The 111024-nt window shown below is 63.9% G+C and carries 110 protein-coding genes and 5 tRNA genes (2 of these 115 only partly in view); 44 read left to right on the top strand and 71 right to left on the bottom strand.

Features of this window, described 5'->3' with window-relative positions:
* Positions 1-696, bottom strand: partial view of an ATP-binding protein gene (locus ACP2YP_RS19895; RefSeq protein WP_426418069.1) — the 5' portion only. The gene continues 1749 nt to the left of window position 1, outside the view; the window shows 696 of its 2445 coding nt (coding positions 1-696); the start codon lies at positions 694-696; the stop codon falls past the left edge of the window.
* Between the two features lie 186 nt (positions 697-882).
* On the opposite strand from ACP2YP_RS19895, the gene ACP2YP_RS19890 reads away from it, so the two are divergent.
* The gene (locus tag ACP2YP_RS19890; protein WP_426418068.1) at positions 883-1029 is read left to right on the top strand and encodes a hypothetical protein; all 147 of its coding nucleotides are present in this window, start codon (positions 883-885) and stop codon (positions 1027-1029) included.
* 169 nt (positions 1030-1198) lie between these two features.
* Here ACP2YP_RS19890 and ntrC read toward each other — a convergent pair whose 3' ends face one another.
* From ntrC to dusB, 3 genes are read right to left on the bottom strand one after another with little or no spacing between them, the layout of a single operon-like run.
* Positions 1199-2641, bottom strand: coding sequence for a nitrogen regulation protein NR(I) (gene ntrC / locus ACP2YP_RS19885; RefSeq protein ID WP_426418067.1), 1443 nt, complete (start codon positions 2639-2641; stop codon positions 1199-1201).
* A gap of 9 nt (positions 2642-2650) precedes the next feature.
* Entirely contained in the window at positions 2651-3826 is a 1176-nt protein-coding gene (locus ACP2YP_RS19880; protein WP_426418066.1) for a two-component system sensor histidine kinase NtrB, read from the bottom strand.
* Positions 3823-4824 (bottom strand): tRNA dihydrouridine synthase DusB, encoded by a 1002-nt coding sequence (gene dusB, locus ACP2YP_RS19875; RefSeq protein ID WP_426418065.1) that lies wholly within the window; start codon positions 4822-4824, stop codon positions 3823-3825. Before dusB ends, ACP2YP_RS19880 begins: the two co-directional genes overlap by 4 nt.
* 281 nt (positions 4825-5105) lie before the next feature.
* On the opposite strand from dusB, the gene ACP2YP_RS19870 reads away from it, so the two are divergent.
* Entirely contained in the window at positions 5106-6302 is a 1197-nt protein-coding gene (locus ACP2YP_RS19870; protein WP_426418064.1) for a bifunctional 2-C-methyl-D-erythritol 4-phosphate cytidylyltransferase/2-C-methyl-D-erythritol 2,4-cyclodiphosphate synthase, read from the top strand.
* Between the two features lie 3 nt (positions 6303-6305).
* Positions 6306-6917 (top strand): CinA family protein, encoded by a 612-nt coding sequence (locus ACP2YP_RS19865; RefSeq protein WP_426418063.1) that lies wholly within the window; start codon positions 6306-6308, stop codon positions 6915-6917.
* Positions 6918-6939: 22 nt separating this feature from the next.
* On the opposite strand, the gene ACP2YP_RS19860 is transcribed toward ACP2YP_RS19865, so the two are convergent.
* From ACP2YP_RS19860 to lipA, 3 genes are read right to left on the bottom strand one after another with little or no spacing between them, the layout of a single operon-like run.
* The gene (locus ACP2YP_RS19860; RefSeq protein WP_426418062.1) at positions 6940-7119 is read right to left on the bottom strand and encodes a hypothetical protein; all 180 of its coding nucleotides are present in this window, start codon (positions 7117-7119) and stop codon (positions 6940-6942) included.
* A gap of 16 nt (positions 7120-7135) precedes the next feature.
* A complete protein-coding gene (locus tag ACP2YP_RS19855; RefSeq protein WP_426418061.1) occupies positions 7136-7618 on the bottom strand; it encodes a type II toxin-antitoxin system RatA family toxin in 483 nt (160 codons plus the stop codon).
* A 6-nt stretch (positions 7619-7624) separates the two neighbouring features.
* Entirely contained in the window at positions 7625-8581 is a 957-nt protein-coding gene (gene lipA, locus ACP2YP_RS19850) for a lipoyl synthase (RefSeq protein ID WP_426418060.1), read from the bottom strand.
* A 130-nt stretch (positions 8582-8711) separates the two neighbouring features.
* Here lipA and ACP2YP_RS19845 point away from each other — a divergent pair, with 130 nt between their 5' ends.
* The gene (locus ACP2YP_RS19845; RefSeq protein ID WP_426418059.1) at positions 8712-9314 is read left to right on the top strand and encodes a DNA-3-methyladenine glycosylase; all 603 of its coding nucleotides are present in this window, start codon (positions 8712-8714) and stop codon (positions 9312-9314) included.
* Positions 9315-9316: 2 nt separating this feature from the next.
* Here ACP2YP_RS19845 and ACP2YP_RS19840 read toward each other — a convergent pair whose 3' ends face one another.
* The 11 genes from ACP2YP_RS19840 to ACP2YP_RS19790 form a co-directional block, all read right to left on the bottom strand.
* Complete coding sequence (locus ACP2YP_RS19840) at positions 9317-12193, bottom strand: valine--tRNA ligase (protein ID WP_426418058.1); 2877 nt, start codon at positions 12191-12193, stop codon at positions 9317-9319.
* Between the two features lie 128 nt (positions 12194-12321).
* Positions 12322-13095, bottom strand: coding sequence for a PopZ family protein (locus ACP2YP_RS19835; RefSeq protein ID WP_426418057.1), 774 nt, complete (start codon positions 13093-13095; stop codon positions 12322-12324).
* A 300-nt stretch (positions 13096-13395) separates the two neighbouring features.
* Positions 13396-14781 (bottom strand): TolC family outer membrane protein, encoded by a 1386-nt coding sequence (locus ACP2YP_RS19830; RefSeq protein ID WP_426426206.1) that lies wholly within the window; start codon positions 14779-14781, stop codon positions 13396-13398.
* A gap of 204 nt (positions 14782-14985) precedes the next feature.
* The gene (locus ACP2YP_RS19825) at positions 14986-15648 is read right to left on the bottom strand and encodes a protein-L-isoaspartate O-methyltransferase family protein (protein ID WP_426418056.1); all 663 of its coding nucleotides are present in this window, start codon (positions 15646-15648) and stop codon (positions 14986-14988) included.
* 135 nt (positions 15649-15783) lie between these two features.
* Positions 15784-15963: a hypothetical protein gene (locus tag ACP2YP_RS19820; RefSeq protein ID WP_426418055.1), complete on the bottom strand. Its 180-nt coding sequence runs from the start codon at positions 15961-15963 to the stop codon at positions 15784-15786.
* 212 nt (positions 15964-16175) lie between these two features.
* Positions 16176-16250, bottom strand: a tRNA-Asn gene (locus tag ACP2YP_RS19815).
* Between the two features lie 245 nt (positions 16251-16495).
* Positions 16496-18199, bottom strand: a complete 1704-nt coding sequence (locus ACP2YP_RS19810; RefSeq protein ID WP_426418054.1) for a flotillin family protein — start codon at positions 18197-18199, stop codon at positions 16496-16498.
* Between the two features lie 23 nt (positions 18200-18222).
* Positions 18223-18882 (bottom strand): OB-fold-containig protein, encoded by a 660-nt coding sequence (locus ACP2YP_RS19805; RefSeq protein WP_426418053.1) that lies wholly within the window; start codon positions 18880-18882, stop codon positions 18223-18225.
* A 10-nt stretch (positions 18883-18892) separates the two neighbouring features.
* Positions 18893-20056 carry a PspA/IM30 family protein gene (locus ACP2YP_RS19800; protein ID WP_426418052.1) on the bottom strand — a complete coding sequence of 388 codons (1164 nt, stop codon included), beginning with the start codon at positions 20054-20056 and terminating at the stop codon, positions 18893-18895.
* Between the two features lie 1029 nt (positions 20057-21085).
* Positions 21086-21946 (bottom strand): hypothetical protein, encoded by an 861-nt coding sequence (locus ACP2YP_RS19795; protein WP_426418051.1) that lies wholly within the window; start codon positions 21944-21946, stop codon positions 21086-21088.
* A gap of 366 nt (positions 21947-22312) precedes the next feature.
* Positions 22313-22576 carry a hypothetical protein gene (locus tag ACP2YP_RS19790; RefSeq protein WP_426418050.1) on the bottom strand — a complete coding sequence of 88 codons (264 nt, stop codon included), beginning with the start codon at positions 22574-22576 and terminating at the stop codon, positions 22313-22315.
* 255 nt (positions 22577-22831) lie between these two features.
* Here ACP2YP_RS19790 and ACP2YP_RS19785 point away from each other — a divergent pair, with 255 nt between their 5' ends.
* The 3 genes from ACP2YP_RS19785 to ACP2YP_RS19775 all read left to right on the top strand — a co-directional run bounded on the left by ACP2YP_RS19785 (position 22832) and on the right by ACP2YP_RS19775 (position 23525).
* Positions 22832-23026, top strand: coding sequence for a hypothetical protein (locus ACP2YP_RS19785; protein ID WP_426418049.1), 195 nt, complete (start codon positions 22832-22834; stop codon positions 23024-23026).
* Between the two features lie 89 nt (positions 23027-23115).
* Positions 23116-23189 (top strand) — tRNA-Cys (locus tag ACP2YP_RS19780).
* Positions 23190-23378: 189 nt separating this feature from the next.
* On the top strand, positions 23379-23525 hold the full coding sequence (locus ACP2YP_RS19775; RefSeq protein WP_426418048.1) for a hypothetical protein: 147 nt from the start codon (positions 23379-23381) through the stop codon (positions 23523-23525).
* 138 nt (positions 23526-23663) lie between these two features.
* On the opposite strand, the gene ACP2YP_RS19770 is transcribed toward ACP2YP_RS19775, so the two are convergent.
* Genes ACP2YP_RS19770 through ACP2YP_RS19750 form a run of 5 tightly spaced genes read right to left on the bottom strand, consistent with a single transcriptional unit; the run spans position 23664 to position 33627 of the window.
* Entirely contained in the window at positions 23664-24404 is a 741-nt protein-coding gene (locus ACP2YP_RS19770; protein WP_426418047.1) for a tRNA-uridine aminocarboxypropyltransferase, read from the bottom strand.
* 37 nt (positions 24405-24441) lie between these two features.
* Positions 24442-27546 carry an efflux RND transporter permease subunit gene (locus ACP2YP_RS19765; RefSeq protein WP_426418046.1) on the bottom strand — a complete coding sequence of 1035 codons (3105 nt, stop codon included), beginning with the start codon at positions 27544-27546 and terminating at the stop codon, positions 24442-24444.
* Positions 27546-30698: an efflux RND transporter permease subunit gene (locus ACP2YP_RS19760; RefSeq protein ID WP_426418045.1), complete on the bottom strand. Its 3153-nt coding sequence runs from the start codon at positions 30696-30698 to the stop codon at positions 27546-27548. Before ACP2YP_RS19760 ends, ACP2YP_RS19765 begins: the two co-directional genes overlap by 1 nt.
* A gap of 36 nt (positions 30699-30734) precedes the next feature.
* The gene (locus ACP2YP_RS19755) at positions 30735-32159 is read right to left on the bottom strand and encodes an efflux RND transporter periplasmic adaptor subunit (RefSeq protein ID WP_426418044.1); all 1425 of its coding nucleotides are present in this window, start codon (positions 32157-32159) and stop codon (positions 30735-30737) included.
* Entirely contained in the window at positions 32149-33627 is a 1479-nt protein-coding gene (locus ACP2YP_RS19750; protein ID WP_426418043.1) for an efflux transporter outer membrane subunit, read from the bottom strand. The genes ACP2YP_RS19755 and ACP2YP_RS19750 overlap by 11 nt, the downstream gene beginning before the upstream one ends.
* Positions 33628-34277: 650 nt before the next feature.
* Between ACP2YP_RS19750 and ACP2YP_RS19745 the strand changes: the two genes are divergently transcribed.
* Together ACP2YP_RS19745 and ACP2YP_RS19740 are read left to right on the top strand one after the other, a co-directional pair.
* The gene (locus ACP2YP_RS19745; RefSeq protein ID WP_426418042.1) at positions 34278-35507 is read left to right on the top strand and encodes a class I SAM-dependent methyltransferase; all 1230 of its coding nucleotides are present in this window, start codon (positions 34278-34280) and stop codon (positions 35505-35507) included.
* A 98-nt stretch (positions 35508-35605) separates the two neighbouring features.
* Positions 35606-36640, top strand: a complete 1035-nt coding sequence (locus ACP2YP_RS19740; RefSeq protein WP_426418041.1) for a cysteine synthase A — start codon at positions 35606-35608, stop codon at positions 36638-36640.
* Between the two features lie 17 nt (positions 36641-36657).
* Here the strand turns inward: ACP2YP_RS19740 and ACP2YP_RS19735 are convergent, their stop codons facing one another.
* The 5 genes from ACP2YP_RS19735 to ACP2YP_RS19715 form a co-directional block, all read right to left on the bottom strand.
* Positions 36658-37191 carry a DUF805 domain-containing protein gene (locus ACP2YP_RS19735; RefSeq protein WP_426418040.1) on the bottom strand — a complete coding sequence of 178 codons (534 nt, stop codon included), beginning with the start codon at positions 37189-37191 and terminating at the stop codon, positions 36658-36660.
* A 243-nt stretch (positions 37192-37434) separates the two neighbouring features.
* Positions 37435-38175, bottom strand: a complete 741-nt coding sequence (locus tag ACP2YP_RS19730) for an amino acid ABC transporter ATP-binding protein (protein WP_426418039.1) — start codon at positions 38173-38175, stop codon at positions 37435-37437.
* Positions 38176-38186: 11 nt separating this feature from the next.
* The gene (locus ACP2YP_RS19725) at positions 38187-39707 is read right to left on the bottom strand and encodes an amino acid ABC transporter permease (protein WP_426418038.1); all 1521 of its coding nucleotides are present in this window, start codon (positions 39705-39707) and stop codon (positions 38187-38189) included.
* Positions 39704-40909 carry an amino acid ABC transporter permease gene (locus tag ACP2YP_RS19720; protein WP_426418037.1) on the bottom strand — a complete coding sequence of 402 codons (1206 nt, stop codon included), beginning with the start codon at positions 40907-40909 and terminating at the stop codon, positions 39704-39706. Before ACP2YP_RS19720 ends, ACP2YP_RS19725 begins: the two co-directional genes overlap by 4 nt.
* 27 nt (positions 40910-40936) lie before the next feature.
* Positions 40937-41953: an amino acid ABC transporter substrate-binding protein gene (locus tag ACP2YP_RS19715; RefSeq protein ID WP_426418036.1), complete on the bottom strand. Its 1017-nt coding sequence runs from the start codon at positions 41951-41953 to the stop codon at positions 40937-40939.
* 384 nt (positions 41954-42337) lie between these two features.
* Here ACP2YP_RS19715 and metC point away from each other — a divergent pair, with 384 nt between their 5' ends.
* Positions 42338-43522 carry a cystathionine beta-lyase gene (gene metC, locus ACP2YP_RS19710; protein ID WP_426418035.1) on the top strand — a complete coding sequence of 395 codons (1185 nt, stop codon included), beginning with the start codon at positions 42338-42340 and terminating at the stop codon, positions 43520-43522.
* A gap of 69 nt (positions 43523-43591) precedes the next feature.
* Here metC and ACP2YP_RS19705 read toward each other — a convergent pair whose 3' ends face one another.
* From ACP2YP_RS19705 to ACP2YP_RS19680, 6 genes are all read right to left on the bottom strand, one after another.
* On the bottom strand, positions 43592-43930 hold the full coding sequence (locus ACP2YP_RS19705; RefSeq protein WP_426418034.1) for a lipid-A-disaccharide synthase N-terminal domain-containing protein: 339 nt from the start codon (positions 43928-43930) through the stop codon (positions 43592-43594).
* Positions 43927-44661 carry a glycosyltransferase family 2 protein gene (locus tag ACP2YP_RS19700; RefSeq protein WP_426418033.1) on the bottom strand — a complete coding sequence of 245 codons (735 nt, stop codon included), beginning with the start codon at positions 44659-44661 and terminating at the stop codon, positions 43927-43929. Before ACP2YP_RS19700 ends, ACP2YP_RS19705 begins: the two co-directional genes overlap by 4 nt.
* Before the next feature lie 66 nt (positions 44662-44727).
* Positions 44728-45573 (bottom strand): phosphatase PAP2 family protein, encoded by an 846-nt coding sequence (locus tag ACP2YP_RS19695; RefSeq protein ID WP_426418032.1) that lies wholly within the window; start codon positions 45571-45573, stop codon positions 44728-44730.
* 1 nt (position 45574) lies between these two features.
* Entirely contained in the window at positions 45575-47317 is a 1743-nt protein-coding gene (locus ACP2YP_RS19690) for an ArnT family glycosyltransferase (protein WP_426418031.1), read from the bottom strand.
* Between the two features lie 50 nt (positions 47318-47367).
* Positions 47368-49476: a penicillin-binding protein 1C gene (pbpC, locus tag ACP2YP_RS19685; protein WP_426418030.1), complete on the bottom strand. Its 2109-nt coding sequence runs from the start codon at positions 49474-49476 to the stop codon at positions 47368-47370.
* A gap of 90 nt (positions 49477-49566) precedes the next feature.
* The gene (locus ACP2YP_RS19680; protein WP_426418029.1) at positions 49567-54771 is read right to left on the bottom strand and encodes an alpha-2-macroglobulin family protein; all 5205 of its coding nucleotides are present in this window, start codon (positions 54769-54771) and stop codon (positions 49567-49569) included.
* Between the two features lie 401 nt (positions 54772-55172).
* On the opposite strand from ACP2YP_RS19680, the gene ACP2YP_RS19675 reads away from it, so the two are divergent.
* Together ACP2YP_RS19675 and ACP2YP_RS19670 are read left to right on the top strand one after the other, a co-directional pair.
* Positions 55173-55249 (top strand) — tRNA-Arg (locus tag ACP2YP_RS19675).
* A 144-nt stretch (positions 55250-55393) separates the two neighbouring features.
* Positions 55394-55594: a hypothetical protein gene (locus ACP2YP_RS19670; RefSeq protein ID WP_426418028.1), complete on the top strand. Its 201-nt coding sequence runs from the start codon at positions 55394-55396 to the stop codon at positions 55592-55594.
* 95 nt (positions 55595-55689) lie between these two features.
* Here the strand turns inward: ACP2YP_RS19670 and ACP2YP_RS19665 are convergent, their stop codons facing one another.
* Positions 55690-57564, bottom strand: coding sequence for a hypothetical protein (locus tag ACP2YP_RS19665; protein ID WP_426418027.1), 1875 nt, complete (start codon positions 57562-57564; stop codon positions 55690-55692).
* A gap of 7 nt (positions 57565-57571) precedes the next feature.
* Positions 57572-57901: a hypothetical protein gene (locus tag ACP2YP_RS19660; protein WP_426418026.1), complete on the bottom strand. Its 330-nt coding sequence runs from the start codon at positions 57899-57901 to the stop codon at positions 57572-57574.
* A gap of 131 nt (positions 57902-58032) precedes the next feature.
* Between ACP2YP_RS19660 and ACP2YP_RS19655 the strand changes: the two genes are divergently transcribed.
* Both ACP2YP_RS19655 and ACP2YP_RS19650 read left to right on the top strand, forming a co-directional pair.
* Complete coding sequence (locus ACP2YP_RS19655) at positions 58033-59001, top strand: glycosyltransferase family 2 protein (RefSeq protein ID WP_426426204.1); 969 nt, start codon at positions 58033-58035, stop codon at positions 58999-59001.
* A gap of 313 nt (positions 59002-59314) precedes the next feature.
* Positions 59315-59713: a hypothetical protein gene (locus ACP2YP_RS19650; RefSeq protein WP_426418025.1), complete on the top strand. Its 399-nt coding sequence runs from the start codon at positions 59315-59317 to the stop codon at positions 59711-59713.
* A gap of 145 nt (positions 59714-59858) precedes the next feature.
* Here the strand turns inward: ACP2YP_RS19650 and ACP2YP_RS19645 are convergent, their stop codons facing one another.
* Positions 59859-60011: a hypothetical protein gene (locus ACP2YP_RS19645; protein ID WP_426418024.1), complete on the bottom strand. Its 153-nt coding sequence runs from the start codon at positions 60009-60011 to the stop codon at positions 59859-59861.
* A 923-nt stretch (positions 60012-60934) separates the two neighbouring features.
* Between ACP2YP_RS19645 and ACP2YP_RS19640 the strand changes: the two genes are divergently transcribed.
* Positions 60935-61096 (top strand): hypothetical protein, encoded by a 162-nt coding sequence (locus ACP2YP_RS19640; protein WP_426418023.1) that lies wholly within the window; start codon positions 60935-60937, stop codon positions 61094-61096.
* A gap of 100 nt (positions 61097-61196) precedes the next feature.
* Here the strand turns inward: ACP2YP_RS19640 and ACP2YP_RS19635 are convergent, their stop codons facing one another.
* The 3 genes from ACP2YP_RS19635 to ACP2YP_RS19625 form a co-directional block, all read right to left on the bottom strand.
* Positions 61197-62015, bottom strand: a complete 819-nt coding sequence (locus ACP2YP_RS19635; protein WP_426418022.1) for a hypothetical protein — start codon at positions 62013-62015, stop codon at positions 61197-61199.
* 174 nt (positions 62016-62189) lie between these two features.
* Positions 62190-62414 carry a hypothetical protein gene (locus ACP2YP_RS19630; protein WP_426418021.1) on the bottom strand — a complete coding sequence of 75 codons (225 nt, stop codon included), beginning with the start codon at positions 62412-62414 and terminating at the stop codon, positions 62190-62192.
* Positions 62415-62489: 75 nt separating this feature from the next.
* A complete protein-coding gene (locus ACP2YP_RS19625; protein ID WP_426418020.1) occupies positions 62490-62726 on the bottom strand; it encodes a hypothetical protein in 237 nt (78 codons plus the stop codon).
* Between the two features lie 262 nt (positions 62727-62988).
* On the opposite strand from ACP2YP_RS19625, the gene ACP2YP_RS19620 reads away from it, so the two are divergent.
* Positions 62989-63336 carry a DUF6481 family protein gene (locus tag ACP2YP_RS19620; RefSeq protein ID WP_426418019.1) on the top strand — a complete coding sequence of 116 codons (348 nt, stop codon included), beginning with the start codon at positions 62989-62991 and terminating at the stop codon, positions 63334-63336.
* Between the two features lie 157 nt (positions 63337-63493).
* On the opposite strand, the gene ACP2YP_RS19615 is transcribed toward ACP2YP_RS19620, so the two are convergent.
* A complete protein-coding gene (locus ACP2YP_RS19615; protein ID WP_426418018.1) occupies positions 63494-63763 on the bottom strand; it encodes a pentapeptide MXKDX repeat protein in 270 nt (89 codons plus the stop codon).
* 343 nt (positions 63764-64106) lie between these two features.
* Here ACP2YP_RS19615 and dctP point away from each other — a divergent pair, with 343 nt between their 5' ends.
* From dctP to ACP2YP_RS19600, 3 genes are read left to right on the top strand one after another with little or no spacing between them, the layout of a single operon-like run.
* Entirely contained in the window at positions 64107-65129 is a 1023-nt protein-coding gene (gene dctP / locus ACP2YP_RS19610; protein ID WP_426418017.1) for a TRAP transporter substrate-binding protein DctP, read from the top strand.
* Positions 65126-65680 (top strand): TRAP transporter small permease, encoded by a 555-nt coding sequence (locus tag ACP2YP_RS19605; protein ID WP_426418016.1) that lies wholly within the window; start codon positions 65126-65128, stop codon positions 65678-65680. The genes dctP and ACP2YP_RS19605 overlap by 4 nt, the downstream gene beginning before the upstream one ends.
* Positions 65677-67035, top strand: a complete 1359-nt coding sequence (locus tag ACP2YP_RS19600; RefSeq protein ID WP_426418015.1) for a TRAP transporter large permease — start codon at positions 65677-65679, stop codon at positions 67033-67035. The genes ACP2YP_RS19605 and ACP2YP_RS19600 overlap by 4 nt, the downstream gene beginning before the upstream one ends.
* Before the next feature lie 104 nt (positions 67036-67139).
* On the opposite strand, the gene ACP2YP_RS19595 is transcribed toward ACP2YP_RS19600, so the two are convergent.
* The 4 genes from ACP2YP_RS19595 to ACP2YP_RS19580 are packed head-to-tail and all read right to left on the bottom strand — an operon-like array spanning position 67140 to position 72829.
* Positions 67140-68048: a hydroxymethylglutaryl-CoA lyase gene (locus ACP2YP_RS19595; protein ID WP_426418014.1), complete on the bottom strand. Its 909-nt coding sequence runs from the start codon at positions 68046-68048 to the stop codon at positions 67140-67142.
* Between the two features lies 1 nt (position 68049).
* A complete protein-coding gene (locus ACP2YP_RS19590) occupies positions 68050-70053 on the bottom strand; it encodes an acetyl/propionyl/methylcrotonyl-CoA carboxylase subunit alpha (RefSeq protein ID WP_426418013.1) in 2004 nt (667 codons plus the stop codon).
* Positions 70054-70057: 4 nt separating this feature from the next.
* Complete coding sequence (locus ACP2YP_RS19585) at positions 70058-71662, bottom strand: carboxyl transferase domain-containing protein (RefSeq protein WP_426418012.1); 1605 nt, start codon at positions 71660-71662, stop codon at positions 70058-70060.
* A gap of 39 nt (positions 71663-71701) precedes the next feature.
* Entirely contained in the window at positions 71702-72829 is a 1128-nt protein-coding gene (locus ACP2YP_RS19580; protein WP_426426202.1) for an isovaleryl-CoA dehydrogenase, read from the bottom strand.
* A gap of 170 nt (positions 72830-72999) precedes the next feature.
* Here ACP2YP_RS19580 and ACP2YP_RS19575 point away from each other — a divergent pair, with 170 nt between their 5' ends.
* Both ACP2YP_RS19575 and ACP2YP_RS19570 read left to right on the top strand, forming a co-directional pair.
* A complete protein-coding gene (locus tag ACP2YP_RS19575; protein ID WP_426418011.1) occupies positions 73000-74037 on the top strand; it encodes an AraC family transcriptional regulator in 1038 nt (345 codons plus the stop codon).
* 180 nt (positions 74038-74217) lie between these two features.
* Positions 74218-77607, top strand: a complete 3390-nt coding sequence (locus ACP2YP_RS19570) for an autotransporter domain-containing protein (protein WP_426418010.1) — start codon at positions 74218-74220, stop codon at positions 77605-77607.
* Positions 77608-77648: 41 nt separating this feature from the next.
* Here ACP2YP_RS19570 and ACP2YP_RS19565 read toward each other — a convergent pair whose 3' ends face one another.
* Together ACP2YP_RS19565 and ACP2YP_RS19560 are read right to left on the bottom strand one after the other, a co-directional pair.
* Positions 77649-78140, bottom strand: coding sequence for an Lrp/AsnC family transcriptional regulator (locus ACP2YP_RS19565; RefSeq protein WP_426418009.1), 492 nt, complete (start codon positions 78138-78140; stop codon positions 77649-77651).
* A 93-nt stretch (positions 78141-78233) separates the two neighbouring features.
* Complete coding sequence (locus ACP2YP_RS19560) at positions 78234-78539, bottom strand: ETC complex I subunit (protein WP_045007229.1); 306 nt, start codon at positions 78537-78539, stop codon at positions 78234-78236.
* Positions 78540-78791: 252 nt separating this feature from the next.
* Here ACP2YP_RS19560 and ACP2YP_RS19555 point away from each other — a divergent pair, with 252 nt between their 5' ends.
* Positions 78792-79970, top strand: coding sequence for an OpgC domain-containing protein (locus ACP2YP_RS19555; protein WP_426418008.1), 1179 nt, complete (start codon positions 78792-78794; stop codon positions 79968-79970).
* A gap of 19 nt (positions 79971-79989) precedes the next feature.
* Here ACP2YP_RS19555 and ACP2YP_RS19550 read toward each other — a convergent pair whose 3' ends face one another.
* Positions 79990-80184 carry a hypothetical protein gene (locus ACP2YP_RS19550; protein ID WP_426418007.1) on the bottom strand — a complete coding sequence of 65 codons (195 nt, stop codon included), beginning with the start codon at positions 80182-80184 and terminating at the stop codon, positions 79990-79992.
* A 302-nt stretch (positions 80185-80486) separates the two neighbouring features.
* On the opposite strand from ACP2YP_RS19550, the gene ACP2YP_RS19545 reads away from it, so the two are divergent.
* The 3 genes from ACP2YP_RS19545 (at position 80487) to ACP2YP_RS19535 (ending at position 81868) form a co-directional block, all read left to right on the top strand.
* A complete protein-coding gene (locus ACP2YP_RS19545) occupies positions 80487-80681 on the top strand; it encodes a hypothetical protein (RefSeq protein WP_426418006.1) in 195 nt (64 codons plus the stop codon).
* A gap of 432 nt (positions 80682-81113) precedes the next feature.
* Positions 81114-81632: a hypothetical protein gene (locus ACP2YP_RS19540; protein WP_426418005.1), complete on the top strand. Its 519-nt coding sequence runs from the start codon at positions 81114-81116 to the stop codon at positions 81630-81632.
* A gap of 14 nt (positions 81633-81646) precedes the next feature.
* Positions 81647-81868 (top strand): RNA-binding protein, encoded by a 222-nt coding sequence (locus tag ACP2YP_RS19535; RefSeq protein WP_426418004.1) that lies wholly within the window; start codon positions 81647-81649, stop codon positions 81866-81868.
* A 101-nt stretch (positions 81869-81969) separates the two neighbouring features.
* Here ACP2YP_RS19535 and ACP2YP_RS19530 read toward each other — a convergent pair.
* From ACP2YP_RS19530 to ACP2YP_RS19515, 4 genes are all read right to left on the bottom strand, one after another.
* A tRNA-Pro gene (locus tag ACP2YP_RS19530) sits at positions 81970-82046 on the bottom strand.
* Positions 82047-82156: 110 nt separating this feature from the next.
* Positions 82157-82642: a DUF192 domain-containing protein gene (locus ACP2YP_RS19525; protein WP_426418003.1), complete on the bottom strand. Its 486-nt coding sequence runs from the start codon at positions 82640-82642 to the stop codon at positions 82157-82159.
* Between the two features lie 146 nt (positions 82643-82788).
* Complete coding sequence (locus tag ACP2YP_RS19520) at positions 82789-83421, bottom strand: cold-shock protein (protein WP_426418002.1); 633 nt, start codon at positions 83419-83421, stop codon at positions 82789-82791.
* 208 nt (positions 83422-83629) lie between these two features.
* A complete protein-coding gene (locus ACP2YP_RS19515) occupies positions 83630-84391 on the bottom strand; it encodes an SIR2 family NAD-dependent protein deacylase (protein ID WP_426418001.1) in 762 nt (253 codons plus the stop codon).
* A gap of 269 nt (positions 84392-84660) precedes the next feature.
* On the opposite strand from ACP2YP_RS19515, the gene ACP2YP_RS19510 reads away from it, so the two are divergent.
* A complete protein-coding gene (locus tag ACP2YP_RS19510; RefSeq protein ID WP_200467923.1) occupies positions 84661-84825 on the top strand; it encodes a hypothetical protein in 165 nt (54 codons plus the stop codon).
* 71 nt (positions 84826-84896) lie between these two features.
* On the opposite strand, the gene ACP2YP_RS19505 is transcribed toward ACP2YP_RS19510, so the two are convergent.
* Positions 84897-85181: a hypothetical protein gene (locus ACP2YP_RS19505; protein WP_426418000.1), complete on the bottom strand. Its 285-nt coding sequence runs from the start codon at positions 85179-85181 to the stop codon at positions 84897-84899.
* Positions 85182-85460: 279 nt separating this feature from the next.
* Here ACP2YP_RS19505 and ACP2YP_RS19500 point away from each other — a divergent pair, with 279 nt between their 5' ends.
* Both ACP2YP_RS19500 and ACP2YP_RS19495 read left to right on the top strand, forming a co-directional pair.
* Positions 85461-85691: a hypothetical protein gene (locus ACP2YP_RS19500; protein WP_426417999.1), complete on the top strand. Its 231-nt coding sequence runs from the start codon at positions 85461-85463 to the stop codon at positions 85689-85691.
* Between the two features lie 193 nt (positions 85692-85884).
* Positions 85885-86010 (top strand): hypothetical protein, encoded by a 126-nt coding sequence (locus tag ACP2YP_RS19495; RefSeq protein WP_426417998.1) that lies wholly within the window; start codon positions 85885-85887, stop codon positions 86008-86010.
* A 14-nt stretch (positions 86011-86024) separates the two neighbouring features.
* Here the strand turns inward: ACP2YP_RS19495 and ACP2YP_RS19490 are convergent, their stop codons facing one another.
* The 3 genes from ACP2YP_RS19490 to ACP2YP_RS19480 form a co-directional block, all read right to left on the bottom strand.
* Positions 86025-86222: a hypothetical protein gene (locus tag ACP2YP_RS19490; RefSeq protein WP_426417997.1), complete on the bottom strand. Its 198-nt coding sequence runs from the start codon at positions 86220-86222 to the stop codon at positions 86025-86027.
* Positions 86223-86760: 538 nt separating this feature from the next.
* Positions 86761-86895: a hypothetical protein gene (locus ACP2YP_RS19485; protein WP_426417996.1), complete on the bottom strand. Its 135-nt coding sequence runs from the start codon at positions 86893-86895 to the stop codon at positions 86761-86763.
* 330 nt (positions 86896-87225) lie between these two features.
* Positions 87226-87522, bottom strand: coding sequence for an HU family DNA-binding protein (locus tag ACP2YP_RS19480; RefSeq protein WP_426417995.1), 297 nt, complete (start codon positions 87520-87522; stop codon positions 87226-87228).
* A 499-nt stretch (positions 87523-88021) separates the two neighbouring features.
* Between ACP2YP_RS19480 and ACP2YP_RS19475 the strand changes: the two genes are divergently transcribed.
* The 3 genes from ACP2YP_RS19475 to ACP2YP_RS19465 all read left to right on the top strand — a co-directional run bounded on the left by ACP2YP_RS19475 (position 88022) and on the right by ACP2YP_RS19465 (position 90174).
* On the top strand, positions 88022-88207 hold the full coding sequence (locus tag ACP2YP_RS19475) for a hypothetical protein (RefSeq protein ID WP_200291380.1): 186 nt from the start codon (positions 88022-88024) through the stop codon (positions 88205-88207).
* A gap of 267 nt (positions 88208-88474) precedes the next feature.
* Positions 88475-88783, top strand: a complete 309-nt coding sequence (locus ACP2YP_RS19470) for a hypothetical protein (RefSeq protein ID WP_426417994.1) — start codon at positions 88475-88477, stop codon at positions 88781-88783.
* Positions 88784-89184: 401 nt separating this feature from the next.
* Positions 89185-90174: an MBL fold metallo-hydrolase gene (locus ACP2YP_RS19465; RefSeq protein WP_426417993.1), complete on the top strand. Its 990-nt coding sequence runs from the start codon at positions 89185-89187 to the stop codon at positions 90172-90174.
* Between the two features lie 223 nt (positions 90175-90397).
* Here ACP2YP_RS19465 and ACP2YP_RS19460 read toward each other — a convergent pair whose 3' ends face one another.
* Positions 90398-91003 carry a hypothetical protein gene (locus tag ACP2YP_RS19460; protein WP_426417992.1) on the bottom strand — a complete coding sequence of 202 codons (606 nt, stop codon included), beginning with the start codon at positions 91001-91003 and terminating at the stop codon, positions 90398-90400.
* Positions 91004-91316: 313 nt separating this feature from the next.
* Here ACP2YP_RS19460 and ACP2YP_RS19455 point away from each other — a divergent pair, with 313 nt between their 5' ends.
* Positions 91317-91769 (top strand): VOC family protein, encoded by a 453-nt coding sequence (locus ACP2YP_RS19455; protein WP_426417991.1) that lies wholly within the window; start codon positions 91317-91319, stop codon positions 91767-91769.
* Here the strand turns inward: ACP2YP_RS19455 and ACP2YP_RS19450 are convergent.
* The gene (locus ACP2YP_RS19450; protein ID WP_426417990.1) at positions 91760-92005 is read right to left on the bottom strand and encodes a hypothetical protein; all 246 of its coding nucleotides are present in this window, start codon (positions 92003-92005) and stop codon (positions 91760-91762) included. The genes ACP2YP_RS19455 and ACP2YP_RS19450 overlap by 10 nt on opposite strands.
* Before the next feature lie 158 nt (positions 92006-92163).
* On the opposite strand from ACP2YP_RS19450, the gene ACP2YP_RS19445 reads away from it, so the two are divergent.
* Complete coding sequence (locus tag ACP2YP_RS19445) at positions 92164-92802, top strand: glutathione S-transferase family protein (protein ID WP_426417989.1); 639 nt, start codon at positions 92164-92166, stop codon at positions 92800-92802.
* Between the two features lie 117 nt (positions 92803-92919).
* On the opposite strand, the gene ACP2YP_RS19440 is transcribed toward ACP2YP_RS19445, so the two are convergent.
* Genes ACP2YP_RS19440 through ACP2YP_RS19430 form a run of 3 tightly spaced genes read right to left on the bottom strand, consistent with a single transcriptional unit; the run spans position 92920 to position 93635 of the window.
* The gene (locus ACP2YP_RS19440) at positions 92920-93087 is read right to left on the bottom strand and encodes a hypothetical protein (RefSeq protein WP_426417988.1); all 168 of its coding nucleotides are present in this window, start codon (positions 93085-93087) and stop codon (positions 92920-92922) included.
* Positions 93088-93094: 7 nt separating this feature from the next.
* The gene (locus ACP2YP_RS19435) at positions 93095-93334 is read right to left on the bottom strand and encodes a hypothetical protein (protein WP_426417987.1); all 240 of its coding nucleotides are present in this window, start codon (positions 93332-93334) and stop codon (positions 93095-93097) included.
* Between the two features lie 46 nt (positions 93335-93380).
* On the bottom strand, positions 93381-93635 hold the full coding sequence (locus ACP2YP_RS19430; RefSeq protein ID WP_426417986.1) for a PilZ domain-containing protein: 255 nt from the start codon (positions 93633-93635) through the stop codon (positions 93381-93383).
* 228 nt (positions 93636-93863) lie between these two features.
* On the opposite strand from ACP2YP_RS19430, the gene ACP2YP_RS19425 reads away from it, so the two are divergent.
* The 6 genes from ACP2YP_RS19425 to ACP2YP_RS19400 all read left to right on the top strand — a co-directional run bounded on the left by ACP2YP_RS19425 (position 93864) and on the right by ACP2YP_RS19400 (position 98098).
* Positions 93864-93938: transfer RNA gene (locus ACP2YP_RS19425), tRNA-Glu, on the top strand.
* Between the two features lie 274 nt (positions 93939-94212).
* On the top strand, positions 94213-94398 hold the full coding sequence (locus ACP2YP_RS19420; protein ID WP_426417985.1) for a hypothetical protein: 186 nt from the start codon (positions 94213-94215) through the stop codon (positions 94396-94398).
* Between the two features lie 130 nt (positions 94399-94528).
* The gene (locus tag ACP2YP_RS19415) at positions 94529-94786 is read left to right on the top strand and encodes a hypothetical protein (protein WP_426426201.1); all 258 of its coding nucleotides are present in this window, start codon (positions 94529-94531) and stop codon (positions 94784-94786) included.
* A 305-nt stretch (positions 94787-95091) separates the two neighbouring features.
* On the top strand, positions 95092-96132 hold the full coding sequence (locus tag ACP2YP_RS19410) for a PrsW family glutamic-type intramembrane protease (RefSeq protein WP_426426046.1): 1041 nt from the start codon (positions 95092-95094) through the stop codon (positions 96130-96132).
* Between the two features lie 69 nt (positions 96133-96201).
* Positions 96202-96780: an HdeD family acid-resistance protein gene (locus tag ACP2YP_RS19405; protein WP_426426044.1), complete on the top strand. Its 579-nt coding sequence runs from the start codon at positions 96202-96204 to the stop codon at positions 96778-96780.
* Between the two features lie 232 nt (positions 96781-97012).
* Complete coding sequence (locus tag ACP2YP_RS19400) at positions 97013-98098, top strand: 3-deoxy-7-phosphoheptulonate synthase (RefSeq protein WP_426426042.1); 1086 nt, start codon at positions 97013-97015, stop codon at positions 98096-98098.
* A 59-nt stretch (positions 98099-98157) separates the two neighbouring features.
* Here ACP2YP_RS19400 and ACP2YP_RS19395 read toward each other — a convergent pair whose 3' ends face one another.
* Genes ACP2YP_RS19395 through epmA form a run of 3 tightly spaced genes read right to left on the bottom strand, consistent with a single transcriptional unit; the run spans position 98158 to position 100608 of the window.
* A complete protein-coding gene (locus ACP2YP_RS19395) occupies positions 98158-98412 on the bottom strand; it encodes a hypothetical protein (RefSeq protein WP_426426041.1) in 255 nt (84 codons plus the stop codon).
* A gap of 40 nt (positions 98413-98452) precedes the next feature.
* Positions 98453-99547 carry a lysine-2,3-aminomutase-like protein gene (locus ACP2YP_RS19390; RefSeq protein WP_426426039.1) on the bottom strand — a complete coding sequence of 365 codons (1095 nt, stop codon included), beginning with the start codon at positions 99545-99547 and terminating at the stop codon, positions 98453-98455.
* Positions 99544-100608: an EF-P lysine aminoacylase EpmA gene (epmA, locus tag ACP2YP_RS19385; protein WP_426426038.1), complete on the bottom strand. Its 1065-nt coding sequence runs from the start codon at positions 100606-100608 to the stop codon at positions 99544-99546. Before epmA ends, ACP2YP_RS19390 begins: the two co-directional genes overlap by 4 nt.
* 162 nt (positions 100609-100770) lie before the next feature.
* Between epmA and efp the strand changes: the two genes are divergently transcribed.
* From efp to ACP2YP_RS19370, 3 genes are all read left to right on the top strand, one after another.
* Complete coding sequence (efp, locus tag ACP2YP_RS19380) at positions 100771-101337, top strand: elongation factor P (RefSeq protein ID WP_426426037.1); 567 nt, start codon at positions 100771-100773, stop codon at positions 101335-101337.
* A 17-nt stretch (positions 101338-101354) separates the two neighbouring features.
* Positions 101355-102977, top strand: a complete 1623-nt coding sequence (locus ACP2YP_RS19375; protein WP_426426036.1) for a M23 family peptidase — start codon at positions 101355-101357, stop codon at positions 102975-102977.
* A 162-nt stretch (positions 102978-103139) separates the two neighbouring features.
* Entirely contained in the window at positions 103140-104048 is a 909-nt protein-coding gene (locus ACP2YP_RS19370) for an amino acid ABC transporter substrate-binding protein (protein WP_426426034.1), read from the top strand.
* 49 nt (positions 104049-104097) lie between these two features.
* Here the strand turns inward: ACP2YP_RS19370 and ACP2YP_RS19365 are convergent, their stop codons facing one another.
* Positions 104098-104601 (bottom strand): cupin domain-containing protein, encoded by a 504-nt coding sequence (locus tag ACP2YP_RS19365; RefSeq protein WP_426426033.1) that lies wholly within the window; start codon positions 104599-104601, stop codon positions 104098-104100.
* 21 nt (positions 104602-104622) lie between these two features.
* Positions 104623-105102 carry a carboxymuconolactone decarboxylase family protein gene (locus ACP2YP_RS19360; RefSeq protein ID WP_426426032.1) on the bottom strand — a complete coding sequence of 160 codons (480 nt, stop codon included), beginning with the start codon at positions 105100-105102 and terminating at the stop codon, positions 104623-104625.
* Between the two features lie 57 nt (positions 105103-105159).
* Between ACP2YP_RS19360 and ACP2YP_RS19355 the strand changes: the two genes are divergently transcribed.
* Positions 105160-105684, top strand: coding sequence for a MarR family winged helix-turn-helix transcriptional regulator (locus ACP2YP_RS19355; RefSeq protein ID WP_426426031.1), 525 nt, complete (start codon positions 105160-105162; stop codon positions 105682-105684).
* A 93-nt stretch (positions 105685-105777) separates the two neighbouring features.
* Here the strand turns inward: ACP2YP_RS19355 and ACP2YP_RS19350 are convergent, their stop codons facing one another.
* Together ACP2YP_RS19350 and ACP2YP_RS19345 are read right to left on the bottom strand one after the other, a co-directional pair.
* Positions 105778-106029, bottom strand: a complete 252-nt coding sequence (locus ACP2YP_RS19350; RefSeq protein WP_426426030.1) for a hypothetical protein — start codon at positions 106027-106029, stop codon at positions 105778-105780.
* Between the two features lie 60 nt (positions 106030-106089).
* Positions 106090-106344, bottom strand: a complete 255-nt coding sequence (locus tag ACP2YP_RS19345) for a hypothetical protein (RefSeq protein WP_426426029.1) — start codon at positions 106342-106344, stop codon at positions 106090-106092.
* A 133-nt stretch (positions 106345-106477) separates the two neighbouring features.
* Here ACP2YP_RS19345 and ACP2YP_RS19340 point away from each other — a divergent pair, with 133 nt between their 5' ends.
* Positions 106478-107707, top strand: coding sequence for a lytic murein transglycosylase (locus tag ACP2YP_RS19340; protein ID WP_426426028.1), 1230 nt, complete (start codon positions 106478-106480; stop codon positions 107705-107707).
* A 6-nt stretch (positions 107708-107713) separates the two neighbouring features.
* Here ACP2YP_RS19340 and ACP2YP_RS19335 read toward each other — a convergent pair whose 3' ends face one another.
* The 3 genes from ACP2YP_RS19335 to recJ all read right to left on the bottom strand — a co-directional run.
* Positions 107714-108505 carry an aldolase gene (locus tag ACP2YP_RS19335; protein WP_426426027.1) on the bottom strand — a complete coding sequence of 264 codons (792 nt, stop codon included), beginning with the start codon at positions 108503-108505 and terminating at the stop codon, positions 107714-107716.
* 97 nt (positions 108506-108602) lie between these two features.
* Positions 108603-109412: an SDR family NAD(P)-dependent oxidoreductase gene (locus ACP2YP_RS19330; protein ID WP_426426026.1), complete on the bottom strand. Its 810-nt coding sequence runs from the start codon at positions 109410-109412 to the stop codon at positions 108603-108605.
* Between the two features lie 44 nt (positions 109413-109456).
* A protein-coding gene (gene recJ / locus ACP2YP_RS19325) for a single-stranded-DNA-specific exonuclease RecJ (protein ID WP_426426025.1) crosses the window boundary here: on the bottom strand, positions 109457-111024 show its 3' portion. Its footprint extends 274 nt past the window's final position; 1568 of the gene's 1842 nt are visible here — the last part of the coding sequence; its start codon lies beyond the right edge, outside the window; its stop codon occupies positions 109457-109459.

The raw sequence follows: 111024 nt of genomic DNA, 5'->3' as shown, positions 1-111024 counted from the left end.
GACATTGCTGAGGAAGTCCGGCGCCGGCGGCGAATAGGCCAGTCGCATACCGGTGTCGGCGGACTCGAGAATGTTGGTGTTCTTGTCAATGATCATCGCCCCCGGCAGATTGCGGGAGCCGGCGCTGGCGGTCAGCAGCTCGCGGAACGACCGGCGATCCTGGTCGTAGAGTGGCCGGGCATGGGCGATGTCATTGGCCATGCCGATGATGTCGCCGCGGATCAATTGCGCATGGTCCTGCATATAGGCACGCGCGATATCCAGCGAGTTCTGAATGACTTCCCTGGTCGGCCCCGAGAACAGCCGGTCGAGACCGCGTTCGAGGGTGACGTTGGCGACGACGGAAACAAGCACCGCCGGCAGGACCGCGACGATCGAGAACAGGCTGACGATCTGGACATGCAGGCGCGCCGCCGCCCTGCCCCGTCGCCGCGCCAGGATCAGCTGCCAGAGCTCGCGCACGATGATTCCGACCAGCAGCAGGATCGTGCCCGCATTGATCAGGTAGAACGAGCGGACCACCTCCGGCGTCGGATCGATCCTGGTGAGGCCGGTCAGGACCAGGAAGGTCAACAGGCCCGACAAAAGCGCCAGCGCCACGGCAAAAGGCACCAACCAGCGCCGCGCCGACCAACGCCGGGGCTCTTCCGCTGGGGCCGTGTCAAAGGATGCGGCCGTGGTGTCTGCGCTGGTCATTCCGGCAATGGGGTGCTGAAAACGGGTCCGCGATCCGCGGGTACTGATGTATTCGTACCACATTGTTGCCGAATTGCGACAATTCCGCGGCGTCTCGACCGCGGCGGAGCGGCGCATCCACAGAGGACGCTGGGTCAATTGCCGGTTCTCGGGAACGGAATCCTGCCATGCCGGCTTGACTTGGCAATGGATAAGATTTTTCTCGCGATCATCGTGTCGGCCATGCTGCTGCTGATCGTGGCCTCTGATCTCTTGGTCAATGGCCCGAGCAGGCAGGAGCAGAGGGCGGAGATGGCCAATATTCAGCCGGTCGCGACCCGGCTGATCAGATAGGTGCGACGCCGCGCTCTGCGGCCGAATGACGAATTCGAACGTTCCAGCGGAACATTTCAACCCGATCCGGACTTCTGCTCACCGCGTCAGCCACACAGGCCAGCGCGATCCGGACAGGCTCAGCTCACCTTTGGTAGGGGGAGCTGAGCCACTCGTCCGTTTTGAGGGGCTAGCCCCCGCTGCGATACACTTGGATATCGAGATCCCGGATCTTCTTCCGCAGCGTGTTGCGGTTGAGGCCGAGCAGATCGGCGGCGCGGATCTGGTTGCCGCGCGTGGCCGCGAGCGCGGCCGTCAGCAGCGGCACCTCGATCTCCTTGAGGATGCGGTGATACAGGCCCGGCGGCGGCACGCCGTTCGGAAACCCCTGGAAGTGCGATGAGAGATAGGCCTCTACCGCGCCGCCGAGATTGTCGACGCCCTGCTGGACCGCCGCGCCCGGGCTGACCGAGGGCGGCGCGAGCTCGCCGTCGATGACGGAGGCCGTGATCACGTCCTGCGGATATAGCGCGGCGAGGCGCCGGGCGAGGTTTTCCAGCTCGCGCACGTTGCCGGGCCAGCGGTGCTGCTTCAGCCGCTCCAGCGCGAGCGCATCGAGCTTCTTCGGCGGCAATCCGTCCTTCTCGGCCAGCGCGAAGAAGTGACGCACGAGATCCGGCAGGTCCTCGATGCGCTCGCGCAGCGGCGGCAGGCGCAGCGGCACGACGTTGAGGCGGAAGAACAGATCCTCGCGGAACAGGCCCTGCTGGATCAGGACGCGCAGATCCTTGTTGGACGCCGCGACGATGCGCACGTCGGTCTTGATCGGGGTGCGGCCGCCGACGGTGGTGTATTCGCCCTGCTGCAGCACGCGCAGCAGGCGGGTCTGCGCCTCCATCGGCATGTCGCCGATTTCGTCGAGGAACAGCGTACCGCCCTCGGCCTGCTCGAAGCGGCCGGACGCTCGCGTATTGGCACCGGTGAAGGCGCCGCGCTCATGGCCGAACAGTTCGGATTCAATGAGATCGCGCGGGATCGCCGCCATGTTGACGGCGACGAACGGGCCGTTGCGGCGCTTGCCGTAATCGTGCAGCGCGCGCGCCACCAGCTCCTTGCCGGTGCCGGACTCGCCCGTGATCATCACCGTGAGGTCGGTCTGCATCAGGCGTGCGAGCACGCGGTAGATTTCCTGCATCGCCGGCGACCGGCCGACCAGCGGGATCGCCTCCATCTCGCCGTCGTCGTCCGGCGTCGCGACCCGCTCCTTCGGCTCGGCCAGCGCGCGGCCGACGATGGCGATCAGCTCCTTCAGGTCGAAGGGCTTTGGCAGGTATTCATAGGCGCCGCGCTCGGAGGCGCGGATTGCCGTCATGAAAGTGTTTTGTGCGCTCATGACGATGACCGGCAAATTCGGCCGCATCTTCTTGATCCGCGGCAGCAGGTCGAAGGCGTTTTCGTCCGGCATCACCACGTCGGTGATGACGAGATCGCCCTCGCCCTGGCTGACCCAGCGCCATAGCGTCGCGGCATTGCCGGTTAGCCTGACTTCATACCCGGCCCGGGAAAGTGCCTGGTTGAGAACCGTGCGGATGGCGGTGTCGTCATCAGCTACGAGAATGCTACCTGCGGGCATTGTTAATCCTCATTTTGCCCCCTGTGATGCAGACGACGACTTCCCGGCAGAGCCGTCGCGACTGCTGTGATCAGCGTGTTTGACCGATGTGGAATACATCGGCATCAGCACGCGGAAGGTGGTCTTTCGCGGCTGAGACTCGCATTCGATGATGCCCCCGTGATCGCCGATGATCTTGGCGACCAGCGCGAGACCGAGGCCAGAGCCGGTCTGCTTGGTGGTCACGAAGGGATCAAACAGATTGGGCAGAAGATCGTCCGGCACGCCTGGTCCATTGTCCCTCACGCAGAATTCAAGCGGTAGGGATACCCGGGATTTTTGACCGGGGACTGACAGGCGCACGCCGGGGCGAAACGCGGTGGTGAGCTGGATCTCGGCGTCGGCGACGTCGATCAGGGCTTCGGCGGCATTTTTCACCAGATTGAGGAATACCTGGATCAGCTGGTCCTGGTTGGCGAGCACCGGCGGCAGCGACGGATCGTAATCCTCGATGAAGCGGATGTTGCGGGCAAAGCCGGACTGCGCCAGCCGCTTCACGTGGTCGAGCACCGAATGGATGTTGACGGGCCCGCGCACCACGGGCCGTTCGTCGCCGAACACCTCCATGCGGTCGACCAGCGTCACGATGCGGTCGGCTTCGTCGCAGATCAGGCGGGTCAGCATGCGGTCTTCGGAGGAGGCCTGCTGTTCCAACAACTGCGCCGCACCGCGGATGCCGGAGAGCGGGTTCTTGATCTCGTGCGCCAGCATGGCGGCGAGCGCAATCACCGAGCGGGCGGCGCTGCGATGTGTGAGCTGCCGGTCCATCTTGTCGGCGATGGAGCGCTCCTGGAGCATCACCACGATGTGGCCGGGCCGTTCGGTGAGCGGCGCGACATGCAGATCGACCTGGCGGTCGCCGCCCATGCGCGGCGTGCCCAGATCGACCTTGTATTCGTTGACCGGCGAGTTCGACGAGCGCACCTGGTCGATCAGCGCCAGCAAGGGACTGCCGAACGGCACCAGCTCTTTCAGCGATTGCCGCTTCAGGAACTGCGTCGAGATATCGAAGAACGCCTCGGTCGCGATATTGGCGGCGACGATCTTGCCGTCCGGCCCGATCATCAGCACGGGATTGGGCAAGGCATCCAGGATCGCGTCGCTGTCGGACGGAAGCGGCTTGCGATGGTCAGCGGCTGAGGTCATGCAGCAGCGCTCCATGCGAAATCGTCAAAGGCATCCTGAAGAGACTGGTGGACGAGGCCCGGATCCTCAGACGTGAGGATCTTTTGGCGCCAGGCCTTCAGCGTCTCGACTGGCGCGCCGCTCGCGTCGGCCGCGACGTCGAGCGCCCAGCCGAGATGTTTTCGCGCATGCCTGAGCCCGACGCGCAGGCCATAGAGTGCGCAGACGCCTTCATAGAGCGTGCGGACATAATGCAGCTGCGTTGCAAGCGGCGGCGTGGTTTCCTCCGCCCCGCCGTTCAGGCGCCGGCCGATCTCGCCGGGCAGCCAGGGCTGGCCCTGCGCGCCGCGGCCGATCATCACGGCATCGGCGCCGGAGGCGTCGAGCGCCGCGAGCGCCTTCTCGTAAGTGGTGATGTCACCGTTGACGACGAGCGGAATGGAGATGGCCTCGCGGACCGCGCGGATCGCGTCCCAATCGGCCTCGCCCTTGTAGAACTGGCAGCGGGTGCGGCCATGAACGGTGACGAGCTTGATCCCGGCGGCCTCGGCGCGACGCGCCAGTTCGGGCGCGTTGCGGGTGCGGTCATCCCAGCCGAGCCGCATCTTCAGCGTCACCGGAATCTTCACGGCCGCAATCGTCGCCTCGATCAGGCTGACGGCGTGATCGAGATCGCGCATCAGGGCCGAGCCCGACTGGCCTCCGGTGACGTGGCGGGCTGGACAGCCCATGTTGATGTCGATGATGTCGGCGCCCTCGGCCTCGGCGATGCGGGCGCCTTCGGCCATCCAATACGCCTCGCAGCCGGCGAGCTGGACCACATGCGGCCCGACCCCGGTCGCTTCGCAGCGCAACCGCGACATGCGGTGGCCGTTGGCGAGCTCATCGCTGGCCGTCATTTCGGAGACGACCAGACCTGCCCCCAGCTCGGCGGCCAGCCGACGGACGGGTGAGTCCGTCACTCCCGACATCGGTGCCAGGAAGACCGGGGTAGCGATTTCAATATCGCCTATTTTCAACGGCTTAGAGCCTGATCTTGCCGAGCCGGTCACAGTGGTCTCGTTGAGTGGACAGGGCCTCATCGCGCCTGCCATGGCCTATCTTGCGCACAATTCTTGTGCAGTCAAGCGCCATGCCTACAGTTTAGACAGTTCTGCAAAGCTTTCAAGTGCAGTGCAGCAAAATGCTGAATCCCACAAACCGGGGAAACCCCCTTTTTTTGCGGGCCTGCCGTGCTAGAGGCATGCCGGCAATCACCCCACGTCCGACGCATCCCTTAACAGTTCAATATTTGAGTCCTATGGCGAAATCACAGCGCACCGCAGTCGTTCTTGTCGCGGCCGGACGCGGCCTGCGCGCGGGCGCCGGTGGTCCCAAGCAATATCGTGAGATCGGCGGCGTGCCCGTGATCTACCGCGCCATGGAAGCCTTCAGCACCCATCCCGACGTGTTCGCCGTGCAGCCGGTGGTGAACCCCGACGACGGCGCCATGTTCACGGCAGCGGTCGCAGGCCTGAAGCACGAGGCGCCGACCCATGGCGGCGCGACGCGTCAGGCCTCGGTGCTCGCCGGTCTCGAAGCGCTCGCCAGGCACGAGCCCGACATCGTCCTGATCCACGATGCCGCGCGTCCCTTCGTCTCGGCCGGCGTGATCTCGCGTGCGATCGAGGCGGCAAGCCGCACGGGCGCGGCGATCCCCGCGGTCCCCGTCACCGACACCATCAAGGTCACGAGCGCGAACGGCAATGTCGAGGACACGCCGGACCGGGCCCGTTTGCGAATCGCGCAGACGCCGCAGTCCTTTCGTTTCGACGTCATCCTCGAAGCGCATCGTCGCGCGGCAAAGAACGGACGAAGCGATTTCACCGATGATGCCGCGATCGCCGAATGGGCGGGATTGACGGTTGCGACCTTTGAAGGCGATGTTGCCAATATGAAGCTCACCACTCCCGAAGATTTCGTGCGCGAGGAAGCGCGCCTGGCCAGCCTGCTCGGCGACATCAGGACCGGTACGGGCTATGACGTGCACGCTTTCGGCGAAGGCCACCATCTCATGCTTTGCGGCGTGCGCGTGCCGCACACCAAAGGCTTCCTGGCCCATTCCGACGGTGATGTCGGCCTGCATGCGCTGGTCGATGCCATCCTCGGCGCGCTCGCCGACGGCGACATCGGCTCGCACTTCCCGCCGAGCGATGCGAAGTGGAAGGGCGCCTCCTCCGACCAGTTTTTGAAATACGCCATCGAGCGCGTGACGGCGCGCGGCGGCCGCATCGCCAATCTCGAGGTCACGATGATCTGCGAGCGACCGAAGATCGGCCCGCTGCGCGACGCCATGCGCGCGCGCATCGCCGAGATCTCCGGCGTCGACATCTCCCGCGTCGCCGTGAAGGCGACCACTAGCGAGCGGCTCGGCTTCACCGGCCGCGAGGAAGGCATCGCGGCCACCGCGAGCGCCACCATTCGTCTTCCATTTAACGAAAAGACCTGGAGCGTCTAGGCCATGGGCGGCAGCGACGCACGCGCCCTCTCCCGCTCGCTGCTCGATCTGTGCCGGATGCGTAAGCTGACGATCGCGACCGCCGAGTCCTGCACCGGCGGTCTCGTTGCCGGCGCGCTGACCGATATTCCCGGCTCGTCTGACGTCATCGATCGCGGCTTTGTCACCTATTCCAACGACGCCAAGCGCGCGATGCTGGGGGTCGAGGCCAGCACGCTCACCAATTTCGGCGCGGTCAGCAAGGAGACCGCGACCGCGATGGCGATCGGTGCGCTGGAGCGGGCCGGCGTCGATCTCGCGGTCGCCATCACCGGCATTGCCGGCCCCGGCGGCGCCACCCCGGGCAAGCCGGTCGGCCTCGTCCATTTTGCCGCCGCCGCGCGTGACGGCCGCATCATCCATCGCGAGCAGCGTTTTGGCGCGATCGGCCGCACCGCCGTACGTCAGCGCTCGGTCATCGAGGCCCTGCGCATGCTGATGGATCTCGCCCGTGGCCCGCAAGTGTCGGCCAAGCCGCGCCAAGCCGCCGCAGCGACCCGCCTGCGCCCACGCGTGACCCGCTCGCCGCGCCGGCACGCGGTGAAGCGCAGGACGCCGCGCCCACCGCGGGGGTGAAGCTTCTTACGCCGCCGCCGGATCATTGCGCCGTTAGCTCGATCCGATGAACAACGGGAAGTTTTTGTTCGATCGCCTTCGCAAGCACCGTGCCCGTGGTCCGTCCGAGTTCTTTCGCGATCACTGTGATTGGCTTGGTGCCTGCGAGCTTCCTGAGCCGGTTGAGGTCATCCTCACTCCACGATTGCTTCCAGCGCGCCATGTTCCACTCCACAAGACTACGACGACGCCAGCTTCGGCCGGCCGTAGATTGCGTCTGCCCGTTTCTCGAACGCAATAGAGAATCGCGCAAACGCGGCGTCGAACATCGAGCCCATCAGCATCGCCAGCATGCGGCTCTTGAACTCATAGGCGAGGAAGAAACCGACGTCGCAGACGTCATTGCCCTCTTGCTGGCCCTTGGGCTCGAACGTCCAGCGGTTTTCGAGATTACTGAACGGACCTTGCAGATATTCGACCAGAATCTTCAGATTGGTGCGATCCAGCGTCACGCGACTGGTGAAGGATTCCTTGACCAGCTTGAACGACACCGTCATGTCGGCGACCAGCACCTCGGTGCCGTCGGGCTTCGCCATGCGCTGGCGGATCTTCAGCGCGCTGCACAGCGGCACGAATTCCGGGTACCGCTCGACATCGGCGACCAGATCAAACATCTCGGATGCGCTGTGAATGACACGGCGCTTGCTCGAAAATCGGGGCATATCAGTTCAACGGGCCGTCGCGGCCCGCGCAGCCTTCAGTCTCGCAAAATCCTCGCCGGCATGATGCGACGAACGGGTGAGCGGGCTCGCCGACACCATCAGGAAGCCTTTGGTGTACGCGACCTTTTCGTAAGAACTGAACTCGTCCGGCGGCACGTAGCGCATCACGGCGTGGTGCTTGCGGGTCGGCTGGAGATATTGCCCGATGGTCAAGAAGTCGACGTCGGCCGAGCGCAGATCGTCCATCACCTGCTGCACCTCGTGGCGCTCCTCACCGAGGCCGACCATGATGCCAGACTTGGTGAAGATGGCGGGATCGAGCTCCTTGACCCGCTGCAGCAGCCGGATCGAGTGGAAGTAGCGTGCGCCGGGCCGCACCGTCAGATAACGCGATGGCACGGTCTCGAGATTGTGGTTGAAGACGTCGGGCCGCGCCGCGACGACAACTTCGAGTGCCCCTTCCTTGCGCAGGAAGTCGGGCGTCAGAATCTCGATTGTGGTCGACGGGCACGCAGCGCGGATCGCGCGGATGGTCTGGGCGAAGTGCTCGGCGCCGCCGTCGGCAAGATCGTCGCGGTCGACCGAGGTAATGACCACGTGCGCAAGGCCGAGCTTGGCGACGGCCTCGGCGACGTTCTGCGGCTCGGCCGCGTCAAGGGCGTTCGGCATGCCGGTTTTGACATTGCAGAAGGCGCAGGCCCGGGTGCAGGTGTCCCCCATGATCATGAAGGTCGCGTGCTTTTTGTCCCAGCACTCGCCGATGTTCGGGCAACCCGCCTCCTCGCACACCGTGTGCAGGCCGTTGGCGCGCACGATGTTGCGGGTGTCGGCATAGCCGCGGGTATTGGGCGCGCGCACGCGGATCCAGTCCGGCTTCGGTGGCGAAGCGGAATCAGGACGATTCACCTTTTCGGGGTGACGCGGGCGCAACGGGTTCGAGATGGTATCGACAATAACGACCATGATCTGTCCGGTCTGTTCAGGTCCTACCTAGTCGGTCTGGGTGCCAGCCGCAACCCAGCTCGCCCTGCTTCAGGGAACATGGCAGATATGGGCAATATCCTGCTCTGTTCTCAGGCGATTCTCACCTCGAATGGCTCCAACCTCGAAGACTTCCACTCCGCGACTCGGCAAATCGCTGAAGCGGGCCTTTTTCGACCGCGACGTCCGCGAGGTCGCGCGCGACCTGATCGGTGCGACCATGCTGGTCGACGGCGTCGGCGGGATCATCGTCGAGGTCGAGGCCTATCATCATACCGAGCCGGCGGCGCACTCCTACAACGGCCCGACGCCGCGGAACCAGATCATGTTCGGCCCGCCCGGCTTTGCCTATGTCTACCGCTCCTACGGCATCCACTGGTGCGTCAACTTCGTCTCCGAGGAGCAAGGCTCCGCCGCCGCCGTGCTGATCCGCGCGCTGAAGCCGACGCATGGCCTGGCCGCGATGCGCCGCCGCCGTCACGCGGTCGATGTGCACGCGCTGTGTTCAGGTCCGGGCAAGCTGACGGAGGCGCTGGGCATCACCATTGCGCACAACAGGCTGCCCCTCGATCGGGCTCCGATCGCGCTGCATGCGCGGACCGAGGATGTCGAGGTGGCAACCGGCATCCGGATCGGCATTACCAAGGCGGTCGAGCTGCCCTGGCGCTATGGCGTCAGGGGCTCGAAATTCCTCAGCAAGCCGTTTCCGAAATAGGCCTAGGAGGCCTGTTTCAGTCGCTCCAGAGCTTCGAGCAGCTTGGCCTTGCGGGCCAGTGCCGCCTGGCGCTTTTCGCGCTCCTCCTCGACGACCTCTTCGGCCGCGTTGGCGACGAATTTCTCGTTCGCGAGCTTGGACTCGGCACGCTTGATGTCGGCGTCGGCCTTCGCGATTTCCTTGTCGAGGCGCGTGCGCTCGGCGGCAACGTCGATCACGCCCTTCAGCGGCAGCGCGGCCACCTCGCCGCGGACGAGCAACTGAACCGCGCCATCAGGCGCGCGGTCCGCGAAGGAGATGTCGGAGAGACGCGCCATGCGCTTGATGACGTCGGTCCAGCGCGGCGCGCGTTCCTTCGTCTCCGTCGAGGCGCCCGCGAGCACCAGCGCCGTCAGCGCTGCCGGCGGAATGTTCATCTCGGCACGCACCGAACGGATCTGCGTGACCAGGTCGATCACCCAGCCGATCTCGGCTTCCGCCTTGGGATCGGTGAAGTCGGCATGGTCGAAGATCGGCATGAGGAACGCAGGCGAGATCAGCGGATCAGTCGGTCCGGCCGCAGCCGCAAGCATCGCAAGCTGCTCCGGTGTCGGACCGGACGGCTTCAGCGGCCATGCCGCCAGCGCGAGCAGGCCGTCGCGCTTGGCCGTCACCTCCCACAGCTCTTCAGTGATGAAGGGCATGAAGGGGTGCAGCAGCTTCAAGATCTCGTCGCGCGCCCAAGCAACCATGGCGCGGGTCTCGTCCTTGGCGGGGCTGTCGGGACCGAGCAAAACGGGCTTGGCGAGTTCGACATACCAGTCGCAATAGACGTTCCAGACGAAACGGTAGATTGCGCCGGCGGCATCGTTGAAGCGATAGGCTTCGATCGCCTCAGTCACCTCGCGCGTGGTGTGCGCGTTCTCATGCGCGATCCAGCGGTTCAGCGTTTCCTTGGCCTTTGCCGGCTCAAAACCCTCGGGCACGGCGCAGTGGTTCATCTCGGCAAAGCGGGACGCGTTCCAGAGCTTGGTTGCGAAATTGCGATAGCCCTCGACGCGGCTGGTGGCGAGCTTGATGTCGCGCCCCTGCGCCGCCATCGCGGCCAGCGTGAAGCGCAGCGCGTCCGCACCGTATTCGTCGATCAGGTGGAGCGGATCGATCACGTTGCCCTTCGACTTCGACATCTTGGCGCCCTTCTCGTCGCGGACGAGGGCGTGGATGTAGATGGTCGAGAAGGGCACTTCCTTCATGAAATGCAGGCCCATCATCATCATCCGGGCGACCCAGAAGAAGATGATGTCGAAGCCGGTCACCAGCGCATTGGTCGGATAATAGCGCTTCACCTCGGGAGCGTCTTCCGGCCAGCCGAGCGTCGAGAACGGCCACAGCGCCGAGGAGAACCAGGTGTCGAGCACGTCCTCATCGCGGGTGATGAAGCCTTCGCGCTTGTTGCGGTCGAGCGCCATCTCGCGGCCCTGCTCGGCCGTGATCACTTCCTGCTCGACGTAATAGCCGAGCGCGTGGCTGACGGCCTCTTCCTCGGTCTCCGCGACGAAGACCTTGCCGTCGGGGCCGTACCAGGCCGGGATCTGATGGCCCCACCAGAGCTGGCGCGAGATGCACCAGGGCTGGATGTTCTCCATCCACTCGAAATAGGTCTTTTCCCAATTCTTCGGGACGAAAGAGGTCTCGCCCGAGCGCACCGCCGCGATCGCGGGCTTTGCGAGGGTCTTGGCGTCGACGTACCACTGGTCGGTCAGGTACGGCTCGATCACGCTGTTGGAGCGGTCGCCGTGCGGCACCATGTGGGTGTGCGGCTCGATCCGCGCGACGAAGCCGAACGATTCCAGCCGCTCGACAATGCGCTTGCGCGCAGCGAAGCGGTCGACCTTGTTGAACTCCTCGGCGAATTGCGAGGCGCCTTCCGGCAGGCCGCGCAGATAATCCTCGTTGTCGAGGAGATCGAGGCAGCCTTCCTTGTCGAGCACGCTGATGCGGCGCAGGCCGTGGCGGTTTCCGACCTCGAAATCGTTGAAATCATGCGCCGGCGTCACCTTGACTGCGCCCGAGCCCTTTTCTGGATCGGAATAGTCGTCGGCGACGATTTTGATCTTGCGGCCGACCAGCGGCAGGATGACGTTCTTGCCGACCAGCTTCTGATAGCGCACATCCTCCGGATGCACGGCCACGCCGGTATCGCCGAGCATGGTCTCTGGGCGCGTCGTAGCGACCACGATAAAGGTCGCGGGATCCTCGGGATTGAACGTTTTGCCTTCGATCGGATAGCGCAAATACCAGAGGTGACCTTTCACCTCGGTCTGCTGCACTTCGAGATCGGAAATCGCGGTCAGGAGCTTGGTGTCCCAGTTCACCAGCCGCTTGTCCTTGTAGATCAGGCCGTCACGGTGCAATTCGACGAACACCTTGACCACGGCCTTGGACAGGCCCTCGTCCATGGTGAAGCGCTCGCGCGACCAGTCGCAGGAGGCGCCGAGGCGCTTGAGCTGGTTGATGATGGTGTCGCCGCTCTCGGCCTTCCACTGCCAGACCCGCTCCAGAAACCTCTCGCGGCCCATCTCGCGACGGCCGGGCTGCTGGCGCTCCATCAATTGCCGCTCGACCACCATCTGGGTGGCGATACCGGCATGGTCGGTGCCTGGCTGCCACAGCACGTCGCGGCCCCGCATGCGCTCGAAGCGGCACAGGATGTCCTGGAGCGTGTTGTTGAGGGCGTGGCCCATGTGCAGCGAGCCCGTCACGTTCGGCGGCGGAATCACGATGGTAAAGGGCACGGTGTCGCGGCGGTCGGGACGGCCGGCCTTAAAGGCGAGGCTATCCTCCCACACGACGGACATGCGGGCTTCGATATCGGCGGGCTGGTAGTTTTTCTCGATCATGGGGCGCTAGAAAGCCGCGCACGCGGTTCAAGTCAACGGAAAGCTCAGCGGCACAAGGGCTTTCCGGCCCGACCTGCAGGTCAAGCATGACACTGGAGCGGGGCTTTGTCGGGGCCGAACGGCCGGGTTCAGCGGCCGCCGCGCGAGACCCGTTCGATTTCGGCCTTCACGATGCGTTCGACGAGGCCGGGCAGATTGTCGTCGAGCCAGGATTTCAGCATCGGACGCAGCATCTCCTTGACCAGATCCTCCAGCGTCCGCGCATTGCTGCTGAGCACCGTGTGGGCCAGCGAGTTAAAGGCGGATTCGACCGCCGAGACGGTCGACTGGGCCAGGATCGGCTGCTGCGGCGGCAGCGGTGGGACGTCAAAGTCCACCGGCGCATAGGACGGCGCGGGTGTCGGACGAGGCGGCGGCGCTTCGGCGAATTCGAGATCGTCGCGCGGCTCGACCCTGCGGAAGCTCGGCGGCGGTGGTGCGGGCGTCGGCTCCGGGTCCATCGCCATCTCGTCGGTCAATTCGAGCACGTCGGGTTCGGGCTCAGGCTCGGGTTCCGGAGCACGGACCTCGGGCGCAGGCGTGGCCGCATCGAGCCCGGCCAGCAGCGCGTCGATATCGTCCTGGTTGTTGGATGCATCCGCCGCGGGCGCGGGAGGCGGCGGCGCCGGAGCTGGCTTTGCAGCCGGCGGCGGGGCGGGCCTCTCGGCAGCAGGCTTTGCAGGCGCGACCTTGGATGGCGGAATGTCGTTCATGGCCCGCGGCTTTGGCGGCGCGGCGGGCGCAGGCGCGGGCTTCGCGGCCTCTGCCGGCGGCGGCTTGGCCTCGTCGTCGGCAATGATGCGCCGGATCGAGGCCAGAATCTCCTCCATGGAGGGTTCTGTGACCTTTGCAGGCTGCGTCATCTCCGACTCCACATCATCAACGCCCTCGCATGCGTTGTTTTACACCAAGCACGACAGGATTGGCCGGTTCCGGATGTGTGCCTCGACATTTTCGTCGCGACAGCCAGACTTGTCCCCAGATCACGGCTCAACTTGAGGCGGCGCCCCTGCCCGTCACTCAAGCATTACGCATGCAACATTGGATGCGGGGCGAATCGACCCGCAGCTTCTTGGCAAGGCTATGTCAGGGATTTTGATGATTGCAAGCAATGCACCGGTCGGCCGCAGCTGTTTGCGAGGCCGACCGGAGGACTACGGGACTTAGCGTCCGTCAGGCGTGCGCACGCCGGCCCAGCTATCGCGGATCTGCTGGTAATGCACGCTCGGATCGTAGACCGTGGTGTTCAGGCCGAGCACCTGCGGCGCAAGGCGGCCAACCGCGCTGAGCACGGAGTAGGATGCGACCACGCGATCGTGCTGCGCGGTGACGAGTGCAACACGCGCGTTGACCAGCGCCTGCTGCGCGTTCAGCACGTCGAGCGTCGTGCGCTGACCGGCCTTGGCCTCTTCGCGCACGCCGTTCAGCGCGATCTCTGACGCCGTGACCTGCGCTTGCGCCGACTGCACCTGCGCCTTGCCGGCTTCCAACTGCCCCCAAGCCTGCACCACGTTGGCACGGGTCTGGTCGCGGGTGGTTTCGAGATTCAGGCGCTGCTGCGCCAGATTCTCTTTCGATTGACGGATGAGCGAATATTCTCCGCCGCCCTGATAGATCGGCACGGAAGCTGTCGCGATGGCGGAGGCGGTATTCGTTCGGAAAATGCTCAGGGTCTGCTGGTACGCCGTGCTGACAGCAGCCTGCAGGGTGACCGTAGGCAGCAGCGCGCCTTCGTTGATCTTGACCTGGAGAAAGTTGACGTCGATGCCGTACATCGAAGCCGTAACGTTGGGGTTCTCCACCAGGCTGAGATTGACCGCGGAGGCGATCGTCCGAGGCAGGAAACGATCGACCGGCGAGCCCGGAGCAAGATTGGTCGGCTCATTCCCGATGATTCGGCGGAAGTTCGAGCGCGTCGTCGTGAGATTCGATTCGGCGGTCAGCGCTTGGGTCCTGCCGGCCGCCAGTTGGGCTTCGGACTGCGCGACGTCGGTGCGCGTGACCTCGCCGACATTAAAGCGATCTCTGGTTTGCTTGAGCGTTTGTTCGAGCACGCGCACGTTGCTGCGTTGAACTTCGAGAGTTGCCGCATCACGCAGGTAGTCCATGTAGCTCGTGGCCGCCTGCAACAGGACCGTCTGCTCGAGCACACGTAACGCCTCGCGGGCCCCCGAGACCTGGCTCTCCGCCGCGCGCGTCCTGTTCGCGGTCTGATTGCCGTTATAGAGCGTCTGGGTGACGGTCAGGCTGGCGCTGTTGGATTGGGGGACGCCATAGAATGGCGTTCCCTTTTGGGCTGCCTGGGAATCCTGATATTGATACCCGGTGCTGAGGCTGACGCCGACCTTGGGACGATAGCCCGACAGCGCCTGCGGTACGTTCTCATCGGTCGAGCGCACCTGGGCGCGCTGTGCGTTGAGCTGCGGATTGTTCTGATAGGCGCGCACCAGCGCAGCCTCGATCGTATCCGCCAATGCAGGCGTCGGCCCGGCAAGCGCCGTCAGGAGAACCGAAACCGCTGCTCCGGTGAAGAACTTCACCCCATGCATCCCTGAAAATCCGTTCATTCTCACGCCAGGCTCGTGCCCGCGAGCCTGGTTACCGTATCCGAGTGGAGTCGTGGCCCCGCAGCAACATAGGACGCGGTCAAGCGGGACGGAACACCCTCTGGGTAGTTCTCAGTGGAAACTCTTTACGTGCAGCATCCCGGCCACACTTCTGATTCAGAACGGGATTTTAAGGGGTTTCGGCCGTCAGAACACGAAGGCGGCGGTCCGTTCCAGCCCGGGAAGCACCGGGGCGGCGGCGTCGAACAGCGGCCGATGGCCGAATTCGCCGTGGGTACGGGTCACGATCATGGCCCGCGACGGCCGGGATTCGGCCGAGACCCCCGCTAGGCGTCCCCCTTCCCTGAGCTGGCCGAACAGCCCGTCCGGCGTCACTTCGGTGGCGCCGTTGAGGATGATCACGTCATAGGGCGCGGCAGCCGGATCGCCCTCGGAACAGGCGGCGGCCTTGCAGGTCACGTTGGTGAGCCCGATTGCGGCGAAGGCGTCCTTGGCCTTCGCAGCCAGAGCCGAATCGCTCTCCGTCGCCGTGACCTGGCGGGCAAGCTTCGCGGTCAGCGCGGCGAGATAGCCGGTGGCGCAGCCGACGACCAGCACGTTGTCGCCTTCGCCGATCTCGGCGGCCTGGAGCAGCTTGCCGGTCAGCTGCGGCTTGATCAGGAAGCGCTTGGCGCCGCCCTCGCTCACATCGAGATCGAGGTCGAGATAGGCCAGCGCCTGCCGGCCCGCCGGCACGAAGGCCTCGCGGGGAACCGTGAGCATGGCATCGAGAATACGGCGATCGGTGACGTCATTGGTGCGCACCTGGCCATCGACCATTTTTTGGCGCGCGGTCGAGAAACCGGACATTTGCGGACCCTGCAAGGCGGACAATGCCGCGGACGAAACTTGGCGCATATTTGGAGCAGGCTCCGCGAAAACGCAACACGTCCGTTGGCCGGTGAACCAACGGCGATGCAACGCAGGTATCGGAGGCGAGATCGCCTATTCGATCGCGACGGCAAGCCGGCCAATCAGGGCCGCCACTTGGTCCAGCCGTGCCGAATCGGGGGTCTCGACAGCGCGCGCGAGACAGGCCAAGCATTCATCGTCGCTCAGCTCGGGGATATCGGCCGGCAGAATCGAGGGGGCCAGATGGGCGCGGTCGATCTGGATGTCGGGCATAGGAATCAGCTCCGTAAGAGTCCGGCCCCATCAAGCTCAATTTGAATTAAGTCGATTTGGTGCCGTCTGCGTGGCGGCGGTGCCGCAGCCACACACATCCGCTTGAACGCGATTCTGCTGGATCCAAGCGTAACGACGCTGGGAAACTGATCGAGTAACATCGCCCGCCGCATCAGCGGACGCCAACAAATAGTTGAAAATGAAGCGGAATTTGGCTCCCCGGGCTGGATTCGAACCAGCGACCATCCGATTAACAGTCGGATGCTCTACCGCTGAGCTACCGAGGAAAAGGCGAACCAGTCGTTCGCGCGCGGCTGCGTATAACAAAGCCGGTTGCGCTTGCAAAGGACGAATTCGCCATCCTTCGCAAAGCATCGAGGAAAGGCGGCCCTCCCTCGCGAAGGGTTCGTCCGGAGCGTGGACCGAGAGGTTCGACATGCCCTCGATCCGCGCTCCAGCTCGTTACGCGACGCAAGACGCGCAACGAGCCGGTTCATATCGTTTCGAATTCTCCGCAGCAATGAACCGGCATTCACAGATCGGCGGTGTTTGTATTCTCCGGCGCAGGCACAGCCGCAGGCGCGACCGCGGCACCATTGGCCTTGCCGGTGACGGCGCCGACCAGCGTCTTCACCGGATCGTCGCCCGGCGCAAAGCCGCTCTGGCGGAGGATCTCGTCGATCATCGGACGCAGCGCGTGCACCTTGAGCAGCTCGCCGGCCAGCCCTTCGCCGAAGCCGACATTGCCGCCACCGGCGCCATTGCCGCCAAATGCGCCACCAGTGTGGAGGATGCGGACGTCCTTGAGGTTGGCGATCGGCCTGACCATCTCGGCGAGCGCCGACGGCATCGTCTCGATCCGCTTCTTGGCGATCTCGAAATCGATGACGTTGCTGCCGAGCTTGTTCTGCGCCTCGTTCTTCAAGGTGATCACCGCAGCCTCGGCCTCACCGATGTTGCGGACACCGACCGCCTTGATCTTGTTGGACTCGGCTTCGGCCGTGGCCAGCGTCTTGACGGCCTCGGCGCGGTCGAGCGACGCCTTCTTCTCGGCTTCGGCGGCGACGATCAGCTCGGTCGATTTGCGCTCGGCTTCCGTGCGCGCGGCGAGCACCTGGGTGAGACGGGCACGGTCGGCGACCTCGACGGCGCGAGCGGTGACCACCTTTTCCTCGGCGGAGACGGCCAGGGCTTCTGCCGTCTTGGCTTCGGCCACCGCTTCCGAGGTCTGCTTGCTCTTGGACGCGATCTGGATTTCGTTCTCCTGGGTCGCGATCTGGATCTCGCGCTGGGCGTCAGTTTTACGCTTGTTGATCGCCAGATCCGACTCGATCACCGCGGTTTCCTTGACCTGCTTGGCGCCGGCCTCCTTCTCCGCGACTGCCCGGTCGGTGTCGATGCGGGCGTTCTCCTCGGTCAGGCGCGCGGTCTGCGTGGCGGTCGCGACTTCCGCCCGGGTGCTCGCAGTCTTGTTGGCGATGTCGCGCTCCTGCGACAGCTCCGCCTCTTTCTTGGTCCGCTCGATGGTCAGGGTCTGCTGCCGCGCCTCGAGGTCCTTCTGGGCAATCGCCACCTCGTTGTCGCGGACGATCGAGTTACGATCGCGCCGGCGCGTCTCGGTGACCGTCTTGAGCTGGGTCAGACCTTCGGCGTCGAAAAAATTCTCGGGATTGAAGAATTTGACGTCGGTCTGGTCGAGTTTTGTCAACGACACCGATTCAAGCTCGAGGCCGTTCGATTTGACGTCAGACTCGACCGTCGCCTGCACGTGCTTGACGAAATCGCTGCGCTTTTCCTGCAGCTCCAGGATGGACATGGTGGCTGCCACCGAACGCAGGCCATCGACGAATTTTGCCTCGACCTGGTTACGCAAGGCTTCAGCGTCATTGGTCAGCGCGCCCAGTGTCTGGCTCGCAAGCGCAATGCTCTCGTCGTCGGGGCGGACCCGCACATAAAATTCGGCGACGATGTCGACGCGCAGGCGGTCCTTGGTGATCAGGGATTCCCGCTCCTTGCGCTCGACGGTGAGCCGCAGCGTCTTCAAATTGACACTGGCATAGGAGTGGAAGATCGGCAGGATCATGGCGCCGCCGTCGAGCACGACCTTCTTGCCGCCGAGGCCGGTGCGCACGAAGGCCTCGTCGCGGGTGGCGCGTTTGTAGAGAATGGTGAAGACGATCCCGAGGACGACGATCAGCGCGACGCCGATCATGGCCGGGACTGCGATATCGAACATGACTTTCTCCGATAAATGACTTGCTAGGTGCTTAGAGTGGGTTTGGTCGGTCTGAGTTCATCGTCGGCCTTGACCGCAACGAAACGCGTGTCGACCCGATCGACCAGCAGGACCATGGTTCCCTGCGGCAGAGGGGATGATGACGGCGCCGCAACCGCCCAGACGAAGTGCCTGTTACCGTGGACGTCGGCGACGCTGACGCGGCCGGGTGGCCCCTGATCGAGCGGGCCGACGACGACCTCACCCACGCGGCCGACGAGGTCGCCGAGACCGACGGCGTAGCTCTCATCCTTGGGAATGATTCGTGCGATGGCGCCGCTCGCGGCGCGGACCAGCGGGACCGACACGGCGACGGCCCCGATCGAGGCGACCGTCGCCGGCAAGGGACCGGCCACCATCCGCGCGACGTCCTGGATCAGGAAGCCGGTGATGGAAAAGGCGCCGAGCGCCAGCAGCAGGAAGATCAGCAGCGGCACGCCGCCGACATTGATCCAGGAGATGGCGTTGATCACGCCATTGTCGCTGGGGTGGCCGAAATCGATGCTGGTGCCGAGCATCTCGCTGAGCGAGGCTCCGATCAGCATCGTGACCACTTCGAGCGTGCCGACGATGAGGATCATGGCCGCCGCGATCGCGAACGGCCTGACCTCGGGCGACATGACGTGTTCGAGCAATGCGCTCATGACACGAACCTCAGGAGCGCGACTTCAACCGCGCCAGCCTCGCTGCAATCTCCTTGTCGCGATGCAACGTGCTGAGCTCGTCGATGTCGCTTGAATAGGGTATGCCCGGCGGCACGCCGGTGACCCGTGCCACTGCCCTGCCCGCACGCAGTGCCTTCCCCGCCGCGGACGTGCCGCCACGCTTGCGGGGCGAGGTCGAGGCCTGGTGGCTGGCAGCCGCCTCGCTCTTTTCGAGATCGGCGCGGCGCTGCTCGGCATCCTGGAGCGCCGAGAGCACTGCGCGCAGCGACGTCACGCATTGCTCGATCTTCTCGTTGTTCTCGTCGATGGCGTGGGAGAGCACCTCGAACTGCGCCTCCAGATCCATCTGCCGCGCGATGCCGGCACGGGCGAGATCGTCGCGGCTATCCGCGATCGCGCCCTCGATCTTGGCGGCGAGATCGGTCATCTCGCGTTCGATCTCGGTGCGCCGCGCGTTGAGGCGGTATTCCTCGGCGCGCGCAGCGGCGAGCGCGTCGCGCGCCTCGCTCTCCGCGCGCTCGATCTCGCGGATGGCCTGGCCAACCACCCCGAGCTTGTTGTTGCCTTCCGCCTGCTCGATCGCGTCATAGGCGATGCCGGCGATCAGACGTCCGACCCGGGACAGGAAATTTTCGGGAGCGGCAGCGATGGTATCCATAGCGTTCTCCTCCTCTGGCAGACTGTTCGGCGTGACGCCGTAGTGAACCTCGAAACCGTCGTCGGTGCGGATCAGGTGCGCGGGCACGCTCTGGCCCCAGCCCTCCGCGTAGCCGGCGTAGTCGAAGGGCACGCTGAAGCGCCCCTGCACGGTCGAAATCGAAATGGTGGCCGGGCCCTTGATTTTGGCGAGCTTGTCGTCGAGCGGCAGACGACGGCCTTGCGCCGCGCGATAGTCGGCGCGGTCGCGCAGACCCAGCGTCACCAGCCGCGACGGCAGCGCGGTCTGTTTCCGGATCGGCTCATAGGCATGGGCATGCAGCAGCACGACGTTGGAGCCCACATTATGGGTCCGCGCGACTTCGTCGAGGATCTCCATCATGCGGTCATAGGCCTGGAAGGTCGCCTCCATCGCAGCCTTGGCGGCCGGGTCAGGGGCTAGCCTGTAACGCAGCGCCGATGGCGCATGTCGGGGCGACGGGCTCATGGAAAGCACTAAAGCACCATTTTGGTGCTTTACAAGGGGGAAGCTCGATCACGTTCCACTGATCCTGATGCACTCTGAAGGTTAGTCGCTGTCGTCCGGGGCTGCGTTCAAGGCCGGCAATCACATCTAGATCACTGCGGATCAAGACTTCTTGCACGCGCGGGTTGCAATTTTACGGAAAGTCCACGCCGACCGGGAACACGAAATCGAGGTTTTACGCGCCGTTCTCTCGGCGTCGTCATTGCGAGGAGCTCTTGCGACGAAGCAATCCAGAGTCGTTCCGCGGAAGGATTCTGGATTGCTTCGCTGCGCTCGCAATAACGGAGTGCGAGGCGTTCGCCGCTCTCCGGTAGCAGACATAGCCTCGCATCCTCGCGGCATGTTTCGCCCGAGCTTTGCATCCTCACGCCACCCTCTGATGTCAGAGGGCGCAGGGAAGACCGGGTGCCGGCTGGCACCCGCGGTCCACTGTGCGATGGTTGCGCTACAAGAGGCTGCACAGCGGCATACAGGTGAAGCCAAACATCCGGCCTTCCCTGCGCAGTGGGTTGACGGCTTATGCCGAGCTCTCCCCGGGGAGCGATGCACTATTGCCCCCGTCGCCTTGCAGATGGCTGATGCGCGGGGCCCGGTCGGGCCACACGCATCACCGCAAGACTTGACGCACAGACCCCGGGCGTCAGGACGACACGGTTTTGCCGTACGCTGACCGCACCGGTCGTGCGCGCGATGGTCGTCGCTCACGGTTGCCCGCCCTGCGAAACCAATCGCGCCGATGCAGTCGGCGTCCACCACGGCTCATCCCACGTTCGTGACGATCGCGATACGCCCCTCTGACCGGGATGAGGTGGCGAACATCTACTGCAAATCAGAATTTCGGCAAAGGAGAATATTTTTGCGAAGGCCGATTGACCCGCCGATTGGATGTTTTGCCCGACGGGCAACGCAAGGGATTGTGCGTCCATAGAGCCGGGGTAGAAGCGGATATCAGCCAGCCGACATTCTCCGGTGATACCGTCGAAAATGGACCCGAAGCGGTCATTTTCGACCGGGGCTTGACGTCATGAACTTCCGCCATAGCGACCGCGCGTCATCGTGGTAACCGACGGTCATCGCTTTGTCGAAGGCGTTGCCGTCCAAAATGGCGTTCATCATGCGGTCAAAGGCCGGCCCATCCGACTCTCGAAGGCACGTCACAAACATTCCGGCTTCCCGGTAGGCCAGCACGATCGGATACCAAGCGGGCTTGTTGGCAGGTGCTCGTTCGAGTCGAACATCGCCCAGGCTTTCCAGGCTTCCAGCGTCGTCGATGACGATTTGCTCTCCGCGCTGAATTGCGGCTCGCGCTTCGTCTTCGCTGACCAATTCAGCGCCCCCGCCCTCGGAGATCATAACTGCCAAGCCTTCCTTGAACCAATTTGGCAGGTAGACGTATTTGTATTCACCGATCCATCCCTGAATGTGAGCATGCGAGAGCTCGTGCGTCAGGATCGCGCGAAGGCGCTGGTGTTGCGGCCAGAATAGCTTAGGCGACAGGTTCACTCGACCGAATATCGTCACACCCACGGGAACAGTAGAACCCAGGCCGTTTGCAGCCGCATATGCTTCCATTGTCGCATATACGCCCACGGTTACAGGACGCGCGAAGTGTCGACCATGCGCGGCTTCGATCCGCGCGATCGCGTCCGGGAGCAGCGCCGCCACATCACGAGCATAATCCTCGGCGCCCGGCTGATAGCCTACTTGGCTATTGCCAGCGAGGGCTGGCAATCGATCGGGCAAATTCCACAAGCCCGAGATGAGATGGCGTACCACCGGCATCGAGAGAGCCGCGCCTCCACCGATGACGATCAACGTCAGCGGTACTCCGACGACCACCCAGAGGATACGGCGGCGCATGTCTCGAGATCCCAGTCGTTTTTCGAGCTCCGCATGACTAGCAGCTCTCCTCCGCGGGAGTCACTTCTGTTCCTGGCCCATCGCGCATACTGCTCGGAAGCACGAACTTGGTCGCTACAGGAGCAAAGCGGACGTAGTTGCCAGCCGCATGACGCCGCCGGGTTTGTAGGTACACGGCCTAACAGATCAATCAGGTGATTTCGCTGCGACGCGCAATTGCGTCATGAATCTGTCAGATATGATTCGTTGGCATGCTTATCCGTGCCGCCACTCAACAGCTTGTCCGCAACATATCCACAGCCGCCACCAGGCGGATTTGCGCTGGAGTCGCAAAGTACTTGCTGCGCACAAATCCACAGGGGCGGCTCAGCCGCCGGCCTGATCGAACACGGAGCGGCAAGCCTCGCTCAGGCTTGAGCGGTTGCGCCGCAGGCACGCCGTGATGGCGCGGACGTTGGGGATTTCGCCGGCGCAGAGCCGGTAGACGTCGGGCGTGCAGGCCCGACGCTGCTCCGGCGTGCCCTGCTGCGCCTGGGCGTTGCTGGCAAACAGCGTCAGGAACAGCCCCACCGTCGAGGCGCGACGCGCCCGGCTTCTCACACCCGCAAACCGCAAGAACCTCGCCTTCATGACCAGTCTCCTGTCTGCCCTGCTCGCCCGGCCCGCGTTGGCCGGCGTGTGCAAAGAGGTAGGAGCAATAAACCGCGGGGGATGTGATCTCTTTCACACTGGCGCCCCCGCATAGGAACCTAGAGTTCCCGCGGGAATTTCAGGAATCGCTAACCAATCGGGCCTCGATCGGCCGATCGTTAAAATGCGAACGATCGGGTCAATCGGATAACAAACGGGCTTTGCGACAGTGCCATCCGTGTTCCGGAGGGTGTGATGAGCGAAGCCGAATTCAACTTGCTGCTGGATACCGTCCGGGACGCCATGATCAACGATGATTTCGCGCCCGCGCCGGAGGAGGAATTCGTGCCCCGCTCGTGGAGCTTTCACGCGACGCCAAAGGCCGCGAATGACAATGAGGGTGCCTGGCCCCTCCTGCCCTTTCCGGACGGCTGGTACGCCGCCTGCTGAGACCTCCTCCTGTCGCTAACGCTGATGTAAGCGGCGGCTCGCGGGGTTGCCTAAACCGCTGATCCCCTATATTGCTCCGCCCTCGTTGAGGCCACGTGGCGGAGTGGTTACGCAACGGTCTGCAAAACCGTGTACTCCGGTTCAATTCCGGACGTGGCCTCCATCGCATCTCCCTGATACTCCGACATAAATCAGTTCGAGCGTTACTTCCGCCGCGCTTGCGGACATCGCCGCGCGCTGCTCCGTCACCGGGTTTGCCCGGGGTGGTTGGAAACCCCCGATTCAGGTCGCCTGGCATAGAGTTCGCATCAACTGGGTGATGCAGTCCCAACAAACGAGCGCTGGAGAGCACGTGGGCGAGATCGTCGGATTTATCCCGAAGTCCGAGCTAGAACGGGCTCGCCTCATTCGTGAGGCGCGCGCGATCTATGACAGCATCTTCCCGCCGTCCGCTTCCGACCAGGTGCCGCAGGACGACGAGGAGAGCGTCAAGAACTGATCGCCGGAATTCGGCTGCCCGTTCTGTTTCCGGCTTACCGAACGCTGCGATGGTATCGCGGAGGACCTGCTGTTCCCTGGGTCTTTATCTTCACACGCCCGGCGGGGCAATCAACCGTACGGACGAGATCGGCTCGAGTCAGGACCGTTTGCCGCGGCGGAAATCGCGTCGCCGACCCTTCGGCGCCGGCTTTGGCGCCAGTTCCGGCATCTCGGCCTGAACCTCGCGGTAGCGCGTCAACAGCCGTTCAAAGCTCGCGTTGAGCGTCTCTGCGATGTCGGGGCGCCGCTCGAGACCGGCCAGCAGCGTTGCAGCCGCCTCGATGGTCGACAGTCCGTCCTTGCGCGGCTCGCGGCGCAGGCGCCCGTAGCGCGACGGGTGCGCCGGGTTGAGGATCACGCGCTGGCATTTCAGCATCCAGGGATTGCGCCACCACAGCGCCTTGGCCTGGCTCCAGGTGCCATCGAGCAACACCACGCCTTCGAGCTTGCCGAGGATGGCGCGCTGGTTCTCCGCGACCTCGCCCTTGCGGTTGAGCGCGACGATCTCAGCCTCCACGTCGAGGTCGGCGGCGCGGGCCGAGCCGAGATAGAGCACGGCCCAGTGCGAGGCGTTTTCAACGGGGTGACCGAGCGCCTTGGACAGGCTCGGCCAGGACAGGCCGACCCGCACGGTCGCATCGGCAAAATGCCTGGCCAGCAGCCGCGCCGTGCCGAGCGCCCTGTCCTGCTCTTGCGGATGCTGGAGGATCAGGAGCTCGAGACTATTTTCGATCGGCGTGACACTGTCGCAGATGCAGAGCGGCATCGGCTTCTGGCAGTGCGGACATTCGGGAATAGGCTCCGGCGCTGCGGCCGTGGTCTCAGCTGGGTTCGACATGATCGCCGCTATACGCTTCGTAACGCGCGACAACAACCTATTCCGCCGGCGCCGCCAGCGCGCGCGGCTCGGACCGCCGGCGCAGGCGGTCGATCAAAAGGTAGATCACGGGCGTGGTGTAGAGCGTCAGGATCTGCGAGACGAACAGGCCGCCGATGATGGTGATGCCGAGCGGGCGGCGCAGCTCGGTGCCCGGCCCGGTCGCGACCACCAGCGGAATGCCGGCGAACAGCGCCGCCATGGTCGTCATCAGGATCGGGCGGAAGCGCGCCTGGCAGGCCTCGAAGATGGCTTCGGCCGACGACAGGCCGCGCTGGCGCTCGGCATCGAGCGCGAAGTCGACCATCATGATGCCGTTCTTCTTGACGATGCCGATCAGGAGAATGATGCCGACAAAGGCGATCACCGTCAGCGGCGTGTTGGTGATCTGGAGCGCGAGCAGCGCACCGAGGCCGGCCGAAGGCAGCGTCGAGATGATCGTGAGCGGATGGGCGAGGCTCTCGTAGAGCACGCCGAGCACGATATACATCGCCACCAGCGCGCCGAGGATCAAGAGTGGTTGACGCCCGCTGGTCTTGGCGAAATCGCCGGCATTGCCGTCGAAGCTGCCGCGAATGCCCTCGGGCATGTGCAACTCCTCGACCGCGCGCTGGATGTTCTGGGTGGCCGCCTGCAGCTCCACGTCCGGCAAGGTGTTGAACGACACCGTGGTCGAGGGCACCGACTGCGAATGATAGACCGCGAGCGCAGCGAGCCCGCGGGTCGCATGCACCACGGCGGACAGCGGCACCTGCATGTGGTTGGCGCCGGCGACATAGATGCGTTCGAGGTTGGACGGATCGACCTGGAATTTCGGATCAATCTCCAGCACGGTCATGTACTGGTTGCGCTGGGTGTAGATGATCGAGATCTGGCGCTGGGAGAAGGCGTTGTTCAAGGCGTTGTCGATGTCCTGAACCTTGACGCCGAGCGCCGCGGCCTTCTGGCGATCGATGTTCAATGTCAGCTGAAGTCCGCCGGGATCGCGGTCGCTGGAAACGTCGGTGATGCCGTCGACCGTCTCCATCCGCTTGGCCACGATCGGCGCCCACTTCTGGAGCAGGTCGAGGTCGGTGCTTGAGAGCGTATATTGATAATTGGAATCGCTCTGCCGGCCGCCGGCACGGACATCCTGGGCAGCAAACATGAAGAGACGGATGCCGGGCACGGGGAACAGTGCCTTCCGCAACCGGTCGATCACGACTTGCGTCGAGATGTGATCTCGCTCCTCGGGCGGCTTCAGGCTGATGTACATGACGCCGCGGTTCGAGGTCGCGCCTCCCGGCCCGCCTCCGCCGCCGACCGTCGAGCCGATGCCGGCCACGGCCGGATCCTGCATCACGATGTCGGCGAGACGCTGCTGCAGCGTCAGCATCGACTGGAACGAGATGTCGGCCGAGGCGCGCGTCGCGCCGATGACGAAGCCGGAATCGTCGGTCGGGAAATAGCCCTTGGGCACCTTGATGTAGAGCATCACCGTGAGCCCGATGGTGGCGAAGAACACCAGCAGCGTCAGCAGCGGGAACTCGAGCACCGCGCGCAGTGTGCGGGTGTAGAACGCAACGATGCGCGACAGCGAGCCTTCGATCAGGCGGTCGAACAGCGTGGCGGAGCCCGACGTGGTCTGCCGGATGTAATGGGCGCAGATCATCGGCGTGACCGTCAGCGACACCAGGGTCGAGACCACGATCGCAAAGGTCAGGGTCAGCGAGAATTCACGCAAGAGACGGCCGACGATGCCGTCCATGAAGATCAGCGGCGTGAACGCGGCGATCAGCGACAGGCTGATCGAGACCACCGTGAAGCCGATCTGCTTGGCGCCCTCCAGCGCCGCCTGCATCGGCCGCATGCCGTGCTCGAGATTGCGGAACATGTTCTCGATCATGACGATGGCATCGTCGACCACGAAGCCGACCGAGATCGCGAGTGCCATCAGCGAGAGATTGTCGATCGAGAAGCCCGCGACCCACATCCCGGCGCAGGTGCCGGCGAGCGCCAGCGGCACCGAGATTCCGGCCGCGATCGTCGGCGTCATCCGGCGCAGGAATACGAACACCACGACCATCACCAGCATGGCGGTTGCCAGCAGCGTCCACTGCATGTCCATCACGCTGGCCCGGATCGTGCTGGTGCGGTCGACCAGGGTCAAGACGTCGACGCCGGCCGGGATCCACTGCTTCAGGTTGGGGATCAGCGCCTTCACCCGGTCGACGGTGTCGATGACGTTGGCGTCGCCCTGCTTGGTGATCTGGATCAGCACCGCCGGCTGCTTGTTGAACCAGGCGATCGAGCGCGCGTTGCGGACGCCGTCCTCGATCTCGGCAACGTCGGACAGCCGCACGAAGTTGCCGTTGGAGCTCTTGACGACGATGTCGCGGAATTCCTTGGCCGTGCGCATCTGCCGGTTCAGCGACAGGGTTTCACTCTGGCGCTCGCCGTTGAAGATGCCGACCGGACCGAGCGGGTTGGCGTTGATGATGGCGGTGCGGACGTCGTCGGTCGCGATCCCCGCATTCGACAGCGCGACCGGGTTGAGCTGGATCCGCACCGCCGGCTGGTCGGCGCCCGACACCGTGACGTCGCCCACGCCCGGCACCTGCGAGATGCGCTGCGCCAGCACGGTATCGGCGACGTCGTAGATGGCGCTGGCTGACAGCGTCTTGGAAGTCAGCGCCAGCACGAAGACAGGTGCGCCGGCCGTGTTGGCCTTGCGGAAGCGCGGCAGCGCCGGCAAATCGCTGGGCAAATCGACCAGCGCAGCGTTGATGGCGGCCTGCACATCGCGCGCCGCCTTGTCGATGTTGCGGCCGATGTCGAACTGAAGCTGGATGTTCGCCGTTCCGAGCGAGCTCGTCGAGGTGATCTGGTTGATGCCGGCAATTTCGCCGAGCCGCCGCTCCAGCGGCGCGGCTACAGTTGCGGCCATCACCGAGGGATCGGCGCCTGGACGGCTCGCCGAAACGAAGATGGCGGGAAAGTCGACATTCGGCACGGAAGCGACCGGCAGGAACTCGTAGGCGACGCCCCCCAGCAGGAACAGCCCGATCGACAGCAACGTGGTCGCAACCGGGCGGCGGATGAAGGGCTCCGAGATCGATGCCATCACTGCATCCCCTCGGTCGCGCCGGCCGTCGGCGGCCCCTCGGGCGCCGGCGGCGGCAGCGCCTGCTCGAGGCGGCGGTTGATGCGGTCGAGCGCGAGGTAGATCACAGGCGTCGTGTAGAGCGTGAGCAGCTGGCTCAGCAGCAGGCCGCCGATGATGGAGATGCCGAGCGGGAAGCGCAGCTCGGCGCCGGTGCCGCTCTCGATCGCCAGCGGCAGCGCGCCGAACAGCGCGGCCAGCGTCGTCATCATGATCGGGCGGAAGCGCAACAGGCAGGCCTGCACGATCGCCTCATGCGCCGGCATGCCCTGCCCGCGCTCGGCCTCCAGCGCGAAGTCGATCATCATGATCGCGTTCTTCTTGACGATGCCCATCAACAGGATGATGCCGATCAGGCCGATGACCGAGAGATCCTGCCCGCACAGGATCAGCGCCAGGATGGCGCCGACGCCGGCCGAGGGCAGCGTCGAGAGGATCGTGATCGGGTGGATGTAGCTCTCATAGAGCACGCCCAGCACGATGTAGATCGTGATCACGGCGGCGAGCAGCAGCCAGGGCTGGCCGGCCAGCGCCTTGGCGAACTCGGCGGCGTCGCCGGCATAGACGCCGACGATGCTGTTGGGCATTTCGATGCGGGTCTCGATCGCCTTCACCGCCTCGACGGCATCGCCGAGCGCTGCGCCCGGCGCGAGGTTGAAGCTCAGCGAGATCGCCGGGAATTGCGCCTGGTGCGAGATCGCGAGCGGCGCCGTGGTGCGCTTCAGCGTCGCCACTGCGTCCAGCGGCACCTGGGCGTTGGGCGCGCCGACGACCGAGCTGCTCGCCCCGCCCGGCAAGTACAGCTTTGACAGGATCGAGGGGTCGCGCTGGTACATCGGCAGCGCCTCCAGCACCACGCGGTACTGGTTGGCCTGGCCGTAGATGGTCGAGATCTGCCGCTGCGCGAACGCATCGTTGAGCGTGTCGGTGATGGCTTGCAGGCTGACGCCGAGCTGGCCGGCGCGAGTGCGGTCGACGTCAAGCTGCGCGCGCAGGCCGCCTTCCTGCGCCTCCGACGAAACGTCGCGGAACAAGGGATCGCGCCGCATCTCGTCGACGAGTTTTCGCGCCCATTCCGAGACCAGCGTCGCATCGGTGCCGGTCAGCGTGTACTGGTATTGCGAGCGGCTCGACTGCGTCGAGATCTGCACGTCCTGCACCGGCTGGAAGTAGACGGTCATGCCGGGGATGCCGGAGACCTTGTCCTTCAGCCGGGTGATGACCGCGCTGACATCGTCGCGCCGCTCGCCGCGCGGCTTTAGGGTCATGACGAGACGGCCGACATTGGTGGTCGGGTTGACCGAGCCGGCGCCGATCACCGAGACCACGCCTGTTACGTCAGGATCGGCCTTGATGGCGTCGGCGGCTTCGGCCTGCCGCTTTTGCATTTCTCCGAAGGAGACGTCCGGCCCGGCTTCCGTTACCGCCGTGATCGAAGCGGTGTCCTGCAGCGGCAAGAAACCCTTCGGCGCGACGACATAGAGCACCAGGGTCGCCGCCAGCGTCGCAAAGGTCACGACCAGCGTGGCGCGCTGGTGCTCCAGCACCCAGAGCAGCGTGCGGTGGTAGAACTCAACGGTGCGGTCGATGAAGCGGCTGACGGCGGCGAGCCCCGGCACCGCCAGCTCCTCATGGGCGTGCTTGAGCAGGCGCGAGCACATCATCGGCGTCAGCGTCAGCGACACCACCGCCGAGGTCACGACCGCGATCGTCAAGGTCAGTGCGAATTCGCGGAACATGCGGCCGACCAGGCCCGACATGAACAGCAGCGGGATGAACACCGCAATCAGCGATACCGTCAGCGAGATCACGGTGAAGCCGATTTCGCTGGCGCCTTTCAGCGAAGCCTGCATCGCGCTGTCGCCGTTCTCCATATGGCGAACGATGTTCTCGATCATGACGATGGCGTCATCGACGACGAAGCCGGTGCCGATCGTGAGCGCCATCAGCGACAAATTGTCGAGGCTGAAGCCGGCAAAATACATGATGCCGAAGCTCGTGATCAGCGACAGTGGCAGTGCGACGCCGGCGATCAGCGTGGCGCGCAGCGAGCGCAGGAACAAGAGCACCACCAGCGTCACCAGCACCACACTCAAGATCAGCGTGAACTGCACGTCGTGGACGGAGGCGCGAATGGTGACGGTGCGGTCGGAGACGATGGTCAGGTGCACGCCGGCCGGAATGGCGCGCTGGACTTTTGGGATCTCGGCCCGGATCTGGCTGACGACGTCGATGACATTGGCGCCGGGCTGGCGCTGGATGTCGATGATGACGGCCGGCGTGCCCTGATACCAGCCGCCGGTGCGGTCGTTCTCCAGCCCGTCGACGATCTGGGCAACGTCGCCGATCGTGACCGGCGAGCCGTTGCGATAGGCGATGATGATCGGGCGGTAGGCTTCGGCGGCGGCGATCTGGTCGTTGGCCGCGATGATGTAGGATTGCTGGGCGCCGTCGAGCGAACCCTTTGGCCCCGAGACGTTGGCATTGGCGATGGCGGCGCGCAAATCCTCCATCGCGATGCCGTAGGCAGCTAACCGCGCCAGATCGGCCTGGATGCGCACGGCCGGCTTGAGCCCGCCGAGCACGGACACACGGCCGACGCCGGAAATCTGGCTGAGCCGCTGCGCCAGCAGCGTGTCGGCGATGTCGCTCATCGCCCGCAGCGAGATCGTGTCCGAGCGCAGCGCCAGCGTCATGACAGGCGCATCCGCCGGGTTCACCTTGGCGTAGGTTGGCGGATAAGGCAGCGTCTTGGGTAGCACGCCTGCGGCCGCATTGATCGCGGCCTGCACGTCCTGCGTCGCGCCGTCGATGTCGCGGTTGAGGTCGAACTGGAGCGAGATCTGGCTGACGCCGAACGAGCTCGTCGAGTTCATCGCCGTCAGCGACGGGATCTGGCCGAGCTGCCGCTCCAGCGGCGCGGTGATCAGCGAGGCGATCACGTCGGGGCTCGCGCCCGGCAATTGCGTCGAGACCTGCACGGTCGGAAAATCGACCTGCGGCAGCGCGGAGACCGGCAACGCAAAATAGCCGAGCGCGCCGCCGATCAGCAGCGCAATGCCGAGCAGCGAGGTCGCGATCGGCCGGCGGATGAAGGGTTCTGAAACACCCATGAGATGCGCCTGCCGCTCAGGCGGCTGTTGCCGGGATCATGGCTGCTTGGCTCCTGGTCCCGATGGTTGAGCCCCAGCCCCCTGTGTCGGCCCCGGCGCCGGACCGGTCTGGCCCTTCTGGTCGCCTTCACTGCTGCTCCGCTTGGCGCGGAGCTCGCCGTCCTTGCCCTGTCCGTCCTTCTGGCCATCCTTGGCCTGACCGTCCTTCTTCTGGCCATCCGGCGCGCGCGTGCGCTTGCGCGGGGCGAGGTCGGCTGACGGCGTCTGCTCGTCGCGGCCGACGATCACCTTGGAGCCGTCGGACAGATTGGCGAAGCCTGTTGTCACGACCCGGTCGTTCGGCGACAGGCCGCTCGCAATGACCGCGTCATGCTCATTCTGCTGCGTCACCGTCACCGGCTTGGCCGAGACGATGTCGCCCTCGCCGATGACGTAGCTGAACGTGCCGATCGGTCCACGCTGCACCGCCGAGGTCGGCACCACCAGCGCCTGCGTCAAGGTCTCGACCTTGAGGCGGACATTGACGAACTGGCCCGGCCAGAGCTGGTAATGGGCATTAGGAAACTCCGCCTTGAGCCTGAGCGTGCCGGTGGTCTGGTCGACCTGGTTGTCGATGCCGGTGAGCTTGCCGGTGTCGATCACGGTGACACCGTCATTGCCGAACACGTCGACCGCGAGCGCGCCCTTTGCAGCCGCCGCATTGACACGCATGATCTGCTGCTGCGGCAGGCTGAACCACACCGCAATCGGCTGCAACTGCGTTATGACGACGAGGCCGGTCGTGTCGGAGGCGTGGATGATGTTGCCCTGATCGACTTGACGCAGGCCGGCGCGGCCCGAGAGCGGCGCCACGATCTTGGTGTAGCTCAGCGTCGCCGCCGCATTGTCGATCGAGGCCTGGTCGGCCTTGACCAGCGCCTCGGTCTGCGCGACCGCGGCGCGCTGGGTGTCGGCCTGCTGCTTGGAGCCGGCGTTGGTGGCCGCGAGCTGCTCGTAGCGCGTCAAATCGATGCGCTGGTTGGCGAGCTGGGCTTCGTCCTGGGCCTTCTTGGCGACGGCCTGGTCATAGGTCGCCTGGTACAGCGCCGGGTCGATCTCCCCGAGCACATCGCCCTTCTTGACCTCCTGGCCTTCGGTGAATTTCACTGCGATCAGCTTGCCGTCGACCTGCGAGCGCACCGTGACCGTATTGAGCGCACGGATCGCGCCGACGCCGTCGAGATAGACCGGCACGTCCTGAACCTTGGGCGTCGCCGCCAGCACCGGCACCGGCAGATCGGGCCGCTGCTGGCCACGGCCGCCGCCCGCCTGCTGCGGCTGCTGATGCATCACGGTCCAGCCGAGATAGCCGAGGCCGCCGAGGATCGCGAGCGTGATCAGGGTCATGACGAAGCCGCGGCCGCGCGACTTTTTCGCCGTCCCCGCTTTCGCGTTGTCCTTCGTATCCGGCTTAAAGAGCATTGACCGGTTTCTCCATTCGCGGCTCCCAGCCGCCGCCGAGCGCCTGATACAGGCTGACAATGGCAAGAAGGCGTGCGAGCTGTGCCTGCGCCAGCGTGTCTTCGGCCTGAAACAGCGTCAGCTGGGTGTTGAGCACGGTCACGATATCGGCCGTGCCGGCGCGCAGCTGCTGCTCGGCGAGGTCGAAGGCGCGCCGCGAAGCATTGACGACATCGCGCTGCAATTGCAGCTTGATCGTGGTCTGCTTGATCGAGAACAGCGCATTGTCGACGTCGGTGAAGGCCTGGACGATGGTCTTGCGGTAGGTCTGGAGCAACTCCTCCTGACGCGCCTTGGCGTATTCGAAATTGCCGAGGATCTTGCCGCCGTCGAAAATCGGCTGGGTCGCGCTGCCGACCAGCTGGAAGAAAGCCGCGTGAGGCTGGAACAGCGAGACCAGCGCCGAGCTCTGATAGCCGCCATTGCCGGTGAGCTGGATGGTCGGGAAGAATTGCGCGCGGGCATTGCCGATGTTCGCAGTGGCCGAGGCGAGCTGGGCCTCCTGCCGGCGAATGTCGGGCCGCTGCGTCAGGAGCTCTGACGGCAGGCCGGGCGTGACGCGCGGGATCGCGATCCGGTCCAGCGAGCCGCCCGCAACGCGAACGCTCTCCGGCGGGCGCGACACCAGCACCGCGAGCGCATTGGCGTTCTGGTCGAGCGTCTGGCGCAGCGGCGGCACCAGCGCCTTCTGGTTGGCCAGCACGCTCTCCTGCTGGGCGACGTCGAGATCGGTACCCGTCCCGGCCTTGCGGCGCTCGCGGATGGCATCGAGGATGCGCTGGGCGCTCGCGATATTGCGCTGGGCGGTGCGCAGGCGATCCTGCGAGGACTGCACCTGGAAATAGGCATTGGCGACGGCTGCGAGCGTCGTCAGCGCGACGGTGTCGCGGTCGAAGCGGTTGGCTTTCGCAGTCTCCTCCGCCGTTTGCAGCGCGTCGCGGTTCTGGCCCCAGAAATCGAGCTGGTAGCTGGCGCTCAGCGACGAGGAATAGTTGACGACTTCGCGACCGCCATTGGTCAGGCCCGACGCACTCGAGCCTGATGTGCGTGAATACGTCTCCGATCCGCCTCCCGACAGGCTCGGCAGCAGCGCCGCGCCTGCCTGGCGCGCCTGGGCGTCGGCCTCGACGATGCGCGAGACCGCGGCAGCGATGTCGAGGTTGACGGTCTGCGCCTCTTCCATCAGCTGCGTCAGCTCCGCCGAGCGGAAACCCCGCCACCAATCCAGCGTCGGCGGCGCGTCCGCCTTCCCGGCGTATTTGTAATGCGCGGGGACATCGAGCGCGGGATCGGGAAGATCCTGGGTCAGCACACAGGCGCCCGAGGTCGAGGCAAAGCACAGCACCGCAAACCAGCGCGCCGGTGTGCGGAAAGCTGATCCAAAGGATCGCCGCTCGGCGACCGCCGGAACGCGCTGTGTCACATCCACCCCCTGCCGGGCAGATCCAACCGCCGCCGCGCGGCCGGATTAGCCGATTCGCGGCTTAACAGCTGGATGGGTCTGTGTAACTCGGTCACAACGGTGATGCTTTCTGCGGAACCTGAGAGCCATCCTAGCCGGGCGCGGAACTGCGGGACAGTCCCGCACTTGCGAAATGCGTCCCCGAAAGCGCCCGCATCCTCAGCCCGAAAATGTAAGATATGCCTGTCTTACAAGGCTTTCTCTCATTTCCGAAACATCCGGAAACGCGGTCAAGCTTACTAAGATTTCATGTGATATTGCCGCCACACTGACGCCAGAGCCAGCGAAGGCCGCCCGCGCTCCACTGAAACCGCGCCGCAACGCACAGTACCTTGTCCAGCACAAGGCGGGGACTGCCGAGGCGCTCGCGGCGAATGCGCCCAGGCGCGCGGCACCGATTGAGTTCACGGAGGCCGCGGAGTAGCGCGATGGTGACGATAGCCCTTCCCGCGACCGATGCCGCGCCCGACTGCGAAACCACCTTGGCGGCCGGCAAAACACCCGCATATATTATTCGTAGTTGACCGTTTGCGGGGCGCGCGCGGTTCTGGCGAAAGACGGGATGGGTGCGTCTTGCGGATTGTCACCCTTGACCAGTTGAGGTGATGAGTCCGGCGATGTTGAATATCGTCTCGGTGACGCCCGATAATGTGGAGACAGCGCTCGCTGACCTGCCGCGGATTGTCCGCCTTGCACTCACTTTCGGCTCTAGGCTCAGGCGCGGCACACTCGATGTGACCCTGCCCGATGGCCGCGTGATTCGGCTTGGCGGTCATGAGCCGGGTCCGAATGCCACCATGCGCCTGCACAATTACGGCTTCGCCTCGCGCCTGATCAATGGCGGCGACATCGGCATCGCAGAAGCCTATCTCGCCGGCGATTGGGATACACCGGACCTGACGCAGTTTCTCTACCTGTTCTGCGTCAACCACGATCTGATCCAGGCCATGCTGCTTGACAAGCCGCTGATGCGGTTTGTGCAGACGGTGCAGCATTGGTTCAATCGCAACACGCGCCGCCAGGCGCGGCGCAACATCCACGCCCATTACGACATCGGCAATGCGTTCTACGCGGCGTGGCTCGACCCGAGCATGACCTATTCGTCGGCGCTGTTCGAGGAATCGACCACAGACCTCACAGCCGCGCAGACTAACAAGTATCGCCGCCTCGCCGAGGCGCTCGACCTGAAGCCGGGCCAGAAGCTGCTCGAGATCGGCTGCGGCTGGGGCGGTTTCGCCGAATTCGCCGCCAGGACGTTTGGCGCACGCGTCGTTGGCCTCACGATCTCGACCGAGCAGCGCGACTTCGCGCGCAGGCGCATCCACGAGGCGGGCCTCGCCGAGAAGGTCGAGATCCGGCTGCAGGATTATCGCGACGAGCGGGATCGCTACGACCGGATCGCTTCGATCGAGATGATCGAGGCTGTCGGCGAGCGGTTCTGGCCGCGCTATTTCGCCCAGCTGCGTGACCGGCTGCTGCCGGGCGGCCTTGCCGGCATCCAGGCCATCACAATCCAGGACAAGCTCTTCCAGGGCTACCGGCGCGAGGTCGACTTCATCCAGCGCTACGTCTTTCCCGGCGGCATGCTGCCCTCGCCGGCGGTGCTGAAGTCGCTTGGCGACCGATTTGGCGTTCCCGTCATCCGCGAGCGCATCTTCGGGCAAGATTATGCCAAGACGCTTGCCACCTGGCGAAATAACTTTCGCGCGGCGTGGCCGGGCTTGGTGCCGCTCGGCTTTGACGACCGGTTCCGGCGGCTGTGGGAGTACTATCTCGCCTATTGCGAGGCCGGATTCCTCTCCGGCAACATCGACGTCCGGCAGGTCATCTTCGCAAAGCAGCAATAAGAGTTTACGCCCTCGCCTTGCAAGGGGTCGCTTGTAAGCCCGGCGACCCTACTTTAGGGTCTCGATGACTTCACGCATCCAGCCGGTAATTGCCTGACATGACCATCAACAACGACGTTGTCGAAGCCATCGGCAACACCCCGCTCATCAAGCTCAAGCGCGCCTCCGAGCTGACCGGCTGCACCATTCTCGGCAAGGCCGAGTTCATGAATCCGGGCCAGTCGGTCAAGGATCGCGCCGGCAAATGGATGATTTTGGAAGCCGAGAAGCGCGGCGAGCTGAAGCCGGGCGGTCTCGTGGTGGAAGCGACCGCTGGCAACACCGGCATTGGGCTAGCGGTGGTGGCGAGCGCGCGCGGCTATCGCACGCTGATCGTGATCCCGGAGACGCAGAGCCAGGAGAAGAAGGATTTTCTCAAGCTGTGCGGCGCGGAGCTGCTGGAATCGCCGGCACTGCCCTATTCCAATCCGAACAACTACCAGCACGTCGGCCGCCGCCTCGCCGACGAGCTGCGCAAGACCGAGCCGAACGGCGTACTGTTCGCCGACCAGTGGAACAACCTCGACAATGCCAAGGCGCATTACGACTCGACCGGCCCCGAGATCTGGGAGCAGACCGGCGGCAAGGTCGACGGCTTCGTCTCCTCGGTCGGCAGCGGCGGCACGCTCGCCGGCGCCAGCCGTTATCTGAAAGAGAAGAACAAGAACATCCGGATTGCCTGCGCCGATCCGCACGGCGCCGGCATGTTTGAGTACTTCAGGACCGGCGAAGCCAAGGCGACGCCCGGCGACTCCATCACGGAAGGCATCGGGCTCGGCCGCAAAACCGCGATCGTCGAGAGCGCGAAGGTCGATGACGCCTATCTCATTCCCGATGCGGAAGCCGTCACGGTGATCTACGAGCTGCTGCAGCACGAAGGCCTTTGCCTCGGCGGGTCCACCGGCATCAACATCGTCGGCGCGATGCGGCTCGCCAAGCAGCTCGGACCCGGCAAGACCATCGTCACGATTCTCTGCGATTCCGGCAGCCGCTATCAGTCAAAGCTGTTCAACGCCGACTTCATGCGCGCCAAGAACCTGCCGGTGCCGGAATGGCTGGAGAAGCGCAGCAACATCAAGCTGCCGTTCGTCTAGCTCCAGGCTCTCAGCTCTCAACTCCAGGTCGGACGCGCCGCGCCTTGCGACACGCGCGCAAGGCGCTGGTCCGATGTCGACGGCTTGCTGACTGCGCGCGCGGGCGGCTCGAACGGATTTGTGTAAGCCTCGCTCTCGGCGCTCGGCCAGAAGGTGAGCGCCAGCAGCAGAGCGAGATTGACCAGCCCGCCGACCATCGTGCCCTGATGCTCCTGGCCGATTGCCCAGGCCGGAAACCGGCCCGCCACCACGTGGTCGACGATCATGAGCGCGATCCAGGCCGGGATCACGCAAACCGGATCCCAGCCGATGTCGCGGATGCGCATCGATTGCAGCGTGAAGGTCGCAACGCCGAAGAACACCATCGCAGCAATGATGCCCCAGTTTCGGGTGATATCCTCCGGACGGATCATGCTCGGCGATGTCGTGCGCAGCACGGCCATCGCGATCGCAAAGCAGATCGCGGTCATCACGATCGCCAGCGCGATCGAGGCCAGGAAGAAATGCAGGCGCCCGAGACGGGCATTGAGGCCGAACACGAAACCGAGCATTTGACGCACCCCTTTTGGCGCCTTATGCGCAGAAAGAGCTTTCAGACGCGTGAAGCGGCGGGGCGTCGCAAGCCGCATGGTTTTCGGCCAGCGATGGAATTGCGTAAAATTTTAAGCGTGGGCGCTTGCCGCGGTGCCGTACGGTGGGCAAAGCGCAGCGTGCCCACCAGTTCGCCCGCAAATCGCCGAAGATGGTGGGCACGGCGCAAGGGCGCCTTTGCCCACCCTACGAAATCTACAAAATCAACGCAGGATCTGGCTCAGGAACAGTTTTGTGCGGGCGTGCTGGGGCGTGGCGAAGAACTCGTTCGGGGTGTTGGCCTCGATGATCTGGCCGGCGTCCATGAACACCACGCGGTTGGCGACCTCACGGGCAAAGCCCATTTCGTGGGTCACGACCAGCATGGTCATGCCTTCCTTGGCGAGGTCGACCATGGTGTCGAGGACCTCCTTGACCATTTCGGGGTCGAGCGCCGAGGTCGGCTCGTCGAACAGCATCACCTTGGGATTCATGGTCAACGCGCGCGCGATCGCGACGCGCTGCTGCTGGCCGCCGGACATTTGCCCGGGAAACTTGTTGGCCTGGTGCGGGATCTTGACCCGCTCCAGAAATTTCATCGCGGTCTCCTCGGCATCCTTCTTGGGCATGTTGCGGACCCAGATCGGCGCCAGCGTGCAATTGTCCAGCACCGTCAGATGCGGGAACAGATTGAAGCTCTGGAACACCATGCCGACTTCGCGGCGCACCGCGTCGACATGCTTGAGGTTCGGGCCGAGCTCGATGCCGTCGACGACGATCTCACCTTCCTGGAATTCCTCGAGCGCATTGATGCAGCGGATCAGCGTCGACTTGCCCGAGCCCGAGGGCCCGCAGATCACGATCCGCTCGCCCTTGTTGACCTCGAGGTCGATGTCGCGCAGCACGTGAAACTCGCCGTACCATTTGTTGAGGCCGGAAATGCTGACGATGGGATCTGCGGACATGGTGGCCTCGATCAATTGCGGCGGTGGACGTTGAGGCGTCGCTCGACGAACAGCGAGTAGCGCGACATTCCAAAGCAGAAGATGAAGTAGATGATGCCGGCGAAGGCGAAACCCGTGAACGCGGTCGACGGTGTCGACCATTTCGGATCCGAGAACGACGCCCGCAGCGAGCCCAGCAAGTCGAATAGCGCCACGATCGAGACCAGCGAGGTGTCCTTGAACAGCGAGATGAAGCTGTTGACGAGGTTCGGAATGACGTGGCGCAGCGCCTGCGGCAGCACGATCAGCGACGTCGTTTTCCACCACGACAGCCCCAGCGCCGCCGCCGCCTCGTTTTGCCCACGCGGGATCGCAGCAAGGCCGCCGCGGACGTTCTCGGCCTGGTAGGCGCCCGTGAACAGCGCAATGCCAATCAGTGCGCGCACGAGGCCGTCGACTGTGAAATTGCCCGGCAGGAATAGCGGCAGCATGTAGGTGGCGAAGAACAGCACGGTGATCAGCGGCACGCCGCGCCAGAACTCGATGAAGGCGATCGAGAAGACCCGGATCAGGGGGATCGAGGCGCGCCGGCCGAGTGCCAGCGCAATGCCGATCGGCAGCGAGGTGACGATGCCTGTTACGGAGACCACCAGTGTCACCAGCAGCCCGCCCCAGAGATTGGTCGCGACGATCGGCAAGCCGCCATGGTCGAGCCCCATCAGCTTGATGACGATCGCGATGGCGACGAAGGTGGCGATGCTCGACGCGAGCGCGCGCCACCCCGTGCGCATGCCGCCGCCGAGGACGAAGGCGATCAGCGAGACGAACGCCGTCGTGATGGCAAAATCGACCCAGACCGACTGGCCGCTGCCCTGCAATTGGTCGCGCAGCCAGGTCAGCGGGAAGATCAGCCAGTGGATCGCGGTGCCGGCCAGCATGATGAGGCTGCCGACGACCCACAGCAGCGGCGCGATCACCGATGTCTTGCTCAGGTTGAGCAGGACCTGCCCGGCGCTGACGATGCTGTCGTCGAACAATTCCAGCAGGCCGGCAGTCCAGCTCAGACCGAAGCCGCTGATGCCGCCGCCATGCAGCAGGAAGAACGCCACGACCGGAAAGGCGAAGAAGAACAGGCTGGCGTTGAGGCCCTTGGCCGGCAGGCGTGGAATCAGCAGCGGCAGCAGCAGCGCTGCCGCCAGGATCAGCGCGAGGTTGACCCGCCAGCGCTCGGCTTCGGGATAGAAGCCGTAGATCAGCTGCGGCAGCTTGGCCTGGATATAGGGCCAGCAGGCGCCGACGGCGAATCCGGCGTTCTCGGCCAGGCAGGCGCCGCGGTCCTTGCCGTTCCAGACCGCATCGACGATCAGGAATCTGACGGACGGAATGATCGTGAACCAGAGCAGCAAGGCGCCGACGATCGTGAGCAGGATATTGGTCGGCGAATTGAACAGCCGGGTGCGCAGCAGGCCGACAAAGCCGGTGGTGTTGACCGGCGCGGGACGCTCGGCGACCAGATCCTGACGGACGAAGGACGACGCAGTGATGTCGCTCATGCGCCGAGACTCCGATTCAGGCGCCAACCGTAGATGCTCATCACGCCGCTGGTGATCAGCGAGATCAGGAGGTAGACGCCCATCGTCATCGTGATGATCTCGATCGCCTGCCCGGTCTGGCTCAGCGACGTGCCGGCCCAAACCGACACCAGGTCAGGATAGCCGATCGCGACCGCGAGCGAGGAATTCTTGGTGAGGTTGAGGTACTGGTTGGTCAGCGGCGGCACGATCACCCGCATCGCCTGCGGCACCACGATCAGCCGCAGCGTGGAGCCGCGGCTCAGGCCCAGCGAGGCTCCCGCCTCCATCTGCCCCTTGTGGACCGACAGGATGCCGGCGCGCACGATCTCGGCGATGAAGGCTGCCGTATAGGTCGACAGTGCCAGCGTCAGTGCCACGAACTCCGGGATGACGCGCGCGCCGCCGGCGAAGTTGAACCCCTTGAGCTGCGGCAGCTCGACCGTGAACGGCAGACCAAACACCAGCATCGTGACGAGCGGCAGACCGAACAGGAAGCTGAGCACGTAAGGCCAGATGCGGATTACCCGGCCAGCCTGGAACAGGGCGCGTCGCGCGTAGGAGCGCAGCCCCAGCGAGGCGATGATGCCGAGAGCAAGCATGGCCATGAACGGCAACAATCCGGGCTGGCCGATGGGGCTCGGAATGACGAGACCACGATTGCTGATGAAGGCGATGCCGAGAAACGAGATGCTCTGCCGCGGATTGGGCAGCGCCGCCAGCACCGCCAGGTACCAGAACAGGATCTGGAACAGCAGCGGCAGGTTGCGGATGATCTCGACATAGATTTCGCCGACGCGCGACACCAGCCAGTTCGGCGATAGCCGGCACAGCGCGACGATGAAGCCGATCACTGTGGCGAACACGATGCCCACCACTGAGACGACGAGCGTGTTCAAGAGCCCGACCACGAACACCCGCAGGAACGTGTCGGAGCCGGTATAGGAGATCAGGGTCTGGTTGACGTCGAAGCCGGCATTGTTGCTGAGGAAGCCGAAGCCGGCGGCAATGTGCTGGTTTTCCAGATTGGCGCGGGCATTCGAGATGATCTCGTAGGCGATCCAGGCGAGCACCGCTGCGAAGGCAAACTGGACGGCGACGCCGTTCCAGCCTGCCTTGCCACCCAGAAGGCGCCTGATCTTCAGCGCGATCTGGAGTGGCGGTTTACGAGCTTCGGTGCTCATTGCCGTATGCCGGCTGATCGGGTGGGATCAGCGGATCGGCGGCGCGTACTGGAGACCACCCTTATTCCAGAGATTGTTGAGACCACGGTTGATGGCGAGCGGCGAGCCGGCGCCGACATTGCGATCGAACACCTCGCCGTAATTGCCGACGGCCTTCACGATCCGGATCACCCAATCCTTGGTCACGCCGAGCTGTTCGCCGAAATTGCCGTCGGTGCCGAGCACGCGCTTCAGCTCCGGATTCTCCATCTTGGCCTTCTCGTCGACATTCTTCGAGGTCACGCCGAGCTCTTCGGCGGTAATCATGGCGAACAGCGTCCATTTCACGAGGTCGAACCACTGGTCGTCGCCGTGGCGCACCATCGGTCCGAGCGGCTCCTTCGAGATGATCTCCGGCAGAACCATGTGGTCGTTGGGATTGGCGAGCTTCAGGCGGTTGGCGTAGAGGCCCGACTGGTCGGTGGTGAAGACGTCGCAGCGCCCGGCTTCATAGGCCTTGACGGTCTCGTCGTTGGTGCCGAACGCGATCACCTCGTACTTCATGTTGTTGGCCTTGAAGTAGTCGGCGAGGTTCTGCTCGGTGGTGGTGCCCGTCTGCACGCAGACCGAGGCGCTGTTCAGTTCCAGCGCGGAATTCACCTTGAGCGACTTCTTCACCATGAAGCCCTGCCCGTCATAATAGGTCACGCCGGTAAAGTTGGCGCCGAGCGAGGTGTCGCGCGAGAGGGTCCAGGTGGTGTTGCGCGAGAGCAGGTCGATCTCGCCGGATTGGAGTGCGGTAAAGCGGTCCTTGGCCGAGGTCGGTACGAATTTGACTTTGGTCGGATCGTTGAAGATCGCAGCCGCAAGCGCACGGCAGACGTCGACGTCGAGGCCGGTCCAGTTGCCCTTGTCGTCGGGCGAGGAGAAGCCGGGCAGGCCCTGGCTGACGCCGCAGGACAGCATGCCCCGGTCCTTGACGGTCTTGAGCGTTTGCGCATCGGCGGCCTGGGCAGAGAGGCCGGCGGCGAGAGCAAGAGAGAGAGCCAGGGTTACGCGTTTCATGGGCTTCAAGCCTTTCAAAGTCATCTCAAGGTCAGGGACGGTGTCTCTGCCAGGGCAAATCCTACAAAAACTTGCCTTGCAAGAGTCATGCTGGAAAACCTTGCCGGACACTCGCCCATCCTGGGAGGCCATACCTTAATCCTCGCCGCAGGCGCCCGCACTTATGGCTGTGGCGCAAGGTCCGGTCAGACGATGGATCGAAGGTCGCGGCAGGCCCCTCAACATGCGGCGACTGAATAGCACCTGCGCATCACAGAACGACTGGCGAGCCGGGTCAAGGGGTTGACGGGACTCTTCTGTGTTCTGTTATTAACGTCAGCGGCCATCAGGCCGCCCCGACCGCGCGATCCGCGCCCGGCGGAAACGCTTTTTGAAAGCAGACGCATGGATTCCTCGCACCCCGCACAGCAACACGCCGACACCCGGCTGGTCACCTCCGGCCGCGACACCAAGGCGCAGAAGGGGTTCGTCAATCCGCCCGTGTTCCACGGCTCGACCGTGCTCTATCCGACCGCCGAGGACCTGCACGCCCATCGCGGCGAGTTCACCTATGGCCGCCACGGCACCCCGACGACCCGGGCGTTCCAGGAAACGCTGATGGCACTGGAGGGGCCGCAATGCGCCGGCGTCGGCATCGTGCCATCGGGCCTGTCGGCGATCTCGACCACCCTGCTCTCGGTCTTGAAGACCGGCGACCACATCCTGGTCTGCGACAACGTCTACCGGCCCACGCGCAATTTCTGCAACGGCATGCTCGCCCGCCTTGGCATCGAGACCACCTATTTCGATCCGCTGATCGGCGCCGCCATCGAGATGCTGTTCAAGCCGAACACCCGCGCGGTGCTGGTGGAGGCGCCCGGTTCGCAATCGTTCGAGATGCCGGATATCCGCGCCATCGCCGAGGTCGCACATGCGCGCGACGCGCTCGTCATCGACGACAACACCTGGGCGACGCCGCTCTATCACCGCTCGCTCGAGCAGGGCGTCGACATCAGCATGCAGGCCGCCACCAAATACATCGGCGGCCATTCCGACATCATGTTCGGCACCATCTCGGCCAATGCCAAGACCTGGCCGCAGATTACCGAAGGCATTCGCCTGCTCGGCGTCTGCGCCGGCCCTGATGACGTCTTCCTCGCGCTGCGCGGCCTGCGCACGCTGTCGGTGCGCCTTGCGCAGCATCACCGCTCCGGCCTCGACATGGCACGCTGGCTCGCTGGCCGCCCCGAAGTCGCCCGCGTCCTCCATCCGGGACTCGAGACCGACCCGGGCCACGCCATCTGGAAGCGCGACTTCACTGGCGCCTCGGGCCTGTTCAGCATCGTGCTGAAGCCGGCCCCGCAGACGGCCGTCGACACCATGCTCAACGCACTCAAGCTGTTCGGCATGGGCTTCTCCTGGGGCGGCTTCGAGAGCCTGGCAATTCCCTTCGATTGCAACGACTATCGAACGGCCACCAAGTGGGCGCCGGGCGGCCCGACGCTGCGACTCCATATCGGGCTCGAGAGCACCGACGATCTCAAGGCCGATCTCGATCGCGGCTTCGCCGCCCTCAAAGCGGCAATGTGAGCCTGCGCACGACGCTTGATGATCAGATCTGCGTGAAAATACGATAGCGCCGTCTCAGCGGCTGTGGGATCAGCGGTCCAGCGTCTTCGACGTCCGGCCGCGGTTCTTGATGATCAGCATGATGTTGCGGACATAGATGATCGTCGCCAGTGCCTGGCCGAGGATGATCACGGGTTCTCGCTTCACGACGCCGTAGACCAGCGTCATCAGCCCGCCGCCCATCGAGCAGAACCAGAACGCCATCGGCACCACGCTGTTGCCGGCGCGCTCGCTCGCGATCCACTGCACCAGGAAGCGCGCGGTGAAGAACAGCTGCGCGACGAGGCCGAAGGCGAGCCAGAAATCGAACTTGGCGACGAAGACGTCGTAGAAATAATTGTGCAACGCCTGACCAAATTGAATGATCATGCCTTTACCTCGGTCACGTCTGGAGTGGGCTTCTTGCGGCGGATCAGCCACCACACGCCGGCGAGATCCATGATCCCGATCCACAGCCGGTCGAAGAAGCCGTAATTGGACACGCCGGAATGGCGCGGCCGGTCGATCACGTCGACATAGGCGATGTCAAAACCTTCGCGGCGAACCAGCGCCGGCAGGAAACGATGCAGCCCGTCGAAATAGGGCATGGTCAGGAAGACCTCGCGCCGGAATGCCTTCAGTCCGCAACCGGTGTCGCGGGTTCCGTCCTGCAGGATCGCGTTGCGGACCTTGTTGGCCACCCGCGACTGGAATTTCTTGAAGCCGGTGTCCTTGCGCCCGACGCGCTGTCCCGCGGCCAACCCGATGTTCGCGCCCTTCTGCACCGCTGCGATCAGGTCAGGCAGGAAGGCGGGATTGTTCTGGCCATCGCCATCGAGCGTCGCCACGATCGCGCCGCGGGCCGCGCGCACGCCGCTGCGCACCGCCGCCGACTGACCACCCGATCTGGCGTGACGCAACTGCCGCAGATTGTCCCGCTGCGCCATGATCGCGGCAAGCCGCTCGCCGGTCGCATCGGTCGAGCCGTCGTTGACATAGATGATCTCATAGGCCCAGCGGCCATCGAGCGCGGCCGTGATCTCCTCGATCAAAGGCGCAATGTTGTCGGCTTCGTTGCGCACGGGGACGACGATGGAAACCGAAGGCTGGGACGACGACAAATCGAAGCTCGTGGTTGGAATTGGCCTGTGCCCTGGGGAACCGGCAGCCCCGGGAAGCAGCCGCTTTTATGGGGCGGATGGGCCGTGGGCAACCCTTTTGAGGCGCCCGGGAAGCGGTCCCCGAAGCGGCACGATGGTGCCGTCGGCCCGGATGGCAAAAGCGAGCCGGCGCGCCGCAAACCAGTAGCGGACCGCCATGGCGCCGACCATGCCGACCAGCGCACCGGCCGTGACGTCACTCGGGTGGTGCGCCAACAGCACCAGGCGCGTCAGCACGATCACGATTGCGTAGGTGAACATGAACACGCGCAGGCGCGGCCAGAGCGCCGAGACCGCAAATGCCAATGCAAACGCCGTCACCGCATGCGCCGACGGCAGGCTGGTATAAGCCCCCGTGCCCTCGAACGGGATGAAGTTGAACGGATCGGCCTTGCCGCCGACGAACGGACGCCCGCGGCCGATGAGATATTTCAGGATCTCGGCGACGAACACCGACAGGGCAACAGAGAGAAACAGATATTGCAGCCGGGTGCCAAAACCGAGCAGCAGCGCACGGCGTGTGCCGTGCATCGCGGCCGCAACAAGCGCCACGACAATCAAAGCTACGCCCAGCACCGAGAGCACATTCTCGTCCTTGCCGAAATCGGTGAGGATGCGGATCGGCCAAAGCGCCGGCGTGCCGCGCGCCGGCATCAGCTGGATCTCGGTCCGATCGAACGCGACCATCAGCACGATGACCAGAGCTGCGCCGGCCGCGCTCAGCCACAGCGAATGCCGCGCCAGTTTTCGCGCAGCGGCTGCGCGGCGCGAATGAGAGGGTGCGCGCACGAGCTGCGCCAGCGCATGCCCCGCGACCGCGAACAGCTGTATGGGATAGCTCGCGCGCGGCGCGATATCCGTGGCCACGGCCATCCTATTCGGTGCCTTCGGAGCGGAAGATCGAGATCGAGATCGCGCGTCCTTGCGAGAAATTATAGCCGTCGATGCGCGCGCCGACCTTGTAGCGCAGCCCGATCGCCTCGGCCCGCTGCACGAAGCTGCGCTCCGAGCGCTGCTCGATCAGCGCAAACCGGCAGCTTCCCTGCCTGAGGAAATCGGCGGCACCCGATCCGTCGGTCAGCAGCGTCTGGGTGCCCGTCAGGAACACGAGGCTCGGCTCGTGATAGCCGGCCGAAGCCGCTCTAGGCCCGACGCAGGTCACGTTGCGCAATGCGCGCGCGACCTCGATGCTCGGAAACAGCGGCGTCAGCGACGGCAGCACGATGCCGTAGACCACGACGGCGAGCATCAGCGCCGCGACCAGCGCGTTGAGCAGCGAGCGCTCGGCGCGGTTGTTGTCGTAGAGCCACCAGGCGAACAGGCCGAGGATCAATGAGGCCGCGATGAACGGCCACGCCACGAAGGCCGGCTGCCGCGTCAGCATGACCGCGCCGACCACCGCGATGATCGAGCCGCCCACGGGGATCGCGAACCACCAGGCCGAGCCACGCGCCAGCCAGGAGCGCGAAAGCACGTTCCGCTCCAGCGCGCCGGCGGTGAGGATCGCAATCGCGGGATAGAGCGGCAGCACGTAATGCGGCAGCTTGGTCAGCACCGCCTCGAACACGATCCAGGACGGGACCAGCCAGGCCAGCAGGAATTGCGCACCGGGCTCGCGCCGCGCCCGCCACACCGCAGGTGCCGCCATCGCCGCAAGCGGCGCGCCCGGCCAGAAGGTGATCCAGAACAGCGCGAGGTACAGTCCGGGCGGCGCGCCATGGGACTCCTGCGCGCCGATCTTGCTCAGCATGTCGCCGCCGACGGAGTCGGCGAAGAAGGCATCGCCCGCGCGCCAGAAGATCGCGACGAACCAGGGCAGTACCAGCACCAGCATCCACATCAGGCCCCAGACCGGGCGCAGCTTCCACAGCCAGGAGGAATCGCGATCCTGGATCGCGAGCGCGACGATCGTCAGGCCTGCGAACATCAGGATCAGCGGACCCTTGATCAGGATACCGACGGCGAGCGCGGTCCAGAAGATCGCGGGCCAGCTCCAGGGCGGATGGGTTTCGTCCTCGGCGCGCTGCCAGGACAGATAGGCCCGTGCCATCGCCCCCATCGCGGCGACCACGCAGAACAGCAGCATCGCGTCGGTCTTGGCGAGCCGCGCCTCGACGCCGAGCAGCACGGAGGAGCACATCAGAAGGCCGGCGAGGACCGCGGCGCGCCGCGTGACGAAGCCGAGCGCCGTCCAATAGGTCATGAGCACCGCGCCGATCGCACCGATCAGCGACGGCAACCGGTAGACCCAGATCCTGAGTTCGGCCTTCGGTAGCTTCAGCGCGGTCGCAACTTCGACCGCGGCAGATTGCAACCAGTAGATGCCGACCGGTTTTTTGTAACGCACGTCCTCCTGGAAGCGGATGTCGACATAGTCGCCGCTCTCGACCATCTGCTTGGTGGCCTGCGCAAAGCGCGCCTCGTCGCGGTCGACCGGTGGAATCGTAAAGAAGCCAGGTAGAAAGAGCAGCAGCGCGCACAGCAGGAGAAAGGCCACAGCGCGGGCGTGGCTCGCGGTGACAAAGTCGAGCATCAGCACGAGCCGGCTGCCCGGATTCACGGGCGTTTTCGGCTCTCGGGGCGCTCCAAAACGAGGAGTTGGGTAGGTCTCGGCCATTGGTTCCGCTTACGCTGAAACCGCCATCGCCACAACCGCTTAAGGCAAGGTCATTGAATTCGAATGACGACTGTGTCTGCGGCGCCAGTGGCGTCGATCACGGTCAGCCGCGCAAAGCCCGGGCCGGGCGGATCGATCAGGCGCTGGCGCCGTCCGTCGATCTCACCGAGCGCGGTGCCGTTGACCATGACAGTCATCGGCAACACACCGCCGACAACCTTCACGGGCATGGCGGCCGCCTCGGCTCCGCCTGAGCGATCGACGTCGATCCGGGACCCGTTCAGCGGGAACTGAATGTGGAGCGCCTGCTCGCCGCCGGTCCGGACGAGCTCCCCTACGGGACGGAACCGCTTCAGCGGCAACGGCAACTTCGCGTTGCTGGCGACCAGGGTTCCCTTGGGCGGCTTCGGCAGCGGGGCCAATGTCTTGCCGGTCCGCGCGAAGGCATCGAACAGGATGGGCGCCGCGGCGATGCGGCCGATCAGGCCGGGAACCGGCGCGCCATCGGGCCGGCCGACCCAGACGCCGATGGTCATGCGGCCGTCGAACCCGACCGACCAGGCGTCGCGATAGCCGTAGGAGGTGCCGGTCTTGAAGGCGATACGGTTATGGGCGGCATTCTCCGGCGGCGGAGTTCCCAGGAGCACGTTGCCGACCTGCCAGGCCGCGACCTGATCCAGCAGCCGCAATGGCTCGCGATCGTCCTTATCAGCCATGATCTCGCGCAGCGGCTTGGTGGTGCCGAGCCGGGCGAAGCCTGCATAGAGTTGCGCGAGGTCCTGCAGCGTCACGCCGACGCCGCCGAGGCCCATCGCAAGCCCGGGTGCCTCGTCCTTGGGCAGAATGAGATTGCCGCCGGCCTGCCGCAGCCGCGAGGCCAGCCGGCTCGAGCCGACGCGGTCGAGCAGCACGATCGCAGGTACGTTCAACGACAGCTGCAGCGCCTTCTTCACCGGCACCGTGCCCTGGAACGTCATGTCGAAATTTTCCGGTGCGTAGGAGCCGAAGCGGACCGGACGATCGTCGATCAGACTGTCGGGATGCACAAAACCGTCCTCGAAGGCGAGGCCATAGATGAACGGTTTGAGCGTCGAGCCCGGCGAGCGGATGGCGCGGGTCATGTCGACCTGCCCTGCCCGGCTCTCGTCGAAATAATCGGCCGAACCGATGCGCGCGAGCACGTCGCCGCTCTCATTGTCGACCACGATGATGCCGACCGAGATGTTCGGACCCAACGCAATCGCGCGGTCGCGCGCCAGCGGCTCCAGCACCCTCTGGAGATTGGAATCCAGCGTCAGCTTGATGATCGGCGCGTCCTTGACCGTTGCCAGCGCGTTGTCGGAGGCGTGCGGCGCCAGGATCGGCATTGGCTTGCGCAGCTTTGGCACGGGAACGGTTTTGGCCTGCTTGGCGTCGTCGACACCGACCACATGCTCCTCGACCATGCGGTCGAGCACGCGATCGCGGGCGATACGCGCGGCCTCGGGATAGCGGTCGAGCCGGCGCGTCTCCGGCGATTGCGGCAGCGCGACCAGCAGCGCGGCTTCGGCCAGCGACAGCCGCTTCGGCTCCTTGCCGAGATAGGCGATGGAGGCGGCGCGGATGCCTTCGAGATTGCCGCCATAGGGTGCGAGCGCAAGATAGAGGTTGAGGATCTCGTCCTTGCTCAGCGTCCGCTCCAGCTCGATCGCGCGCACGATCTGGTGCAGTTTTGCATAGAGCGAGCGCTGCCGCCGCGGCTCCATCAACCGGGCAAGTTGCATCGAGATGGTCGAGCCGCCGGACACGATGTGCCCACGCGTCGAGAGCTGCACCGCGGCACGGCCCAGCGCCAGCGGATCGATGCCGTCATGGGCATAGAAGCGCTGGTCCTCATAGGCGAACAGTAGCTTGAGATAGGTCGGATCGACATTGGCTTTTGTCTCGACCGGCAGCCGCCAGCGCCCGTCGGCCATGGCATAGGCGCGCAGCAGTTTTCCGTTGCGGTCGACAATGGTGGTCGAGACGCGCCGCGCTTCGTTGAGCGGCAACGGACCGAGCGAATAGACCCAGCCGACAAAGCCGATGATGGCGAGGATGAAAGTGAGTGCGGCGGCCGAGACGGTGCGATGGCCCCTGCCCCTCGTTCCGTCATGGCCGGGCTTGCCCCGGCCATCCACGTTCTTGCTCGCAGCGTCAAAGTCCGTGGATGCCCGGGACAAGCCCGGGCATGACGACGGAAATTGTTGAGCGTTAGTCATTCCCACTGCTCACTTCGCCGCCCGGACCTCGACACTTCCCGTGCCGGTGCGGCCGTAGCGCGAGGGATTGTACATGTCCTCGACATAGGCCTGCGGCAGGACGTATTTGCCGGGCGAGACCACGCGCACAACATAGGCGACGGTGAAGACCGCCTTGGAGTTCGAGGCGCGATCGACAGCAGCAGTGAAGCGATCGTCACGGAACTCGGTATCCTCCGGCTCCTGGCCGTCCTCGATCCAGTCCAGCGTGCCGCTGTCGCCCGACGACACCAGCTTCGGGTTGTCGATCTCCAGGCCCGCCGGCAGATAGTCGGACACCATGATGTGGCCGTACTCAGGCTTCGCCTCCGTAATCTTCAACACCACGGCGAAGCGATCGTTCTGCTTGACCGTGCTGATGTCGGCCGGCTTGCCGTCGAGCGTGAAGTAGTTTCGCTCGATCTTGAAGCCGTTGGACGCGGCCGGCTCCGGCGTGACCGGCGAGCCGGACACCGAGACCACCGCCTGCACCGGCGCATCCCCGGTATTGGTGATCTTCAGCGGCTTGCCGCTCAACGTGTCCGCCTTGTAGCTGCGGTAGAGCGCGGTCTTGACCGGCTGGCCGTCGACCTCGATCGAGAGGTTTTCCTTGGCCAGCGCGCGTGCCGCCAGCACCAGCCACGCATTCTCCTGCGTGGAGGTGTAGGGCGTCAGCCCGCGCGCGGTCTCGACCCGCAATACGGCTTGCGTCAGCGTCGCCTTGGGCGCGTTGCCTTCGCTCGCGAGCGAGACGAGCGCCGCGGCATCGCGCAGCTGCGAGCCGTAGTCGGTGCGGCCGAATTCCAGCACCGGTTTTGGCGCGAGGCTGTCGAGGGCGGCGCCATAGACCCGCTCGGCGCGGTTGCGGTCGCCGACCAGCGCCAGCGCCGCCGCGAGCTGAGATTTGGCAATTGGCGTCGCCAGATTGTTCAGCTTGGTGTCGGCGAGATAGCGGAGGTCGCCGATTGGCGCCGCGCCGTTGCGGGCGAGCACGTAGAGGCCATAGGCGAGATCGCGGCCGCCGTCCTTCTCCGGCTCATTGCCGTTGACGACGGAGTTGCGGATTCGGTCGAGCGCGTTCTTGAACAGCACGTCCGGCACCACAAAGCCCTTTTCACGGGCGCGGGTGAGGAAGTCCGTCACATAGGCATCGAGCCAGGCATCGTCGCCGCCGGCCGACCATAGGCCGAACGAGCCGTTGGATCCCTGACGGGCCAAGAGCCGCTCGATGGCGTCGCGGATGCGGCTATCGACCTCGGTGTCCATGGCCAGATGCGCGCCGGCCGCGAGGTCGTTGACGTAGAGCAGCGGCATCGCGCGGCTCGTGATCTGCTCCGAGCAGCCATAGGGGTAGCGGTCGAGCGCTTTGAGGATGGTCGCCGCATCGAGCGCGGTCGACAGGCTCGCCGAGACCGAGACGCTGCCGGTGCCCGGCACGAGATCGGAGAACATGTCCGAGGTCAGCGTCAGGCTCTCGCCCTTCGCCAGCGTCCGGATCGAACGCCGCGCCAAGACCTGCGTCGCGGCCTTGACGTCGAGCGCGTAGTGGCGCGCCAGCGTCAGACCGTTCGGCCCCTTGATGTCGACGTCGAGCGTCGCCTGCCCCGCCGCGGTCGCATCGATGGCGAGCGAGAACGCGTTACGCTGTTTGGCGGCGAGCTTCACCGTGGTGGCGGGGTTGCCGGTCATCTTCACCGGGCCGCCCGTCTTCACGTCGATGACGTAGTCACCGTCCTGGCCCTCGACATTGTCGATCTCGAGATTGACCGTGCCGTGGTCGCCGTTGAGCAGAAAGCGCGGCAGGGTCGTGGTCAGGACCACGGGATCGCGGATGACGACGTCGGTGCTGGCGCGACCAAGCTTGGTCGCGGTCCAGGCTACCGCCATCACGCGCGCCGTGCCGGCGAACTCGGGAATGTCGAAGGTTACCTCCGCGGTGCCGTCGGCGGCAACGGTGACGATGCCCGAGTAAAGCGCGAGCGGCTTCTGCGCAGGCGGCGAGCCCTGCAGCTCGGCAGCGCCTGCGTCGCCGCCTGATTTGATCTGGCCGCGCGTGCCCGACATGCCGTCGATCAACTGCCCATAGAGATCGCGGATCTCCGCGCTCAGGCGGCGCTGGCCGAGATAATAATCATCCGGCGCCGGCGCCTTGTAATTGGTGAGGTTGAGAATGCCGACATCGACCGCGGCGATCACGATCTTCGCGTCCTCGCCCGGATTGAGTCCGTCGAGCTTGACCGGAATCTTCAGCGTCGCGTTCGGCCGGATCAACGCCGGCGGCGTCAGCTTCACCTGGAGCGTACGCGTCTGCTTGTCGATGCCGAACCATTTCAGGCCGATCGCGCGGCCCGGCATGCGCTGGGCGGCCGCATCGAGCGGACGGCGCAGCGTCGCCACCACATAGGCGCCGGTGCCCCAGTCCTTGCCGACCGCGAGCTTCACTTGCGCGGTGCCTTCCTTGACGTCGATGGTCTGCGTCGTCAGCAGCCGGTCACCGAGCACGTTGACGGTGAGCTTGCCGGCGGAGCGGACATTGACCGACACGGTCATGATCTCGCCGGAGGTGTATTGCGGCTTGTCGATCGAGGTCTCCAGCAGGTCCGGCGTATCGGCGCTGCCGTCGGAATACCAGCCGACGTCGAACCGCACCGAAGTCACGGGGCCGTCCGCGTTGCTCGACTTCACGTCGAGCCGGTAACGGCCGGGTCGGGGCGCGAGCGCAATCCGCGACGGCTTGTCGGCGGCAATGGTGACGTCACCGTCGGCGACGCGCGAGGTCGACTTGACCGGCTCGTACTCCCAGTAATTGTTCTGCCGGTACCACTGATAGCGCGACTCCATCTTCAGCAGCTCGTAGCGCAGGCCGTCGCGGGCAAGCGTCTTGCCCTCGGGCGAGACCAACACGACATCGAACTCGGCCTTGTCGCCCTCGGCGACATTCTTGTCGCCGAATAGCGGCTTGATGCCGATCAGGGCGGTCGCGGGCGCGACCGGGAGCACGAGCTTGCGCTCGACGGCGCGGCCGCCGGTCTCGACCATGCGAACGAAGATCTGCGCCTCCTGCGGACGCGTCGAGGCCGGCTGCTTCTCCAGCGTCACCGGGAAGGTCGCAACGCCGTTGGCGTCGGCCTCCGGCAGATTCTCCAGCGGCGTGCGCTCGTTCGAGGTGGTCTGTTCGTCATCGACGCCGAACTGGTAGCCGGCAAAGCCCGGCCGCTCGGTGGCCGGAGCGATCAGCATGTCGCCTTCGAGCTGGAGACCAGATGCGGGCGCGCCATAGAGGAAATGACCATCCGCCTTAAGCTCCACAGGAGCGTTAGCTTTGATCAGCTTGTCCTTGGCGGACAAGTCGAATTCGATCCGGTCGGGGACATAGTCCTCGACCATGAAAGTGGTCTCGCCGACCGAAGATCCCTTCGGATCGGTGAAGGCACGCACCCGCCAGGTCCCGGTCGGAACGGCCGAGTTCAGCGGCACGGCCAGCGTGCGGCCGCCGGCGCCCTGGTCGGCGAGCTGAGCGCGGCGGAATTCGACGCCATCAGGGCGCTCGATCACCAGGGTCAGCGGCCCGCCGGTCACGGCATTGCCCTGCCCGTCGCGCAAGAGCGCGGTGAGATAGACTGTCTCGCTGGAGCGGTAGACGCCACGCTCGGCATAGACGAAGGCATCGGCGCCCGCTGGCACCGCGCGGCCCGCGACGCCGCGGTCGCTAAGGTCGAAGGCCGAGGTCTTCAGGCTGAGGAAGGCATAGTCGGCCTTCTCGCCGGTGACCGTCAGCATCGCCGGCGACAGGCCGCCCTCGCCGCGCGCGAGCCCCGCCTCGAACAGCACGTGGCCCGAATCGTCGGTCTTGCGCGTCGCCAAAATCTCGTTGTTGCGCGCGACCAGCCGCACCTCGGCTTTGCCGACCGGATCGGTCGAGGCCAGCGAATTGACGAAGACATGGATGCCGTCATTGCCGGAATAGGCGGAGACGCCGAGATCGGAGATGATGAACCATTGGGTGGCGAGCTGGTAATCGTCGTCGCTGCCCGGGCCCTTGGCCGCTGCCGTCATCACATAGACGCCGGGCTGGAGCTCACCCAGCGCCTGGTCGACCGGAAACGCGGTGATGACGTCCTGGTTCAGTGTCATCGCGGTCGCGAGCTCGCCGGACCAGACTTTCAAACCGCGCTCGCCGCCGAGATCGCTGAGCTGATATTTCGACAGTGTCTTCTGGAAATCGCTGTCGACCACCGTGTTGATCAAATTGCGATCGCCGATACGGAAGACGTTGATGTTCACCGCGGGCGTGTTGACGCTGACCACGGGAATGCCGCGCTGGCCGGTCTTGGGGAGCACATAGGCGCGGCTGGTGAAGCGCACGAACGGCTTGCGGTCGCGCACATAGATGTTGAACTCGGCCGATTTCGGCAAGCCTTCCTTCACGGTCGACGGCAGGCCGGCGCGCAGATTGATATTGTAGCGCTCGCCGTGCTTCAGCCCGTCGACGCAGAGCTGCTTGCCCTCGGCCGACAGTGCCGGCTTGTCCTGGCCGGCAAGCGCGAGAAATGGCGCGAAATCGGTGCGCTTGGCGAGCTCTTCCGAGAACTGGAAGCAGGCGCGCGGGCTCGCCGAATCCGAGTCCACGGTATAATCGAGCAGCCGGAAACCGTGCTCGTCGCGCAGCTTCTCGTAACTTCCGCGGATATCGGCGACCTCGCGCATGTCGAGCGACAGCCGCAGCGCATCCAGCGCCGGCCGCCACAGCTTGCGTTCGGCCAGCGACTTGCCGAGCACAGCGAGCGCATCCGCCTCCTCGCCCGGATTACCGGCGCGTATGTAAGCGATGTACGCAGCGGTCGAGGCGCGCTCCAGCAGGAAGGTCTGCTCGCTCGAGCTCTTCGGCGTGATCTGGAAAATGACTTTTGCGAGCCGTAGCCAGTTGCCGGCGTCATCAGGCGTGACGGCGGCGATCTGGCCGAGAACCGAGAGCCCGGTGCGGACATCGTTGCGCTTGAAGGCGGCATCCGCGTCGGTGCGCAAGGTTACCCCGGTCTTGGCGACCGGCCCGGCCTCACTCTTGATCTGCGCCTCCAGCTTGATGGCGGAATCAGCGAGATCGTCGCGCTTGAACGCTTTGTCAGTGGCGAGCGCTGCGCTTAGGCCAAACGCCAGCGTGGCGCAGATGGTGACGGCGCGAACCAGACCGATCATGTAGGGACTCCCGGAAATCGCGGACGAACGCCGCGGCGGCGATAAAGTGCGCGGAAAGGTGACGGACTCATGGCGATGGAACCAAAGTGCAAAACGTCGCATTCGCCATGGCAAGCCACGCCCGGAGGAGACTGATCGAGATATCGCCGCACACGCCGTCCTGAGGCGCGGCAATACCGGACCAGTCGGCCGGCGGCCGTGTCCCGGAAGCTAGCCAGCACCCCCGGCGATGTGATCCATCGTCCGGTACGCTGCCGCTCAACCCGGCACCCTGACACTCCGCCGTTCCGCTTTGTCGCTGCGTCGAGGAAAAGGGTTCGGTTCAGGCTTGGCGAAACACCAGATTTTTCATATTGGCATGCTATATGACAGCCAGCCACCGAACCGGGGTGGCCCAGGACGGTCCCATAGCTCAACTGGATAGAGTAGCGGATTTCTACTCCGCGGGTTGCAGGTTCGAGTCCTGCTGGGATCGCCAGCGAAAATCGTTAGATTTCAAAGGCATTTACCCGGTCTTCACTCCGAAAACTTCGCGGTTCGGCTAGAACAAGTGGGGATCAAAGGCCCCCGGTGGGGCGATGTGAGGCAAAAAATCCCGGAGCCTTTCCGCACAGCGAAACGCGTGACTCGGCGGAAGTCGACGTCTTATTTGGCCGCCATGCCCGACGACCTCGCCTTGCGCAAAGCCGTCATCGGCGGCGAGACCAAGCCTGACGACTTCATCGTGATATGGGACGAGGTGCCGATCAGCCGGCTGTTCCGGACCATCGGGGTCGGCGGCGGCTGGCGATCGGACGCGAGAATCTGCGGCCGCTGCCGCTGACGCTGCGCAAGACCAATCTGGCGAGGCTGCTGCGCGGTCGGCCGGACGGCATGTTGTCGCGCCGTTCGAACCCGGCGCGATGCTGGATCAAACGATCAAGGGCCCAATCGACTTAGATGAAGCACAGGCTGATCCCCCTGCGTCCAGTCGATCTTATAAACACCTTCAGACCTCCCTCGCTCTTCCGCGTCGAAGGCGCTGCCAAAGCGCCGCCAGAACGCCTCATCGGCGGCGGCGATGACCAACATCGTATAGCCCTTCAACTTCTCTTCGAGAGACGCATCGCATGTCCAAACATCCGCAGCCGAATAGGGCTTTCCAAGCGACCAGCACACTGCCTGGGTCGGATTCTCGTACATCTCAAACTGAAAAGCATAGATCCCGAATCCCGTATCGGCCTGTTTGATGAAGTAGACAGTTTCGGCGGGTCTAAGAAATTGCTTGGCTTGGTCGGCAAGACGCCGCACCTGACGCCTGGGGAGCTCGACGTGGATCTTGCGATATTGCGCGTCAGTACCGAGTTCGAACTCGAGACGGAATAGTAAGGGATAACATGCAAGGAGAGCGATCAAGAGCAGCGGCGAGCCCCAAGGCTTTCGTATCCCGTGACTGACCGCGGTCACGATCAAGGTTCCGCAGAGGACTGACCAAGACAGCAAATACGTGCCAAGGTACCTTTCAAACGAGGCCAATTGGAGCGCTTCATAGTCCGAGAAGCGTTCCAGATATAGAATGAGGAGCAGCAGGATATACGCTGCGGCACCTAATGCGATCATCGCAAAGGTCAAGGCGTATGATGCGAGAGACTTCCTGAACAGAAAACATATGATCAGGCTCAACACCATCAGCGTTGAAAGCACGTAAATGGGCCGGATCGCGGTCGTCGGACGGATGCCGAATAACGGCACTCCGCTGTAGGCGGGGAGACCAATTGTCAGTCGTGTATACATCTCCCGCAGGATATGTGAATTGCGCGTTGTGAGCGCATCGTCGCTCAGTGCACCTGCTAAGGTCTTCAAGCCATTAATGACATAACCAGAACCGGATTCGCCGCCTATCGAGATAGAGAATTTTGTCCAAAGGCTGTTCACCACAAGGACGGCGGCCGGCACAATCAGGAGTTCGACTAGCGTCCGCCCCGTCAGCATCCGATCCCGACGTCGCAGCAGAATTGAAATCGAGGTGACCGCGCAGGCGACCAACGCGAATGGAAGGCCGGTTGCTTTCAAGAGCACCAGAAGCCCGCAGAACAGTGAATTGCAGACGATGATCGCGGCGACGGACTCTTCCGTCAGCGCCACGACAAAGGCGGCCCCCAACACCATCGCAAGAAGGACATCGACTAGCGTATCGTCGAACGAAAACTGAAACAGGAAAATGAGCAAAATAACGAGGGCGACGCTCGTGGCGCCTGCGGTTAAACTCTTCCGGGCCGCAGGCGCTACGACAGCCGCAATTGCGCTGATCGACAACATGAAATGGAACAGCAGCGCATTCGGTTCGCTGTACCCGGAAAATTTAGTGAAGAAATAGTTCGCCAGAGCTGCGCCCGGCGGATAGCTCTTGCTGCCGATCCAAAAGCTGCTGCCCTGAAACATACGATCATACACAGCGAGAAATTTTGTCATTCGGGTCCATAGACCCAGGTCGTCCCAAACGTAAAAACTATAATCACTCTTGGCGACATAGAAGACAACGATGAGGAGAGTCGGCGTGATCAGCTGCGCAAGGGGCGTAATTAATCGCGCATCGCGCCTGAATGATACCAAGACGTAGGGCAGTATCGCCCAACCTGCGAACGCCAAGGCATACGTCGCTGCAGCAAGCAGATCAAAAAGCGACGCGACAAATAGAACGATGACGATGGCCGAAAGTGTCGCTAGAACGCAATTCTCGATGTGTGCGCCCAGCCTCGCTGAAAGGAAAAGTGCAAGCGACAGGACAGCGATAATCGGCACGAAGAACAACATGATGATCTCAGTCAATCTTTGCGATGGTTACGACGTACTTTACCCGCCAGACGACCACGTCGGCGGCCTGCATCTCGACGATAATTTCATCCTTTGATCGAAACCAACTTGAGTCACGATACTCCAGCCGCGCGCCCTCGACCGACTGTCCGTTACACCTCTCGTGGATGGAATTGGCGATGACTCCAGAAACGCTGTCGATCTTCGCCGTGCCGTACCTGGCCGTCGCGACCATTTTCCAGCCATTCGTCGGCTTACAATCGGACCCATGAGATGCTAGCCAGACATCGATTGGCGTCGTCTTCCCGCGGGGGACTGTGATGGTCACATCGGGCATGGTAGGACGCCGTGGATCGCTTGGGTTCAGTAGCCTTTGAAAGCCGAACAAAACGATCACTACCGTAATGACATAGTAAGGAAATTCCCCACGTATCAAAGGAGGCCTCTTTGGCTGGTGCGTGCTTGGCCGTGGTTATTCCATGTTTTCGTGTCAAAAATCAAATACTTGCTGTAATCGACGCGATACAGGACGACGTTGAATTCATCTTCGTGATTGACGACAAATGTCCCGACGGGACGGGAGACTACGTTGAGACCTGTTGCAATGACAAACGAGTAGTCGTTCTCAGGCATCCAGCGAACCAGGGTGTCGGCGGCGCGGTGATGACCGGCTACAAGGCCGCCATGAAGGCCGGCGCGGACATCATCGTGAAGATCGACGGTGATGGTCAGATGGACGCGCGGCTCATCCCCTTTTTTATCGAACCAATCATCAAAGGCGAAGCTGACTACACGAAGGGAAATCGCTTTTTCTTCATCGATGAATTGCGGTCGATGCCGATGCTACGCTTTTTCGGCAATTCCGTCCTGTCGTTTTGCAGCAAAGCGTCGAGCGGCTATTGGACGATTTTTGACCCGACGAACGGGTTTACCGCCATTCATGCGAACGTTGTCCAGCTCCTTCCCTTTGCTTCGATCAGCAAGCGATATTTTTTCGAGACGGACATGCTGTTTCGTCTCAACATCATTCGCGCGGTCGTCGTCGACATTCCGATGGATGCGAAATACGGCGACGAGCAAAGCAACCTCAAAATCTCCAAGATCGTCGCGGAGTTCGCCTTCAAGCATTTGCGGAATTTCGCCAAGAGAATTATTTATAATTACTACCTTCGAGATCTATCGCTTGCATCGTTCGAGCTTCCCCTTGGTCTCACCTTGATGCTCGGCGGCGCAATATTCGGACTGAGCAGATGGGTCGCCGGGGCACACATCGGCGCAACCGCTACCGCCGGAACCGTCATGCTCGCCGCCCTGCCTTTTCTGGCGGGCCTTCAACTGATTCTGGCTTTCTTGGGATACGACATTTCGTCCGCTCCAAGACGGCCAATTTACAAGAGTCTGCGCAGGGCAAAATTGCTCGACGCTGAAACGCGTTGAACTGGCCGTCCGGATCTTCTCCGCCATCGTGGCATAGTTGCTCTTGCCTGTCGCTTGGCGACCGCGTTCGACCAGCTCCGCACGATTGCCGACACCAGGTCGGCACGCGCGCCGGCGCCGGCGATCGCTTTCAGCTCGGTAGCCGTGATCGCTTGCGGCATCTGTCACACTCCAACTTCGGATCGAGTTGCTCGATCAGGGGGTGTGCTGGTAGTGTCAGAAACAAAAAATTTGAAGGAAGGCGAATGCTTCGCTGCGATTTAAGGGCACTCACCGTTCGGGAGTGCTTTGGTCTGCCAGACAAGGGCGGCGAATGGCCATTTCATCTTTGACACTTTCACAAGCGACCAAGGTGGTCTTGGTCGTGCTCGCCGTCTATTTCCCTATCGCACTTTACCTGCACTACAGCTACGTTCCGCAACCGGACCCGCCGAAGTTCGCGAATTTGGCCGGCCCCTTCCGCAGGCTTGATCTGACCGCCTACCAAGCTTTTGTGCCAAAACTCGATGGGCTCGGAGATTTTGAAAGCCTCCCGACCCGGTCGACCGTTTCGCTGTTTGAAGATGGACGGCCGCTCGGCCCTGCGCACAGTCCCGAAAAGATTGCCAACGGCAGTTATTCGCATCGGCGCGGCACCGGCATCGTCTTCTCGGCGAGCGACAACAGCGACCCCAATACCAACGGGCGGACCTATTCGGTGACGTGGCATTGAGCCGATGCTGAGTCTTCACGCAACCGGGAGGAGGCTTCATGGATTGGCTGATCTGGTCGGCGGCGTCGCTGGTGCTTCTCGCCGCCTTCCGCGCGGCTTGGCTGGTGGTATCTCAACCGCGGACTTTGGAATCGCTGACCAGCTGTCAGGCGAGACCGATACTCTCATAGCTCCAGGAAATGCCGGTCCCCGCGGCGTCCCCCGTACTGCGAAACGACATCGCGCCGCTGCCGCTGTTGATGGCAAAATTGCCGGCGCCGCCATGAGCCAGCAACTTGGGCCCTGAACGGTCAAGCATTCCGTTTGTTCACGGTCCGACTCCGCTCCGTTCCCAAAGCACGAATCGCGACCGCAGAACGCAGCGCCGCGCATGTCTTAACGGCGGGTTTCGCAAATCAAGGCCGACACGCGTTCGACAAAATACCACGGCCGTACGGAACAAGATTGCGATCGGCACGGTGAATGCAGCGAAAACGAAACAGTGGTGCCGACCTGCCAGCCCCAGTCGGCTTTGAAGGGCCCCCGTGCTTGTCCCCCCGAGCACAGGGCTTTCTCATGACTGGTGCCAAGACACTGATGGCAAGACACTGGTGCCAAGACCCGAACTGGGCATTGTTTGTTAGGCGAAAATCAGTCCCTTCGCTCGTCGTCGCGCCGATCGCGAGCGAGCTGATGCCAGGCCAGGGCCAGTTCGATGAGTCGTTGCCGGTCGGGGCCTTCGGACGCCGCGGCGCGCTTCATCGCCGCCTCGGCTTCATGCTGTGGGTCGTACTTCGTACACATGAGGCCAACTTTAGCCGGCCGATCTGGACAAGTGCGTGGCAATTTCGTCCGTATGATTGCGGTGGACGAAAGTCGCACCGGCGCGCGCGCTTCCGCACGATGTTACCGCGACGAATTTTGCGCACGGCCGGGAGCAGTGTGAGCTCGCCTTCCAGCGACGACGTCACGTCCGAAACGCAACAAGTGACAAATCCGACAGCGCCGGTCTTCGTATTTTCCTCAAACTGCGCAGCTGCCGTCAGCGGGACGTCGACGAGGGCACGCCGGCGCCGGATGCACCGGCTTTTGTCGACTCGGCAACTCTGAGCGCTGCGCGCACAAACCCGTGGGGCCGGCTTTCATTCTGATCTGTGAATTGCCTCACAGCCGAGTTCCGGCGCGTTCGCTAAACACCGCCTCACGCGCCGCAAGAACGCGATACAGGAAGGCTGTTCCCTCATGACACAAAAGGCCGGAGCCGCAGCACAGGCTGACGCATCATCGCGCAAGACCGACCTGTTCGGTCTCTCTCTTCTCGCCGCCATCGTCCTGGTGATGACAGCCTGGATTGGCGGCCTGGTCTGGGCCGCAATGGCGTTCCTGACCTGGTTCGTCTCCTAAACTAACGTTGTCAGACCTCGTCGCCACACACAGGCGCAAATGCAAATGAGGCGGGCACCAGGCCCGTCTCATTCATGTTGGACTGAGCTTTGTGAGAAGTTCAGTAGCAGGCGCGCGGGTCGGCCTGCACATACTGGCCGCTCGGATAGCGGTAATAGCAATTGCCCTGAGCGAAATAGTAGCCGGGGCGCGAAGCGGCGGTGGCGCCGGCGATTGCACCGGTCGCGCCGCCGATCACTGCGCCCGCGGCCGCACCCGAGGCGTTGCCGGAAATCAGGCCGCCAAGCACCCCGCCGACGATGGCCCCGCCGAGCGCGCTCGCACCGGGATCCGCGGGCGGCGGTGGAGGCGGCGGCGGTTCATAGGCGACCGGCGGACCCGGCGGCGCGTAGGCCACCGGCACATCGTCGATATAGTCTTCAGAAATGTAGGCGGGCGCGCCGTCCATTCGCTGGGGATAATAGTACCAGACGCCGCCGACGTCCCACCACCAGCCGGAGCGGCCGTTGTGGACCTCGTGGCGCCACCGTCCGCCGTCCCAGGCAAGATTGCCGCGATAGGCCTGTCCGTCCCAGTCGCGCGCCGGTGCGGGACTGCGTGCTATGTAGCGACCGGATCCCGGCGGCGGGCCTCCGGCATTGCGCGGTCCGGGACCATGCGGGCCAGGAGCTGCTCCTGGACCTTGGCCCGGAGCCACGTGGGCCTGGCCGCCGGGCTGAGGCCCGGGGCGCACGGCCTGTTGCGGCTGAGGACCCTTGCGCATGTTCTGATTGGCCGGAGGCGGCTTAGCGGCGCCCTGCCCCGGCGGCTGGCCGACGCTCTTCGGCGGACCCGCGTCCTGCGCTTGCGCGGACACTGCCAGCAACGACATGGCCGAAACCATGGGAATAATGATCTTCATGCGGCTGGACGCACTCATGCGTGCTTACCCCCCTCAACTTTCGCAATTGCCGTAGTCCAAGCGCGATAGACGATTCGGGTCGCGCCGGAGTGATGCCGACGGACATAACTGACCCGACCAGCCGGCTATGTCCCGTTATAAATGATTAAGATCACGTCAATTTTTCGTCCGGACGCGTCCGCCGGGACCGGCCTAGCGGGCCGGCTCGATCACATTGCAATTGCTCCGCCCCGACATCAGGCAGTCCTGCATCTTGCTGGCGGCCGTGAGGTCACGGGCGAGCCACAGCCCGACACCGAGGATGACAGCGGCAATGATCAGCCCCGCGATCGCACCGCGGCGGCTGTCGCCGGATTGGGGTTTTGGCGGCGCGCTGGGCTTGTCGGCAGGATCAGGCTTGGACTCAGGCTTGGACATGGAGACCTTGTCGCTCGGTGAGGCCCTTTATCACCTCTGCGACGTCGCGTCACATCCCGCTCAGTCCGTCGCCGCTCAGCCCCTGGTCGGCTTCAGCGCCTCCTTGCGCGAGGTCTCGACCGCCGGGATCGCCTGCTGCGCACGCGGCGCGCAGCTCGTCAGGATAAACGCCGTCTGGGTACACTCCCAAGCGGCTCCCAAAACGGCGCTTTCGAAGGGTTGCGGGCGGGCAGCCAACAGCACCGCACCTGCTACCGCTGCTGCGGCAAATGTGATTGCAAGGGCCTTCAGGCTCAGCCGGAAAAAGATCATGCCCGTGCTCCGTATCGGGGCGGACGCTAGGCGCCGCCGCTGGGTGCCCTTATGAGGGACATCACAATTCGGCAGTTTTTCCGGGCTACGAAGGATCTGCTGGTCCAGCGATTTTCGTTGACCTGATCGGCTGCGATTATGGGTGGCTTCGCGACGCGGGGCGATGTACACGCTTCTGCGTCGCGTGGCGCCTGCTTGTGCCCAGCCGACGTACCAACAGACGCTGATGTAGGACCGAAAGCGAGGAAGACAAGGCTCGTCGATGAGTGGATTCAGGGAACCCGGCTTTACAGACCGGCAAAAGGCAGCGCAGGAAGCCCGCAAAAACCTTTTGAACAAATTCAAGTCGCAGCCGGGACCTGACGATCCTGCTGTGCTGGCGAAGCGTGCCGAGCGTGAAGCGCTCGCGGCCAAGCGCGCCGAGGCAAAGGCTTCGCGCGAGGCTGAAAAGGCCGAGCTGAAGCGCCGCGAGGAAGAAGCCGCAGCGCTCGAGGCCGCGCGGATTGCGCATGAGGCTGAGGAAGCAGCCGAAAAGGCGGCGGCGCTCGAGGCTGAGCAGAAGGCCAAGCGCGACGCCCGTTACGCCGCTCGCAAGGCCAAGCGGAAGTAGCATTCAACTAAATTTGACCTGAAGCACATGTGCTTCAGGTCAAATCATCACGGCACCGACCGGGTCAGCGCGAAAGCTCGCCCGGACAACCGGCGTATGGCCGAAATCTCGAATGCCGGGCGCGCCTCGTTGCAGCACCCGGCATCATGGCATGAGATCAGTTCTTCTTCATCCCGTCGTCTTTCTTCATCCCGTCCTTCGACATCGTGTCTTTCTTCATGCCGTCGTCCTTGGACATGGCGTCCTTGGACATGGCGTCCTTGGACATGGCGTCCTTCTTCATGCCGTCCTTGGACATCGTGTCCTTCTTCATCATGCCGTCGTCCTTGCCCATCTTGTCCTGAGCAAAAGCGGCCGGCGACAGCGCCAGGCCAAGCGAGAGAGCGGCGGCCGAGACGCCGAGCACGATGCGGGTGCGAATGGTCATGAGAAATATTCCCTTCGAGATGGTGTTTGTCAGCGACGGGTGCCGCTACTCAATCTCGACGGATCGACGCGCACGCTTGTTACGCGACGTTGCGAACTTTTTTCGGAAGTGACCGGGCGCCCTGCGCGATCGTCCTGACGAACAGCGTTAACGACCGGAACAGTCGAAGCTTACGTGTGCAGCGCAGCAAGGCCGACACTTGCCGCGGCATTCCGTCTCAAACTATCAGATGAGAGAAGTTGGGGTCGAAGACCGGCTAGGATGGGCCTCGGCGCCGGTCTCATGACCCACAGCGATCACGTCAAACAAGAACCGTTCAAAGAACCGTCCAAGGGGATACTCCATGTTCACGCGCCGCCATCTGCTCGCGACTGCCGTCGCTGCACCCGCCATTCTCCGCTTCGGCATCGGCACCGCGCACGCCGCGACAACGCTGAAGATCTCGCACCAATTCCCCGGCGGCACCATCGACAAGGGCGATTTCCGCGACCGGCTCTGCCGCATGTTCGCCGCCGAAGTCAGTAAGCGCAGCAACGGCGACATCGCCGCCGAGATCTACCCGAACTCCTCGCTGATCAAGACCAACGCGCAGTTCTCCGCGATGCGCAAGGGCGCGCTCGACATCTCGCTGTATCCGATGCCCTATGCCGGCGGCGAATTGCCCGAGACCAATATCGGCCTGATGCCCGGTCTCGTCACCACCTACGACCAGGGCATGCGCTGGAAGAAGGAGCCGGTCGGCAAGGCGCTGACCGACTTCCTCGCCGACAAGGGCATCATTCTCTTGAGCTGGGTATGGCAGGCCGGCGGCGTCGCCAGCCGCTCCAAGCCGATCGTGTCGCCGGAAGATGCCAAGGGCATGAAAGTGCGCGGCGGCTCGCGCGAGATGGACATGGTGCTGCAGACCGCCGGCGCCTCGGTGCTGTCGGTGCCTTCGAACGAGATCTACGCGGCGATGCAGACCGGCGCCTGCGACGCCGGCATCACCTCCTCCACCAGCCTGATCTCGTTCCGCCTCGAAGAGGTCGCGAAGTCGCTGACGTCGGGCGCCGGCACGTCCTACTGGTTCATGCTCGAGCCGCTGATGATGTCGAAGGCGATCTTCGACAAGCTGCCGAAGAACCAGCAGGACATTCTGGTCGCCGTCGGCGAGGAGCTCGAAGCCCTCGGCCGCAAGGGTGCGCAAGATGACGACGTCGAGGTCGCCAAGGTCTACGAAAAGGCCGGCGCAAAAGTCTCGGCGCTCGATGCCGCGACGGTCGGCAAATGGCGCGACATCGCCCGCGACACCGCGTGGAAGGATTACGGCGCCAAGACCGCGACCGCTGCGAACCTGCTCAAGCTCGCCTCCGACGTCGCTGCATGAGCCACGGTCCGCTTCTGGATCGTGACGACACGGCGAATGCCGCCGCAAGGACCGGCCTTGCGGCAGCACTCGATCGCGGCCTCGCCATCCTCAACCGCATCATCGTCGTGTTTGCCGCGCTGGCGCTGGTCGCCGCTTGCGCCATCCTGAGCCACAGCGTGCTGAGCCGCGCGCTGTTCAAGGCCGCCAATTACTGGCAGGACGAGGCCGCCGTGTTCCTGCTGGTCGGCGCCACCTTCATGACGGCGGCCTATGTGCAGCAGAACCGCGGCCATATCGGCATCGAGGCCTTCGTTGGCCTGCTGTCGCCGCTGGCGAACAGGATCCGGCTCTGGATCGTCGACGCCGTGACGTTCCTGTTCTGCGTCTTCTTCGCCTGGAAGTCGTGGACGCTGGCCCATGAGGCCTATGTCGACGGTCAGGTCTCGAACTCGATGTGGTCGCCGCCGCTCGCGATTCCGTATTCACTGATGGCGCTTGGCATGAGCCTGCTCTGCGTCCAGATCCTCGTCCAGCTGGCGCTGCCGTTCGCGGGAGCCAGGCGACCATGAGCGTTTTCGGTATCGGTATCGCTTACGGGGTCGCGACGCTGCTCGTGATGTTTTCGGGCATGCCGATTGCATTCGCGCTCGGCGCGGTCGCGGTCGTGTTCATGGGCATCTACATGCCCGCGGCATCGCTGGATACGGTGACGCAGAATGTCTACGAGGAGATGGCCTCGATCACGCTGCTGTCGATCCCGCTCTTCATTCTGAAGGGTGCCGCGATCGGCAAGTCACGCGCCGGCCAGGATCTCTATTCGGCGCTGCACGCCTGGCTGCATCGCGTGCCCGGCGGCCTCGGTGTTGCCAACGTCTTCGCCTGCGCGCTGTTCGCGGCAATGGCGGGCTCCTCGCCCGCGACCTGCTCGGCGATCGGCTCGGCCGGCATCCCCGAGATGCGCAAGCGCGGCTATTCCGGCGGCTTCGCGGCCGGCATCATCGCCGCAGGCGGCACACTCGGCATCCTGCTGCCGCCCTCGATCACCATGATCCTGTTCGCGGTCGCGGCGGAAAAGTCGCTGGGACGGTTGTTCCTCGCCGGCATCGGCCCCGGCCTGCTGCTGGTCTCGCTGTTCGGCAGCTATGCCGTGATCCGCTTCCGCCGGGAATATGCGGCAGCCGAGGCCGTCTACAAGAACGGCGGTCCCGAAGCGGCCATCCTCGCCCGCGACGAGTATACGCTCGCCGAGCGCTTCAGCGTGCTGCCGCGCGTGATTCCCTTCGTGCTGCTGCTTACCGGCGTCATGGCGGCGCTCTATGGCGGCTATGCCACGCCGTCGGAAACGGCCGGCCTCGGCGGCCTGCTGGCACTGGGGCTGATCGCGGCGATCTACGGCGTATGGCGGCCGAGCGACCTTGCGCCCATCATGAAATCGACGATCCGGGAATCGACCATGCTGATGATGATCATCGGCATGTCGCTGCTCTATTCCTACGTGATGAGCTATCTGCACATCTCGCAATCCGCCGCCGAATCCGTCGTTGCGATGCATCTGCCGCGCTGGGGGCTGCTGTTCGCGATCCTCGTCATGGTGGTCGTGCTCGGCTTCTTCCTGCCGCCGGTCTCCATTATTCTGATGACCGCACCGATCATCCTGCCGCCGCTGCGCGCCGCGAATTTCGACATCATCTGGTTCGGCGTGGTCATGACCATCGTGATGGAGATGGGGCTGATCCATCCCCCCGTCGGCCTCAACATCTTCGTCATCCGCAACGTCGCGCCGGACATTTCGCTGAGCGAGGTGATCTGGGGCACGCTGCCCTTCGTGCTGCTGATGATGGGCGCCGTGCTGCTGCTGTGCCTCGTGCCGGAGATCTCGACCTGGCTGCCGGACCTTGTGATGGGACTGGACGGGAGCAGGTAGCGGCGTAACAGGTGCCGTAGGGTGGGCAAAGCGAAGCGTGCCCACCAACTGCGAATGAGATTGCGGAGAGATGGTGGGCACGGCGCTATGCGCCTTTGCCCACCCTACGAAGTGCGCCTCATCTTCGCATTCAGCGCGGACGCCACGCGGCTCACCGGCGGCTTGCCCAGTACACCGCTCATCGCGTTCGTCGCCGCCAGCAGCTTCTCCATGTCGATCCCGGTCCTGACGCCCATGCCTTCGAGCATGTAGACGACATCCTCCGTCGCGACATTGCCGGTGGCGCCCGGCGCGTAGGGGCATCCGCCCAATCCGCCGGCGGCAGCGTCGATGACGCGGACGCCCTCCTCCAGGCCGGCATAGAGATTGGCCAGCGCCTGGCCATAGGTGTCGTGGAAATGCATCGCGAGCTTTGCGGCGGGAATGTTGGCGGCCACTGCGCGCAGCATCTCCTTGGCCTTGGCTGGCGTGCCGACGCCGATGGTGTCGCCGAGCGAGATCTCGTAGCAGCCGAGCTCCCACAGCGTGGTCGCGAGATCGGCAACCGCCTTCGGCTTGATCTCGCCATCAAAGGGACAGCCGAGCACGCAGGAGATATAGCCGCGCACCTTGACGCCGTCGGATTTGGCGCGCGCCAGCACCGGCTTGAACCGCTCGATGGACTCCGCGACCGTGCAATTGATGTTGGCGCGGGAAAAGCCCTCGGAGGCCGCGGCAAACACGGAGACCACCTTTGCGCCGGCGGCGCGCGCCGCGTCATAGCCCTTTTCGTTCGGCACCAGCACGTGCAATTCGGCGCCCTGAACGCGGCTCACGCCGCGCAGCACCGCATCCGAGCTCGCCATCTGCGGGATCGCCTTGGGCGAGACGAAGGCGCCGACCTCGACCGTGTCGAGGCCGGCTCCGACCAGCGCCTCGATGAAGGCGATGCGCGCCTCGACGCTGACCGGCGTCTTCTCGTTCTGGAGGCCGTCGCGCGGCCCCATCTCGACGATGCGGACGGGATCGCTCATGTCACTCCCCCGACGGTTCGACCACGGCAAGCTCGACGCCCTCCTGGACGATATCGCCGACCCTGCATTTGATGGATTTGAGCACGCCGGCATAGGGCGCGCGCAGCGTCTGCTCCATCTTCATCACTTCCAGCGTGAGGATCGGTGCGCCCTTTTCGAGCTTGGCGCCCTCCTCGGCGAGGACGGCGACGACCGTGCCCGGCAAGGGTGCTGCGATCTTGTCCGCGCCGGTCTGCTCCTCAGTCTCGCCGCCGAACGGATCGACCCAGTGCAGGTCGAACCGGCCGTTGCGCGTGCGCAGGTACAGCTCATGGCCGTCGATCACGGCCGCGACGGAGGATTTCACGCCGTCGAGCGTCAGGTCGAAGCCGCCAGCCTTCGGCGCAACCGTGAACGCCAGCTCGCGCTCGCCGATCACCAGCGTCGATGGCCCGCTGCCATAGTTGAGTGTGATCTTCTGCTCGGGTCCATGCCCGACGCGGAACGCAAAGCTGCGCTGACGACGGCCGACCGGCATCCAGCCAAGGGTCTGCCACGGCGAATTCGCGCCCGCTTGCGATGCCTGCCGCTCGTCATTGACGATCGCGGCGACCGCGGCGCACAGCTCGAGCTCACCGGGCGCCGGCATCGCCGATGTCAGGATCGCCAACTCACGCTCGATAAAACCGGTGTCGATCGCATTCGCCCGCACCTTCGGATGCGTGATCAGGGCCGACAGGAACGGGATATTGGTGACGATGCCGCGGACGTCGGAGTCTTCCAGCCCTCGGTTGAGCCGGTCGATCGCGACGTCGCGCGTCGGCGCCCACGCGATCATCTTTGCGAGCATGGCGTCGTAGTACGGCGAGACCGTATCGCCCTCGCGATAGCCGGCGTCGATACGCAGGCCACCCGTCTCCGCGGGCAGCCGCCAGGTCGAGATATTGCCGACTGACGGCATGAAGTTCTTGGTCGGGTTTTCGGCATAGACGCGCGCTTCAACAGCGTGGCCGTTGAGTTCGATCTCGTCCTGCTTCAACGGCAGCGCCTCGCCGAACGCGACGCGGAGCTGCCATTCGACGAGGTCGATGCCGGTGATCAGCTCGGTCACGGGATGCTCGACCTGGAGACGGGTGTTCATCTCGATGAAGAACACGTCCTTGCCGTCGGAGACGAACTCGATCGTGCCAGCGCCGACATAGTTCACTGCGCCCGCCGCCTTGCGTGCCGCGGCACAGACGGTCTCGCGCTGGGCGGCATTGAGCGTCGGCGACGGCGCCTCCTCGATCACCTTCTGGTGCCGGCGCTGCAAGGTGCATTCGCGCTCGAACAACGAGATCAGATTGCCGTGGCTGTCGCCGATGATCTGCACTTCGATGTGGCGGGGATTGTCGACATATTTCTCGATCAGCATGCGGTCGTCGCCGAATGCCGCCTTGGCCTCGCGCTTGGCGCTGACGATCGCAGGCGCAAGCTCGGCCGCCGAGCGGACGATGCGCATGCCGCGGCCGCCGCCGCCGGCTGAGGCCTTCACCAGGATCGGAAAGCCGATCTTGTCAGCCGCCTTCGACAGCGTGGCGTCATCCTGGGCCTCGCCGTGATAGCCGGGCACCAGCGGCACGCCCGCCTTCTCCATCAGCGCTTTCGAGCCGGACTTCGAGCCCATCGCGGTCATCATCCCGGCGGTCGGGCCGACGAAGACGAGGCCGGCATCGAAGCAGGCCTGCGCGAATTCGGCATTCTCGGACAGGAAACCGTAACCGGGGTGCACAGCCTCGGCGCCGGTCTTGCGTGCCGCTTCGATCAACCGCTCGACGTTGAGATAGCTGTCGCGGGCGCGCGCCGGCCCGAGCAGCACGGCCTCGTCCGCGAGCGCGACATGCATCGCATCGCGGTCTGCCTCGGAATAGACCGCGACCGTGCGCAGGCCCATGGCGCGGGCGGTGCGGATGACGCGGGCTGCGATCTCGCCGCGGTTGGCGATCAGGAGCGTGCGAAAACGGCGGTAGAGCTTTGAGCGGTCCATCGCATCACATCCTGAACAGGCCGAATTTCGTCGGCTCGATCGGCGCATTCGACGCCGCCGAGAGGCCGAGGCCGAGCACGAGGCGGGTGTCGACGGGATCGATCACGCCGTCGTCCCACAGACGCGCGGTCGCGTAGTACGGATGCCCCTGGCTCTCATATTGCGCGCGGATAGGCTCGCGGAATTTATCTTCCTCTTCCTTCGACCAGCTATCGCCCTTGGCCTCGATGTTGTCGCGGCGGACCTGGCTCAGCACCATCGAGGCCTGCTCGCCACCCATCACCGAGATGCGCGCGTTCGGCCACATCCAGAGGAAGCGCGGCGCGTAGGCGCGGCCGCACATGCCGTAATTGCCGGCGCCGTAGGAGCCGCCGATCACCACCGTGAATTTCGGTACCGAGGCGGTCGCAACCGCGGTCACCAGCTTGGCACCATCGCGCGCGATGCCGCCCGCCTCGTATTTCTTGCCGACCATGAAGCCGGTGATGTTCTGCAGGAACACCAAGGGAATGCCGCGCTGGCAGCACAGCTCGATGAAATGCGCGCCCTTCAGCGAGCTCTCGCTGAACAGGATGCCGTTGTTGGCGATGATGCCGACCGGATAGCCCCAGATATGCGCGAAGCCGCACACCAGCGTCGTACCATAAAGTTTTTTGAACTCGTCGAACTCGGAGCCATCCACCACGCGCGCAATGATGTCGCGTACATCGAACGGCTTGCGGCCGTCGACCGGCACCACGCCGTAAATCTCCTCGGCCGCGAACAACGGATTGCGCGGCGGATGCATGTTGAGGTTCGGCCGCACCGATGGTTTCAGCGTGCCGACGATGCGCCGGGCAATGCCGATCGCGTGCGCATCGTTCTGGGCGTAGTGATCGGTCACGCCCGACTGCCGCGAATGCACGTCGGCGCCGCCGAGCTCTTCCGCGCTCACGACCTCGCCGGTCGCGGCCTTCACCAACGGCGGCCCACCGAGGAAGATGGTGCCTTGATTGCGCACGATGATGCTCTCGTCCGACATCGCCGGCACATAGGCGCCACCCGCGGTGCAGGAGCCCATCACGATTGCGATCTGCGGGATGCCTTGCGAGGACATCTGCGCCTGGTTGTAGAAGATGCGGCCGAAATGGCGCTCGTCGGGAAAGATCTCGTCCTGGAGCGGCAGGAAGGCGCCGCCGGAATCGACCATGTAGACGCAGGGAAGATTATTCTGCCGCGCGATGTCCTGCGCGCGCAGATGCTTCTTCACGGTCATCGGGTAGTAGGTGCCGCCCTTGATGGTGGCATCGTTGGCGACGATCACGCATTCGCGGTCCGCGATGCGCCCGACGCCGGTGACGATGCTCGCCGAATGCACGTCGCCGCCATAGAGGCCATGGGCCGCCAGCGGCGACAGCTCCAGGAACGACGTCCCGGGATCGACCAGCAGGTCGACGCGTTCGCGCGCCAGCATCTTGCCGCGTGCGGTGTGGCGGTTGCGTGAGACTTCGCCACCGCCGCCGGCGACCTCGCTGAGTTTTTCGCGCAAATCGGCGACGAGCACGCGCATGGCGTCCGCATTGCGCGCAAAATCGGATGACGACGGATCGATGCTGGAATGGAGCGGCATATGGTCCCGCGTTTCCTATGACCTGGTTGCGTGGAGGGTTTAAGCCGTTTCCGCCATCAGCTCACGTCCGATCAGCATGCGGCGCACCTCGGAGGTGCCCGCGCCGATCTCGTAGAGCTTGGCGTCGCGCCAGAGCCGGCCGACCGGAAACTCGGATGTATAGCCGACGCCGCCCAGCGCCTGGATCGCCTCGCCCGCCATCCACGTTGCCTTCTCCGCGGAATAGAGGATCGCAGCCGCGGCGTCCTTGCGTAAGCTGCGCGCATGGTTGGCGCGGTCGCAGGCTTTTCCCACGGCGTAGACATAGGCGCGGGTGGCCTGCCAGGTCGAATACATGTCGGCGAGCTTGCCCTGCATCAGCTGGAAGTCGCCGATCGGCTGGCCGAACTGCTTGCGCTCGTGCATGTAGGGCACCACCGCGTCCATGCAGGCCGCCATGATGCCGAGCGGGCCGCCGGAGAGCACCGCGCGCTCATAGTCGAGGCCTGACATCAGCACCTTGACGCCCTCGCCCACATTGCCGAGCACATTCTCCTCCGGTACCTCGCATTCGTCGAAGAACAGCGGATAGGTGTTGGAGCCGCGCATGCCGAGCTTGTCCAGATGCTGGCCGTGGGTGAAGCCCTTAAAACCCTTGTCGATCAGAAAGGCGGTCATGCCACGCGGGCCGGCCTCGGGATCGGTCTTGGCGTAGACGACCAGCACGTCGGCATCGCCGCCATTGGTGATCCACATCTTTGAGCCGTTGAGCACGTAGCGATCGCTGCGCTTGTCGGCGCGCAGCTTCATCGAGACCACGTCGGAGCCGGCGCCGGGCTCGGACATCGCGAGCGCGCCGACATACTCGCCGGAAATCAGCTTCGGCAGATAGCGCTGGCGCTGCGCGTCGGTGCCGTTGCGGCGGATCTGGTTGACGCAGAGGTTGGAGTGGGCGCCGTAGGAGAGCCCGATCGCGGCCGAGCCGCGCGAAATCTCCTCCATGGCGACGACATGGGCGAGATAGCCCATGTTGGAGCCGCCATATTGCTCCGGCGCGGTCATGCCGAGCAGGCCGAGGTCACCAAAGCGCTTCCAGAGGTCGGCGGGGAACAGGTTGGCCTTCTCGACCTCGGCAGCGCGCGGGGCGACCTCCGCCTCGACAAAGGCGCGCACGGTGTCGCGCAGCATGCTGATGTCTTCGCCCAGATCGAAGTCGATGCTCGGGATGTTCAAGGCGATTCCTCCGTAGTCTTGCCGATGTCTTGTCCGTCCCGAACCTACCCCCGCCCGGGCGCCGTGGCGGTCGAAAAGGTTGCATTTTCCGCCAAGTTTGGCGAGGATTTTCCAAAGGACTTTCGATGCCTTTTCAGGCCGCAACCGCCACGCCCCGCCGTGCCATGACCCCCGCCGCCTTTGTCCGCGGCGTGGTCGCGGCCTATGCCCGCTATGGGCGGGATCCGGCCGAGGCGCTGAGCAAGGGGCAGATCGTCACGGACGTCGTCGGATCGAGCGACGGGCGTGTGACGGCGGCGCAGTTCGAGGCGCTGGCGGGCCACGCCATGCGCGAGCTCGACGACGAGGCGCTCGGCTGGTTCTCGCGGAAGCTGCCTTGGGGCACCTATGGCATGCTGTGTCGCGCTTCGATCACCGCCCCGACACTCGAAGTCGCGCTAAAACGCTGGTGCCGGCATCATCGCCTGCTGACTGAGGACGTGCTGTTCGAGCTCTCGGTCGCCGAGGAGAGCGCGACCATCTCCATCCGCGAGCAGCGCGAGCTCGGCGTATTGCGCGAGTTCTGCCTCGTCACCCTGCTCCGTTATGTGCTCAGCTTCTCCTGCTGGGCGGTCGATTCCGCGATCGCGCTGCGCGCGGCGGAATTCCCCTATGCCGAGCCCGGCCACGTCTCCGTCTATCCGACGATCTTCTGCAAGACCGTCCGCTTCGGCGCGGACCGCGCCAGCATCGTCTTTGACGGGCATTATCTCTCGCTGCCGCTCACCCGCAGCGCGGCCGATCTCGACAGCATGCTCAAGGGCGCGTTGCGACTGACTGTGCTGCCCTATCGGCCCTATCGCCGCGACCGGCTCCTGGTCGAGCGTGTCAGGCGCGTGCTCCGCGAGGCGCGCGGACGCATTCTCGGCGCGGAGGATGTCGCCAGCGAGCTTGCGCTCTCCACCCGCACCATGCACCGGCGGCTCCGCGAGGAAGCCACCTCGCTGCGCGACCTCAAGGAGGAAGCAAAGCTCGAGCTTGCCAAGCAGGAGCTGATGCGCGGCCGCACGTCGATCAAGCGGATCGCGGAGATCGCCGGCTTCCGCAACGAAAAGAGTTTTTCGAGGGCTTTCCGCAGCTGGACCGGCGCCAGCCCGCGCGAGTTTCGCGGCAGGTATCGCTGAAGCTTTCTGTCGAACGGTTGAATTGTGTCTGGCGAGACACAGGTTGTACCAAACTGCGTCATACCGCCACAGGACGCGTTGCCAGTTCCTACCAGCGGAACTAGCGTCGGGCCAGGCAGCATGTCCAAAGATTTTCAAAATGGCGTGCTGCAGCGACCGCGTTTTGGGTCGGGGCGTGTCATGAAGTTGGTGGCGTACCGCCTCGGCGAGGCGGCAGCCGGTTTGACCGGTCGCGGTTCGCGTCACATTTGGTCTGTTATTGCCGACCGGCGGGGTGCTAAATCAGGCATCCGCCCTATCGCACAGGTCATTATTCTTCTTACGATCTTTTTCCTGCCGACATCTGACGGTGCGATCGCCCAATCGCTCGATATTCCGTTGAACCTCGTCCAGTACGGCGCCGGTTTGGGTCCCAATCTGATCGTCAACATTGGCATCAACGGTCAGGCGCCTCGGCCCTATCTCTTCGACACCGGCTCTCCGGATTTTGTCGCGCTGTACGATCCGACGGCGTTCGGCAGCGTCCCCTCGAGCCAGAATGGCAGGCCGCAGAACCAGACCATCAGCTACAACGATGGCACGGTCTATACGTACAACGTGGTCGCGTCCCCATCGTTCACCTTCTATGCATCGCCCACGTCGACGACGGGCGGTGTGACGCTCAACGCGATCTCGCCGTCAGGCGCTTCGTCGAACTTCCTGATGGGGGCGATCACGAGCTATCAAAACGTCACCTTTCCGGAGGGACGGCTGACAGGTGTCTTCGGCGGCGATTACGGGATTTTCGGCGCTGGCAATTTCATCGGCGTCGGACCGGGCAGCGTCCTGGGCCAGTCCGTCCTGCCGTCAACGACCGCGGGCTATGTGGTTGCAGCCAACGGTCAGCCTCTGAGTGCTCTGAACTCCGGACCTGGACTTCGACAGTACGATACCTCTCCCAACGGACCAAAGGACTACCAGGGACAAGGCGTCACCTCTTGCAGTCCTTGCGTGATGCTTGGTCTCACGCCTGCCCTGATCGCGCAATTCATGCCCGTCAACGAGATCCAGACTCCTGCCGTGGGGAGATTCCCGAACTCTCGAACAGTAGGGACGTATCAATATCCGTTCACGTTGCCGATCTCGGCAACCGGACCGGGAGGGACGACGACGAGCGTGGTGTCGTCTACTCTGCTCGATACGGGAACGACGCTCGACATCCTGTCCAACCAGATTCCCACGGCGCGATACCGGAATGGCGGCACGTTGACGGTTTCGGGATCGGCAAGCGGCGCCACACCGAGCACCGTCGCTCTGCTCTCAAACACGGCCGCCGCGAATTGCTGCAATCCGTATTACGCCGTTCAGTCGAGTGACAACAGCACCATCCTCGGCCTTGGCTTTTTCCTGACGAATTCTGTGCTGTACAATCTGGCGGGTCAGCTCGTCGGCTACACGCCCAACTTCGTGACCGATGCCAACATATCGACCACGCCCGCGTCAACCCTGATCATTGACGATCATTCGGTGCCGCTCGGACTTGCAGGCATCATTTCCGGCGACGGCCCCTTTCAGATCCTGAGCAACGGCTCGGCCACGCTCAGCGGCACCAACACTTACACCGGCGCGACCGTAGTCAATAACGGCTTCCTGGCGCTGGTCGGTCCGGGCAGCATCTCATTGTCGAGCGGCGTCAGCGTCTCGAATGGCGGAGTCTTCGATATCTCCGGCGTCGGCAATAGTGCTCCAACCGCCGCTTACATCACCTCGCTTCTCAGCATGGACAGGACTGGATTTGTCCTGCTCGGCGCCAACCAGTTGGTCCTCACCAACGCCAACGGCACGTTTGGCGGAATGATCGCAGATGGCGGCTCGTATGGCGGCATCGGCGGCCAACTTGTCCTCGCAGGCGGCCGTGAGACGCTGAGCGGCGTAAACACCTATACCGGCCCGACCTATGTCGACGCTGGCACGCTGACCATCACCGGATCAATCGTTTCGGCGGTGTTCGTCAATTCCGGCGGCGTTTTGTCGGGCAGAGGCGTGGTGGGTGCGACCACGATCAATGCCGGCGGCTTGCTTGCTCCGGCCAATCCCGGCAGCGCGCTGACGGTGCAGGGAAGTCTCGCATTCGCAACCGCAGGCGCCTATCTCGTCGAGATCAATGCGGGCGTCGCAGATCGCGTCAACGTCAATGGGCCGGCTACGCTCGGCGGCAACCTTATCGTGGCGTTGGTCGGCGCGACGATCGTCAAGCAGCCCTATCTGATCCTCAACGCCACCGGCGGCATCGCCGGCACCTTCGCCGGCATCAACAATCTTCCCGCAGGCCTGCAGGGGTCGGCGGCCTACGACGCCAACAACCTCGTGCTGTCCCTGTCGCTGAACTACAACGCGCTCGGCAATCTCAACGCCAATCAGAAGAATGTCGGCAATGCGCTCAGCCAATTCTTCAACGCCAGCGGCAGCATTCCCGTGAGCTATGTCGGGCTGTCGCCGGCAGCGCTGTCGCAGATCGCGGGCGAGGCCGCGACCGGATCACAGCAGATGACGTTCCAGGCGATGAGCCAGTTCATCAATACGCTGCTCGATCCGTTCATGGGCGGTCGCGAGACGACGCCAGCCGCGAGCCCGACGACAGGGTATGCGGAGGGCGGCAGCGCCAGCGCCTATGCCTCGTCCAACGCGACACGATCCGAGCGCGAGCGCGCCGCCTACGCAGCCGTCTTCACCAAGGCATCGCTGCGTCAGGCCTATGATCCGCACTGGAGCGTCTGGGCGTCCGGCTTCGGCGGCTCGCAGACCACGGACGGCAACGCTGCTGCGGGATCGAATGCCGCCACCAGCCGCATCTTCGGCATGGCCGCGGGCGCCGACTATCTGCTGTCGCCGCGCACCATTACCGGCTTCGCGCTGTCAGGCGGCGGCACCAATTTCTCGGTGGCCAATTCCGGGACCGGCCGCTCCGATCTGTTCCAGGCCGGCGCCTATGTCAGGCACACATCTGGCGCTGCCTATGTCGCCGGCGCGCTCGCCTATGGCTGGCAGGAAGTCACCACCGACCGGATGGCAATGGCCGAAAGACTGCATGCCGAGTTCAACGCCAATGCATTGTCCGGGCGGATCGAGGGCGGCTATCGCGTCGCAATCAGATGGGCGGGTGTTACGCCCTACGCGGCCGGACAGTTCACGACCTTTTGGCTACCCGCCTACGCGGAAACACCGGTGTTCGGTAATGGCGCGTTCGCGCTGGCCTATGGCGCTCAGACCGCAACCGATGTGCGCACGGAATTCGGCGTGCGCGCGGATCGCTCCTTTGCGCTCATGACTGGCCTACTGACGCTGCGCGGACGGCTGGCCTGGGCGCATGATTTCAACCCCGACCGCAACATCGCCGCGACCTTCCAGGCGCTGCCGGGCGCCTCCTTCATCGTCAACGGCGCCGCGCAGGCGAGCGAGTCCGCACTGACGACCGCGTCTGCCGAAATGACATGGCGCAACGGCTGGTCGGCCCTCGTCACCTTCGAAGGCGAATTCTCGCACGTCACCGCAAGCTACGCCGGCAAGGGCGCGGTGCGCTACGCCTGGTAGATCTGTCGGCTCTCCAGGTTTTCTGTGAGCCCCGCGCGGCCCTATCCTGCCGGCGCGACGGCGATCTCCTGCAACGGCAGCGGCACGTCCTTCGCGACACCCAGCACTGGAAAGCTGCGCACGTTCTTCACATCAGGCATGGCAGCAAAATGCAGCAGCTGCTGGCGCATGCTCTCCACGCTCGGCGCGACGCATTTCAGGAGATAGTCGGTGTCGCCCGAAATGCGCCAGCACTGCTGGATGCGCGGGATCGCGGCGATCGATGCCTCGAAGGCCTCCAGCACCGGCTGGGCCTGGCTGCCGAGCTGGATCGAGACGAACGAAACCACCTCATAGCCGAGCAATCGCTCGTCGATAACGGCGCGCACCGCGCGGATCACGCCACGGCTGAACAGCGATTTGAGCCGCCGCAGGCAGTTCGGCGCGGACACGCCGACGCGCAGCGCCAGCTCGTTGTTGCGAACCCGCCCGTCCTGCTGCAGCTCGGATAAGATCTTCAGATCGACGCCGTCGAGCTGGTCACGCCCGGCCATCCCCCACCTCGTCATGGTCCCGTCATGCGGACCAGCGAAGCACGCGGCGGAATGGGTGCCAAGGGCTCCAGGGACGGCCGAGGCGAAGCCCCTTCAGTGCGTCCAGGGCTCGCCGCGGCGGAAGGAGAAATTGTCGGCATAGGCGACCTGCCGGTGCAGCGATTCCTTCGGCTCGATCACCTGGTAGGCGATGCCCTTGCGCTCGCAATAGGCGACTGCCTCGTCCTTGGTGTGGAAGTGTAGCGTGATCTGCTGCTTCATGTCGCCGGACGAGGTCCAGCCCATCAGCGGCTCGACCGCGCGCGGCTGCTCCGGCTCGTAATCGAGCTGCCATTCCTTGGTCTTGGACCGGCCAGATTGCATCGCGTTCTTGGCGGGCTTGAAAATGCGTGCGGTCATTGGCGGTCCGGCCTCTTCGTCTTTCGTTCGATTTTAACGCGTCACGGTAGCGATTGGTGGAAACCGCGGGCATAGTATAGAGACACCTTTCGGGAACTGATCGGTGATTCCGGGCCCCGGGTCGTCACCGACGGGTATAGTCATTATGCTGCACTGTGACAATTGCGTACCCGCCGTCCGCCCGGGAATCCCGCCCGGCGGCCCTGCATCGCCGACATCCGCCTATCTGTCCCCTTCGAAAGCTCCCGTCGCATGGCCTTCCTGAACATCAACGCCACGCTCCCCGAGAAGGGCCGTGACCTCAGGCTCGACCTGTTTCGCGGCGTCGCCAACTGGGCGATCTTCCTCGACCACATCCCCGACAACATCGTGAACTGGATCACGACGCGCAACTACGGCTTTTCCGACGCCGCCGACCTGTTCGTCTTCATCTCCGGCTATACGGCGACGTTCGTCTATGCCCGCATGATGCTGGAGCGCGGCTTCATCGTCGGCGCCACCCGCCTGACCAAGCGGGTCTGGCAGCTCTACGTCGCCCACATCATCCTGTTCGTGATCTACATCGCCTCGATCAGCTATCTGGCGCTGCGCTTCGGCGATTCCGAGATGATCAACGAGTTCAACGTCGCAGGCCTGGTCGACAATGCCACCGAGACGCTGCGCCAGGGCCTGTTCCTGCGCTTCAAGCCGCTCAATCTCGACGTGCTGCCGCTCTACATCGTGCTGATGGGCCTGTTTCCGCCGGTGCTGTGGTTCATGCTGCGCAAGCCCGATCTGACGATGGTGCTCTCCATCATCCTGTGGCTGACCGCGCGTCATTTCGGCTTGAACCTGAACGCCTATCCGGCCGGCCAGTGGTACTTCAACCCCTATTGCTGGCAGGTGCTGTTCGTGTTCGGCGCCTGGTGCGCGATGGGCGGCGCACGTCGCTCGGGCGGGCTGATCAACTCACCGATCACGATATGGCTTTGCTTCGCCTATCTGGCGTTCGCACTGATCATGACCATGGCCGGACGCTTCCCGACCCTCGGCGGCATGTTCCCGGAATGGCTGTTCTCGACGTTCAATCCGAACGACAAGACCAACCTCGCGCCCTACCGCTTCATCCACTTCGTCGTGATCGTGATCCTGGTGATCCGCTTCGTGCCGAAGGAATGGCCGGGCCTGGAGTGGAAGATCTTCGATCCGGTGATCGTCTGCGGCCAGCAATCACTCGCGGTGTTCTGCGTCGGCGTATTCCTGTCCTTCGTCGGCCATTTCGAGCTGTCGATGAGCTCGGGCTCGGTCTTCGCGCAGCTGTTCGTCTCCATCGCGGGCATCGCGATCATGACGACGGTTGCCTACTACATCTCCTGGTCGAAGCGGCAGGACAAGCCGCTGAAGCCACCGCCGGCAAAGCCCACGGCGACCCCGGCGGCAAAGGCCGCCTGAGACTCGTGGCAGCGGCGGTTCAGGCCGCCGCCTCGTCGTCGTATTGGGTGAACTTCTTGTAGATCCAGTCGCGGCCGTCGTGACGACGCCAGACCTTGCCGTAGACGAGCTGCCCGTTGATCGAGCGGCGCGGCACGATCACGGTCCACAGGTGCCAGATCTCGGCCCAGTTCGACCGTTGGCGGGATGTTTTGGAGGTGAGATCGAAAGTCATGGCGGACAACTCGCGCAAAACGAAACGCCGCGACGAATGTGATCTCGTGTGAGCCGCTGAGGGGCCTCGTCGCGTGCCGGGACCAGTTTGATATCAGTCGCCAAAACGGCGGCAACGACGGCCCGTGCTTAACCTAACCGATCAACCTTACTTGCCGGCAGGCCGCCGCCTTGCCGGTTGAAACGCCTGCCTATCTTTCCTACGATGCATGCGCAATTTGAGAATGAGTGCGCCGTTCCGAACAGCGCGCTGGGTTGATTTCAAGCTCGGACTGAATTTTTCAAACGATGGACTGCAGGTCGATGATTGTGAATTTGCAATTTGCACATTTGTATCTGGCGATGGTTTCGTCGCCGCCGACACTGGTTGCCAGGACACCTCACCACAAGGCGCTCCATGACAAGCCGCCCCACGACAGGTCGACGAGGGCTGCCAACGACAATTATCCGGTCTGGCCGCTGATCCCGTTTCCGGCGGGCTGGTACGCCTCGGGCTGACCTCTAAAAAGCGCAACGCCGCGCAAGCGGAATATCATCGCTTGGCGGCGTCCGTTTAGGCATTGGGCGCTGAAATCCCCCAACACTGTTATGTCTACGGCGACGGCCAAAGGTTCGATGAAAGCTTTGGCCGTTAATCCACTTAATTTCTTATAGAAATCGCGCAGAAATCGTGCGGCGGAAAGAACAAGTGCTGAGGGTTCGCCGTCGCGTCCGGCCCTCCCTTCGGGCCTGCCTGGACTTGACCTTGGACCGTGCCTTTGTACCCGGTACCCGCGGCGCAGGACCGTTCAGATGCCGCTGGCGGCAGCAGACGCACCGTTGGAGCTCAGCGCGCCCTGAGAATTATAGGTTTGTCCCGGCTGGCTGCCGCCCTGGCTCGCCTGGGAGCTGGCTGAAGAGGTCTGCACCTCGGTGGTCCCGTCGGAATAGGTGATCGTCGTCGTCGTGATCCCGTTTTGGGTGGTCGAGACCTCGCTGACGACCGTCTTGGACGAGCTGCTGCCGCCGCCCGATCCCGAGCTGCTGCCCGCCGATTGCGAGGACGAGGTCGACGATGTCGCTGACGTCGACGAGGTCGCGGACGCGGACGATGTCGACGACGTTGACGACGTGGATGATGACGAACTCGCGGCGCTCGACGGGGTCGCCGTTACCGCGGCAGTGGAAGATGCAATCGCGCTGATCGACATGAAAACCTCACCTGAAGGGACCGCGGGCACAGCACCGAATGCGCGCCCTGCTCTCCCCTTCAACGCGACGGACGCGCGAAGCAGGCGCACCGCCAGCAAAAATCATCATCGCGGCGCGTATTTCTCCAGCAAACATCAGAAACCATTCGCCCCGCCACGGGTTGCAGCTTCTTCCCGCTTGTCCGGGGACGCCGCGAACGGGTCTGATCAGCTCCCGCTTGCCGTTAACGGACAGTCATCCCGTCTCACGTCCATGTGAGTTGGAGCGGGCCGGTGAATTTTCGCGAGCGAACGAAGACCAATGAACAGCAGGCCGTTGGCCAAGGGGACGCAGTGAGCCAAGTTGATACGACCGAGAAACTGTCCGAGGCAGAAGAGCCCAGGACGTCGCTGTTTGCAGCGTGCGGGCTCGGGATCGCTGCGATCGCGATGGTGGGCTGGACCTGCACGCTGGGCTGGCTGGCCTGGCGCCTGGCCGACTGGCTGCTGTCCTGACGGACTGAAACGCCGCGGCCTGGACGCAAATTCACAGTCGTACGGATTAAAGTAGCGCGTCGGAATCACAGGGAAATGTTTCGGAGATTCAACCCCGGGACTGGTCGGGGCAGCTGGATTCGAACCAACGACCTGCAGTACCCAAAACTGCCGCGCTACCAGGCTGCGCTATACCCCGAATGTCCAGCGAGCCACGTCGATACACGCTTCCCCAGGCGCCAGCAAGTCTACTGAGCGCTGGCAAGCGTCCAGGCCGCCGGCCAGGCAAGCCGGGGCCGCGCCTGGGACCTATTTGCTGCCGAACAGGGGGTGGCCAACGCGGTCGCCGGGGCGGATGCCGTATTTCTGCGCTGTTCCCGCCACCACCTCGAGGACGGCGCGGGCGGGACCTCCCGACGAAATGATCCTGGTCGAGAGCGGCTCGGTATTCTCGGCGATGCGCAGGATGCGGCCGTCGGCACGAATGAAGATCATGTCGAGCGGGACATAGGTGTTCTTCATCCACATCGAGACTTCCTGCTCGGGATTGAAGTCGAACAACATGCCTTTGCCGTCCGCCAATTCCTTGCGGTACATCAGCCCGGTCTGCTTCTCCTCGTCCGTGGTCGCCATCTCCACCGAGAAGACCTGCACGCCGCTCTTGGTGACGATCTCGAGCGGCTGGAAGCTGGCCGCGCGAACGGACCCGCTTGCGACGGCAAAGCCGACAGCGACGAGGATGGCGGCAAGCCAGCCCCGGGCGACGGACCGGGCGGCCTTTCGATCAAAGCTCATGGAAATGGACTCATTGGCCTGACGGCTGGGACTGGGCCTGATGGCGTGGGACTGCGACATCCTTACGCGGCGATCATGACAAAAGCCAGAAGCGCGCGACCCCGCGGCCGCGCGCTTCTGCTCACGAATACGAAAATGGCAAGCCGCTAATGCGACTGGAGACCCGGCGAGCCGGTCTCGGGATGGATCTCGGCGGCCATCATGCCCTTGGAGCCCGGCCCGAAGCGGACCAGCACATACTGGCCCGGCCGCAGCTCGGTCATGCCGAAGCGGCGCAGCGTCTCCATGTGCACGAAGATGTCGGGGGTGCCCTCGCCGCAGGTCAGGAAGCCGAAGCCACGCAGCCGATTGAACCATTTGACCTGGGCCCGCTCGAGCCCGCTGGTCGCGGTCACCGTGACATGGGTGCGCGGCGGCAGCATCTGCGCGGGATGGATCGCGGTCGACTCGTCCATCGAGACGACGCGGAAGGCCTGATAGCCCTTGGCGCGCTGGATGCACTCGACGACAATCCGGGCGCCCTCGTACGCAGTCTGGAAGCCGTCGCGCCTAAGCACGGTAACGTGCAGGAGCACGTCGGGCCATCCATTGTCGGGAACGATGAAGCCGTAGCCCTTTGAGGCGTCGAACCATTTGATGACGCCATGGACCTCGACGAGGTTGGCGCTCCCCTCACCTAGTCCGCTGAAGGGACTGAGCGCGCTATCGCGACCGGCGCCGTGCTCGCCCGGCGCGGGAACTCCCAGCTTCTTGGACTCAAATCCGTCCGACGACCCCATAACCCCGGACCCCACACATGCCATGCAACCCGCCTCAATGGCGGTGTCGAATCACGCGTCTTTAGAGAACCTTCAGAGAATCTTCTCGATCGACGCGACGCGAATCTTTCGAATCAAAAGATAACACTCCCGGTTGCGAGGCATAGACAAAAAAGAGATTCGCCGGAACCTATGAACAGCTTGCACAGGCGCGAATCAAATTGATGCCTCAATTCCCGACAAAGGGCCCGAGTGCTTCGCCGATGTCGTGATGGATGACGAGGTCGGCGATGTCGTCCTGCTCGGTCGACTCACGATTGATGATCACCAAACGTGCACCGGCGTTCTTCGCCATCATCGGAAAGCCCGCCGCCGGCCATACCACGAGCGAGGAACCGATCGCGATGAAGAGATCGCAGGCCTGCGACAGCTCGGTCGCGCGTTGCATTTCATCCTCGGGCATCGCCTGACCGAATGAGATCGTTGCGGTTTTGACAGGCTCGTCGCATGCGGTGCAGTTGGGCGCAGCGCCGTCCTGGTCGAAGGTGCGCTTCACCCAGTCGAGCTGATAAGCCTGCCCACATCCGATGCAGCGCGCGTAAGTGGTATTTCCGTGAAGTTCAATCACGCGGTCGGCGGCGAAGCCCGAGGCCTGGTGCAGATTGTCGATGTTCTGGGTGATCACCGCGGGAATCTTGCCGGCGCGATGCAGCGACGCGAGCGCGCGATGGCCGCGGCCGGGTTTCGCTGCGGCGAACACCTCCTCCATCGCAAAACGTCGGCGCCAGGATTCGTCGCGCGCCTGTTGGCTCGCGACGAACTCGTCGAAGGGGATCGGACGGTTGCGCGTCCAAATTCCACCCGGCGAGCGGAAGTCGGGGATGCCGCATTCGGTCGAGATGCCGGCGCCGGTGAACGGCACGATGATTTTGGCGTTCGCGATCATGTCGCCGAGCCGTTCGACACCGCTCTGAAGGTCCGATGCAATCACTCGCCGCCTCCCGATTTGCTGTCGCGCTAGCTGCATCATCTGCAAGCGACAAGATTGTTGACGCTGTTATCCACTGCCGCGCAAGTCGTGAGTGGCGATGGGGCGGCAATTTCTTCCGACCTTCGCTTATCACAATCCTGCAATGCCTCCTCCCCATTGACGCCCCAATCAGAAGCGCCAATGCATGTGTTGACGCGACTCAACGTGATTGCGGCGGCAGTGCTTGAGTTCAGCAGTGCACACATACTCAGCTATCGTGGGGATTTGACATGACCGAAGATGAACAACGCAAGATCCGCGAACGCGAAGAGATCGCCGCCCGTGTCGCCGCCTTCCGTGCCACGCAGGAAAAATTCAAGCGCGAGCGCGAGGAATATTTCGTGTCGACGCTCGAGAACGCCCGCAAGGCAGAACGGCCCTCGCTCTGGCCGTAGGATATCGCGCACGACCTGCGCAGACGAAAAAAGCCCGGAGCATCGCTCCGGGCTTTTCGATTCATCGGCCGTTACCAGTAACGGTAGTAACGGTGGTGTCGATAGTACGGTCCACCATAGTAGGCATACGGGCCGGGGTCATAATAGGCCGGGCCGTCGTAGTAGCCATAGCCCGGACCGTAGTAGCCATAGCCGTACGGATGGGACGCGGCGATAGCGCCCGCCGTGATCGCACCGGCGGCGAGACCGAATGCCAGGCCCGGGCCAATGCCGCGGCCGCGCGCCTGCGCAGGCGCTGCAACCGCGGTCACGCCGACGGCTGCGACGGTCGCCAGAACTGCGAGTGTCTTCTTCATGATCTCCTCCTTCGCAACTCGCAGAGATAACGCGGACCATCCGGGATGGTTCGCCTCTGGTGGAACCGCGCCGCGCAAAATTCTCACTGCCGGCGGGAACAATATCGGGACACGCGGATTGGACCTGCAAGTGCGGAAGCCTCCGCCATCCGGGTCGAGGCGACAGCACGAAGACCCCGTCAGCATCTCCGCGGTGCTGGCGGGGTTTTCACTTCCGAACGACAAAAATGGCAGCAGAGATCAATCGCTGCCACCGGGGCGGAGGTCGAGGAGGAGAGATTGCCGATATCCGCTTTGCTGGCCCGCATCCGCAAACTTGTTCCCCAATCCAACACGCAGCATTACGACGAGATCGTCCGCAACTTCGGTGTGGGTGCGCTGCGCCCGCCGCCGACGCCGATGAGCGACGGCGAGCTCGCCCGCGCCATTGCCGAGTTCCTCAAGGACTCGCCCTCGGCGGAGTCGGTCGCGGCGCTGGGCCGGCGGCTCGATCCCACCTCGCCGCTCTGAGCGGGGTTTCTTTTTTCAAGTCTCTTTGCAGCAAGTCTCTTTGCAGCAGGTCTCTTTGCAGCAGGTCTCTTTGCAGCAGGTCTCTTTGCAGCAGGTCTCTTTGCAGCAGGTCTCTTTGTAACAGGTCTCGCAAATCGGGAACAAGCGCGCCCCGCACACGTTGAGGTGGTCTTCCCGCAAGAAGAGGCTCGTCATGCCTGCCTGGCTCGAAGTATTGCTCAATTTGTCCGGCTATGCCGGCTTCGTGGCGCTTGCGACCCGCGGCGCCGCATGCCCGCAGGACTCCGCCGAAGACAATGCCTACGGCAGCAAGCGCTAGTTCGCCCGCAGCACTTAGTGTGCCTGCGGCGGCTCTCCTGCAGTGCGCACCAGCCGGTCGGCCTTGACCGCGACGCGCGTGTCCGCGATCTGCGGCCGCAGCGAAAAGCTGACCACGACGAAGGCGAGACAGAACAGCGTGCCGACGACGGCGACGCGGCGATAGGTCTGGCGGTCGCCCTGATAAAATGACGGTTCCAAAAACGGGGTCATTGGCAAAATCGGTTTTCTTGTTGTCTTTGCCAGACACCTATCCCAACGCGCGGCCAGCGCAACGCGATTGGGCTTTTAACCTAACCGAATAGGGTTATCGCGATCGCCGCAAGTGTCCGTTAGGAATTTGTTGCGCGACACCTCGGCCCCCTCCTCGCCGAAGGTAACGGCGTCGAGCCAGTGACGCGCAGCGTGTCGCCGCGGGGCGAACCGGCTTTGTTCAGGCTTCGCCGCCATTTCGTTCCCAGAGAACGAATCGGAATCGACGAAATCAGCGCAGGGGGATTCTTAAAAAGTCGTTTGCGCACAAACGAGCAATACGGCTGCAACGACGACACGATTTTACAAAGCATCGGACTGACTCGTTTTGATACAGGCGACGACCCGACATTCGAACACACGCAGCCCGTTCTGCATCCGACTCCATTTCGTTCTCAAAGAACGAATCGGAGTCGAGCAAATCAACGCGAAGCGTTTCCTAACGATCGATGAAGCGAGATGCCCTCACATCAGCTAGGCATCGCCTCAAGCCGAACGCTCACGCCGCGCGCTTGTTGCCCTTCTCCGAGAAGCACTCCAGGATCTGGATGCGGAGTTCTTCTGCGGCCGGGCCCTCGACCTTCCTGAGCTGGTTCCAGAGCCGGATCACTTCGCGCTGTTTCTCGACGGTCATGAGTCACCTCCAAAGCGGGTGACTCACTAGAACAAAATGAGAACAAAAAGTCCAGCCCTCGCGCGAAATTTCGTGTGCATGTCGCGCTGATCATTTTCGGCGCGGCGCGGTTGCTTTTTGGATCTTCAACCTTAAGTTAGAGACGATCTTAAGTTTGAGATGGCTGACGGCCAGGCGCTGAAATCCCAACGCCGTCATCAAGAGAGCCCCGTGCGCAAGCGCGGGGTTTTTCTTTTTGGGAATCCGGCGATGACTTGCGGGGTTTTTGTCGACATCACGCCACCGGTCCACGCGCCGCTTAAGGGCACGAGACGGCGCGCGATGGCTGGATCAGACGGAGTCCTTGGCGACCTTCAGCGGCGAGGCCTTGACCGACTTGCTCGCCGGCTTCGCAGCAAACTGCATCGGCTCCTTGGTGAAGGGATTGACGCCCATGCGGGCTTCGGTCGCGGGCTTGTTGACGACCGACATCTTCACGAAACCGGGAATAACGAACTCGCCGGACTCGTTGAGCTCCTTGTAGCCGACGGTCGCCATGTATTCGATGACCGACTTCACGTCGTTCTTCGTAAGCTGCGTGCCTTCCGCAATTGCATCAATCAATTGGGTCTTCGTCATCTTCGCCATGTCTGGACTTCCTCTGAATTGGGTGCGCGCGAGCTGCAACGTAGCTTTGACCGGGAAGCGGTAAAACTACGCGGACTGCGCGTCTGTTCGTGCCTGTCGGCCACGAAGCAGCCGGGCTTAGAACCCATTGAGGCCGAAAACGCAAGCAGCAGTTCGGCGTGGGTTCCGTCATGTCTCCGCCGGACAGTCGTGTCTGCGGCGGCGACAAATCGAATTCCGCAGCCCCATTAAAGAGTTCGCCAGCCTCGCGGACTTAACCCGCGGATCGCGACGACGAGAGCGATGTCCTGCAGATCCTCGGCAACACGATCGAAGCCCGCCCCAATCCGCAAGCTGATCGCTTCGGCCTCATTGGCAGCTTCAGAGCGGACGGCGTGCTTCCGATGCGCTGGCGCGAGAGATGGAGGCGACAGGACGCGCGGTTGGCTCAAGACTGCGCGGACGGTCGCGGTCGCCGCAATCTTGTTCCCTTTTCAGGCCATCTCCTGCATAGTGCGGCATGGCCAAAACAAAAGTGACCTTCAAAACCGCCCGGATTTCAGACAGCGAATGGAAAATCCTGGCTGATTACCCCGACCACGAGCAGCGTCAAATCACCGGGTTTACCAGCAAGGCGGATGCCGACGACTGGATCAACGGCGATCGCAAGATCGCATGGCTCCGCTCTCAGGGCTACGCCAAGTGATTTGTCGTCGGACGACCTAGCCTTCGAGCGCGTCGCTCCCCTTCTCGCCCCAAACCCCGACCTCATCCTGAGGGCCCGCCGCAGGCGGGCGTCTCGAAGGATGCGCCGCAGGCAAGCTGTTCGCCACGTTATTCCCTCATATGCTGCGAGCGCCTCACGTAACGAGTCACCTCGTCGCGAAACTTGTGACTCGATCGACTTTGTTCAGACTCTGGTAACCCAACGCATCCACTCTCCATTCAGTATCGTTGCGTTGGAGTACCCACAGTGCTGAATTTTGACGAGCTGCGTGAACTCGCAGCCGATGTTCGCGTGTTTGTCGATGTCGCCGAAGACAAGGCCGAGGCGCTCAGGGCTGTCATCGGCGCCTATGATGTGGTGCTGGCGATCTTCCCGTCCGGAGACGGCATGGGGCTCCACGTCATCAAGGGCAAAGAGATCCTGGACAAGATCTCGACATCGCGATCGCACGCGATCTACAGCCACACGGCGATCGCGGTTCCCGATCTCGAGCATGCCGAGGTGCTGAAGCTCCTGACGACGGCGGCGCCGGTCGTGGAACGGATCGCGGCATAGGTGCAGGCGGCGAGCGTATCGACCGCGCTCCCTGCAAGCCGGCGCGGCGATCAGTGCGTTCGAGCCGTTGCCGTCGCGGCGCAATTACCGCGCAATTACGGTGACAGTGCACTAAACTCCGCCGTCGCGACGCTGCTTGCCTGAGCCTTTGGTCCCCTTAAGGAACATTACAATTAAGTGCACTGTCACCGTAATTCCCGCTATCGCCATGCGTGCTCGCGGCTTCGATCCACGCTTGGCGGATAACGTCGATTGAGTACACTGGCATCGTAGTTCCGTAATTCCCAATGTCGAGGTCGATGACCAGGCCGTGAAGGTTCGCCGATGGACCGTTGCAAGTCGAATAGGCTTGTCTACAGTATTTGGTAGTTCCCCTGGCCCTCGCAAATGCCGGAGATATCATGACCTTCGTATCTCGTCGTGAAATGTTGGCTGGTGGTGCGGCACTGGTTGCGGCAACGAGTTTGCCATTTGCCGGGCCATCCCGCGCTGCCGCCCCGCTCGCCGGAAAACAGGCTCCGGGCTTCTATCGGTACCAATTGGGGGATTTCGAGGTCAGCGTCATTTCGGATGGCGCGCTCAAGTTTCCGATCGAAGGCTTCGTGACGAATGCCAGCACCGATCAGGTCAAGGCCGCTCTCACAGCGGCGTTTCGTAACACGGATGGGTTGACCGTCCCGTTCACGCCGATCGTCGTCAACACGGGCCCGAAGCTGATCCTGATCGACACCGGCCTTGGCGATGCCGCGGTCGAGCGCACGAAGGGTACCGCGGGCCAGTTCGCGGCCAACCTGAAGGCTGCGGGCCTAGATCGCAGGGATATCGACGCCGTCGTCATATCCCATTTCCACATCGACCATGTGGATGGCCTGCTGACGGCGGACAACAACCCGGCGTTTCCGAACGCCGAGATTTTCGTGCCGGCCGCCGAACTCAAGTACTGGATGGACGACGGCGAGATGAGCCGTGCTCCGAGGGGACGGATCGAAGGGCTGTTCAAGAACACCCGGCGGATCATCGGAGCGCTCGGCGGCAAAGTGACGCCATTCGAGGCCGGCACCGACGTCGTGTCGGGGCTCACCGCTATTGCAACACCGGGGCACTCCGTCGGCCACACGTCGTTCGTTCTGTCCTCGGGCGGCAGGAGCGTGTTCGTTCAGGGGGACGTCGCCCATATCCCGGTGCTGTTTGTCGAAAATCCGAGCTGGCACGCCGCGATCGATCAAGACCCGGCCATGGCCGAAGCCACCCGTCGCAGAATCTACGACATGCTGGTGGCGGAGAAGATGCTGATTCAGGGCTTTCATTACCCATTCCCGGCCCTTGCGCATGTCGAGCGGACCGCGAATGGTTATCGCGAAGTTCTGGTGCCGTGGAGCACCAGCATCTAGGCAGTTCTGTCGCGTGGGAGACATCCCCCCTGTTGAGAAATCCAAATTACGACGACAGTGCATTCGCCACCGCCAACCTGGGCATTACGGTGACAGTGCACTTAATTGCTTAAGTGTCGCCGCCCTATTCCTTTCGGCTTCGACTCACACTTGGGAGACAGCGTGAATTGAGTGCACTGTCACCGTAATTCCCGTAATTCCACTTGGCCACTCTCACCGTTACTTATTTTGGCGGCGGCGCTTCGATGCTGATCGTATAGGTCTGCTTCACGTCGTAGTCGAAACCGGGACCAACATTGATATACCAAATAATGAACTTGCCATTGGCGCTCAAGATGCCGTGCGCTGTGACCGTGGAGCTGCACTTGGCTTTGCCAGTCAGCAGGTTGTCGCGAGCATCAACTAGACAATTATAGACCTCGACCGGCACCGTCCCGCGACACCACTGTCCAACATTGGCCGTGTTGACGTTCAGGCTGTCACTGGACGTCTTCGTCCGGTTAGTAATCTGTTCGAGTGACAGCGTTACACCCGGTCCAGAAAGTATCTGAGCGATCTTGACTCCCAATTCCGCACTAAAGCTAACCTTGGAAGACACATCGACGGACTGGGTGAAGGCGTATTGGGCCTGTAAAGCAGGTGCCATCGGCACCTTATATTTCGTGGCGTATCTGCCAAACTGACCAATCTCACACTGTATCGATCGATAGACATCATGAATACCGAAATTTCCTAGCTTCGTCGCATGCTCTAGAGGATCGCCCCAAAAGGCCGCAGCCGGATTAGTGGCGGAAAGTACAACGACCATCGCTGTCAAAAGCAGTTTCATTTGCCCCCCAAATCTATGATCCTAAAGGCTCTATTCTGCACAGCCGATGATAGGACGCAAGTCTAGGTTGCTCGTCGACAGATCGACCCTACTCACCTTTCCCTCGTCATTATTTGTAGCCGTGCCGAGCCGGACCACCTTGAATGGCCTTTTGTTTGGCAAGAATTCTCTGTCGATGATCTCCACCTTGCTCATCTTGATTCATGCGCATGTGCCCCCGCCCCCTGCCCCTCATCCCCTTTTCCTGCTATCTCTCCCCCCGCCGTCCCGGCCCTAAACCAAAAACCCTCCGACCACCCAGGGAGCAACAACCATGCGATACCTCCACACCATGCTGCGCGTGCGCAATCTCGATGTCGCGCTGAAGTTTTACCAGGATGCGCTGGGGCTGAAGGAGGTGCGGCGGATCGAGAACGACAAGGGGCGCTTCACGCTGGTGTTCCTGTGCTCGGATGACGATCTCGAGTCGCTGAACGATCAGCCGCAGACGCGCGGCGCGCCGCTGGTCGAGCTCACTTACAATTGGGACGAGGAGACCTATGGCGAGGACCGCTTCTTCGGCCATCTCGCCTATGAGGTCGACGACATCTACGCCACCTGCGCGAAGCTGATGAAGGCCGGCGTCACCATCAACCGGCCGCCGCGCGACGGCAACATGGCCTTCGTCCGCTCGCCCGATCTGCACTCGATCGAGCTGTTGCAGAAGGGCGAGCCGAAGGCGCCGGCGGAGCCGTGGTCGTCGATGCCGAATACGGGTCACTGGTAAGGCTTGTCACTGGTAAGGCTTGCCACTGGTAACGCCGCGCCGTTGGAACGAGCCCTCGCGCCCTGCGTTCTCTCTTCAACAACATGAATGGAGGAGGACGCGATGGGACGCGGGATTTTGTTGTGGCTATTGGGCGTGCCGATCCCGGTGATCATTCTGCTGTGGCTGTTCTTCGGCCACTGATTGACTGACGAACCGTGCAATGAAAGCTCCGCCTCGGGCGGAGCTTTTTGCATGAGGGGCTCGCGGCAATGCGCATCGCCCTTCGCGCCGGATTCCTGCTATCACCCGCGGCAGAGCATGATCCGGACCCGAAGGGCCGCGTGAGCGCAAAGTGTGAAGCGGTTTTCCGAAAAGATCATGCTCAAACAAAAGACAAGGCGGGAGGAGCCACGTGCCAGAGACAAGACTGACGATCTGGGGCCGCGCCAATTCGGTCAACGTGCAGAAGGTGCTGTGGTGCCTGGCCGAGCTCTCCCTGCCCTACGAGCGCATCGACGCCGGCATGCAATACGGCAAGACCCGCGAGGCCGACTATCTCGCGATGAACCCCAGTGCGCGGATCCCGACGCTGGTCGAGGGCGACTTCAGCTTGTGGGAATCCAACTCCATCATGCGCTATCTCTGCATGGCGCATGGGCGCGGCACGCCGATCTATCCGGAAGCACCAAAACTGCGCGCCGGCGTCGACCGCTGGCTCGACTGGACGCTGTCGATGGTGCAGCCAGTCGACCGTCCGGTGTTCTGGGCGCTGGTGCGCACGCCCCCCGCCGAGCGCGACATGGTCAAGATCCAGGGGGATGCTGATGCGGCCGCCGAGGTCTGGGCGATCGCCGACCGCATGCTGTCGACGCGGCCCTTCATGGAGGGCGATCAGTTCACGCTCGCCGATATCGCGATCGGCGCCTATGCGCGCCGCTGGCTCGGCGTCGAGGGGATCACCCGTCCGGCGCAGCCGCACCTGACGCGGTGGCTCGCGGAGCTCGGCCGCAGGCCCGGATTTGTGCAGCACGTGGCGCCGCCGATGTCCTGACCCGCTGATGCGGCCTAAGCTGTGACGAGAGCGCGTTGATTAGCTGTGAGCGCGCAAATTACCGGCGCCTCGCGGCTACTGTGCATGGGGTTGTTTTCGCGTTTTTGGTTGGGTGCCCTAGTGCCGGGCGCGCTCGACCAGCACGACGAGGACGATCAGCCCGAGCGTGACGACCGCCGTGGCGAGCTTTGCCGTCCATGACAGCCCGCGTCCGACCCACCACAGCAGCGCGCAATACGTCAGCGCGGGGACGAGGAGATCGAGCCGCAACAGGTCCGGCGGCATCCCTCCCTCAGCGCCCGGCCGTGGCGTCGATCCTGACCGCGCCGCCGATCTTCACGCAGGTCCCCCCGACCATGGTGAAGCCCCGGCCATAGGAGGCGCAGCCATTGGCCCTGGCAGACGCGGGGGCGCCCTTCAGCGGCAGGGTCTTGCCCGGCTGCAGTTGCTCGGTCGGCGGCAGGCGCAAGCTCTCGGCCCCGGCTGAGGAGGTCGTAGCGAGCGAGATCAAGACGAGGACGGTGAGACGCATTCACGCCTTGTAGCCCGGACCCGGGCCAGGCGCTATCCGGTGGCCGTCAGAGGAACCTGATGCCGGCCGACTTGCCGCGGCGCCAGACCACCTGGCAGCTCCGCCCGGTCCGGGCATCGCGCGCAAACGCCATCCGGATCACGCCCGGCAGCTGGCTCGCATCCTCGTCCAGCGTGATCTTGGCGCCGGAGGCCGAGATGTCCTGGACTAGGCAATGCCGCGCCGCGAATCCGCCCGCGAGCGTGATCCAGGCGTGCTGCGACAGCAGTTTGCGGGCTGAGCGCTTTTTGGGCTGTGGCATTGGCGAAAAATCTCTCCTGCTCCAGCGCTAGCCCAGGGAACCCTAAGAAACGGTTGAAATCGCCGCCCGAATGATCCCGGGGCAGGCTATCCACCGGGCCCAAAAGAGCGTTCCGGAACGGCTTGCCCACGGGCGCAAAGGCCACTATACGTTCGCCCGCTGCAAGCTGCCGGGCACGACTCGGCCGGCCAGCGGGCCTGTCGCCAAATGCGGCCTGGCCTTGCGTTTGCTCCCTTCGTCTATCGGTTAGGACGCCACCCTTTCACGGTGGAGAGAGCGGTTCGATTCCGCTAGGGAGCGCCAAGCGTCCCCCATTCCCCTCGCCGCTCGCCCAGGAAGCTCTCCCGTATCGCTTCGATGAACCGCCGGGATATCCACGCCGTAGGCGTGGCCATTTACCGGAAATTTACCCCTGCTCCTGAGCGCCGGTGTCATTTGCTTAGAATTTGATCGCTACCGTGAAATTACGGAAACAATCCGAGACACGATTGGGGCCCATGTCCGTCGCAGAGTTCCTCAGGCAGCGTGCAGTGGAAGTGAACGTGAGCGGCAGCTATTCGCTGCATCGCTGGTACGATTGCGACGGCAAGCTGTCTCCTGCGAATACGACCCGCCGATCGGGACCCCGCTTGCGGTCGGCGCCTGCGTTGGACGCGTCATCCGCAAGTTCGACAATGGCTTTGCGGTGATGTTCACCGAGAAGCAGCAGCCGGACGACCTCGTCCGCCTGGTCGTGCGCCAGGCTGTGCCGCAGCCAGCCTGAAGCCGGCCTAACCAATCCGTATTGCTGCCCTATCGCGGCCCCATTGCGGGATCAGCCTTTGAACGTCCGCGCCACGTGCCGGACGTCATTTGCAGGCTTGCGATCGGGGGACCGGATGGCAGTCGACAAAATCACAGTTGATAAAATCACAGTCGATAAAATCACTTGGGACAGGGTTGGCCGGGTCACCGAGCCCGGGCGCTACATGTACACGTTCGGCTGGCTCACCATTACGGCCGGCGATCTCGATATCTGGAAGCAGTATCCACAAGCCGCCTTCACGCTGCTCGCGCACCATGTCGAGCCGGACGAGACCGTCGGCGAGGAATTCCATCTTGGCGCCTTCGACGTCGCGCCCGACGCGCCGCCGCCATTCACCACCCATTGAGGCGAGACGCCCTGGGCCCTTAAGCCGGCGATCGCCTCTAGACTCGCAGCCCGCGCACGTGCATCGAAGAAACCAGCACATTGCCTTGATTTGACTTGTCAATCGCGATCCGCTGACTGGCGCGCAGCCGATGCGGTCGACGAGGTGGTTCTGTCATGCAATTGATTGCGCCCATATTCTACGCTTTGCGGTTCTGATGAACGTCAGCTGTCGCGCTTGTTAAGCAACGCGACAGCTGACGTATGACAGATGGTCGCATCGGGTAACGTAGATAAGCGGACCAAGGGAACCTATTTTCGGCGCCGATGTATCTGATTGAAGCGTTACCCACCGTCATCGGAACGGCCGCCATCGCTCCGGCGCTGCTGATGCTGTGGCTTGTCATTGCCGCCGAGGAACGCCCCGGGCCGCCGGCCCAGGTCTGGACCGCGTTCCTGCTCGGCGCGGCCAGCATCTCGCTGCTGGGTCTCGCCCGGGCTCCCTTCGCCAAGATGGTCGCGGCGCCCGACAATCCCTGGACGGCGCTCGCCATGCATTCGGTCTTCGGCGTCGCGCTGCCCGAGGAGGCGGTGAAGGTGATCGCCATTGTGCTGGTCTCCTCGACCAAGCGGCGGACCTTCGCCAACCCCATGGATACCGTGGTCTATGGCGCCGCCGTCGGCCTTGGCTTCGCGGCTTACGAAAACCTCGCCTATCTGGTGCAGCACGCCGAGATGTGGCGGTCGCTGGCGGCGCTGCGCAGCGTGCTCACCGTGCCGTTCCACGGCGCGCTCGGCATCATTGCGGGCGCCTATCTGACGATCGCGCGCGCCGGCACGGCGCTGGGCGCGAACCGCCATCACCGCGACTGGTCCCGTCTCTCAAGTCGCCTCCTGATCTTCGCAGGCCCGCTCGCCCTGCATTCGGCCTTCGACTTCCCGCTGCTCACGCTTCAGCGCATGCCGGATCTCGATCCAACTTTACGGATGTGGCTGGGCGCCGCGAGCCTCCTGATCGGCTTCAGCTCGATCGCCTTTGCCATGCGCCTGGTGCGGCGCGTCGCGCGCCATCACGCACCCCGCACCGATATCGCGCGGGAGCGGCTCAGCCAGCTGCGCCGGATGTGGGCGCTGTGGCTGGCCGGCGGCGGCGTGGGCTTCCTCGGCCTCGCCTTCGTGCTGACCTCGATCCACCACTGGCTCATCAACCCCGAGCGCAATCTGACGCTCGCGCTGATCCCGATCGGCCTCACCTCGATCCTGCTCGGCCTCGCGCTGCTGGTCGTCACGACCGCGATCTACGTTCTCGGCCGCAACCGCATCCGCACCAGCGGCGAAGGTTTTTCGTCAGCGCACGGCGGCGGTTGATCCGCGGGATGGCAAGCGTGGCGTGTGCGTACTAGATTGGGCGCACATATTTCGATCCGGAGCTTGCCGATGACGTCGCCCGAGGAGTTTTCACGGCTGCAATCCGCGATGAGCCAGGCGGTGAAGGCGCATTGGAAAGCCTTTCTATTCGAAGGCATTCTGCTTGCCGTTCTCGGCATCGCCGCGCTGATCCTGCCGCCGCTCGCCAGCCTTGCCATCACGATTTTTCTCGGTTGGATGTTCCTGGTCAGTGGCATCGGCGGATTGATCGTGACCTATTGGGCACGCGCCACGCCGGGGTTCTGGTGGTCGCTGATCTCGGCGGCCCTCGCCGTGCTCGCCGGTATGCTGCTGTTGGCGCGGCCGATGCAAGCCGTGCTGACGTTGACCATCGTACTCGGCGCCTACTTCCTCGCCGAGGGCGTCACCACCATCATGTACGCGCTGGAGCACCGCCGCGAGCTGAGCGGCCGCTGGTCGTGGCTGCTGATCTCAGGCCTCGTCGACATCGCGATCGCGTTCATGGTGATCACGGGACTGCCGAGTTCGGCGGAATGGGCCATCGGCGTGCTGGTCGGCATCAACCTGTTGTTCGGCGGCGCCACCCTGATCGGCATGGCCCTGGCGGCACGCAATAGCAACAGTTGAGGCGTCTCAAGCCCCTGACGCCGATTGGGGGGTGACAATCCGCCAACGGCGCGCTATATGACCAGCCATGATCACCGTCGCCACCAGCTATTTTTGGTACTTTAGCTACGACAGCTCGCTGGCGGCAGGAGGATCGCGCTCAATCTGAAATATTGAAGCAAACGTCCGAACAGCCGCCAGACCTGGCGGCTTTTTTATTGGCCGGCAGGTTCTCAACAAACAGGAGCCCGCCGTGCTGAGCACGACCGACGATCTTCGTATCCGCGAACTGAAAGAGCTGAGCACGCCTGAGGACGTGATGCGGGAGGTCCCGCGCACCCTCACGGCCACCCGCGTGGTGATGGCGGCGCGCAACGCCATCCACGCCATCCTCAACGGCCAGGACGACCGGCTTCTGGTCGTCGTCGGCCCCTGCTCGGTGCATGATCCCAAAGCCGCGCTCGAATATGCCGAGCGTCTCGCCGCCCTGCGCGAGGATCTGGCCGACCAGCTCGAGATCGTGATGCGGGTCTATTTCGAGAAGCCGCGCACCACGGTCGGCTGGAAGGGCCTGATCAACGATCCCGATCTGGACGGCAGCTTCGACATCAACAAGGGCCTGCGGCTCGCACGCAACGTGCTCTCGGCCATCAACAATCTGGGCCTGCCCGCCGGCGCAGAGTTTTTGGACATGACGACGCCGCAATACATTGCCGACCTCGTGTCGTGGGCTGCGATCGGCGCGCGCACGACCGAGAGCCAGATCCATCGCGAGCTGGCCTCGGGACTGTCCTGCCCGGTCGGGTTCAAGAACGGTACCGACGGCAATGTGCGCATCGCAGCCGACGCGGTGAAGTCGGCCTCGCATCCGCATCATTTCATGGCGGTGACGAAGCTCGGCCGCTCGGCGATCGCCTCGACCTCGGGCAACGAGGACTGCCATATCATCCTGCGCGGCGGCAGCAAGCCGAACTACGACGCGGCAAGCGTGGATGCGGCCTGCAACGATCTGACGAAAGCCGGCGTCGCGCCGCTGGTGATGGTGGATGCGAGCCACGCCAATTCGAGCAAGAAGCCGGAAAACCAACCGCTGGTCACGGCCGATATCGCCGGCCAGATCTCGGGCGGCGAGAACCGCATCATGGGCGTGATGATCGAGAGCAATCTCGTCGCCGGCCGGCAAGACGTAGTGCCAGGTAAGCCGCTCGTCTACGGCCAGAGCATCACCGACGGATGCATCGATTGGGCGACCACGGCAACCGTGCTCGAGCAGCTCGCCGATGCGGTCGAGATCCGGCGCAACACCGCGCGCGCCGGACTGCACGAGCGCTCCGCTTAAGCGGGGCAACAGGCGGGCGGGGCGATGCTGTTCGCGCCCTGCCCACTGCGCTGTCGCGATCAGCAGCCGCGGCAGATGCTCTTGATCTTCTTGTCGAGCGCCGCGTCTTCCTTGTTTACGGGATTGTTCGGGTCGCTCAAATTCTTCTCGTTCGGCACGTCGCCGGCGCGCGGCTGGCGGTGACCGACCGGCGCCTGCGGCAGCGTTCCCGACGAGGCGCCGCCCGAGGTCGACGATCCCTTGGTGCCGGTCTGCGCAATCGCCGTGCCGCCAAGCAAGATCGCGAGCGATGCTGCCACGATGACCTTTTTCATGTCCGATCCTCCATTCCTCAAACCGGCGTTCTCTGGCCGCTCAAGCCTCAGGCGGATAGAGATGAACGTCGCCGCAATAGTCCAGGATACGATAGCGCGTTTCCGTCACCGCATCACCCGCGTCGGCTGCGGTATTTTGCTCCGCCAACACATAATTCGGCCCGACCGGCGACTTGCCGGCACCGCCGGGTATGTCGATGACGTAGTCAGGCTGACACAGTCCTGACACCCGCCCACGCAATTGCCGCATCAACTCCTGCCCCTGCGCCAGCGTCGTGCGCAGATGCGCAGTGCCTGGCGCGAGATCGCCATGATGCAGGTAATAGGGCTTGATCCGGCACTCGACGAACCCCCGCATCAAATCCGACAGGGTCGTGACGCTGTCATTGACGCCGCGCAACAGCACGGACTGGCTCACCATGGGAATCCCGGCATCGACCAGCCGCGCGCAGGCGGCGCGGGCCGGTCCCCCCAGCTCGCGCGCATGGTTGGCATGGAGTGCCACCCATGTGGTCGCGCCCTCGACCTTCAGCGCCGCGACCATGTCGTCGCCGATCCGCGCGGGGTCGGCCACGGGCACGCGGGTATGAAGGCGGATGATCTTGACGTGATCGATGCCGGCGAGATCGGCCATGATCTCGCTCAGGCGGCGTGGCGACAGCATCAGCGGATCGCCGCCGGTCAGGATCACCTCCCAGATCTCGCTATGCGCGCGAATGTAATCGATCGCGGCGCGATAGGCGCTGTCCGAGAGCGCGTTCTCCTTGCCGGGTCCGACCATCTCGCGGCGGAAGCAGAAGCGGCAATAGACCGCGCAGACGTGAACGAGCTTGAACAGCACGCGATCGGGATAACGATGCACAATGCCTGATACCGGCGAATGCGGGTGGTCGCCGATCGGATCGGCGCTCTCGCCCGGTTGCATCTCCAGCTCCGCGGCGGTCGGAACGAACTGCCGTGCGATCGGATCATCGGGATCCGATTTGTCGATCAGGTCGACCAGCGCCGGCGTGATTGCGATCGCATAGCGCGCGGCGACGCGTTCGAGCGCCGGCAGCGCCGCGGCAGGCGCAAGGTCCGCGGCCACGAGTTCGGCTGGCTCACGCAATGTCCGTGCAAGATTGGTCTTCGTCATTTTTCACTTAACGCTTCATTTGCAGGCGGTGTCCACACCACCTGATCAATCCGTGTTGCGCCGCTCGCCAGCATCACCAGCCGGTCGAAGCCGAGCGCGACACCACTCGCCTCCGGCATTTGGGCGACCGCAACCAAAAAGTCTTCGTCCAGCGGATAGGCCTCGCCGTAGCGGCGCTGCTTCTCCGCCATGGACTCCGTGAACCGCTTGCGCTGTTCCTCGGCGTCGGTGAGTTCGCCAAAGCCGTTGGCGAGCTCGACGCCACAGGCATAGACCTCGAACCGCTCAGCAACCCTTGGGTCACCGGCCTTCATACGCGCCAATGCCGCCTCTGGAGATGGGTATTCGAACAGAATGGTCAAACGCCCCTGCCCCAGATGCGGCTCGACATGTTCGACCAGGATCTTGCTGAAGATGTCCGACCAGGTGTCGTCTTCCGCGACGCGGACCTTGCCGGCCGCCACCTGGGCGAGCGCGGCACGGTTACCCTCGTTGCCCGAGATTGTCGACAGCAGGTCGATGCCGGCGAAGCGATCGAAGGCGCCCGCGACCGTCAGCAGCTCCGGCTCGGCGAAGGGGTCGGCGGTCCGGCCCCGGAACGTGAAGGTCCCAATCCCGGTCTCCTGCGCGGCGTGGGCGATAACCACCACGGTGTCGGCCATGATGGAATCATACGGCGCGCGCGCCCGGTACCATTCCAGCATGGTGAATTCGGGCAGATGCAGGTCGCCGCGCTCGCGGTCGCGGAACACCCGGGCGAACTCGAAAATCCGCTCCTCACCGGCCGCCAGCAGCTTTTTGCAGGCGAATTCGGGCGAGGTTCGCAGGTAACGGCTGGCCCGGCTACCATCGGGCCGGATGAGCTCTGTCCGGGGGGCGTGCAGATGAGTCTCATTGCCCGGGGAGACCTGGAGGACCGAGGTTTCGACCTCGACAAAGCCCTGCTCGGCGAAAAAGCCCCTGAGAGACCCGGTAATGGCCCCCCTGGCCTGGAGGAACGGCCGCCGGTCGAGGTGCCGCAAGGGGGTCCAGAACGGCGAAATCGGCTTGTCCCCAGCCATTAGCCGATCGCCCCGCAGGCCAGCAAAATGCTGGCATTCAACGACAAAATGCGTATGTTGCGGCCCGAAACGGGCGCCGAGGTCTGATTTGAGGCCCCAAGTCCCCCATCAATTTGACCACGTCCTGGCCGGTGCCGGGCCAAGCAAGCAGGAAATACAGCTTTGAGAGTCATCGCCAGTTCTATTCGCAAGGGCAACGTGATCGAGCAAGACGGCAAGCTCTATGTCGTCGTAACCGCCGAGAACATCCATCCCGGCAAGGGCACGCCGGTCAGCCAGATCGAAATGCGCCGAATCTCGGACGGGGTAAAGATCTCCGAGCGCTACAAGACCACCGACCAGGTCGAAAAGGCCACGATCGAAGAGCGCAACTTTACCTTCCTCTATGAAGATGGTGACGGCTTCCACTTCATGAACCCGGAAACCTACGATCAGGTTCAGGTGTCCAAGGACGTCATCGGCGACGCGGCCGCCTATCTCCAGGAGAGTATGACGGTCAAGTTGTCGACACACGACGTCAACGTGGTGTCGATCGCGTTGCCGCAGCGTGTGACGCTGGAAGTGGTCGAGACCGAGCCCGTGACCAAGGGCCAGACCGCCTCCTCCTCCTACAAGCCGGCAGTGCTTTCCAACGGCATCCGCACCACCGTGCCGCCGCACATTGCCGTCGGCACCCGCATCGTGGTGATGACCGAAGACGGCTCCTACTCCGAGCGCGCCAAGGACTAAGCGAGGGATCGAGGCAGGTGCCGCCGGGGGGCGAGACAGTGGGTAGGAAGAGTTTCCGCTTCGTCTCGCTTCTTCTGGCGTCGCTTTCGCTCCTCTTCGCAACGCCGCTTGCCGCGGACGAATTCCGCAGCCCCTCACTCACAGCCCTGCACGTCGATTGGCGCGCAGCGCTCGACCAGCTCCGCACCGAGATCAATAGCCACCCGCAGGTCGCCGGCGATTTCATCTTCGTGCCGCGCCGTTCGGTGCCGCGCTTCGATCCGCGTGCAATGCCGGCGCTGGTGCAGCTCAACGCGGTCTCCTCGCAATTCTTCACCGGCATTGCCCGCAGCCCCGTTCCCGTGCTGCTGCCGTTCGATGCCGCCGCCTATCTCGAGGCACAACGCAGCGGTGCACAGGCGCCAATGGCGCTGCCGCGCTACCAGGCCGACTTCAACCCCGCCGACATGTTCGACGCCGGACCTGCCGGCTACAGCGCAAGTTTTTCGTTAGAGCCCGGCGCTGGCGACGGTATGCCGACACGCGTGTTCGCAAAGCCGGTCGAGATTCAGATCACCGGATCGGCGCTCGTCTACGACATCGCCGATCCCGCCGGCGGCAAAGGCGAGCCGGTGAAGCCGCTGACGACAATCTACCCGGACCTGCGGAAGTTCACCCGCGAAGGCTATGTGCGCTACGCATTCACGCGCTTCGGCGCCGCCTATGTGGTGTCGATCCAATGCCTGGACAGCGTCGCGAAGCCGCGGCGGCTCGCCTGCAAGGAAGCCTACCCCGTTGCGGAGCGCTTCCTGAAGGCGTTGCACGTCGCCGGCGGCCAGCGCACACGGCCACTGATGGACATTGCCTCTGATCTGATCGATCGCCCGGCCGCACGCTCGGCGGATTTCAGCTACCGGCCGAGCGGCGACATCATCCCGAACACCGGCTATCGCAAACAGGGCGGCCACGCCGACGCGATGGCCTATGCGCAGATCCGCTTCCCGCTCGAGAAGGCGCCGGCCTTCGTGCATTCGCAATCCTACGCCAGGCGCGACAAGGACGATGGCCCGACCGCCTATCCCTGGCGCGACAATTTCTGCGAGTCGCGCAGCTTCGAGGTCTGGCAGTGCGGCGGCGGCTATGGCCACCAGGGCGAGGACATCCGCGCCGCCGACTGCCCCTCGCCCGGGGACGGCCGCGCCCCCTGCGATCCCAAGCAGCGCGGAGTCGTGGCCGTGCGCGACGCCGTGGTGATCCGTGCCTCCAAGGACCAGGCTGCGACGCTCGAGGTCAACAGCCGCACCGAGCACATCCGCTTCCGCTACATGCACATGAATCCGCAGGAGTTGAACGTCGACGGAGTGCTCAATGGCCGCATCGTCGCCGAAGGCGAGAAGATCGGCGTGATCTCCAACTACCTTGACCACCCCGCGGGTACGTCGATGCACCTGCATTTTGACGTCCTGGTGTTCACCCGCGACGGCTGGGTCTGGGTCAGCCCCTACGTCACACTGGTCTCGGCCTATGAGCGCCTGATCCGCGCCCGAGGCCGCGAGCTCGGCCCGGAGATCGCAGGTACCCCGCAGCCCGTCGCACACGCGCTGCCCGAGGATGTGATCAAGCCAGATCAGCGCGAGGGATCGAGCAGCGAAGAGAACTGACGCACAGCTCGGGTCGCCGACATCCCCGGCCGTCGTACTTTGATGACACGCACATGACGGCGCCCAGGCCTGGCCGGATTTCTGATCCGCCCGCATCACCTGACCTTCACTGGCCCCAGAATTGCTTTGCTTCCCCTGGGCAAACAGGATGAAGGAAAGCACATGCGTTGTCTCACCATGGCGGCCGTTCTGGCCACAGCGCTCGCCGTGCCGGTTCATGCGCAGGAATTGAGCGGCACGCTGAAGAAGATCAAGGACACCGGCGCGATCACCCTCGGGATACGCGACAGTGCTGTGCCGTTCAGCTATATCGACGACAAGCAAAAGATCGTCGGCTACGCCGTCGATATCTGCAAGAAGATCGTCGACGAGATCAAGGACGAGCTCAAGCTGGACAAGCTCGAGGTCAGTGAAAACATCGTCACGTCGTCCAATCGCATTCCGCTCATGGCGAACGGGACCATCGACCTCGAATGCGGCTCGACGACCAACAACGCCGACCGCCAGAAGCAGGTGTGGTTCACCAACACGCATTTCCTCACGGCGAGCCGGTTCGTGTCCAAGAAGGCGCTGAAGCTCGACCAGGTCGATGACCTCAAGGGCAAGGCCGTCGTCTCGGTCGCGGGCACGACCAACATCACCCAGCTCAACAAGGCCAACGCGGCCCGCTCGCTCGGGATCACCGTGATGAATGCCAAGGACGTCCCCGAGGCGTTCCTGATGGTCGAGACCGACCGCGCGCAGGCCTTCGTGATGGACGACATCCAGCTTGCGGCCATGATTGCCTCATCGAAGGATCCGGCGCTCTATGCCATCAGCAATGGCGCATTCTCGGATCCGGAGCCCTATGGCATCATGCTGCGCAAAGACGATGCCCCCTTCAAGGCGGTGGTCGATCGGGCCACCGCAAAGCTCTACAAGAGCCCCGAGATCGAGACGATCTACAACAGATGGTTCATGGAGCCGGTGCCGCCGCGCGGCCTCAACTTCCATGTCTCGATGCCGGCCTCTCTCAAGAAATCTTTCGAGAATCCGTCGGACAATCCCGATCCTGCGTCCTACGGAGGATGAGGACGGCTTGGGGGTGGCCCGGACTCGTTCGGTCAATCCGTGCTGCAGGTTACTCCAGATACGTCGTGAGCTGCGCACCCTCATCCGCCACGAACACGGCGATCAGTTCGGCCGGCTCCGTGGTGCTGGCGTTGGCAGAGACCAGATGCGTCGCTCCCGGCGGCTCGAAGAAGGACTGGCCGACACCGAACGTCTCGACCGGGCCGCCCCCGAGCTGGGAGCGGATCTCGCCCTTCGTAATGTAGGCTGTCACCGAGCCGGCGTGCCGGTGCGGTCGCGAAAACCCGCCAGGACCATAGAACACGCGCACGATGGTGACGCGCTTGCCCGGAACGTTCGGCAATGCGTAGGAGCCGATTGGCTCGACCTTGTCGAGCGGCGAGCTTTCCGCGGCGGTGGCGCAGAGCGGCGCGAGTGCGCCTGATACGGTGTCCATCGCCACCGGCAGCACCTTGCCGATCGCAAGCGCGCAGACGAGCCCGCCGGCGACGGCCAGCGCCATCGAGCGCAATGGCGCAGGGCGTGGCATGGTGACCAAATTCATTGCAATCATGACAACCTCCCCTCGTTGCAATCAGGACGCCGCAGCATTCGCCGCGACCGGCCGCTTCGCCGGCGTCCAGCGGAAGGCTGCGCCAAAACGGTTCCAGACGTTGATCGAGGCGATTGCCGACGTCAGGTACATCAGTTCGGTCTCGGAGAATTCACGCTGGACCTCCGCATAAACCTCGTCGCCGAAGCCGTCGGGCAGCAGAGTCAGTGCCTCGGCCCACGCCAGCGCTGCACGCTCGCGCGCCGAGTAGATCGGTGCCTCGCGCCAGACCGCGACCAGATGGAGCTTGTCCGTGGGCACGCCGAGCCGCTCCGAGAGAAGGACATGATGCTGCACGCAGAAGGCGCAGCCGTTGATCTGCGAGGCGCGCAGCTTGACCAGCTCGAGCAGCTGCTTGTCGAGGCCGGCCTTGGCCGCGACCTGGCCCAGCGCCAGCACCAGATCATAGGCGTCAGGCGCAATCTTCTTGAAATCCTCGTATTCGCTGCGGGCGTGTGACATTGCCGCTCATCTCGTGCTATTGTAAGGGTGCTTACATCTTATAAGAACCCTTACATTATGCGCAAGTCGATCAACATCACGAAATCGCAACCGGTGCAAAAGGCGCCCAAGGCGGAGGCTGCGGTGCAGGTGCCCGCCCCCGGCGAAGGCAAGCGCGGCGAGCAAGGCTATCTCGGCTATCTCTTGCGTCAGGCCCACGCGGCAGTGCGGCTGAAGATGGAACGCACGCTGGCCGATCTCGGCGTGACCTCGCCGCAATTCGCCGTGCTGACCATGCTGAACGCCTATCCGGGACTATCAGGCGCCGATGTCGCCCGCCTCACCTTCCTGACGCCGCAGACCGTAGGCGTCATCATCCGCAACCTCGAGCGCGACGGCGCGATCCTGATGACGCCGCATCCCGTTCACGGCCGCATTCAGCAATGGACCCTGACACCGCGCGGCGCGGCGCTGCTGAAATCGTGCCGGGACCGCGTGCTCGAACTGGAGAAGCGCCTGGTGACAGGGCTCGACGGCAAGGCGGAAGGCACTGTCCGCCGTTGGCTTGCGGGCATCGCAGCTGATCTGCAGGACGAGGCCTAGTCGCCTCCTCGGTCGCCGCCATCACCTCCGTCGGCATCCCCGAAATCAGCGCAGGCTTAAAGTTGGAGGATTTGAAACTCCCGAGCGGCTGCGCTATCCGCCCTTCAACGTTTTCTTGACCTCGCCGTCGGGCCAGGTCTCGCCGGCCGCTATGACCCGGACGCGGGTTCTGTCCGCGGCATTCACCAGCACATGCGAACTCATCTGGTCGCCGCTCGGTTCCAGATGCAGGTCTGTTTCAGGTTTCCAGCTTAGCGTTGCCGCGAGATCGCCTGGAAAAATCTGCCAGCACGATCCGTCGTCGAGCTCGACGACATGGCTCTCCGCATGTGCGCGTATCTTCATTCCACCCCGAAATCTCGTTGAAGAAGACGGGCCCCGGCGATCGGCCGGGGCCCTGCTCAGTCAATCGTTGTCGTGATGAATCACGGTCTTGCTGCGGTTGCCGAATTCATCTTCCTTCTTGATCACTGTGGTGCGGTCGGCGGGCGCGCGCTCCTTGATGACGGTGGTCCGATCGCGATCACGGTCGCGATATTCGTGGGACTCACCGACGGTCACACCGGCGCCGACCGGACCGACGTGAACACCGACTTCATCGGCAAACGCAGGGGCCGCGATGGCGGTGACCGTGGCAGCGGCAAACAGATATTTCCTCATCTCATCCTCCTCCAATGTATGCGAAGGGAATGCGGGACTGCGACACTTTGTTCCGGGAAACAGACGTGCAAAGCTGTTCCTGCTGTTCCAGGAACCGACTCACAGGAGCCATGTTTCCCGCTACAATACGCGCATGAAACAAGCTGATTCCTCGGCCAATCACACCCGCCGCACCCTGCTCCAGTCCACGCTCGGCGCAGCTACCCTGCTCGTGCTGCCAGCGCGTGTTCTCGCCTCACCTCCCGGCTTCGACGAGTGGCGCGAGGGTTTTCGCGCGCGGGCGATGGCCAAGGGCATTTCGGCTGCGACCTGGCAGCGCGCGATGGCGCGGGTTGAACCCGACATGAGCGTGTTCAAACAAATGCGCAACCAGCCCGAATTTCACGAGCAGGTCTGGCAATACATCAACCGCCGCGTCTCCGACTGGCGCATCATCAACGGCAAGATCGCGCTGAAGAACAACGAGGCGCTGCTCGCGCGCATCGAGCGCGATTTCGGCGTCGAGCGCGGCACGCTGCTGGCGCTGTGGGGCGTCGAATCCGCCTATGGCGATCCGCTGGTGCAGCAGAACCACATGACGCCGGTGTTTCCCTCACTCGCCGCGCTCGCCTGGAACGAGCCGCGCCGCAAGGCCTATTGGGAGACCGAGCTGATCAACGCGCTGCGCATCGTCGACAAGGGCTGGAGTACGCCGGAGGAGATGCAGGGATCCTGGGCCGGCGCGATGGGCCATTCGCAGTGGATGCCGGAGGTCTGGCTCAATGTCGGCATCGACTATGACGGAGACGGCAAGGTCTCGCCGTTCGGCAAGCCCGATGATGCGCTCGGTTCGACGGCAAAATATCTCGTCAATCGCGGCAAATGGCACCGCGGCGAGCATTGGGGCTACGAAGTGCGCAGCCCCGGCGAAATGAGCGGCAGCCGCACCTACGCTGCGTGGCAGGCGGCCGGCGTCACCCGCGCCGATGGCCAGCCATTCCCGCAACCGAATGCGACCGCGCAGATGTGGACGCCCGTCGCGGGCGGACCGACGTTCCTGCTCGGACCGAACTTCTACTCGGTGAAGAGCTACAATCCCTCGATGAACTATGCGCTCGCGATCTGCCATCTCGGAGACCGCTGCCTGGGCGCGCCGCCGTTCATTCAGCCCTTCCCCGGCTCCGAGCGCGTGCTGACGCTCGCGGAGGTGCAGGAGATGCAGACGCGGCTGACCAAGGCCGGCTTTGATACGGGCGGCACCGACGGCCGCGTCGGCAATGACACCATGAAGGCGATCAAGGATTTTCAGCAGCGCGCCGGGATCACGCCCGCTGATGGTTATGGCGGGCTGAAGGTGCTGGCGAAGCTGCGGCAGGGATCGTAAACCGACTCAGTGCCGGTACTGCGGCTCTTCCGCATCGAGCTGACGGCGGATCGCGGCGAGATGCAGGCGCGCGGATTCGGAATCGCCTTCGCGCATCTGCTTGTAGGTCGCGGCGGCGATCGCGGGATCGACCGGCAGCACCTTCCGTCCGGTCGACATTGCCAGCACTTGCACCTCGGCGGCGCGTTCGAGGTAGTAGAGATCGTCCCAGGCCTCCGCAATCGTCGGCGCCAGCACCATCACGCCGTGATGCTTCATGAAGACGATGTCGGCATCGCCCACGGCTGATGCGATGCGTGCGCCTTCGCGGTTGTCGAGCGCGAGGCCGTTGTAATCGCGGTCGACCGCGGTTCGGCCGTAGAATTTCAGCGCGGTTTGCCCGGCCCAGATCAGGGGATCACCCTCGGTCATCGACAATGCGGTCGCATACGGCATGTGGGTGTGGAAGGCGACCTTCGCGCGCGGCAGGCGCCTGTGCATCTCGGCGTGGATGTAGAACGCGGTCGCCTCGGGCTCGCCGTCGCCATCGAGCACATGGCCATGGAAGTCGCAGATCAGGAGCTTTGACGCCGTCAGCTCGCGGAAGGCGTAGCCGTAGGGGTTGACGAGGAAAAGATCGTCATGGCCGGGCACCACGGCCGAAAAATGGTTGCAGATGCCCTCCTCAAACCCGTTGCGCGCGGCCATCCGGAAGCAGGCGGCGAGATCCTCGCGCGCAGTGCGGATCGCATCGGTCGCGAGGTCCGGCCGGTTCGAGCGAACGGCTGCGGGTGAGGAGGCGTGAAGGCTGTGCGCCATGGCGAAGGAGACCTCTTTCGAGCGGGAGACGGCAGCGTTTTTACAACGCCGACGCGTGCACGTCAGCCCCTGCGGCCGCCACCCTGCCCTGCGCGTCTCACGCCCGCCGCGGCACGCCGCCGGCATTCATGCCGCCGTCGATCACGAGCTCGCTGCCGGTGACGTAGCGCGAGGCATCAGAGGCCAGATACAGCACGCCGGAGGCGATCTCTGCAGCCTGGCCCGCGCGACCAAGCGGGGTTGCGACCTTGGCGCGCTCCTCTGGATCGATCGGCGCATTCTGGCCTGCGCCAGTCGCACCAGTCGGGATCTTGCCCCAGATCGGGGTATCGATGATGCCCGGATGCACGGAGTTGACACGGATGCCGTCGCCGGCCGCCGCGCACTCCATCGCGATCGACTTTGCGAACAGCCGCACGCCGCCCTTCGTCGCCGAATAGCCCGACAGCCCGGGCGCGCCGCGCAGGCCCGCGAGCGAGGACATCATGACGATCGAGCCGCCGCCATGCTTGCGCATCAAGGGCAGGCAATGCTTCACGGAGAGAAACACGCCATCGAGATTGATCGCGTTCTGCTTGCGCCAGTCGGAGAGCGTCATGTCGACGATCGAGGGCACGGCGATGCCGATACCGGCATTTGAGACCAGGATGTCGAGCCGGCCGTGGCGCTTTGCGATCTCGGCCGTGATCTCGATCCAGCGCTCCTCGCTGGTGACGTCCTGCTCCAGGAAGATCGCATTGCCGCCGGCATTGGTGATGCGCTTGGCAAGCTCGGGGCCGCGCAGCTCGTCGATATCTGTCGCAATGACGGTCGCGCCCTCGCGCGCGAACAGCTCGACGATCGCCTCGCCAATACCGGACGCGCCGCCTGTCACCAATGCGACCTTGCCCTCAACTTGCCCTGCCATGTTCACTCCCACTTTTGTTGTTTGCGGTTTGTTGTCTGTTGCCGTTACCTGATCACGGATGGCCCCTGGTCCGGTAGTGCGACGTCCATGACGCGAAACTGCACACGCTCGGCGCCCTGATAGCGATCGACCGACAAGGAGCCAGCAACATGCAACTGCTGGCCACGATTGGCGAGGAGCGCATTGCCGAGCTTTTGCCCGACCGAGCGGAACGCGATGCCGTTGACGATGGCGCCGTCCCCCGACTTGAAGCGGAGCCGCAGATGCGCCTGCCCGACCTCGTCGGCAAAGACGAGCTGATGCGCCGGCAGCGCCAACACCGGCTCCGGATTGCCGCTGCCGAAGGGGCCCGCGCGATTGAGCGTGGTCGCAAGCTCCGTCGTCACCGCCCGCGCCGAGACCGCTCCGTCGATGTAGAGCTCATTGACATGGCGCGCCTCGGCGACGTCCTGCGCCAGCGCATTCTCCAGATAGGCGCGGAATTCGGCGAGCTTCTCTTTCCGCAGCGTCACACCCGCGGCCATCGCGTGGCCACCGCCCTTGAGCAGGATGCCGTCGGCGACGGCCCGACGGACCGCCTTGCCGAGATCGACACCGGCGATCGAGCGGCCCGAGCCGGTGCCGATGCCGCCGGGCTCCAGCGCAATCGCAAACGCTGGCCGCGAGAACTTCTCCTTCAGGCGGGAGGCCACGAGACCGACCACACCGGGATGCCAGCCTTCGGACGCCGTGACAATCACGCCGAGCTTGTCTTCCAGCCCGATCGAGGCGAGCGCCTCGGCTTCGGCCTGCGCTTCGGCGGCCTGCTCGATGACGCGGCGCTCGCTGTTGAGACGGTCGAGCTCGGCGGCGATCCGCGCGGCCTCGACGCTGTCGCCCTCGAGCAAAAGCCGCACGCCGAGATCGGCGCGGCCAATGCGGCCGCCGGCATTGACGCGCGGCCCCAGCATGAAGCCGAGATGCCAGGCCTCCGGCGGGCCATTGAGCCGCGCCACGTCCATCAGCGCGGTATGGCCGACATGGTCGCGTCGCCGCATCGCGATTAGACCTTTGGCGACGAAGGCGCGGTTGAGGCCGATCAACGGCGCGACGTCGGCAACGGTGCCGAGCGCGACGTGATGCAGCATGCCCAGGAGATCGGGCTCGGGCATCTCCGCACTCCAGAACCCGCGCTGGCGCAACTCGCGATTGACCGCGACCAGCGTGACCAGCACGAGGCCGACGGCGGCGAGATGGCCGAGGCCGGAGAGATCGTCGAGCCGGTTCGGATTGACCAGCGCGTCGACCTCCGGCAGCTCCGTGCCGGCCTGATGGTGATCGATCACGACGACGGACATGCCGAGGCGCCTGGCTTCGGCCAGCGGCTCGATGCTGGTGGTGCCGCAATCGACGGTGACGAGCAACGTGGCGCCCTTGGACGCAAGCCCGCGCACCGCTTCGACGCTGGGGCCGTAGCCTTCAAAAATGCGGTCGGGAATGTGGATCAGCGGATCGAGCCCGCAATGGCGCAGATGCCAGGCGAGCAGCGCCGCCGAGGTCGCGCCGTCGACGTCGTAGTCGCCGAAGATCGCGACGGTCTCGCCCTTCACTGCGGCATCCGCGATGCGCTTCG

The organism is Bradyrhizobium genosp. A, from assembly GCF_049949275.1.
Taxonomy (GTDB): Bacteria; Pseudomonadota; Alphaproteobacteria; order Rhizobiales; family Xanthobacteraceae; genus Bradyrhizobium.
This window is presented reverse-complemented; position numbering and strand designations above follow the sequence as displayed.

What these genes read in the sequence shown, in the direction of transcription:
- ACP2YP_RS19890 (WP_426418068.1), top strand. Translation starts at nt 883, where the DNA reads ATGGATAAGATTTTTCTCGCGATCATCGTGTCGGCCATGCTGCTGCTG.
- ntrC (WP_426418067.1), bottom strand. Translation starts at nt 2,641, where the DNA reads ATGCCCGCAGGTAGCATTCTCGTAGCTGATGACGACACCGCCATCCGC.
- ACP2YP_RS19880 (WP_426418066.1), bottom strand. Translation starts at nt 3,826, where the DNA reads ATGACCTCAGCCGCTGACCATCGCAAGCCGCTTCCGTCCGACAGCGAC.
- ACP2YP_RS19870 (WP_426418064.1), top strand. Translation starts at nt 5,106, where the DNA reads ATGGCGAAATCACAGCGCACCGCAGTCGTTCTTGTCGCGGCCGGACGC.
- ACP2YP_RS19865 (WP_426418063.1), top strand. Translation starts at nt 6,306, where the DNA reads ATGGGCGGCAGCGACGCACGCGCCCTCTCCCGCTCGCTGCTCGATCTG.
- ACP2YP_RS19860 (WP_426418062.1), bottom strand. Translation starts at nt 7,119, where the DNA reads ATGGCGCGCTGGAAGCAATCGTGGAGTGAGGATGACCTCAACCGGCTC.
- ACP2YP_RS19855 (WP_426418061.1), bottom strand. Translation starts at nt 7,618, where the DNA reads ATGCCCCGATTTTCGAGCAAGCGCCGTGTCATTCACAGCGCATCCGAG.
- lipA (WP_426418060.1), bottom strand. Translation starts at nt 8,581, where the DNA reads ATGGTCGTTATTGTCGATACCATCTCGAACCCGTTGCGCCCGCGTCAC.
- ACP2YP_RS19845 (WP_426418059.1), top strand. Translation starts at nt 8,712, where the DNA reads ATGGCTCCAACCTCGAAGACTTCCACTCCGCGACTCGGCAAATCGCTG.
- ACP2YP_RS19840 (WP_426418058.1), bottom strand. Translation starts at nt 12,193, where the DNA reads ATGATCGAGAAAAACTACCAGCCCGCCGATATCGAAGCCCGCATGTCC.
- ACP2YP_RS19835 (WP_426418057.1), bottom strand. Translation starts at nt 13,095, where the DNA reads ATGACGCAGCCTGCAAAGGTCACAGAACCCTCCATGGAGGAGATTCTG.
- ACP2YP_RS19830 (WP_426426206.1), bottom strand. Translation starts at nt 14,781, where the DNA reads ATGCATGGGGTGAAGTTCTTCACCGGAGCAGCGGTTTCGGTTCTCCTG.
- ACP2YP_RS19825 (WP_426418056.1), bottom strand. Translation starts at nt 15,648, where the DNA reads ATGTCCGGTTTCTCGACCGCGCGCCAAAAAATGGTCGATGGCCAGGTG.
- ACP2YP_RS19820 (WP_426418055.1), bottom strand. Translation starts at nt 15,963, where the DNA reads ATGCCCGACATCCAGATCGACCGCGCCCATCTGGCCCCCTCGATTCTG.
- ACP2YP_RS19810 (WP_426418054.1), bottom strand. Translation starts at nt 18,199, where the DNA reads ATGTTCGATATCGCAGTCCCGGCCATGATCGGCGTCGCGCTGATCGTC.
- ACP2YP_RS19805 (WP_426418053.1), bottom strand. Translation starts at nt 18,882, where the DNA reads ATGAGCGCATTGCTCGAACACGTCATGTCGCCCGAGGTCAGGCCGTTC.
- ACP2YP_RS19795 (WP_426418051.1), bottom strand. Translation starts at nt 21,946, where the DNA reads ATGCGCCGCCGTATCCTCTGGGTGGTCGTCGGAGTACCGCTGACGTTG.
- ACP2YP_RS19790 (WP_426418050.1), bottom strand. Translation starts at nt 22,576, where the DNA reads ATGAAGGCGAGGTTCTTGCGGTTTGCGGGTGTGAGAAGCCGGGCGCGT.
- ACP2YP_RS19785 (WP_426418049.1), top strand. Translation starts at nt 22,832, where the DNA reads ATGAGCGAAGCCGAATTCAACTTGCTGCTGGATACCGTCCGGGACGCC.
- ACP2YP_RS19770 (WP_426418047.1), bottom strand. Translation starts at nt 24,404, where the DNA reads ATGTCGAACCCAGCTGAGACCACGGCCGCAGCGCCGGAGCCTATTCCC.
- ACP2YP_RS19765 (WP_426418046.1), bottom strand. Translation starts at nt 27,546, where the DNA reads ATGGCATCGATCTCGGAGCCCTTCATCCGCCGCCCGGTTGCGACCACG.
- ACP2YP_RS19760 (WP_426418045.1), bottom strand. Translation starts at nt 30,698, where the DNA reads ATGGGTGTTTCAGAACCCTTCATCCGCCGGCCGATCGCGACCTCGCTG.
- ACP2YP_RS19755 (WP_426418044.1), bottom strand. Translation starts at nt 32,159, where the DNA reads ATGCTCTTTAAGCCGGATACGAAGGACAACGCGAAAGCGGGGACGGCG.
- ACP2YP_RS19745 (WP_426418042.1), top strand. Translation starts at nt 34,278, where the DNA reads ATGTTGAATATCGTCTCGGTGACGCCCGATAATGTGGAGACAGCGCTC.
- ACP2YP_RS19740 (WP_426418041.1), top strand. Translation starts at nt 35,606, where the DNA reads ATGACCATCAACAACGACGTTGTCGAAGCCATCGGCAACACCCCGCTC.
- ACP2YP_RS19735 (WP_426418040.1), bottom strand. Translation starts at nt 37,191, where the DNA reads ATGCTCGGTTTCGTGTTCGGCCTCAATGCCCGTCTCGGGCGCCTGCAT.
- ACP2YP_RS19730 (WP_426418039.1), bottom strand. Translation starts at nt 38,175, where the DNA reads ATGTCCGCAGATCCCATCGTCAGCATTTCCGGCCTCAACAAATGGTAC.
- ACP2YP_RS19725 (WP_426418038.1), bottom strand. Translation starts at nt 39,707, where the DNA reads ATGAGCGACATCACTGCGTCGTCCTTCGTCCGTCAGGATCTGGTCGCC.
- ACP2YP_RS19720 (WP_426418037.1), bottom strand. Translation starts at nt 40,909, where the DNA reads ATGAGCACCGAAGCTCGTAAACCGCCACTCCAGATCGCGCTGAAGATC.
- ACP2YP_RS19715 (WP_426418036.1), bottom strand. Translation starts at nt 41,953, where the DNA reads ATGAAACGCGTAACCCTGGCTCTCTCTCTTGCTCTCGCCGCCGGCCTC.
- metC (WP_426418035.1), top strand. Translation starts at nt 42,338, where the DNA reads ATGGATTCCTCGCACCCCGCACAGCAACACGCCGACACCCGGCTGGTC.
- ACP2YP_RS19705 (WP_426418034.1), bottom strand. Translation starts at nt 43,930, where the DNA reads ATGATCATTCAATTTGGTCAGGCGTTGCACAATTATTTCTACGACGTC.
- ACP2YP_RS19695 (WP_426418032.1), bottom strand. Translation starts at nt 45,573, where the DNA reads ATGGCCGTGGCCACGGATATCGCGCCGCGCGCGAGCTATCCCATACAG.
- ACP2YP_RS19690 (WP_426418031.1), bottom strand. Translation starts at nt 47,317, where the DNA reads ATGGCCGAGACCTACCCAACTCCTCGTTTTGGAGCGCCCCGAGAGCCG.
- ACP2YP_RS19680 (WP_426418029.1), bottom strand. Translation starts at nt 54,771, where the DNA reads ATGATCGGTCTGGTTCGCGCCGTCACCATCTGCGCCACGCTGGCGTTT.
- ACP2YP_RS19665 (WP_426418027.1), bottom strand. Translation starts at nt 57,564, where the DNA reads ATGTTGTTCTTCGTGCCGATTATCGCTGTCCTGTCGCTTGCACTTTTC.
- ACP2YP_RS19660 (WP_426418026.1), bottom strand. Translation starts at nt 57,901, where the DNA reads ATGCCCGATGTGACCATCACAGTCCCCCGCGGGAAGACGACGCCAATC.
- ACP2YP_RS19650 (WP_426418025.1), top strand. Translation starts at nt 59,315, where the DNA reads ATGGCCATTTCATCTTTGACACTTTCACAAGCGACCAAGGTGGTCTTG.
- ACP2YP_RS19645 (WP_426418024.1), bottom strand. Translation starts at nt 60,011, where the DNA reads ATGCTTGACCGTTCAGGGCCCAAGTTGCTGGCTCATGGCGGCGCCGGC.
- ACP2YP_RS19640 (WP_426418023.1), top strand. Translation starts at nt 60,935, where the DNA reads ATGACACAAAAGGCCGGAGCCGCAGCACAGGCTGACGCATCATCGCGC.
- ACP2YP_RS19635 (WP_426418022.1), bottom strand. Translation starts at nt 62,015, where the DNA reads ATGAGTGCGTCCAGCCGCATGAAGATCATTATTCCCATGGTTTCGGCC.
- ACP2YP_RS19630 (WP_426418021.1), bottom strand. Translation starts at nt 62,414, where the DNA reads ATGTCCAAGCCTGAGTCCAAGCCTGATCCTGCCGACAAGCCCAGCGCG.
- ACP2YP_RS19625 (WP_426418020.1), bottom strand. Translation starts at nt 62,726, where the DNA reads ATGATCTTTTTCCGGCTGAGCCTGAAGGCCCTTGCAATCACATTTGCC.
- ACP2YP_RS19620 (WP_426418019.1), top strand. Translation starts at nt 62,989, where the DNA reads ATGAGTGGATTCAGGGAACCCGGCTTTACAGACCGGCAAAAGGCAGCG.
- ACP2YP_RS19615 (WP_426418018.1), bottom strand. Translation starts at nt 63,763, where the DNA reads ATGACCATTCGCACCCGCATCGTGCTCGGCGTCTCGGCCGCCGCTCTC.
- dctP (WP_426418017.1), top strand. Translation starts at nt 64,107, where the DNA reads ATGTTCACGCGCCGCCATCTGCTCGCGACTGCCGTCGCTGCACCCGCC.
- ACP2YP_RS19605 (WP_426418016.1), top strand. Translation starts at nt 65,126, where the DNA reads ATGAGCCACGGTCCGCTTCTGGATCGTGACGACACGGCGAATGCCGCC.
- ACP2YP_RS19600 (WP_426418015.1), top strand. Translation starts at nt 65,677, where the DNA reads ATGAGCGTTTTCGGTATCGGTATCGCTTACGGGGTCGCGACGCTGCTC.
- ACP2YP_RS19595 (WP_426418014.1), bottom strand. Translation starts at nt 68,048, where the DNA reads ATGAGCGATCCCGTCCGCATCGTCGAGATGGGGCCGCGCGACGGCCTC.
- ACP2YP_RS19590 (WP_426418013.1), bottom strand. Translation starts at nt 70,053, where the DNA reads ATGGACCGCTCAAAGCTCTACCGCCGTTTTCGCACGCTCCTGATCGCC.
- ACP2YP_RS19585 (WP_426418012.1), bottom strand. Translation starts at nt 71,662, where the DNA reads ATGCCGCTCCATTCCAGCATCGATCCGTCGTCATCCGATTTTGCGCGC.
- ACP2YP_RS19580 (WP_426426202.1), bottom strand. Translation starts at nt 72,829, where the DNA reads ATGCTGCGCGACACCGTGCGCGCCTTTGTCGAGGCGGAGGTCGCCCCG.
- ACP2YP_RS19575 (WP_426418011.1), top strand. Translation starts at nt 73,000, where the DNA reads ATGCCTTTTCAGGCCGCAACCGCCACGCCCCGCCGTGCCATGACCCCC.
- ACP2YP_RS19570 (WP_426418010.1), top strand. Translation starts at nt 74,218, where the DNA reads ATGAAGTTGGTGGCGTACCGCCTCGGCGAGGCGGCAGCCGGTTTGACC.
- ACP2YP_RS19565 (WP_426418009.1), bottom strand. Translation starts at nt 78,140, where the DNA reads ATGGCCGGGCGTGACCAGCTCGACGGCGTCGATCTGAAGATCTTATCC.
- ACP2YP_RS19560 (WP_045007229.1), bottom strand. Translation starts at nt 78,539, where the DNA reads ATGACCGCACGCATTTTCAAGCCCGCCAAGAACGCGATGCAATCTGGC.
- ACP2YP_RS19555 (WP_426418008.1), top strand. Translation starts at nt 78,792, where the DNA reads ATGGCCTTCCTGAACATCAACGCCACGCTCCCCGAGAAGGGCCGTGAC.
- ACP2YP_RS19550 (WP_426418007.1), bottom strand. Translation starts at nt 80,184, where the DNA reads ATGACTTTCGATCTCACCTCCAAAACATCCCGCCAACGGTCGAACTGG.
- ACP2YP_RS19545 (WP_426418006.1), top strand. Translation starts at nt 80,487, where the DNA reads ATGATTGTGAATTTGCAATTTGCACATTTGTATCTGGCGATGGTTTCG.
- ACP2YP_RS19525 (WP_426418003.1), bottom strand. Translation starts at nt 82,642, where the DNA reads ATGAGCTTTGATCGAAAGGCCGCCCGGTCCGTCGCCCGGGGCTGGCTT.
- ACP2YP_RS19520 (WP_426418002.1), bottom strand. Translation starts at nt 83,421, where the DNA reads ATGGGGTCGTCGGACGGATTTGAGTCCAAGAAGCTGGGAGTTCCCGCG.
- ACP2YP_RS19510 (WP_200467923.1), top strand. Translation starts at nt 84,661, where the DNA reads ATGACCGAAGATGAACAACGCAAGATCCGCGAACGCGAAGAGATCGCC.
- ACP2YP_RS19505 (WP_426418000.1), bottom strand. Translation starts at nt 85,181, where the DNA reads ATGAAGAAGACACTCGCAGTTCTGGCGACCGTCGCAGCCGTCGGCGTG.
- ACP2YP_RS19495 (WP_426417998.1), top strand. Translation starts at nt 85,885, where the DNA reads ATGCCTGCCTGGCTCGAAGTATTGCTCAATTTGTCCGGCTATGCCGGC.
- ACP2YP_RS19490 (WP_426417997.1), bottom strand. Translation starts at nt 86,222, where the DNA reads ATGACCCCGTTTTTGGAACCGTCATTTTATCAGGGCGACCGCCAGACC.
- ACP2YP_RS19485 (WP_426417996.1), bottom strand. Translation starts at nt 86,895, where the DNA reads ATGACCGTCGAGAAACAGCGCGAAGTGATCCGGCTCTGGAACCAGCTC.
- ACP2YP_RS19480 (WP_426417995.1), bottom strand. Translation starts at nt 87,522, where the DNA reads ATGGCGAAGATGACGAAGACCCAATTGATTGATGCAATTGCGGAAGGC.
- ACP2YP_RS19475 (WP_200291380.1), top strand. Translation starts at nt 88,022, where the DNA reads ATGGCCAAAACAAAAGTGACCTTCAAAACCGCCCGGATTTCAGACAGC.
- ACP2YP_RS19465 (WP_426417993.1), top strand. Translation starts at nt 89,185, where the DNA reads ATGACCTTCGTATCTCGTCGTGAAATGTTGGCTGGTGGTGCGGCACTG.
- ACP2YP_RS19460 (WP_426417992.1), bottom strand. Translation starts at nt 91,003, where the DNA reads ATGAAACTGCTTTTGACAGCGATGGTCGTTGTACTTTCCGCCACTAAT.
- ACP2YP_RS19455 (WP_426417991.1), top strand. Translation starts at nt 91,317, where the DNA reads ATGCGATACCTCCACACCATGCTGCGCGTGCGCAATCTCGATGTCGCG.
- ACP2YP_RS19450 (WP_426417990.1), bottom strand. Translation starts at nt 92,005, where the DNA reads ATGCAAAAAGCTCCGCCCGAGGCGGAGCTTTCATTGCACGGTTCGTCA.
- ACP2YP_RS19440 (WP_426417988.1), bottom strand. Translation starts at nt 93,087, where the DNA reads ATGCCGCCGGACCTGTTGCGGCTCGATCTCCTCGTCCCCGCGCTGACG.
- ACP2YP_RS19435 (WP_426417987.1), bottom strand. Translation starts at nt 93,334, where the DNA reads ATGCGTCTCACCGTCCTCGTCTTGATCTCGCTCGCTACGACCTCCTCA.
- ACP2YP_RS19430 (WP_426417986.1), bottom strand. Translation starts at nt 93,635, where the DNA reads ATGCCACAGCCCAAAAAGCGCTCAGCCCGCAAACTGCTGTCGCAGCAC.
- ACP2YP_RS19410 (WP_426426046.1), top strand. Translation starts at nt 95,092, where the DNA reads ATGTATCTGATTGAAGCGTTACCCACCGTCATCGGAACGGCCGCCATC.
- ACP2YP_RS19405 (WP_426426044.1), top strand. Translation starts at nt 96,202, where the DNA reads ATGACGTCGCCCGAGGAGTTTTCACGGCTGCAATCCGCGATGAGCCAG.
- ACP2YP_RS19395 (WP_426426041.1), bottom strand. Translation starts at nt 98,412, where the DNA reads ATGAAAAAGGTCATCGTGGCAGCATCGCTCGCGATCTTGCTTGGCGGC.
- ACP2YP_RS19390 (WP_426426039.1), bottom strand. Translation starts at nt 99,547, where the DNA reads ATGACGAAGACCAATCTTGCACGGACATTGCGTGAGCCAGCCGAACTC.
- epmA (WP_426426038.1), bottom strand. Translation starts at nt 100,608, where the DNA reads ATGGCTGGGGACAAGCCGATTTCGCCGTTCTGGACCCCCTTGCGGCAC.
- ACP2YP_RS19370 (WP_426426034.1), top strand. Translation starts at nt 103,140, where the DNA reads ATGCGTTGTCTCACCATGGCGGCCGTTCTGGCCACAGCGCTCGCCGTG.
- ACP2YP_RS19365 (WP_426426033.1), bottom strand. Translation starts at nt 104,601, where the DNA reads ATGATTGCAATGAATTTGGTCACCATGCCACGCCCTGCGCCATTGCGC.
- ACP2YP_RS19360 (WP_426426032.1), bottom strand. Translation starts at nt 105,102, where the DNA reads ATGTCACACGCCCGCAGCGAATACGAGGATTTCAAGAAGATTGCGCCT.
- ACP2YP_RS19355 (WP_426426031.1), top strand. Translation starts at nt 105,160, where the DNA reads ATGCGCAAGTCGATCAACATCACGAAATCGCAACCGGTGCAAAAGGCG.
- ACP2YP_RS19350 (WP_426426030.1), bottom strand. Translation starts at nt 106,029, where the DNA reads ATGAAGATACGCGCACATGCGGAGAGCCATGTCGTCGAGCTCGACGAC.
- ACP2YP_RS19345 (WP_426426029.1), bottom strand. Translation starts at nt 106,344, where the DNA reads ATGAGGAAATATCTGTTTGCCGCTGCCACGGTCACCGCCATCGCGGCC.
- ACP2YP_RS19340 (WP_426426028.1), top strand. Translation starts at nt 106,478, where the DNA reads ATGAAACAAGCTGATTCCTCGGCCAATCACACCCGCCGCACCCTGCTC.
- ACP2YP_RS19335 (WP_426426027.1), bottom strand. Translation starts at nt 108,505, where the DNA reads ATGGCGCACAGCCTTCACGCCTCCTCACCCGCAGCCGTTCGCTCGAAC.
- ACP2YP_RS19330 (WP_426426026.1), bottom strand. Translation starts at nt 109,412, where the DNA reads ATGGCAGGGCAAGTTGAGGGCAAGGTCGCATTGGTGACAGGCGGCGCG.